General features: G+C 71.1%; 95 protein-coding genes and 2 pseudogenes (2 of these 97 running past the window's edge). 42 read left to right on the forward strand and 55 right to left on the reverse strand.

Annotated elements, in window-relative coordinates; translation table 11 throughout:
* Positions 1-1,002, reverse strand: the 5' portion of a protein-coding gene (locus tag ACIRYZ_RS18710; protein WP_402945426.1) for an AMP-binding protein. 600 nt of this gene lie to the left of the window's left edge; 1,002 of the gene's 1,602 nt are visible here — the first part of the coding sequence; the start codon lies at positions 1,000-1,002; its stop codon lies off the left edge, out of view.
* 199 nt (positions 1,003-1,201) lie between these two features.
* Between ACIRYZ_RS18710 and ACIRYZ_RS18715 the strand changes: the two genes are divergently transcribed.
* On the forward strand, positions 1,202-1,405 hold the full coding sequence (locus tag ACIRYZ_RS18715) for a hypothetical protein (protein WP_402945428.1): 204 nt from the start codon (positions 1,202-1,204) through the stop codon (positions 1,403-1,405).
* A 31-nt stretch (positions 1,406-1,436) separates the two neighbouring features.
* Here ACIRYZ_RS18715 and ACIRYZ_RS18720 read toward each other — a convergent pair whose 3' ends face one another.
* The 4 genes from ACIRYZ_RS18720 to ACIRYZ_RS18735 are packed head-to-tail and all read right to left on the reverse strand — an operon-like array spanning position 1,437 to position 7,931.
* The gene (locus tag ACIRYZ_RS18720; protein WP_402945430.1) at positions 1,437-2,609 is read right to left on the reverse strand and encodes an acyl-CoA dehydrogenase family protein; all 1,173 of its coding nucleotides are present in this window, start codon (positions 2,607-2,609) and stop codon (positions 1,437-1,439) included.
* A gap of 14 nt (positions 2,610-2,623) precedes the next feature.
* Positions 2,624-4,615 carry an acetyl/propionyl/methylcrotonyl-CoA carboxylase subunit alpha gene (locus ACIRYZ_RS18725; protein WP_402945432.1) on the reverse strand — a complete coding sequence of 664 codons (1,992 nt, stop codon included), beginning with the start codon at positions 4,613-4,615 and terminating at the stop codon, positions 2,624-2,626.
* A 14-nt stretch (positions 4,616-4,629) separates the two neighbouring features.
* A complete protein-coding gene (locus ACIRYZ_RS18730) occupies positions 4,630-6,228 on the reverse strand; it encodes an acyl-CoA carboxylase subunit beta (RefSeq protein ID WP_402945434.1) in 1,599 nt (532 codons plus the stop codon).
* Entirely contained in the window at positions 6,225-7,931 is a 1,707-nt protein-coding gene (locus ACIRYZ_RS18735; RefSeq protein WP_402945437.1) for an acyclic terpene utilization AtuA family protein, read from the reverse strand. The genes ACIRYZ_RS18730 and ACIRYZ_RS18735 overlap by 4 nt, the downstream gene beginning before the upstream one ends.
* Positions 7,932-8,699: 768 nt before the next feature.
* On the opposite strand from ACIRYZ_RS18735, the gene ACIRYZ_RS18740 reads away from it, so the two are divergent.
* Together ACIRYZ_RS18740 and ACIRYZ_RS18745 are read left to right on the forward strand one after the other, a co-directional pair.
* Positions 8,700-9,113: a VOC family protein gene (locus ACIRYZ_RS18740; RefSeq protein WP_402945440.1), complete on the forward strand. Its 414-nt coding sequence runs from the start codon at positions 8,700-8,702 to the stop codon at positions 9,111-9,113.
* Positions 9,114-9,203: 90 nt separating this feature from the next.
* Entirely contained in the window at positions 9,204-11,567 is a 2,364-nt protein-coding gene (locus ACIRYZ_RS18745) for an ATP-binding cassette domain-containing protein (protein WP_402945443.1), read from the forward strand.
* Positions 11,568-11,595: 28 nt separating this feature from the next.
* On the opposite strand, the gene ACIRYZ_RS18750 is transcribed toward ACIRYZ_RS18745, so the two are convergent.
* Both ACIRYZ_RS18750 and ACIRYZ_RS18755 read right to left on the reverse strand, forming a co-directional pair.
* Positions 11,596-12,105 carry a GNAT family N-acetyltransferase gene (locus ACIRYZ_RS18750; RefSeq protein WP_402945445.1) on the reverse strand — a complete coding sequence of 170 codons (510 nt, stop codon included), beginning with the start codon at positions 12,103-12,105 and terminating at the stop codon, positions 11,596-11,598.
* 111 nt (positions 12,106-12,216) lie between these two features.
* Positions 12,217-13,488, reverse strand: a pseudogene (locus tag ACIRYZ_RS18755) (endonuclease/exonuclease/phosphatase family protein); the annotation flags it as partial.
* Positions 13,489-13,493: 5 nt separating this feature from the next.
* On the opposite strand from ACIRYZ_RS18755, the gene ACIRYZ_RS18760 reads away from it, so the two are divergent.
* Positions 13,494-13,688, forward strand: coding sequence for a hypothetical protein (locus ACIRYZ_RS18760; RefSeq protein ID WP_402945755.1), 195 nt, complete (start codon positions 13,494-13,496; stop codon positions 13,686-13,688).
* Between the two features lie 238 nt (positions 13,689-13,926).
* Here ACIRYZ_RS18760 and ACIRYZ_RS18765 read toward each other — a convergent pair whose 3' ends face one another.
* Together ACIRYZ_RS18765 and ACIRYZ_RS18770 are read right to left on the reverse strand one after the other, a co-directional pair.
* Positions 13,927-14,856 carry a Gfo/Idh/MocA family protein gene (locus ACIRYZ_RS18765; RefSeq protein WP_402945448.1) on the reverse strand — a complete coding sequence of 310 codons (930 nt, stop codon included), beginning with the start codon at positions 14,854-14,856 and terminating at the stop codon, positions 13,927-13,929.
* 190 nt (positions 14,857-15,046) lie between these two features.
* Positions 15,047-16,564 (reverse strand): DHA2 family efflux MFS transporter permease subunit, encoded by a 1,518-nt coding sequence (locus ACIRYZ_RS18770; protein ID WP_402945451.1) that lies wholly within the window; start codon positions 16,562-16,564, stop codon positions 15,047-15,049.
* Between the two features lie 143 nt (positions 16,565-16,707).
* On the opposite strand from ACIRYZ_RS18770, the gene ACIRYZ_RS18775 reads away from it, so the two are divergent.
* A complete protein-coding gene (locus ACIRYZ_RS18775; RefSeq protein WP_402945454.1) occupies positions 16,708-17,379 on the forward strand; it encodes a TetR/AcrR family transcriptional regulator in 672 nt (223 codons plus the stop codon).
* Between the two features lie 26 nt (positions 17,380-17,405).
* Here ACIRYZ_RS18775 and ACIRYZ_RS18780 read toward each other — a convergent pair whose 3' ends face one another.
* Complete coding sequence (locus tag ACIRYZ_RS18780) at positions 17,406-18,317, reverse strand: LysR family transcriptional regulator (RefSeq protein ID WP_402945457.1); 912 nt, start codon at positions 18,315-18,317, stop codon at positions 17,406-17,408.
* A 200-nt stretch (positions 18,318-18,517) separates the two neighbouring features.
* Here ACIRYZ_RS18780 and ACIRYZ_RS18785 point away from each other — a divergent pair, with 200 nt between their 5' ends.
* Positions 18,518-19,318 carry a TolB family protein gene (locus ACIRYZ_RS18785; RefSeq protein ID WP_402945460.1) on the forward strand — a complete coding sequence of 267 codons (801 nt, stop codon included), beginning with the start codon at positions 18,518-18,520 and terminating at the stop codon, positions 19,316-19,318.
* A 334-nt stretch (positions 19,319-19,652) separates the two neighbouring features.
* Here the strand turns inward: ACIRYZ_RS18785 and ACIRYZ_RS18790 are convergent, their stop codons facing one another.
* The 3 genes from ACIRYZ_RS18790 to ACIRYZ_RS18800 all read right to left on the reverse strand — a co-directional run bounded on the left by ACIRYZ_RS18790 (position 19,653) and on the right by ACIRYZ_RS18800 (position 23,289).
* On the reverse strand, positions 19,653-20,846 hold the full coding sequence (locus ACIRYZ_RS18790; protein WP_402945463.1) for a glycine C-acetyltransferase: 1,194 nt from the start codon (positions 20,844-20,846) through the stop codon (positions 19,653-19,655).
* 29 nt (positions 20,847-20,875) lie between these two features.
* Complete coding sequence (gene tdh / locus ACIRYZ_RS18795; RefSeq protein WP_402945466.1) at positions 20,876-21,904, reverse strand: L-threonine 3-dehydrogenase; 1,029 nt, start codon at positions 21,902-21,904, stop codon at positions 20,876-20,878.
* Positions 21,905-22,227: 323 nt separating this feature from the next.
* A complete protein-coding gene (locus tag ACIRYZ_RS18800) occupies positions 22,228-23,289 on the reverse strand; it encodes an ATP-dependent DNA ligase (protein ID WP_402945469.1) in 1,062 nt (353 codons plus the stop codon).
* Between the two features lie 66 nt (positions 23,290-23,355).
* Here ACIRYZ_RS18800 and ligD point away from each other — a divergent pair, with 66 nt between their 5' ends.
* The 3 genes from ligD to ACIRYZ_RS18815 are packed head-to-tail and all read left to right on the forward strand — an operon-like array spanning position 23,356 to position 25,681.
* Positions 23,356-24,363 (forward strand): non-homologous end-joining DNA ligase, encoded by a 1,008-nt coding sequence (gene ligD / locus ACIRYZ_RS18805; RefSeq protein ID WP_402945472.1) that lies wholly within the window; start codon positions 23,356-23,358, stop codon positions 24,361-24,363.
* Between the two features lie 35 nt (positions 24,364-24,398).
* Positions 24,399-24,992: a class I SAM-dependent methyltransferase gene (locus ACIRYZ_RS18810; protein ID WP_402945475.1), complete on the forward strand. Its 594-nt coding sequence runs from the start codon at positions 24,399-24,401 to the stop codon at positions 24,990-24,992.
* Positions 24,993-25,030: 38 nt separating this feature from the next.
* Positions 25,031-25,681, forward strand: coding sequence for a GNAT family N-acetyltransferase (locus ACIRYZ_RS18815; protein WP_402945478.1), 651 nt, complete (start codon positions 25,031-25,033; stop codon positions 25,679-25,681).
* A 12-nt stretch (positions 25,682-25,693) separates the two neighbouring features.
* Here ACIRYZ_RS18815 and ACIRYZ_RS18820 read toward each other — a convergent pair whose 3' ends face one another.
* Together ACIRYZ_RS18820 and ACIRYZ_RS18825 are read right to left on the reverse strand one after the other, a co-directional pair.
* A complete protein-coding gene (locus ACIRYZ_RS18820; protein WP_402945480.1) occupies positions 25,694-26,185 on the reverse strand; it encodes a hypothetical protein in 492 nt (163 codons plus the stop codon).
* Between the two features lie 39 nt (positions 26,186-26,224).
* Positions 26,225-27,427, reverse strand: coding sequence for an 8-amino-7-oxononanoate synthase (locus ACIRYZ_RS18825; protein WP_402945482.1), 1,203 nt, complete (start codon positions 27,425-27,427; stop codon positions 26,225-26,227).
* Positions 27,428-27,598: 171 nt separating this feature from the next.
* Between ACIRYZ_RS18825 and ACIRYZ_RS18830 the strand changes: the two genes are divergently transcribed.
* Positions 27,599-30,091 (forward strand): DEAD/DEAH box helicase, encoded by a 2,493-nt coding sequence (locus tag ACIRYZ_RS18830; protein ID WP_402945737.1) that lies wholly within the window; start codon positions 27,599-27,601, stop codon positions 30,089-30,091.
* Positions 30,092-30,188: 97 nt separating this feature from the next.
* Here ACIRYZ_RS18830 and ACIRYZ_RS18835 read toward each other — a convergent pair whose 3' ends face one another.
* Positions 30,189-31,046, reverse strand: a complete 858-nt coding sequence (locus tag ACIRYZ_RS18835) for a hypothetical protein (RefSeq protein ID WP_402945484.1) — start codon at positions 31,044-31,046, stop codon at positions 30,189-30,191.
* A 237-nt stretch (positions 31,047-31,283) separates the two neighbouring features.
* Here ACIRYZ_RS18835 and bioB point away from each other — a divergent pair, with 237 nt between their 5' ends.
* The 6 genes from bioB (at position 31,284) to ACIRYZ_RS18865 (ending at position 36,688) form a co-directional block, all read left to right on the forward strand.
* Complete coding sequence (gene bioB, locus ACIRYZ_RS18840; RefSeq protein ID WP_402945486.1) at positions 31,284-32,510, forward strand: biotin synthase BioB; 1,227 nt, start codon at positions 31,284-31,286, stop codon at positions 32,508-32,510.
* A gap of 20 nt (positions 32,511-32,530) precedes the next feature.
* On the forward strand, positions 32,531-33,835 hold the full coding sequence (locus ACIRYZ_RS18845) for an adenosylmethionine--8-amino-7-oxononanoate transaminase (protein ID WP_402945488.1): 1,305 nt from the start codon (positions 32,531-32,533) through the stop codon (positions 33,833-33,835).
* Complete coding sequence (gene bioD / locus ACIRYZ_RS18850) at positions 33,832-34,566, forward strand: dethiobiotin synthase (RefSeq protein ID WP_402945490.1); 735 nt, start codon at positions 33,832-33,834, stop codon at positions 34,564-34,566. The genes ACIRYZ_RS18845 and bioD overlap by 4 nt, the downstream gene beginning before the upstream one ends.
* A gap of 88 nt (positions 34,567-34,654) precedes the next feature.
* Positions 34,655-35,101: a hypothetical protein gene (locus tag ACIRYZ_RS18855; RefSeq protein ID WP_402945492.1), complete on the forward strand. Its 447-nt coding sequence runs from the start codon at positions 34,655-34,657 to the stop codon at positions 35,099-35,101.
* A 72-nt stretch (positions 35,102-35,173) separates the two neighbouring features.
* Positions 35,174-35,932: a hypothetical protein gene (locus tag ACIRYZ_RS18860; RefSeq protein WP_402945493.1), complete on the forward strand. Its 759-nt coding sequence runs from the start codon at positions 35,174-35,176 to the stop codon at positions 35,930-35,932.
* A 102-nt stretch (positions 35,933-36,034) separates the two neighbouring features.
* Positions 36,035-36,688: a DUF1707 domain-containing protein gene (locus ACIRYZ_RS18865; RefSeq protein ID WP_402945495.1), complete on the forward strand. Its 654-nt coding sequence runs from the start codon at positions 36,035-36,037 to the stop codon at positions 36,686-36,688.
* A gap of 228 nt (positions 36,689-36,916) precedes the next feature.
* Here the strand turns inward: ACIRYZ_RS18865 and ACIRYZ_RS18870 are convergent, their stop codons facing one another.
* Together ACIRYZ_RS18870 and ACIRYZ_RS18875 are read right to left on the reverse strand one after the other, a co-directional pair.
* Positions 36,917-37,144, reverse strand: coding sequence for a hypothetical protein (locus ACIRYZ_RS18870; RefSeq protein WP_402945498.1), 228 nt, complete (start codon positions 37,142-37,144; stop codon positions 36,917-36,919).
* Between the two features lie 8 nt (positions 37,145-37,152).
* Positions 37,153-37,446 (reverse strand): hypothetical protein, encoded by a 294-nt coding sequence (locus tag ACIRYZ_RS18875; protein WP_402945501.1) that lies wholly within the window; start codon positions 37,444-37,446, stop codon positions 37,153-37,155.
* Between the two features lie 120 nt (positions 37,447-37,566).
* On the opposite strand from ACIRYZ_RS18875, the gene ACIRYZ_RS18880 reads away from it, so the two are divergent.
* From ACIRYZ_RS18880 to ACIRYZ_RS18890, 3 genes are all read left to right on the forward strand, one after another.
* Positions 37,567-39,873, forward strand: a complete 2,307-nt coding sequence (locus ACIRYZ_RS18880) for a BTAD domain-containing putative transcriptional regulator (RefSeq protein ID WP_402945503.1) — start codon at positions 37,567-37,569, stop codon at positions 39,871-39,873.
* Positions 39,874-40,306: 433 nt separating this feature from the next.
* Complete coding sequence (locus ACIRYZ_RS18885; RefSeq protein ID WP_402945505.1) at positions 40,307-40,756, forward strand: hypothetical protein; 450 nt, start codon at positions 40,307-40,309, stop codon at positions 40,754-40,756.
* A gap of 312 nt (positions 40,757-41,068) precedes the next feature.
* Positions 41,069-41,632 (forward strand): GNAT family N-acetyltransferase, encoded by a 564-nt coding sequence (locus tag ACIRYZ_RS18890; RefSeq protein ID WP_402945508.1) that lies wholly within the window; start codon positions 41,069-41,071, stop codon positions 41,630-41,632.
* 24 nt (positions 41,633-41,656) lie between these two features.
* Here the strand turns inward: ACIRYZ_RS18890 and ACIRYZ_RS18895 are convergent, their stop codons facing one another.
* From ACIRYZ_RS18895 to ACIRYZ_RS18910, 4 genes are all read right to left on the reverse strand, one after another.
* A complete protein-coding gene (locus tag ACIRYZ_RS18895) occupies positions 41,657-42,055 on the reverse strand; it encodes a hypothetical protein (RefSeq protein ID WP_402945510.1) in 399 nt (132 codons plus the stop codon).
* Positions 42,056-42,225: 170 nt separating this feature from the next.
* Positions 42,226-43,284 (reverse strand): radical SAM protein, encoded by a 1,059-nt coding sequence (locus ACIRYZ_RS18900; RefSeq protein WP_402945512.1) that lies wholly within the window; start codon positions 43,282-43,284, stop codon positions 42,226-42,228.
* Between the two features lie 32 nt (positions 43,285-43,316).
* Positions 43,317-43,523 carry a hypothetical protein gene (locus ACIRYZ_RS18905; protein ID WP_402945514.1) on the reverse strand — a complete coding sequence of 69 codons (207 nt, stop codon included), beginning with the start codon at positions 43,521-43,523 and terminating at the stop codon, positions 43,317-43,319.
* Between the two features lie 123 nt (positions 43,524-43,646).
* Complete coding sequence (locus ACIRYZ_RS18910; RefSeq protein WP_402945517.1) at positions 43,647-44,648, reverse strand: ArsR/SmtB family transcription factor; 1,002 nt, start codon at positions 44,646-44,648, stop codon at positions 43,647-43,649.
* A gap of 358 nt (positions 44,649-45,006) precedes the next feature.
* On the opposite strand from ACIRYZ_RS18910, the gene ACIRYZ_RS18915 reads away from it, so the two are divergent.
* Positions 45,007-46,443 carry an aminopeptidase P family protein gene (locus ACIRYZ_RS18915; RefSeq protein WP_402945518.1) on the forward strand — a complete coding sequence of 479 codons (1,437 nt, stop codon included), beginning with the start codon at positions 45,007-45,009 and terminating at the stop codon, positions 46,441-46,443.
* 56 nt (positions 46,444-46,499) lie between these two features.
* On the opposite strand, the gene ACIRYZ_RS18920 is transcribed toward ACIRYZ_RS18915, so the two are convergent.
* From ACIRYZ_RS18920 to paaK, 4 genes are all read right to left on the reverse strand, one after another.
* On the reverse strand, positions 46,500-47,900 hold the full coding sequence (locus ACIRYZ_RS18920; protein WP_402945520.1) for a pyridoxal phosphate-dependent aminotransferase: 1,401 nt from the start codon (positions 47,898-47,900) through the stop codon (positions 46,500-46,502).
* 129 nt (positions 47,901-48,029) lie between these two features.
* Positions 48,030-48,485, reverse strand: coding sequence for a GNAT family N-acetyltransferase (locus ACIRYZ_RS18925; protein WP_393028782.1), 456 nt, complete (start codon positions 48,483-48,485; stop codon positions 48,030-48,032).
* A gap of 58 nt (positions 48,486-48,543) precedes the next feature.
* Positions 48,544-49,215, reverse strand: coding sequence for a class I SAM-dependent methyltransferase (locus ACIRYZ_RS18930; protein ID WP_393028780.1), 672 nt, complete (start codon positions 49,213-49,215; stop codon positions 48,544-48,546).
* Positions 49,216-49,495: 280 nt separating this feature from the next.
* On the reverse strand, positions 49,496-50,830 hold the full coding sequence (paaK, locus tag ACIRYZ_RS18935; protein WP_402945524.1) for a phenylacetate--CoA ligase PaaK: 1,335 nt from the start codon (positions 50,828-50,830) through the stop codon (positions 49,496-49,498).
* Between the two features lie 277 nt (positions 50,831-51,107).
* Here paaK and ACIRYZ_RS18940 point away from each other — a divergent pair, with 277 nt between their 5' ends.
* The 3 genes from ACIRYZ_RS18940 (at position 51,108) to ACIRYZ_RS18950 (ending at position 54,493) form a co-directional block, all read left to right on the forward strand.
* Positions 51,108-52,652, forward strand: a complete 1,545-nt coding sequence (locus ACIRYZ_RS18940) for a hypothetical protein (protein ID WP_402945527.1) — start codon at positions 51,108-51,110, stop codon at positions 52,650-52,652.
* Between the two features lie 41 nt (positions 52,653-52,693).
* Positions 52,694-53,038, forward strand: a complete 345-nt coding sequence (locus tag ACIRYZ_RS18945) for a hypothetical protein (protein WP_402945529.1) — start codon at positions 52,694-52,696, stop codon at positions 53,036-53,038.
* Between the two features lie 291 nt (positions 53,039-53,329).
* Positions 53,330-54,493: an ROK family protein gene (locus tag ACIRYZ_RS18950; RefSeq protein WP_402945531.1), complete on the forward strand. Its 1,164-nt coding sequence runs from the start codon at positions 53,330-53,332 to the stop codon at positions 54,491-54,493.
* Between the two features lie 101 nt (positions 54,494-54,594).
* Here ACIRYZ_RS18950 and ACIRYZ_RS18955 read toward each other — a convergent pair whose 3' ends face one another.
* Complete coding sequence (locus ACIRYZ_RS18955; protein ID WP_402945533.1) at positions 54,595-55,368, reverse strand: GntR family transcriptional regulator; 774 nt, start codon at positions 55,366-55,368, stop codon at positions 54,595-54,597.
* Positions 55,369-55,665: 297 nt separating this feature from the next.
* Here ACIRYZ_RS18955 and ACIRYZ_RS18960 point away from each other — a divergent pair, with 297 nt between their 5' ends.
* A complete protein-coding gene (locus tag ACIRYZ_RS18960) occupies positions 55,666-56,469 on the forward strand; it encodes an exodeoxyribonuclease III (protein ID WP_402945535.1) in 804 nt (267 codons plus the stop codon).
* Positions 56,470-56,827: 358 nt separating this feature from the next.
* On the opposite strand, the gene istB is transcribed toward ACIRYZ_RS18960, so the two are convergent.
* Positions 56,828-57,679: an IS21-like element helper ATPase IstB gene (gene istB, locus ACIRYZ_RS18965; protein ID WP_402945538.1), complete on the reverse strand. Its 852-nt coding sequence runs from the start codon at positions 57,677-57,679 to the stop codon at positions 56,828-56,830.
* A gap of 127 nt (positions 57,680-57,806) precedes the next feature.
* On the opposite strand from istB, the gene ACIRYZ_RS18970 reads away from it, so the two are divergent.
* Entirely contained in the window at positions 57,807-58,754 is a 948-nt protein-coding gene (locus ACIRYZ_RS18970; protein ID WP_402945540.1) for a hypothetical protein, read from the forward strand.
* Positions 58,745-59,344, forward strand: a complete 600-nt coding sequence (locus tag ACIRYZ_RS18975; RefSeq protein WP_402945542.1) for a hypothetical protein — start codon at positions 58,745-58,747, stop codon at positions 59,342-59,344. The genes ACIRYZ_RS18970 and ACIRYZ_RS18975 overlap by 10 nt, the downstream gene beginning before the upstream one ends.
* 167 nt (positions 59,345-59,511) lie before the next feature.
* Here the strand turns inward: ACIRYZ_RS18975 and ACIRYZ_RS18980 are convergent, their stop codons facing one another.
* A complete protein-coding gene (locus ACIRYZ_RS18980; RefSeq protein ID WP_402945545.1) occupies positions 59,512-59,718 on the reverse strand; it encodes an NPCBM/NEW2 domain-containing protein in 207 nt (68 codons plus the stop codon).
* Between the two features lie 332 nt (positions 59,719-60,050).
* Here ACIRYZ_RS18980 and ACIRYZ_RS18985 point away from each other — a divergent pair, with 332 nt between their 5' ends.
* Positions 60,051-60,245 (forward strand): hypothetical protein, encoded by a 195-nt coding sequence (locus ACIRYZ_RS18985; protein ID WP_402945548.1) that lies wholly within the window; start codon positions 60,051-60,053, stop codon positions 60,243-60,245.
* A 361-nt stretch (positions 60,246-60,606) separates the two neighbouring features.
* Here the strand turns inward: ACIRYZ_RS18985 and ACIRYZ_RS18990 are convergent, their stop codons facing one another.
* The 4 genes from ACIRYZ_RS18990 to ACIRYZ_RS19005 all read right to left on the reverse strand — a co-directional run bounded on the left by ACIRYZ_RS18990 (position 60,607) and on the right by ACIRYZ_RS19005 (position 64,949).
* The gene (locus tag ACIRYZ_RS18990) at positions 60,607-61,293 is read right to left on the reverse strand and encodes a hypothetical protein (RefSeq protein WP_402945550.1); all 687 of its coding nucleotides are present in this window, start codon (positions 61,291-61,293) and stop codon (positions 60,607-60,609) included.
* Between the two features lie 147 nt (positions 61,294-61,440).
* Positions 61,441-63,738 carry an RICIN domain-containing protein gene (locus tag ACIRYZ_RS18995; protein WP_402945552.1) on the reverse strand — a complete coding sequence of 766 codons (2,298 nt, stop codon included), beginning with the start codon at positions 63,736-63,738 and terminating at the stop codon, positions 61,441-61,443.
* Between the two features lie 247 nt (positions 63,739-63,985).
* Positions 63,986-64,240, reverse strand: a complete 255-nt coding sequence (locus ACIRYZ_RS19000) for a hypothetical protein (protein WP_402945555.1) — start codon at positions 64,238-64,240, stop codon at positions 63,986-63,988.
* 226 nt (positions 64,241-64,466) lie between these two features.
* Positions 64,467-64,949 carry an RICIN domain-containing protein gene (locus tag ACIRYZ_RS19005; protein ID WP_402945557.1) on the reverse strand — a complete coding sequence of 161 codons (483 nt, stop codon included), beginning with the start codon at positions 64,947-64,949 and terminating at the stop codon, positions 64,467-64,469.
* A gap of 421 nt (positions 64,950-65,370) precedes the next feature.
* Between ACIRYZ_RS19005 and ACIRYZ_RS19010 the strand changes: the two are divergent.
* A pseudogene (locus tag ACIRYZ_RS19010) lies at positions 65,371-65,545 on the forward strand (RNA polymerase subunit sigma-24); the annotation flags it as partial.
* Positions 65,546-65,791: 246 nt separating this feature from the next.
* On the opposite strand, the gene ACIRYZ_RS19015 reads toward ACIRYZ_RS19010, so the two are convergent.
* Entirely contained in the window at positions 65,792-66,988 is a 1,197-nt protein-coding gene (locus ACIRYZ_RS19015) for a M6 family metalloprotease domain-containing protein (RefSeq protein ID WP_402945559.1), read from the reverse strand.
* 668 nt (positions 66,989-67,656) lie between these two features.
* Between ACIRYZ_RS19015 and ACIRYZ_RS19020 the strand changes: the two genes are divergently transcribed.
* Positions 67,657-69,264 (forward strand): NPCBM/NEW2 domain-containing protein, encoded by a 1,608-nt coding sequence (locus ACIRYZ_RS19020; protein ID WP_402945562.1) that lies wholly within the window; start codon positions 67,657-67,659, stop codon positions 69,262-69,264.
* Positions 69,265-69,419: 155 nt separating this feature from the next.
* Here ACIRYZ_RS19020 and ACIRYZ_RS19025 read toward each other — a convergent pair whose 3' ends face one another.
* The 3 genes from ACIRYZ_RS19025 to ACIRYZ_RS19035 all read right to left on the reverse strand — a co-directional run bounded on the left by ACIRYZ_RS19025 (position 69,420) and on the right by ACIRYZ_RS19035 (position 73,682).
* On the reverse strand, positions 69,420-71,111 hold the full coding sequence (locus ACIRYZ_RS19025) for a ricin-type beta-trefoil lectin domain protein (protein ID WP_402945564.1): 1,692 nt from the start codon (positions 71,109-71,111) through the stop codon (positions 69,420-69,422).
* A gap of 421 nt (positions 71,112-71,532) precedes the next feature.
* A complete protein-coding gene (locus ACIRYZ_RS19030; RefSeq protein ID WP_402945567.1) occupies positions 71,533-72,957 on the reverse strand; it encodes a sensor histidine kinase in 1,425 nt (474 codons plus the stop codon).
* The gene (locus ACIRYZ_RS19035) at positions 72,954-73,682 is read right to left on the reverse strand and encodes a response regulator transcription factor (protein ID WP_402945569.1); all 729 of its coding nucleotides are present in this window, start codon (positions 73,680-73,682) and stop codon (positions 72,954-72,956) included. Before ACIRYZ_RS19035 ends, ACIRYZ_RS19030 begins: the two co-directional genes overlap by 4 nt.
* An 829-nt stretch (positions 73,683-74,511) precedes the next feature.
* On the opposite strand from ACIRYZ_RS19035, the gene ACIRYZ_RS19040 reads away from it, so the two are divergent.
* On the forward strand, positions 74,512-74,790 hold the full coding sequence (locus ACIRYZ_RS19040; RefSeq protein ID WP_402945571.1) for a hypothetical protein: 279 nt from the start codon (positions 74,512-74,514) through the stop codon (positions 74,788-74,790).
* Here the strand turns inward: ACIRYZ_RS19040 and ACIRYZ_RS19045 are convergent.
* The 9 genes from ACIRYZ_RS19045 to ACIRYZ_RS19085 form a co-directional block, all read right to left on the reverse strand.
* Complete coding sequence (locus ACIRYZ_RS19045) at positions 74,787-75,251, reverse strand: arginase family protein (protein ID WP_402945573.1); 465 nt, start codon at positions 75,249-75,251, stop codon at positions 74,787-74,789. The two genes, ACIRYZ_RS19040 and ACIRYZ_RS19045, sit on opposite strands and share 4 nt — an antisense overlap.
* A gap of 127 nt (positions 75,252-75,378) precedes the next feature.
* Positions 75,379-75,987 carry a winged helix-turn-helix domain-containing protein gene (locus tag ACIRYZ_RS19050; RefSeq protein WP_402945575.1) on the reverse strand — a complete coding sequence of 203 codons (609 nt, stop codon included), beginning with the start codon at positions 75,985-75,987 and terminating at the stop codon, positions 75,379-75,381.
* 166 nt (positions 75,988-76,153) lie between these two features.
* Positions 76,154-76,987, reverse strand: coding sequence for a hypothetical protein (locus tag ACIRYZ_RS19055; RefSeq protein WP_402945577.1), 834 nt, complete (start codon positions 76,985-76,987; stop codon positions 76,154-76,156).
* Positions 76,988-77,355: 368 nt separating this feature from the next.
* On the reverse strand, positions 77,356-78,510 hold the full coding sequence (locus ACIRYZ_RS19060; protein WP_402945580.1) for a recombinase family protein: 1,155 nt from the start codon (positions 78,508-78,510) through the stop codon (positions 77,356-77,358).
* Between the two features lie 406 nt (positions 78,511-78,916).
* Positions 78,917-80,749, reverse strand: a complete 1,833-nt coding sequence (locus ACIRYZ_RS19065) for an FAD-dependent oxidoreductase (RefSeq protein ID WP_402945582.1) — start codon at positions 80,747-80,749, stop codon at positions 78,917-78,919.
* Positions 80,750-81,185: 436 nt separating this feature from the next.
* On the reverse strand, positions 81,186-82,028 hold the full coding sequence (locus tag ACIRYZ_RS19070; RefSeq protein ID WP_402945585.1) for a PqqD family peptide modification chaperone: 843 nt from the start codon (positions 82,026-82,028) through the stop codon (positions 81,186-81,188).
* Positions 82,025-82,879: a DUF692 domain-containing protein gene (locus ACIRYZ_RS19075; RefSeq protein ID WP_402945588.1), complete on the reverse strand. Its 855-nt coding sequence runs from the start codon at positions 82,877-82,879 to the stop codon at positions 82,025-82,027. The genes ACIRYZ_RS19070 and ACIRYZ_RS19075 overlap by 4 nt, the downstream gene beginning before the upstream one ends.
* Positions 82,880-83,098: 219 nt before the next feature.
* On the reverse strand, positions 83,099-83,308 hold the full coding sequence (locus ACIRYZ_RS19080; RefSeq protein WP_402945591.1) for a hypothetical protein: 210 nt from the start codon (positions 83,306-83,308) through the stop codon (positions 83,099-83,101).
* A gap of 107 nt (positions 83,309-83,415) precedes the next feature.
* Positions 83,416-85,365: a glycosyltransferase gene (locus ACIRYZ_RS19085; protein WP_402945594.1), complete on the reverse strand. Its 1,950-nt coding sequence runs from the start codon at positions 85,363-85,365 to the stop codon at positions 83,416-83,418.
* Between the two features lie 883 nt (positions 85,366-86,248).
* Here ACIRYZ_RS19085 and ACIRYZ_RS19090 point away from each other — a divergent pair.
* The 4 genes from ACIRYZ_RS19090 (at position 86,249) to ACIRYZ_RS19105 (ending at position 91,091) form a co-directional block, all read left to right on the forward strand.
* Complete coding sequence (locus ACIRYZ_RS19090) at positions 86,249-86,398, forward strand: hypothetical protein (RefSeq protein ID WP_402945596.1); 150 nt, start codon at positions 86,249-86,251, stop codon at positions 86,396-86,398.
* 225 nt (positions 86,399-86,623) lie between these two features.
* Positions 86,624-90,268, forward strand: coding sequence for a DUF4132 domain-containing protein (locus tag ACIRYZ_RS19095; RefSeq protein ID WP_402945599.1), 3,645 nt, complete (start codon positions 86,624-86,626; stop codon positions 90,266-90,268).
* A 41-nt stretch (positions 90,269-90,309) separates the two neighbouring features.
* Positions 90,310-90,699 carry a hypothetical protein gene (locus tag ACIRYZ_RS19100; RefSeq protein ID WP_402945601.1) on the forward strand — a complete coding sequence of 130 codons (390 nt, stop codon included), beginning with the start codon at positions 90,310-90,312 and terminating at the stop codon, positions 90,697-90,699.
* A 212-nt stretch (positions 90,700-90,911) separates the two neighbouring features.
* On the forward strand, positions 90,912-91,091 hold the full coding sequence (locus ACIRYZ_RS19105) for a hypothetical protein (protein WP_402945603.1): 180 nt from the start codon (positions 90,912-90,914) through the stop codon (positions 91,089-91,091).
* Here the strand turns inward: ACIRYZ_RS19105 and ACIRYZ_RS19110 are convergent.
* The 4 genes from ACIRYZ_RS19110 to ACIRYZ_RS19125 form a co-directional block, all read right to left on the reverse strand.
* Positions 91,088-91,909 carry an SDR family NAD(P)-dependent oxidoreductase gene (locus tag ACIRYZ_RS19110; protein WP_402945605.1) on the reverse strand — a complete coding sequence of 274 codons (822 nt, stop codon included), beginning with the start codon at positions 91,907-91,909 and terminating at the stop codon, positions 91,088-91,090. The two genes, ACIRYZ_RS19105 and ACIRYZ_RS19110, sit on opposite strands and share 4 nt — an antisense overlap.
* A gap of 185 nt (positions 91,910-92,094) precedes the next feature.
* On the reverse strand, positions 92,095-93,279 hold the full coding sequence (locus tag ACIRYZ_RS19115; RefSeq protein ID WP_402945608.1) for an MAB_1171c family putative transporter: 1,185 nt from the start codon (positions 93,277-93,279) through the stop codon (positions 92,095-92,097).
* The gene (locus ACIRYZ_RS19120; RefSeq protein WP_402945739.1) at positions 93,269-93,784 is read right to left on the reverse strand and encodes a hypothetical protein; all 516 of its coding nucleotides are present in this window, start codon (positions 93,782-93,784) and stop codon (positions 93,269-93,271) included. Before ACIRYZ_RS19120 ends, ACIRYZ_RS19115 begins: the two co-directional genes overlap by 11 nt.
* A 204-nt stretch (positions 93,785-93,988) precedes the next feature.
* Positions 93,989-94,492: a hypothetical protein gene (locus ACIRYZ_RS19125; protein WP_402945610.1), complete on the reverse strand. Its 504-nt coding sequence runs from the start codon at positions 94,490-94,492 to the stop codon at positions 93,989-93,991.
* 973 nt (positions 94,493-95,465) lie between these two features.
* Between ACIRYZ_RS19125 and ACIRYZ_RS19130 the strand changes: the two genes are divergently transcribed.
* The 7 genes from ACIRYZ_RS19130 to ACIRYZ_RS19160 all read left to right on the forward strand — a co-directional run bounded on the left by ACIRYZ_RS19130 (position 95,466) and on the right by ACIRYZ_RS19160 (position 109,890).
* The gene (locus tag ACIRYZ_RS19130; RefSeq protein ID WP_402945612.1) at positions 95,466-100,451 is read left to right on the forward strand and encodes an amino acid adenylation domain-containing protein; all 4,986 of its coding nucleotides are present in this window, start codon (positions 95,466-95,468) and stop codon (positions 100,449-100,451) included.
* The gene (locus ACIRYZ_RS19135; RefSeq protein WP_402945615.1) at positions 100,448-105,094 is read left to right on the forward strand and encodes an amino acid adenylation domain-containing protein; all 4,647 of its coding nucleotides are present in this window, start codon (positions 100,448-100,450) and stop codon (positions 105,092-105,094) included. Before ACIRYZ_RS19130 ends, ACIRYZ_RS19135 begins: the two co-directional genes overlap by 4 nt.
* Before the next feature lie 5 nt (positions 105,095-105,099).
* The gene (locus ACIRYZ_RS19140; protein ID WP_402945618.1) at positions 105,100-105,297 is read left to right on the forward strand and encodes an MbtH family protein; all 198 of its coding nucleotides are present in this window, start codon (positions 105,100-105,102) and stop codon (positions 105,295-105,297) included.
* A gap of 41 nt (positions 105,298-105,338) precedes the next feature.
* Positions 105,339-106,631, forward strand: coding sequence for an MFS transporter (locus ACIRYZ_RS19145; protein ID WP_402945621.1), 1,293 nt, complete (start codon positions 105,339-105,341; stop codon positions 106,629-106,631).
* Between the two features lie 80 nt (positions 106,632-106,711).
* Complete coding sequence (locus ACIRYZ_RS19150; RefSeq protein ID WP_402945624.1) at positions 106,712-107,671, forward strand: TauD/TfdA family dioxygenase; 960 nt, start codon at positions 106,712-106,714, stop codon at positions 107,669-107,671.
* On the forward strand, positions 107,671-108,420 hold the full coding sequence (locus ACIRYZ_RS19155) for a thioesterase II family protein (protein ID WP_402945625.1): 750 nt from the start codon (positions 107,671-107,673) through the stop codon (positions 108,418-108,420). The genes ACIRYZ_RS19150 and ACIRYZ_RS19155 overlap by 1 nt, the downstream gene beginning before the upstream one ends.
* Positions 108,421-108,696: 276 nt before the next feature.
* Entirely contained in the window at positions 108,697-109,890 is a 1,194-nt protein-coding gene (locus ACIRYZ_RS19160) for an agmatine deiminase family protein (protein WP_402945627.1), read from the forward strand.
* A gap of 204 nt (positions 109,891-110,094) precedes the next feature.
* Here the strand turns inward: ACIRYZ_RS19160 and ACIRYZ_RS19165 are convergent, their stop codons facing one another.
* The gene (locus tag ACIRYZ_RS19165; RefSeq protein WP_402945630.1) at positions 110,095-110,274 is read right to left on the reverse strand and encodes a hypothetical protein; all 180 of its coding nucleotides are present in this window, start codon (positions 110,272-110,274) and stop codon (positions 110,095-110,097) included.
* A 67-nt stretch (positions 110,275-110,341) separates the two neighbouring features.
* Here ACIRYZ_RS19165 and ACIRYZ_RS19170 point away from each other — a divergent pair, with 67 nt between their 5' ends.
* Positions 110,342-111,340, forward strand: coding sequence for a LysR substrate-binding domain-containing protein (locus ACIRYZ_RS19170; protein WP_402945633.1), 999 nt, complete (start codon positions 110,342-110,344; stop codon positions 111,338-111,340).
* On the opposite strand, the gene ACIRYZ_RS19175 is transcribed toward ACIRYZ_RS19170, so the two are convergent.
* The 4 genes from ACIRYZ_RS19175 to ACIRYZ_RS19190 form a co-directional block, all read right to left on the reverse strand.
* Positions 111,328-112,545, reverse strand: coding sequence for a M6 family metalloprotease domain-containing protein (locus tag ACIRYZ_RS19175; RefSeq protein WP_402945635.1), 1,218 nt, complete (start codon positions 112,543-112,545; stop codon positions 111,328-111,330). The two genes, ACIRYZ_RS19170 and ACIRYZ_RS19175, sit on opposite strands and share 13 nt — an antisense overlap.
* A 273-nt stretch (positions 112,546-112,818) precedes the next feature.
* On the reverse strand, positions 112,819-113,988 hold the full coding sequence (locus ACIRYZ_RS19180) for a M6 family metalloprotease domain-containing protein (RefSeq protein WP_402945637.1): 1,170 nt from the start codon (positions 113,986-113,988) through the stop codon (positions 112,819-112,821).
* A gap of 22 nt (positions 113,989-114,010) precedes the next feature.
* On the reverse strand, positions 114,011-115,297 hold the full coding sequence (locus ACIRYZ_RS19185; RefSeq protein WP_402945639.1) for an alpha/beta fold hydrolase: 1,287 nt from the start codon (positions 115,295-115,297) through the stop codon (positions 114,011-114,013).
* Positions 115,294-115,343, reverse strand: the 3' portion of a protein-coding gene (locus ACIRYZ_RS19190; protein ID WP_402945642.1) for an ABC transporter ATP-binding protein. The gene runs 916 nt beyond the window's last position; the window shows 50 of its 966 coding nt (coding positions 917-966); the start codon falls outside the window, past its right edge; the stop codon is at positions 115,294-115,296. The genes ACIRYZ_RS19185 and ACIRYZ_RS19190 overlap by 4 nt, the downstream gene beginning before the upstream one ends.

The following is a 115,343-nucleotide window of genomic DNA, read 5'->3' on the forward strand; positions in this document are numbered from 1 at the left end:
GTGGGTGACCGGGGACAGCTCGGTCATGCCGTAGCCCTGGAGCAGGTGCGGCAGGCCCAGGCGCCGGGCGCAGGCCTCGGCGAGGGCCGGGTCCAGCGGGGCGGCCGCGCACAGCAGGTACTCGACGGAGGAGAGGTCGAAGCGCTCCACCACCGGGTGCTTGGCCAGGGCGAGGGCGATCGGCGGGGCCACCACCAGGGCCTGTACCCGGTGCTGTTCGATCGCGCGGCAGAACTGCTCCAGGTCGAAGCGGGGCAGCACGACCACGGTGGCGCCGCACCGCAGCGGCTGGTTGAGCAGGGCCGCCAGGCCGTAGATGTGGAAGAACGGCAGCACGGCGAGCACCCGTTCGCCCACGGCGGGGCGGTAGAGGGCGTCGGTCTGGGCGAGGTTGGTGGCGATCGAGCGGTGGGTGAGCATCACGCCCTTGGGCAGGCCGGTGGTGCCGCTGGAGTAGGGCAGCACCGCGACGTCCTCGCCCGGGTCGATCGCGGTCTCGGGGGCGGGGCCGGTGGCGGCGAGCAGGTCGGCGAGCGAGCGGTGGCCGTCGGCGCCGTCCAGCACGATGATCTCGCTCAGCGGGCGGCCGTCGGCGGCGAGCTGTTCGGCGGCCGCACGGGCGGTCGACAGGAACGGGGAGACGGTGATCAGCCAGCGGGCGCCGCTGTCGCGGAGCTGTCCGGCCAGTTCGACGGGGGTGGACAGCGAGGACACCGTGGTGACGGTGGCGCCGGCCCGGGTGGCGCCGTAGTAGGCCATCGGATAGACGATCGAGTTGGGACTGAACAGGGCGACCACGTCGCCCTTGCGCACCCCTGCTCCGGCCAGTCCGGCGGCGACCCGTTCGACCGAGGCGGCGAGCCGCGCGTAGCTGACCTGCTCCCCGGTGAGGCCGTCGATCAGGGCCGGCCGCTCGCCGTACTCGGCGGCGGAGCCGAGCACCGCGTCGTGGATCGGCAGGTCGATCACGGGGACGTCCGGGAATTCACTTCGGAACACCAAGGTGAGCCTCCAGCCAGGAAGTTGATCCAGCAACAAAAGCGGCGACGGCGTCGGTACGGGGCGCGCTCAGGAGCATACGGACAGTCAGGGGAGTCGCTCGTCCATTGTGGGGAACCGGGGGCGGAGCTTTCGTGGCACATGCGCTCCCGGGGGCGCGCCGACCCGGATCCGGATCCCCGCGATCAAGGTCGACGCCCCGGTGACCGGCCTCGGGCTGAACGCCGCTCTGCAGTTGAACACCCCGCCGGTGTTCCCGAAGAAGGACTCACCGGACGCCCAGGCGTACGGCGGCAGCGGCACCCGGGCCGAGCTGCGGCTGATCACCTGCGGCGGGAAGTTCGACCGGCACGCCGGGTACGAGTCCGACACCGTGGCCTTCGCCCATCTGAGCGCCGTACGGTGACCCCGACCGGGACAGCGGCGCCCCAGGACGGTCAGTACGACTTGGGCAGGCCCAGGGTGTGCTGGGCCACGTAGTTGAGCACCATCTCCCGGCTGACCGGCGCGACCCGGCCGACCCGGGTGGCCGCCAGCAGCGCGCCCAGCCCGTACTCCTGGGTGAGGCCGTTGCCGCCGAGGGTCTGCACCGCCTGGTCGACGGTGCGGGCGGCGGCCTCCCCGGCGGCGTACTTGGCCATGTTGGCGGCCTCCCCGGCGGCCAGGTCCTCCCCCGCGTCGTAGAGCAGCCCGGCCTTCTGGGTCATCAGCCGGGCCAGCTCGATCTCCACCGCGCACTGGGCCAGCGGGTGGGCCAGACCCTGGTGGGCGCCGATCGGGGTGGACCAGACGGTCCGGGTCTTCGCGTACTCGACGGCCTTGCCGAGGGCCTGGCGAGCCAGGCCGAGCGAGAAGGCGGCGGTGAGGATCCGCTCCGGGTTGAGGCCGGCGAACAGCTGGAGCAGGCCGGCGTTCTCGTCGCCGACCAGCGCGTCGGCGGGCAGCCGGACGTCGTCCAGGAAGACCTGGAACTGCTTCTCCGGGGCGACGAGCTCCATCGGGATCGCCCGGTACTCGAAGCCGGGGGTGTCGCGCGGGACGACGAACAGGCAGGGCTTGAGCTTGCCGGTGCGGGCGTCCTCGGTACGGGCGACGAACAGCACGGCGTCGGAGTGGTCGATGCCGGAGACGAACACCTTGCGGCCGGTCAGCAGCCAGTCCTCGCCGTCCCGGCGGGCGACGGTGGAGATCCGGTGCGCGTTGGAGCCGGCGTCCGGCTCGGTGATGCCGAAGGCCATCTTGCGGCTGCCGTCGGCCAGTCCGGGCAGCCAGCGCCGCTTCTGCTCCTCGGTGCCGTAGCGGGCTATCACCGTGCCGCAGATCGCCGGGGAGACGATCAGCAGCAGCAACGGACAGCCGGCGGTGCCGAGTTCCTCCAGGACGATGGCGAGGTCGGTGATGCCGCCGCCTCCGCCGCCGTACTCGGCGGGCAGGTTGACGCCCAGGTAGCCGGCCTTGCCGGCCTCCGCCCACAGTTCCTCGGCGGGCTCGCCGGCCCGGGCCTTGGCGAGGTAGTAGGCGGAGCCGTAGCGGCGGCCGAGGTCGCCGACGGCCTGGCGCAGGGCCTTGCGTTCGGGGGTTTCGAGGAGCTGACTGCCGATGGCGGACATGCGAGGGTCCTTCCTCAGGCTTCGGTGGTCTGGACGACGGCCAGCAGGGTGCCGAGTTCGACCTGCCGGCCGGGGGTGGCGAGGAGTTCGACGAGGATGCCGTCGGCGGGGGCGGTGACGCGGTGCTCCATCTTCATCGCCTCCAGCACGAGCAGCGGCTGCCCGGCGGTGACGGCGTCCCCGACGGCGGCACTGGTGCGGAGCACGGTGCCGGGCATCGGGGCGAGCAGGGCGCCGGGGTCGGCCTGGGCGGTCGGGTCGAGGAAGCGCGGCAGGGCGGTGAGCGCGGTGCTGCCGGTCAAGGTGTCGACGTACACCTGCTGCGCCCGGCCGCCGTAGCGGGCGACGCGGTAGGGGCGCCGGACCTCGCCCTCGCGCAGCACGACGAGCTCGGCGGTGGCCTCGACGAGTTCCACGTCCGGGTGGTCCTCGGCCAGCAGGCCGGCCCGGGTGTGGCGGTAGCGGACCTCCGACTCCGTGCCGTCGGCGGCGCGGTAGCGCTTGACCTGCGCCTGGGAGGGCAGGTTGCGCCAGCCGGAGGGCAGGGCGGTGGCACGGGCGGCGGCGTCGGCGAGGGCGGCGGCCAGCGCGGCGCGTCCGACGCCCTTGGTGTCCGGGGCGGTGAGCTCGGCCGCGTGCTCGGTGAGGAAGCCGGTGTTCAGGCGTGCGGCGAGGAAGGCCGGATGCCGCAGCGCTCGGACCAGCAACTCCCGGTTGGTGGAGGGGCCGTGGATCCTCGCGCGGGCGAGCGCGTCGGCCAGCTTGCGGGCGGCGGCGGCGCGGGTCGGCGCCCAGGCGATCACCTTGGCGAGCATCGCGTCGTAGTGCGGGGTGATCTCGCTGCCGGACTCGACGCCGGAGTCCAGGCGCAGGCCGGAGCCGGCGGCGGTTCCGGGTCCGGCACCTGTCCCGGGTCCGGCTCCGGTGAACTCCTGGTGGTCGTGGGCGAGTTCGAGAAGATGCAGGGTGCCGGTTGCGGGCTGCCAGTCCTTGGCCGGGTCCTCGGCGTACAGCCGGGCCTCGATCGCGTGGCCGGTGGTCGGCGGCGGGGTGGGCCCGGGCAGCTCCTCCCCCTCGGCGACGGCGAGTTGGAGCGCCACCAGGTCCAGCCCGGTGACCGCCTCGGTGACCGGGTGCTCGACCTGGAGACGGGTGTTCATCTCCAGGAAGTAGCACCGGCCGTCCTCGGCGAGCAGGAACTCGGCCGTCCCGGCGCCGACGTAGCCGATCGCCCGGGCGGCGTTCACCGCCGCCCTGTGCAACTCGGCCCGGACGTCCGCCGGGAGACCGGGGGCCGGGGCCTCCTCGACCACCTTCTGGTGCCGCCGCTGGAGCGAGCAGTCGCGGTCGCCGACCGCCCAGACCGTGCCGTGCGCGTCGGCCAGCAGCTGGACCTCGACGTGCCGCCCGGTGGGCAGGTAGCGCTCGCAGAACACCTCGTCCGAGCCGAAGGCCTTGGCCGCCTCGGCCCGGGCCGCCGCCAACTCGGCGGGCAGGTCCGCCAGTCGACGGACCACCCGCATGCCGCGGCCGCCGCCGCCCGCCGCGGCCTTGACCAGCACCGGCAGGTCGGCCTCGGTCGGCTCCGCCAGCGCCCCCAGGACGGGCACCCCGGCCTCGGCCATCAGCCGCTTGGCGGCGGTCTTCGAGCCCATCGCGGCGATCGCGGCCGGCGGCGGGCCGACCCAGACCAGGCCCGCGTCCAGCACGGCCCGCGCGAACTCGGCGCTCTCGGACAGGAATCCGTACCCGGGGTGGACGGCGTCGGCCCCGGCCGCCAGCGCGGCGCGCACGATCAGCTCGCCGCGCAGGTAGGTGTCGGCGGGCGCGGCGCCGGGCAGCCGGACGGCGGCGTCGGCCTCCCGCACGTGCGGGGCGGCGGCGTCCGGATCGGAGTGCACGGCCGTGGTCGCGATGCCGAGCTCCCGGCAGGTGCGGAACACCCGGCGGGCGATCTCGCCTCGATTGGCGACCAGCAGGTTGGTGATCGGAGTTTTGGAAGTCATCGTCGGTAGCCCTCTCACAGACGGAAGACGCCGTAGCCACGCGCGCCCTCGACCGGCGCGTTGTGGATCGCGGACAGGCACAGGCCGAGCACCGTGCGGGTGTCGCGCGGGTCGATCACGCCGTCGTCGTAGAGCCGGCCGGACAGGAACACCGGCAGCGACTCGGCCTCGATCTGCTGCTCGACCATCGCCCGGATCGCCGCGTCCGCGTCCTCGTCGTACGGCTGCCCCTTGGCGGCGGCCGACTGCCGGGCGACGATCGACAGCACCCCGGCAAGCTGCTGCGGGCCCATCACCGCGGACTTGGCGCTCGGCCAGGAGAACAGGAAGCGCGGCTCGTAGGCCCGGCCGCACATGCCGTAGTGGCCCGCGCCGTAGGAGGCGCCCATCAGCACGGACAGGTGCGGGACCGTGGAGTTGGCGACGGCGTTGATCATCATCGCGCCGTGCTTGATGATGCCGCCCTGTTCGTAGTCCTTGCCGACCATGTAACCAGTGGTGTTGTGCAGGAACAGCAGCGGCGTGTTGCGCTGGTTGGCCAACTGGATGAACTGGGCGGCCTTCTGGGACTCCGCGCTGAACAGCACGCCCTGGGCGTTGGCCAGCACGCCGACCGGGTAGCCGTGCAGGCGGGCCCAGCCGGTGGCCAGGCTGGTGCCGTAGAGCGGCTTGAACTCGTCGAAGTCGGAGCCGTCGACGATCCGGGCGATCACCTCGCGCGGGTCGAAGGGCACCTTGAGGTCGCCCGGGACGATGCCGAGCAGCTCCTCCTCGTCGTACTTCGGCGGCTCGGCGAGCGGGTCCACGCCCGGGCCGGGCTTGCGGTGGTCGAGCCGGGCGACGATCCGGCGGGCGATCCGCAGCGCGTCCGCCTCGTCCACCGCGAAGTGGTCGGCCAGCCCGGAGACTCGGGCGTGCATCTCGGCACCGCCCAGCGACTCGTCGTCGGCCTCCTCACCGGTGGCCATCTTCACCAGCGGCGGGCCGCCGAGGAACACCTTGGCGCGCTCCTTGACCAGCACGGTGTGGTCGGACATGCCCGGCACGTAGGCGCCGCCGGCCGTCGAGTTGCCGAACACCACGGCCACGGTGGGGATGCCGGCGGCCGAGAGCCGGGTGAGGTCGCGGAAGAGGGCGCCGCCGGGGATGAAGATCTCCTTCTGGCTCGGCAGATCGGCGCCGCCGGACTCGACCAGGTTGACCAAGGGGAGGCGGTTGTTCAGCGCGATCTCGTTGGCCCGCAGGGCCTTTCGCAGGGTCCACGGGTTGCTGGCGCCGCCACGCACCGTCGGGTCGTTGGCGGTGATCACGCATTCCACGCCCTCGATCACGCCGATGCCGGTGACCAGGGCCGCGCCCACCGGGTAGTCGCTCCCCCAGGCGGCCAACGGGGACAGCTCCAGGAACGGGGAGTCCGGGTCGACCAGCAGCTCGATCCGCTCGCGGGCCAGCAGCTTGCCGCGCTTGCGGTGGCGCTCCACGTACTTGGGGCCGCCGCCGGCCAGCGCCTTGGCGTGTTCGGCGTCGAGCTCGGCGAGCTTGGCGACCATCGCGGCACGGTGCTCGGCGTAGTCGGGCCCGGCCGGGTCGACGCGGGTGGTCAGGACGGTCACAGAAGGGCCTCCGGAATGTCGAGGTGGCGGGAGCGAAGCCACTCCCCCAGGGCCTTGGCCTGCGGGTCGAAGCGGTGCTGGGCGGCGACGCCCTCGCCGAGCAGGCCGGTGACGGTGAAGTTGAGCGCCCGAAGGTTCGGCAGCAGGTGCCGGGTGACGGTCAACCCGGCTGTTTCGGGGAGGAGTTCGCGCAGCTTGTCGACGGTGAGGGTGTGTGCGAGCCAGCGCCAGCCGTCCTCGTCGCGGGCCCAGACACCGAGGTTGGCGTCACCGCCCTTGTCCCCGCTGCGGGCGCCGGCCACCAGGCCGAGCGGGGCGCGGCGGGTCGGGCCGGTCGGCGGCGCTTCGGGCAACTCCGCGACGGCTTCGGCCGGCTGGGAGATCACCGGCGCGGGCGGGACGGCGATCCGGCGACCGTCCGACAGGACGGCGGTGTGCTCGACCGCCTTGGCATCGACGTACGCGGCGGTGAACACCCCGTACGGCGCGCCCGGGCCGGGCGGGGCGGTGAGGTGGAAGCCCGGGTATCCGGCCAGCCCCAATTCGACGGCGGCCTTGCCGAGTTCTCTGCCGACCTTGGCCGGGTCGGGGTCGCGGGCGGTGAGCCGCAGCAGCGCGGAGGCGGTCTCCTCGGTGGCCGCGTCCGGGTGGTCGGTGCGGGCGAGGGTCCACCGCAGTTCGGCCGGGCGGACCTCGGGCGGCAGGGCGGCGGTGAACTGCCGTTGCACCAGGTCGGCCTTGGCCTCGATGTCCAGGCCGGTGAGCACGAAGACCACCTCGTTGCGGTGGCCGCCGAGGCGGTTGAGCCCGACCTTCAGGGTGGGCGGCGGGGCCTCGCCGCACACGCCGGAGATCCGCACCCGGTCCGGGCCCTCCTCGGCGAGCCGGACGGTGTCCAGTCGGGCGGTGACGTCCGGGCCGAGGTAGTGCGATCCGCCGGTCTCGTACAGGAGTTGGGCGGTGATGGTGCCGACGGTGACGGCGCCGCCGGTGCCGGGGTGCTTGGTGATCACGCTGGAGCCGTCCGCGTGCAGTTCGGCCAGCGGGAAGCCGGGGCGGGTCACGTCGTGCTCGCGGAAGAAGGCGTAGTTGCCGCCGGTGGCCTGCGCTCCGCACTCCAGGACGTGCCCGGCCACCACCGCCCCGGCCAGGGCGTCGAGGTCGGCGGCCGTCCAGCCGAAGTGGGCGATCGCGGGCCCGGCCACCAGCGCGGCATCGGTGACCCGTCCGGTGACCACCACGTCCGCGCCCTCGGCCAGGCAGGCGGCGATGCCGAAGCCGCCCAGGTAGGCGTTGGCGGCCAACAGGCCCTCGGGCAGGCCGAGTTCGGACCGGCGCGGCAGCAGGTCGTCACCCTCGACGTGGGCGACGGCCGCCCTGATGCCCAGGCGCTCCGCCAACTCCCGCAGCGCGTCGGCGAGTCGGGCCGGGTTGAGACCGCCCGCGTTCACCACGATCTTCACGTCCCGCTCGCGCGCCAGGCCGAGGCACTCCTCCATCTGACGCAGGAAGGTCCTCGCGTACCCGAGCGACGGGTCCTTCAGCCGGTCCCGGGCCAGGATCAGCATGGTCAGCTCGGCGAGGTAGTCCCCGGTGAGCACGTCCAGCGGCCCGCCCGTGAGCATCTCCCGCACCGCCGCGAAGCGGTCCCCGTAGAACCCCGAGGCATTGCCGATCCGCAGTACCGAGCGTGCGCGCGCCAATGCGCCTCCCCTGCCGGTGGGTTGGCGACGCCCCGTACGAGCGCCGCCGGGCAGCAGCGTGGCACCGGCCGGGGAAAAAAGCAATCATGCCTGCTTGTTTTGCTGCCGTATCAGCCACGGCCCGGGCGACTCGGGCCGCACCTCCCGCTTGGAGCGCTCCCGCAATCCGTGCGTCACTCACCGCAGTTGCGCCGTCACTCCGGCGGGTGTTGCATGGCAGAGGCGAGGCGCCGGCGCGAGGGCCCACGAAAATGACGGAAACCGGGTACGGACGTCGGGCCCATTGCGATGGCCGGCCGATTCACTGTGCCACGTCTACCGTGTCACGCGATCGGCGCCCGCCGGTGTCGCCTCAGGCGAGGAGGTTCATCGATGGAAATGCCCGAGGGAATCAGCCAAAGCCGTCGCACATTCCTTGGCGCTGCTGCCCCGTCCTGACGAACCTTCACACCGCTGAATCCGCGCTTCGCCGGGCCGCGAGCCGGTGGCCACGTCGGCGTGCGTCTGCCGACCGGGCCCGTGCTTCGGGCTCACCGACGGCGACAACGACGGCGACAACGAGGACGATTCCGGACCGCCGGCCACCAGCGACGGCGATGCCGGCCGTCCGGCGACGCCCGGAACCACCTGGTCGGTCAGACCTGGAGCGGAGCGGTCGACCCGATCCGGTCCAGGTGGTGACCGGGGCGGACCGGTCACGACCCGGCCGGACGGACCGATCAGGATTCGAGAAGCGCCCGGCCCGGGGGCGCCCCTAGCGTTGCAGGCATGGACGACATCACCATTCACTGGACCTTCCTCCCCCACACCGACCCCGAGGCCTCGCTCGCCTTCTACCGCGATCTGCTGGGCTTCGAGGTGCGCAGCGACGTCGGCGGCGGCCCGATGCGGTGGATCACCGTCGGGCCGGCCGGGCAGCCGAGCGTCTCGCTGGTGCTGGAGCCGCCGACCGCCGATCCGGGCGTCACCGAGGACGAGCGGCGTACGATCGCCGAGATGATGGCCAAGGGGACCTACGCCCGGCTGGTACTCGCCACCGCCGACCTGGACGGGGTGTTCGACCGACTGAAGTCCGGCGGCGCCGAACTCGTGCAGGAGCCGACCCTGCAGCCGTACGGCATCCGCGACTGCGCCTTCCGCGACCCGGCGGGCAACATGATCCGCTTCAACGAGGTGCGCTGAGCCTCCGCCCGCCCCGGGGGTGACCCCTCGGGGCGGGCCCCGATCGACCCACCGCACAACCCGACCGACAGCCAGGGAGCGAAGACAACGATGGCCGAGCCGCACGTCGCCGACAGCCACGACCTGATCCGCGTGCACGGAGCGCGCGAGAACAACCTCAAGGACGTCAGCGTCGACCTCCCCAAGCGTCGCCTGACCGTGTTCACCGGCGTCTCCGGCTCGGGCAAGAGCTCGCTGGTCTTCGACACCATCGCCGCCGAGTCGCAGCGGCTGATCAACGAGACCTACAGCGCCTTCGTCCAGGGCTTCATGCCCACCCTGGCCCGCCCCGAGGTGGACGTCCTGGAAGGGCTGACCACCGCGATCATCGTCGACCAGCAGCGGATGGGCGCCGACCCGCGCTCCACCGTCGGCACCGCGACCGACGCCAACGCGATGCTGCGCATCCTGTTCAGCCGGCTCGGCAAGCCGCACATCGGCTCCCCCAAGGCGTACTCCTTCAACGTCCCCTCGATCAGCGGCGCCGGCGCCGTCACCGTCGAGCGCGGCGGCACGACCGTCAAGGAGCGGCGCAGCTTCAGCATCACCGGCGGCATGTGCCCGCGCTGCGAGGGCCGCGGCAGCGTCTCCGACATCGACCTCACCCAGCTCTACGACGATTCCAGGTCGCTCGCCGAGGGAGCGATCACCATCCCCGGCTGGAAGCCGGACAGCTGGTGGACGGTCGGCGTGTACGCCAACTCGGGCTTCCTCGACCCGGACAAGCCGATCCGCAAGTACACCAAGAAGGAGTTGCAGGACTTCCTGTATCGGGAGCCCACCAAGGTCAAGATCAACGGCGTCAACCTCACCTACGAGGGCCTGATCCCCAAGCTCCAGAAGTCCATGCTGTCCAAGGACAAGGACGCCCTGCAGCCGCACATCCGGGCCTTCGTCGAGCGCGCCGTGACCTTCACCGCCTGCCCGGACTGCGAGGGCACCCGGCTGAGCGCGGCCGCCCGCTCCTCCAAGATCGGGGCGGTCAGCATCGCCGACGCCTGCGCGATGCAGATCAGCGACCTCGCCGACTGGGTCCGCGACCTGGCCGAGCCCTCGGTGGCTCCGCTGCTCACCGCGCTCCAGCAGACCCTGGACTCCTTCGTGGAGATCGGCCTCGGCTACCTCTCGCTCGACCGCCCCTCCGGCACGCTCTCCGGCGGCGAGGCACAGCGGGTCAAGATGATCCGCCAGCTGGGCTCCTCGCTCACCGACACCACGTACGTCTTCGACGAGCCCACCACCGGCCTGCACCCGCACGACATCAGCCGGATGAACGGCCTGCTGCTGCGCCTGCGGGACAAGGGCAACACGGTGCTGGTGGTGGAGCACAAGCCGCAGACCATCGCGATCGCCGACCACGTGGTGGACCTCGGCCCGGGCGCCGGGGCGGCGGGCGGCGCGGTCTGCTTCGAGGGCGACGTGGACGGGCTGCGCACCAGCGGCACCGTCACCGGCCGCCACCTGGCGGACCGGACGGCGCTGCGGCAGACCGTCCGCGAGCCCGGCGGCACGCTGGCGATCCGCGGCGCGAACACCCACAACCTGCGGGACGTGGACGTGGACGTCCCGCTCGGGGTGCTGACCGTGGTCACCGGCGTCGCCGGCTCCGGCAAGAGCTCGCTGATCCACGGCTCCATCCCTGCCGACGAGGGCGTGGTGTACGTCGGCCAGGGTGCGATCAAGGGCTCGCGGCGCAGCAACCCGGCGACGTACACCGGCCTGCTGGACCCGATTCGCAAGGCCTTCGCCAAGGCGAACGACGTGAAGCCGGCCCTGTTCAGCGCCAACTCGGAAGGCGCCTGCCCGACCTGCAACGGCGCGGGCGTGGTCTACACCGACCTGGCGATGATGGCCGGGGTGGCCACCACCTGCGAGGACTGCGAGGGCAGGCGCTACCAGGCCTCGGTGCTGGAGTACCACCTCGGCGGCCGGGACATCAGCGAGGTGCTCGCGATGTCGGTGACCGAGGCGGAGGAGTTCTTCGGCGCGGGCGAGGCCAAGCTGCCGGCCGCGCACCGGATCCTGGAGCGGCTCGCCGACGTCGGCCTCGGCTACCTGAGCCTGGGCCAGCCGCTGACCACGCTGTCCGGCGGCGAGCGGCAGCGGCTGAAGCTGGCCACCCACATGGGCGACAAGGGCGGGGTCTACGTCCTGGACGAGCCGACCACGGGCCTGCACCTGGCGGACGTCGAGCAGCTGCTCGGGCTGCTGGACCGGCTGGTGGACTCCGGAAAGTCGGTGATCGTGATCGAGCACCACCTGGCGGTCATGGCGCACGCGGACTGGATCATCGACCTCGGCCCGGGCGCCGGGCACGACGGCGGCCGGGTGGTCTTCGAGGGCACCCCGGCCGAGCTGGTCGCGGCCCGCTCCACGCTGACCGGCGAGCACCTGGCGGAGTACGTGGCCGGCTGAGGCGCCCAGGGCCCTCCCGTACGGGATGTCACTCCAGCGGGAGGGCCATCTCCAGGATCCGGGCCTCCGGGTCCAGCACGTACGGCGTCTCCCCGCCGGTGTACGTGAAGCCGCGCCGCCGGTAGAAGGCGGCGGCGCGGTGGTTCTCCTCGTGCACCCCGAGCAGCATCCGCTGTGCGCCGCCGGCCCGGGCCCAGTCGATGACGGCGTCCAACAGGGCGTCGGCGACGCCGAGTTCGCGGCCGCGGTGGGCCGGGTCGACCCAGACGCCGATCAGGTCGACGGCCCCGGCCCGCTCATTGCCGGGGATCGACAGCATGGTGGCGACCCACTCGTCCGTGTCGTCCACGGCGACCAGGCCGATCTTGCCGGGCTCGTTCAGCCAGTCCGTCCGGGCCCGCCAGTTGGCCTCGCCCTGGTGCTGCGCGTACTCGTAGGGCTCGCCGAACGCCATGGGGGTGTCGAGGAGTTGGGCCAGCCGCACCTTCCGCAGCCGCTGCCAGTCGTCCCGGCCGATCCGCTCGATCCGATACCCCATGCCGCCCCCCGTTGTACGAGAATCCGTTGTACGAAATGTCGCCTGGCAACCATGAAACGTCTCCGCCGTCGGCGGTCACCGGCGGCGGAGGCAGGATAGCCGCAGCTCGGGTCAGGGCCTGATCCGGACCACCTGCGGGTCGTGGTCGCTGGCCTGCTGGGCGAACTCGGCGTTGATGTGCACCACGTCGTACTTGGCGTAGCCGACCTCGGGGCTGACCAGGATGTGGTCCAGCACCTGGGAGTTGCCCTGGTAGATGTAGGAGTACTGCTCGGTCTCCGGCAGCTCGTTCACCAGGTCGCGCAGCACGCCGTCCTTGGTGAGCGCGGCCAGCGCGGGCGAGAACTGGTAGTCGTTGTAGTCGCCGACCGAGACGATCCGCGCCTCCTTGTCGGCGGCCAGCAGCTCGGCGACGAAGGCCTGCTCGCCGGTGGCCTGCTTGATCCGCTGCACCTCGGAGCTGCGGGTCGGGGCCTGGAAGCGGCTGTCGATGCCCTGGTCGCCGCCCTTGCTGTTGAAGTGATTGGCGATCACGAAGACCTTCTGGCCGCGGAAGGAGAACTGCCCGACCAGCGGCTTGCGGCTGTTGGTCCACGCCTCGTCGGTGGGCTCGATCCGGCCGGGCGAGGCGGTCAGCGCGGTGGCGGCGCCGGTGCCGGTCACGCCGACGGCGGTGGTGGCGGTGCCGCCGGGGATGTCGGTGAAGGAGACCCGCTGGGGGTTGAACAGGAAGACCTGGCGGATGTTGCCACCGGGTTCGCCGCCGTCCTTGCCGTCCTGCGGGTCGATCGAGCGCCACTCGTAGGCCGGGCCGCCGGCCGCCTTGATCGCGGCGAGGAACTTGGCGACGGTCCGGCTCGCGTCCACCGTGCCGTCGTTCTTGGCCCCGTTGTCGTCCTGGATCTCCTCCAGGGCGACGATGTCGGGCGAGCGCAGGTTGGTGACGACACCCTGGGCCAGCTCGGCGAACTTGGCGTCCGGGTTGGTGGCGGCCAGGTTCTCCACGTTGTAGGTGGCGATGGTGAGTTCACGCTCGCCGGCCTTGGCGGTCACCTCGCGCTGGAGGTGGTTGTCCTTGAGGGTGCCCATGGTGCCGGCGACGAGGGTGTAGCCGCCGAAGGCGTTGTAGTCCAGCGGGCCGGTGGTGGCGCCGGTCAGCTCGTCGCCGACGTTGGCCACCGGGAAGGGCTGCTGGGAGACCGGAGCCTGCTGCTGCACCATCAGGCGGCCGACGTTGGGCTCGCGGTAGGACTCGTACAGCACGCCGCCGCGCTTGCTGCGCTGGTCCTGCCGGTCGGCGGCGACCCACAACTCGTTGTACTTGTCGGTCGCCTGTATCACCCGGACGTCCTTGACCTGGACGAGCATGCCCTCCAGCGACTCCCTGGATGTCGTGGATCCGCAGCGGCCCGGCCTCGGTCGGGGCGGACGGGGCTGGCGTCGCCGCGCCGGCCGCGTTCGCCACCGGCAGCGGGACGAGCACCAGCGAGGCGGCCAGCGCGGCCGGGAGGATCGCGGCACGCAGCAGGGCGGCTCTGCGGGGGCGGGGTGCGGAGGCGGTGGTCACCGGGCATGACTCCTAGCTCGTGCAGCGGGCGCTACCGGCTCGCGTAGCGGGCGCTACTCGCGTAGAGAGAGGGGGAGAGAAAGCGGGGGACGAACACCCGCCCCCCGCGACGCCCTCAAGATACGCGCGTAGAAAAAGCCCCGACAAGACCCCGCCAATGAACTGTCGGTTCCGGCCAAGTGACTTGATGACGCGTCAATTCAGCCCGCTCCCAGCAGGCTTCCAGCTTTCCCCAAGCTTTCCCCGGCTTTTGCTCAGCTTTGCCCGATCCGTTCCGCGATCAGCTCGCACAACTCGTGGGTGCGCAGCGCGTCGTGGGCGTCGACCGTCTTCCCGGCGCGGACGGCGTCCAGGAAGCCGGTCACGCACTGCTCGATGCCGCGCTGGCGGGCGACGGACACCCAGTCGCCGCGTCGGCGGACGGTGGGCTGGCCGCGGTGGTCGATCACCTCGGCCAGGTTGCGCACCTCGCGCTTGGAGTCGCCGCCGGAGACCTCCAGTACCTCCTCGGTCGAGCCGGAGACCCGGTTCATGATGCCGAGCGCGGTGAAGTCCTCCCCGCCGAGCGTGAGCACCACGTGCTCGACCAGGCCGTCCCGGGTGCGGGCGCGGACGTCCACGTGCTCGATCTCGCCGGGGGCGAGGAACCGCAGGGTGTCGACGACGTGGATGAAGTCGTCGAAGACCAGTGAGCGGGCGGCCTCGGCCAGGCCCTCGCGGTTCTTCTGCAGCACGATCAGGTCGCGCGGCCGCTCCTTGGCCTGGAGGTACCCGGGCGCGTGGCGCCGGTTGAAGCCGACCATCAGCGAGCGGCCGGTCCGGTCGGCGAGCCCGACCAGCCGGCGGGCGCCGTCCAGGGTGTAGTCCAGCGGCTTGTCCACGTAGACGTCGACCCCGGCGGTGAGCAGCTGCTCGACGATCGGCACGTGCTGGTCGGTCGCGGCGTGCACGAAGGCGGCACGGATGCCGCTGCCGATCAGCTCGCCCAGATCGGTGAACCGGTACTCGGCGCCGATCCGGTACGTCTCCCCCAGACGGTCCAGCTTGGCCCGGTCCCGGGTCATCAGCCGCAGGTCCAGCCCGGGCAGCGCGGTGAGCACCGGCAGGTAGGCTTTCTGCGCGATGTCGCCCAGGCCGATCACCCCGACGGGGAACCCGGTTTCGGAGGCAGCGGTCGCGCCCATGAAATCTCCTGCCGTGAAACGGACGGTCGTCACGTCGAGCCATCCTACGTGCCTGGTCACGGCGGTCGGCGGGGCCGACCGGGGCCCGGTGACGCCCCGTCGCGCCGCCGGCGCCTGCGTGATCGACCGACTGTGCGGGGCCTCCCGGGCCCCGCACAGCCCGGGTTCAGCGGGCTCTGTCCTCCACCGGTCAGCGCTCGACGGCAGAGCCGGAAGCGGTCGGCTCCGAACCGGCCGGCTCGGCACCCGTCGACTCCGAACCGGCCGGCTCGGCAGGAACGCCGGCCGTCGGCTTGGGCCGCCCGGGCAGGACCACCGCCGCGGCCAGCGCGGCGGCCACCAGGAAGCCCGCCGCCAGCAGGTAGCCGAGCGAGTAGCCGTCGGTCGCCGCCGCCCTGGCCTCGGCCCCGGCGGCCAGCCGGTGGTCGGTGCGGGCGGTGGCGGCCGTCACCAGCACCGCGAGGCCGATCGCGCCGCCGATCTGCCGGGCCGAGTTGAGCAGCGCCGAGGCCGTCCCGGCCTCCTGCGGCGGGAGTCCGCCGGTGGCGGCCGCGGTGAGCGGGACGAAGGAGAAGCCGATCCCGAGGCCCGCGACCATCGAGGGGACGAGGACGTCGCCCAGGTACCCGCCGGAGGGTTCCAGTGCCGCCCACCAGGCGAAGCCCGCGGCGCCGAGCAGCCCGGCGGGGACCAGCAGCAGGCGGACCGGCACGCCCCGGCGCATCAGCCGGGTGGAGATCTGGATGGCGACCACCACGCACAGGGTCAGCGGCAGGAAGGCCAGCCCGGCCCGGGCCGCGCTGAACCCGAGCACGGTCTGCAGGTACAGGGTGGAGAAGTAGAACGCGCCGAACTGGCCGCCGACCAGCAGCGCCATGAACAGGTTGGCGCCGAGGACGTTGCGCCGGCGCAGCAGGCCGAGCCGGATCAGCGGATCGGCCATCGGCCCGTACTGCTCCCAGAGCGCGAATCCGAGCAGCAGTACGGCCGAGGCGGCCAGCGTCCCGAGGGTGGCGGCGGAGCCCCAGCCGACCTGCTCGGTGCGCTCCACGCCGAGGATCAGCAGGCCCACGCCCGCGGTGGCGAGCACCGCGCCGACCAGGTCGAGCCGGCCCCGGCGGCGGCCGAAGGTGCCGCCGGGCACTCCGCCGAGGGCCAGGACCAGCGCGCCGGCCGCCATCGGCAGGTTGACCAACATCACCCAGCGCCAGCCCGCGTACTCGGCGAGCAACCCGCCGATCAGCACCCCGGCGCCGCCTCCGACCGCCGAGACGGCGGCGTAGACGCCGAGCGCCCGGGTGCGCTCGCGGCCCTCGCGCTGGGTCAGCGTCAGGACGGCGAGCGCGGCGGGCGCCAGGACGGCCGCCCCGACGCCCTGGACCGCGCGGGCCAGGATCAGCTGGGCCTCGTTCTGCGCCAGCCCGCCGCCGAACGAGGCGAGCGCGAAGGCGACCGTGCCGCAGGCCAGCACCCGGCGTTGCCCGTAGAGGTCCGCCATCCGCCCGCCGAGCAGCAGGAAGCCGCCGAAGCAGAGGGCGTAGATGTTGACCACCCAGGGCAGTTGGGAGCGCTCGATGTGCAGCCCCGTCGCCATGCTCGGCAGTGCCACGTTCACGATTGTCATGTCGAGCGTGACCATGAACTGGGCCAGCGCCACCGCGGCGAGCGCCCTCCCCCGGTGGTCCCCGGCCACTTCCGTCGCCCTCATCGATCCCATCGACCCCTCCCGAGTTTTTATACGCGTATATCTAACGCGTACGAAAACCATAGCCGGAGACCGGGGCGACCGCCAGCCGGACAGGGAGAGGGACGTCGGCACCCGCCGCCGCGCGGACAGGAGAGGATGTGGACATGGAACAGAGCACACCGACCGGTCGCCGGACCGGCCGACCGCCCAAGCTGTCCCGGGAGGCGATCCTCACCGCGGCCCGGACGATCCTGGCCGAGGAGGGGCCGGAGCAGCTGTCCATGCGGCGGCTGGCCAAGGAACTCTCCAGCACCCCGATGGCGCTCTACCACCACGTCAAGGACAAGGACGAGCTGCTGCTGCTCCTCCTGGAGAGCCACGCCTCGGCCTTCCCCCGGCCCGAGCTGCCCGCCGACCCGCGCGAGCGGCTGATCGCCGCGGCCCGGGTGCTGTACGACATCCTGGCCGAGTGCCCGTGGATCGTGGAGGTGCTGGCCTCGGACGACCTGCTCGCGGTCTCGGCGCTGTGGATCGTCGAGAACATCCTGGACGCGGCGATCGCCGCCGGGCTCACCCCCGAACAGGCCGTCCACGTCTACCGGGTGCTCTGGTACTACACGGCCGGCGAGCTGACCGTCCGGCTCGGCCGCCGGCGCCGCCGCGCCGACCCGGCCGGACGCCCGTACCGCGCCGAGGCCTTCGCCACCCTCGACCCGGCGGCCTTCCCCCGGCTCACCTCGCTGGCCGGCGACTGGGAGGAGCTGACCGCCGCCGACACCCGGCAGGAGGGGCTGGTCGCGATCGTGGACGGCCTGCTGGCGACGCCAAAGCCCTGAACTGCCTCCGCCCGTGGGCCAGTTGGTCAGGCCCCGGCGGCCGCCGCCGCCGCGAGGGTGTCCAGCACCGGGCGGATCAGCGGGTGCCCGTCGGCCCCCGCGCGGACGGCGGCGAACACCCGCCGGGTGGCCAGCTCGCTGTCCACCGGGCGGACGGCGACCTGGGAGAGGTCCACGCCGCGCAGCGCGGAGCGGGGCACCAGGGCAACGCCGGAGCCCGCCGAGGCCAGCGCGACCACGGCGCGGAAGTCGTCGGAGGAGTGCAGCAGCCGGGGCTGGAAGCCGGCGTGCTCGCAGGCCAGCAGCACCACGTCGTGGCAGGGGTTGCCCGGGTAGGGGCCGATCCAGGGATCGCCGGCCAGGGCGGCCACGGCGAGCGGCCCCTGCTCGGCGGCCAGCGGGTGGGCCAGCGGCAGGACGGCCTCGAAGGGCTCGGCGTAGAGCGGGACCCGGGTGAGCCGGGCGTCGTCGGCGCGCGGGGCGCCCCGGTACTCGACGGCCACCGCGAGGTCGGCCCGGCCGTCCAGCACCATCGGCAGGCTGGCGTCGCCCTCGGCATCCAGCACCTTGAGCCGCACACCCGGGGCGCGCTCGGCGAGCAGGCCGATCGCTGGGGCGAGCACGTGCGAGATGCCGGTGGCGAAGGAGGCGACGGTGACCTCGCCCGCGACGCCCGCGCTGTACGCGGCGAGGTCGGCCTCGGCGCGCTCCAGCTGGGCGAGCACGGCGTCCGCGTGGCCGAGCAGGATCTCCCCGGCGGCGGTCAGCCGCACGCCCCGGCCCTCGCGGGCCAGCAGGTCGTGGCCGGTCTCCTGCTCCAGGGCGGCCAGCTGCTGGGAGACCGCGGAGGGGGTCAGGTAGAGGGCGGCCGCCGCGGCGGTCACGGTGCGGTGGTCCGCCACGGCCCGCAGGGTCCGCAGCCGTCGTGCGTCGATCACGAGCCAATTCTGCCAGCGCGACGGAGTGGACCGTCCGGGAGCCGTTTCGGGGCAGTACCACCGGTGGCGTACTTCCGGCGGAGATCGCTTCGGCCCGTTGACCGTCGCGCTCGATCGACGCTTGGCTCGTGGCCGGGCCGGGCCGCTGGGGATCGCGGGGATTCGAGGGCCCGGCACACGTCATCAAGGGGAGGATGTCCATGACCACCGCTCGTTCCCGCCGCTGGCTGGCCCGTACCGGCTTCGTCCTGGTGGCCGCCGTCGTGGCCGGCGCCGCGATGCCGGCCGCCGAGGCCCGCCCGCCCAAGGGCGACACCGCCCGGGTCAGCGAGGGCACCAAGGGCAAGCAGCTCAACGGCCTGTCGAACACGCTCGGCCTGAGCGCCGACGGCCGCTCCGCGCTGTTCTCGTCGGCCGCGACCAACCTGCTGCCCGTCGACGGCACCCCAAATGCCAGCGAGGTCTACGTACGGGACCTGCGCAACGGGCACATCGAGCGGGTCAGCGTCGCCGACGACGGCGCGCAGCTGAACGCGCCCACCTCGGACGCCTCGATCAGCGGCGACGGCCGCTACGTCGCGTTCACCACCACCGCCACCAACGTGGTGCCCGGCCAGGCCAAGCACCAGAGCGACGTCTTCGTCCGCGACCGCTGGACCGGCCGCACCGAGCTGATCACCTTCCTGCCCGGCACCACGACCACCGGCGGTTCCTACGACCCGGTGATGACGTCCGACGACCGCTGGGTCTACTTCGACTCCGACGCCGACAACCTGGTCCCGGGCGACACCAACCAGCAGACCGACGTCTTCCGGCGGGACCTGTGGACCGGCCGGATCGAGCGGGTCAGCCTCACCGAGGACGGCGCGCAGGCCACCGGCGGCTCCTACAACCCGCGCGTCGACGCCACCGGCGACGCCGTGGTCTTCGACGCGGAGGACGGCAACCTGGTGGCGGGCCACACCAACACCTTCACGGACGTGTTCCTGCGCCGCCTGTGATCTCCCGGTGCGTGGGGCCGAGCCGCCATAGGCCAAACGCTGCTTACGACAGTTGACGTATTTTCCGGCCGAGTTCATCTCAGCTGTTGACCGGCGGCCCACGACCAAGGCGAGGACGACTGATCCCGGAAACCGCGAACGGGGGTGGGGCGCCGGTGCGGGCCGGCGCCCCACCCCCGTGGCGGGAGGGTGCGGCAGGTGGTTGGTGGCCGTGCGGCGGAGGCGATTCGATTCGCCTCCGCCGCACGCCGATTGTGAGCCCGCGGGCCGGTCCGGTTCCGAGCGGTCCGGCCCGCGGGCAGTCGGTGCGGGCCCCTGCCGGGCCCGGCGGGGACTACTCCCCCAGTGCGGCGCGCGCCTCCACGAAGGCCGCGACGGCGCGCTCGACGTCCTCGGTGGAGTGCGCCGCGGACAGCTGCACCCGGATCCGGGCCTGGCCGTGCGGGACCACCGGGTAGGAGAAGCCGATCACGTACACCCCGCGCTCCAGCAGGAGCTCGGCGAGCCGGCCCGCCTTGGCCGCGTCACCGATCATCACCGGGGCGATCGGGTGGTCGCCGGGCAGGATCTCGAAGCCGGCCTCGGTCATCTTGCTGCGGAACAGCGCGGTGTTGGCAGCCAGCTTCTCGCGCAGCTCGTTGGACTGCTCGACCAGGTCGAGCACCTTCAGCGAGGCGGCCGCGATCACCGGGGCCAGCGAGTTGGAGAACAGGTACGGGCGCGAGCGCTGGCGCAGCAGGGCGACGATCTCGCGGCGGGCCGCGACGTAGCCGCCGGAGGCGCCGCCGAGCGCCTTGCCGAGGGTGCCGGTGATGATGTCCACCCGGTCCATCACGCCGTGCAGTTCCGGGGTGCCGCGGCCGCCCGCGCCGACGAAGCCGACGGCGTGCGAGTCGTCGACCATGACCATCGCGTCGTAGCGGTCGGCCAGGTCGCAGATCTCGCGCAACGGGGCGACGTAGCCGTCCATCGAGAACACGCCGTCGGTGACGATCAGGCGGCGGCGGGCGTCCTGGGTCTCCTTGAGCTGCTGCTCCAGGTCGGCCATGTCGCGGTTGGCGTAGCGGTGGCGGCGGGCCTTGCTGAGCCGGATGCCGTCGATGATGCTGGCGTGGTTGAGCGCGTCGGAGATGACGGCGTCGCGGTCGTCCAGCAGGGTCTCGAAGACGCCGCCGTTGGCGTCGAAGCACGAGGAGTAGAGGATCGTGTCCTCCTGGCCGAGGAACGCCGAGAGGCGGTCCTCCAGCTCCTTGTGCACGTCCTGGGTGCCGCAGATGAAGCGGACCGAGGCCATGCCGTAGCCCCAGCGGTCCAGCGCGTCCTTGGCCGCAGCCAGCACCTCGGGGTGGTCGGCCAGGCCGAGGTAGTTGTTGGCGCAGAAGTTCAGCACCTCGCCCGGGCGGCCGCCACCGGTGACGGTGACCGCGGCGCTCTGCGGGGTGCCGATGACCCGCTCGGGCTTGAACAGGCCGGCCTCGCGGATCTCGTCGAGGGTGGTGGCGATGTCGGCGCGCACGTTGTCGAACACAACAGGCTCCTTTTGCGTCAGCGGGGTGCTCAGGCGGTCCAGTCGAGGATGATCTTGCCGCAGTTGCCGCTCGCCGCGTCGTCGAAGGCGGCCTCGAAGGCGTCGGCGGAGTAACGGCCGGTGATCACCGGGCTGAGGTCCAGGCCGCCCTCCAGCAGCACGGACATCGCGTACCAGGTCTCGAACATCTCGCGGCCGTAGATGCCCTTGATGGTGATCATCGAGGTGACGATCGAGGCCCAGTCCACCGGGAACTGCTCGGCGGGCAGGCCCAGCATGGCGATCTTCCCGCCGTGGGTCATGTTGGCGATCATCGACTGCATCGCCTCGGGGCGCCCGGACATCTCCAGGCCGACGTCGAAGCCTTCGCGCAGGCCCAGCTTCTGCTGGCCCTCCTCGATGGTCTGCTCGGCGACGTTGAGCGCCAGCGTCACGCCGACCTGGCGGGCCAGGTCGAGGCGGTACGGGGAGACGTCGGTGATCATCACGCTGCGGGCGCCGGCGTGCTTGGCGACGGCGGCGGCCATGATGCCGATCGGGCCGGCACCGGTGACCAGCACGTCCTCGCCGACCAGCGGGAAGGACAGCGCGGTGTGCACGGCGTTGCCGAACGGGTCGAAGATCGCGGCCACGTCCAGGTCGACCGGCACCCGGTGCACCCAGACGTTGGAGGCGGGCAGGGCCACGTACTCGGCGAAGGCGCCGTCGCGGTTGACGCCCAGGCCGATGGTGTTGCGGCACAGGTGGCGGCGGCCGGCCAGGCAGTTGCGGCACTTGCCGCAGACCAGGTGGCCCTCGCCGCTGACCAGGTCGCCGATCGCGATGTCCGCGACGCCTGCGCCGATCTCGGCGACCTCGCCGACGAACTCGTGGCCGAGCACCAGCGGGGTCTTGATGGTCTGCTGCGCCCAGCCGTCCCACTTGCGGATGTGCAGGTCGGTCCCGCAGATACCGGTCCGCAGCACCTTGATCAGCACCTCGCCGGGGCCGATCTCGGGCTTCGGGACGTCGATCATCCAGAGACCGGGCTCGGCCTTCTGCTTGACGAGTGCCTTCACGGGCGACGGCTCCTGACGTGCGGGTGGGACGGCCTTCGAGGGTCGGGCAGGCCGAGTGGCCCGGTTCGACCGCCATTGACGGGCGCACTCCGGGCAAGCAGAAATCTGCCTGGTCAGGGCGGGTGCGGTCCATCGAGGAATTCTTAAGGGCGGCCACAGCTGGGCTAAACGATCGTGCCCGAGCCGGGGCCCGGGATGGGGGCGGCATGCCGGTGCTCACCCGTTCAGCCGAGCGCGGGACGCCGTCCGCGACTGATCCCTACGGCGCGTTCTGAGGCCTGATCCGGTCCACCGGTCAGGCCTCCGGCGTCCCTGGTACGCCGTCAGATGCCCAGCACCTTGCCGAGATCGTAGGAGACCGGCTCCTCCAGCTGCGCGTAGGTGCAGCTCTCCGGCGAGCGGTCCGGCCGCCAGCGGCGGAACTGCGCGGTGTGCCGGAACCGGCTGCCCTCCATGTGGTCGTAGGCGACCTCGACCACCCGCTCGGGGCGCAGCGCGATCCAGGACAGGTCCTTGCCGCCGGTCCAGCGGCTGACCGCGCCCGGCAACCGCCCCTCGGCGTGGGCGGCCTCCTCCGCCCACGCGCCCCAGGGATGCTCGGACAGGTCGTCCATCCGCAACGGGGCCAGTTCCTCGATCAGTTCGCGACGGCGGGCCATCGAGAACGCGGCGCAGACGCCGACGTGCTGGAGCCTGCGTTCGTCGTCGTAGATGCCGAGCAGCAGCGAGCCGACCACCGGGCCGCTCTTGTGCTCGCGGTAGCCGGCCACCACGCAGTCGGCGGTGCGCTCGTGCTTGATCTTGAACATGGTCCGCTCCCCCGGCCGGTACGGCTGGTCCAGCGGCTTGGCCACCACCCCGTCCAGGCCGGCGCCCTCGTACTCGGCGAACCAGGTCCCGGCGAGGTCGCGGTCGGTGGAGGCCGGGGCGGTGAACACCGGGTCCTTCGCCTTGCCCAGCGCCGCCACCAGCGCGGGGCGGCGCACCGACAGCGGCTCGTCCACCAGCGAGTCGTCGCCGAGGGCGAGCAGGTCGAAGGCGACGAAGGAGGCCGGGGTCCGCTCGGCGAGCACCCGCACCCGGCTCGCCGCGGGGTGGATGCGCTCCAGCAGTTCCTCGAAGCGCAGCCGCCCGTCCCGGGCGATCACCACCTCGCCGTCCAGCACGCAGCGGGGCGTCAGCTCGCGCTTGAACGCCTCGACCAGCTCGGGGAAGTACCTGGTCAGCGGCTTGCCGGTGCGGCTGCCGAGCTCGACCTCGTCACCGTCGCGGAACACGATGGTGCGGAAGCCGTCCCACTTGGCCTCGTACTGCATCCCCGGCGGGATCTCGGCCACCGAGTTGGCGAGCATCGGCGCCACCGGCGGCATCACGGGCAGGTCCATGCGGCCGATCCTCGCCCGACTCGCCTCGGGACGCGCGCCGGGCACGGCGCGCCTAGCGTGTGAGTCATGGGCGCAGCCGTGGAACTGGAAGTCGCCGGGCGGACCGTCCGGCTGTCGAACCCGGACAAGGTGTACTACCCCGAGCGCGGCTTCACCAAGCTGGACGTCGCGCAGTACTACCTGGCCGTCGCCGACGGGGTGCTGCGCGGGCTGCGGGACCGGCCGACCACGCTGCAGCGCTTCCCGGACGGCGTGGACGGCGAGTTCTTCTACCAGAAGCGAGCGCCCAAGGGCCTGCCGGACTGGCTGCCCACCGCCCGGATCAACTTCCCCAGCGGCCGCTCCGCCGACGAGATCTGCCCCACCGAGCCGGCCGCCGTGCTGTGGGCGGCGAACCTGGGCTGCCTCACCTTCCACCCCTGGCCGGTGCGGCGCTCCGACACCGACCACGTGGACGAACTGCGGATCGACCTCGACCCGCAGCCCGGCACCGACTTCCGCGACGCCGTCCGCGCCGCCCACGAACTGCGCGCCCTGTTGGCGGAGTTCGGGCTGCGCGGCTGGCCCAAGTCCTCCGGCGGACGCGGCCTGCACGTCTACGTCCCGCTGGTGCCCGAGTGGACCTTCACCGACGGGCGGCACGCGGTGATCGCGCTCGGCCGGGTGCTGGAGCAGCGGATGCCCGGGAAGGTCACCACCGCCTGGTGGAAGGAGGAACGCGGCGAGCGGATCTTCGTCGACTACAACCAGATGGCCCGCGACCGCACCATCGCCTCCGCCTACTCGCTGCGCGCCCGCCCCCGCGCCACCGCCTCCACCCCGCTGCGCTGGGAGGAGCTGGACGACGCCTCCCCCGAGGACTTCGACCTGCGCACCGTCCCCGCCCGCTTCGCCGAACTCGGCGACCCGAACGCGGAGATGGAGCAGCACGCGTTCCGGCTGGACGACCTGCTGGAGCTCTACGACAAGCAGTTGCACGACGAGGGCCTCGGCGAACTCCCGTACCCGCCCGACCACCCCAAGGCGGAGGGCGAACCGACCCGGGTGCAGCCGAGCCGGGCTCGCAGGAAGTAGCGGCGGGAGGCAGTGGGCCCTGGCATCCTGACCCGATGCCCTTCGACCACAACGACCACTACCACCGGTTGCTGCTGCGCACACTCCCGCCCGGGGCCCGCCGGGCACTGGACGTCGGCTGCGGGACGGGCGCCTTCGCCCGGGCCCTCGCCCGGCGGGGCGTCGAGGTGGAGGCCGTGGACCGCGACGCCGCCGTGATCGCCGCCGCCCGGTCCGACGCGTCCGGGATCCACTTCCGCCAGGCGGACATCGAGGAACTGGAGCTGCCACCCGGCCGGTACGACTACATCTCCTGCCTGGCCAGCCTGCACCACCTGCCGATCGGCACCCTCGACCGGCTGCGCGAGGCGCTGGTGCCCGGCGGGGTGCTGGCGGTGCTCGGCTGCTACCGGGAGGAGACGGCCCGGGACCGGCTGATCAGCCTGGCCGCCGTGCCGGCGAACGCCGTCTGCCGCCTGGCCGTCCACCTGCGCGAACACGGCGCCGGGCCGGGCGTGCCAGCCCCGGTCGCGATGCCGACGACCTCCCTGGCCGAGGTACGGGCGTACGCGGCACGGCACCTGCCGGGCTTCACGCTGCGCCAACTGCTGTTCTGGCGCTATCTGCTGGTCTATCGGCGCGCACGGTGATCAACTGGGCGGGACGACACTTCCGGGAGGGGACTGCGATGGGCGCACGGGCACTGGCCGAGATCCTGGCGGACACGGCGGGCGGGGTGTTCCCGCCGCCGGACGGGTCGGTGACGGTGGTGCCGCAGCCCTCGCCGCGCGAGGCCGGGGTGGTGTCCTTCGCCGCGCACGCCGTGGTGTTCACCGACGAGGACCCGGCCTGGGTGCGCGACACCCTCGCCGCCGACCCGGGCGACCCGCTGGCGGCGCCGCTCTGCCCGCCCTTCCTGACCGCCTTCGCCTCGCGCACCGGGCGGACCGTCAACAACATCGACCTGCTCTCCGTCGCCGACCGCCTCCCCGGCGAGCCGTCGCTGCCGCTCAGCCCGGTCGAGGACCGCGAGCACCCCCGGGTGGTCCGGGCGCTGCGCTACCGCGAGGACGTCCGGGTGTTCGAAGCCGACGGCGGCGTGCTGATCCTCGGCCGGGGCGTGGCCGGGCGCTGGGAGGCCGCCGTCGAGGTCGACCCGCAGGCCCAGGGTCGCGGCCTCGGCCGCGCGCTGGCCACCGCCGCCCGGCACCTGCTGCCGGAGGGCGCGGTCGTCTGGGCCCAGCAGGCCCCGGGCAACGCCCCCAGCGTCCGTGCCTTCCAGGCGGCGGGCTACCGGGCGATCGGCGCGGAGGCACTGCTGGTGCTGGGGCGGCCGTAAGGGGCCTGGGGGTCAGTCGGCCGGCGGGGTCCACAGCACCCGGACCCGGTCGGCCGCGACATCGTACCCGAGGAACGGCGGTCCCGTGGTGGTGCCCTCGAAGAACATCGGGACCGACTTGCCCAGCCGCCGTCCGATCGCGGCCAGGAACCCGCACAGGACGTCCAACCGCTCCTGGCCCTGAAGCTCCCGGAGGTCGAGGTCGAAGTCGATCACCTCGTCCGAATAGAACCGGAAGATCGCGCAGACCCCGGGATCGGGCCACACCCGCAGGTAAGCGCAGTCGGCATCGGCCGGCCGGGACAGTACCGCCTCGGCCCGGGGCAGGGGCAGCACCGTGTCACCCTCGGAGTACTCGAAGGCCCAGCCCCGCTCCACCACCAGGACCAGCAGGGCCTGCCAGTCCGCCCCCGTCGTGTCCTCGACGAACACATCGGGCAGGCAAGCCCCGCTGGACGGATCGAGCAGCCACGCGACGTGCGCGTCCCAGACCAGATCAGCCATGCCGCCATCCTGCCCGGGAACGCCCCAGCGGCCGAGCGATTATTCGCCCCGCGCACCCGCCGGCGCCAGCTCGGCGATGATCCGGACGGCGTCCGCGATCTCCCCGTCCGTCAGGTCTCCGCGCGCCGTCAGCCGCAGTCGGCTGACGCCGTCCGGGACGGACGGCGGGCGGAAGCAGCCGACCGCGAGGCCGGCCCGGCGGCAGTCGGCGGCCCAGGCGACGGCGGCCTCGGGGCCGGGGGCGCGGACCGAGACCACGGCGGCGTCCGGCTCGCAGGCCTGCAGCCCGGCGGCGGTCAGGCGGCCGGCGAGGGTGCGGGCGACCTCGCGGGCGCGGTCGGCGCGCTCCGGCTCGGCGCGCAGCAGGCGCAGCGCCGCGAGGGCGGCGCCGGCGGCGGCCGGGGCGAGGCCGGTGTCGAAGATGAAGGTGCGGGCCGTCTCGGTGAGGTGGCGGATCACCCGGCGCGGGCCGAGCACGGCGCCGCCCTGCGAGCCGAGCGACTTGGAGAGGGTGACGGTGGCGACGGTGTCCGGCTGCCCGGCGAGCCCGGCGGCGGCCGGCGCGCCGCGCCCGCCGGGGCCGAGGACGCCCAGCCCGTGGGCGTCGTCCACCAGCAGCGCGGCGCCGTGCGCGCGGACGGCCGCGGAGAGCCCGCGCAGCGGTGCGGCGTCCCCGTCCACCGAGAACACCGAGTCGGTGACCACCACCGCCCGCCGCTGCGTCCGCCCGGCCAGCACCTCGGCCACCGCCGCCGGGTCGCTGTGCGGGGCCCGGTGGACGTCGGCCCGGGAGAGCCGGCAGCCGTCGATCAGCGAGGCGTGGTTGTAGGCGTCGGAGACGATCAGCGTGTCCGGGTCGGTGAGCGCGGTGAGCGCGGCGAGGTTGGCGGTGTACCCGGAGGAGAACACCAGCGCCGCCTCCGCCCCGCAGAACTCGGCAAGCTCCTCCTCCAGTTCGGTGTGCAGCGCGGTCGTCCCGGTCACCAGCCGCGACCCGGTCGCCCCGCCACCCCACCGCAGCGCGGCGTCCGCCGCCGCCCGCGTCACCACCGGGTGCCGGGTCAGCCCCAGGTAGTCGTTCCCGGCCAGGTCCAGCACCGGGTCCTCCGCCGCCCGGCTGCGCAGCGTACGGGTCAACCCGGCGTCGGCGCGCAGCTCGGCGGTTTCGTCGAGCCAGTCGAAGACCTGCGCCGGGGCGAGGCCAGCGGCGGGGCGGGGCTGGGAGGTGAGGGGGAGGGTCATGCCCGGCACTCTGGCACGGGCGGCGAACGGGGATCAATGTGCCACTCGGCACATGATCGGTGCGGTCCACTGGCCGGTCGCGACAACCGGGGCACCGCCTCCCTCCGCTCCGAGGCTTTGCCCGGGGTGGCGGCGAGCAGGCAAGATAGCCGGGTGACCCTCCTTGATCTGATGCCGAAGCCCGCCACCCCCGACGCGCTGTACGAGACGTTCGCAGCCTGGGCGGAGGAGCGGGGGATCACGCTGTACCCGGCGCAGGAGGAGGCGCTGATCGAGCTGGTGTCCGGGAACAACGTGATCCTGGCGACGCCGACCGGCTCGGGCAAGAGTCTGGTGGCGGCGGGCGCGCACTTCGCGGCGCTGGCCGAGGGGCAGCGGACCTTCTACACCGCCCCGATCAAGGCGCTGGTCTCGGAGAAGTTCTTCGACCTGGTGAAGATGTTCGGCACCGAGCAGGTCGGCATGATGACCGGCGATGCCAGTGTGAACCCGACCGCGCCGATCATCTGCTGCACGGCCGAGGTGCTGGCCCAGATCGCGCTGCGGGACGGCGCGCGGGCGGACATCGGCCAGGTGGTGATGGACGAGTTCCACTTCTACGCGGAGCCGGACCGCGGCTGGGCCTGGCAGATCCCGCTGCTGGAGCTGCCGCAGGCGCAGTTCCTGCTGATGTCGGCGACGCTGGGCGACGTGCGCCGGTTCGAGGAGGACCTGACCCGCCGGACCGGCCGGCCGACCACGGTGGTGCGCAACGCGACCCGCCCGGTGCCGCTGTTCTACGAGTACCGCCGCACCACCATGCACGACACCCTGGAGGAGCTGCTGCAGACCGGTCAGGCGCCGGTCTACGTCGTGCACTTCACCCAGAAGGAAGCGGTGGAGCGGGCCCAGTCGCTGATGAGCATCAACATGTGCTCGAAGGCGGAGAAGGAGGCCATCTCCGATCTGATCGGCGGCTTCCGCTTCACCACCAAGTTCGGCCGCAACCTGTCCCGGTTCGTCCGCCACGGCATCGGCGTGCACCACGCGGGCATGCTGCCGAAGTACCGCCGGCTGGTCGAACGCCTCGCCCAGGCGGGCCTGTTGAAGGTGATCTGCGGGACGGACACGCTGGGCGTGGGCGTCAACGTGCCGATCCGCACGGTGCTGTTCACCGCCCTGTCGAAGTACGACGGTCAGCGCGTGCGCATCCTGCGCGCCCGTGAGTTCCACCAGATCGCCGGGCGCGCGGGCCGGGCCGGCTTCGACACCGTCGGCCAGGTCGTCGCCCAGGCGCCGGAGCACGTGATCGAGAACGACAAGGCGATCGCCAAGGCCGGGGACGACCCGAAGAAGAAGCGCAAGGTGGTGCGGAAGAAGGCACCGGAGGGCTTCGTCGGCTGGACCGAGGAGACCTTCGACAAGCTGATCGGCGCCGACCCGGAGCCGCTGGTCTCCCGGTTCAAGGTGAGCCATGCGATGCTGCTGTCGGTGATCGGCCGCCCGGGCAACGCCTTCGAGGCGATGCGCAAGCTGCTCACCGACAACCACGAGGACAAGGCCGCCCAGCGTCGGCACATCCGCACCGCGATCGCGATCTACCGCTCGCTGCTGGAGGGCGGCGTGGTGGAGCGGCTGCCGGAGCCGGACGCCGAGGGCCGGATCGTCCGCCTGACCCTGGACCTCCAGGAGAACTTCGCGCTCAACCAGCCGCTCTCCACCTTCGCGCTGGCCTCCTTCGAACTGCTCGACCCCACCTCGCCGTCGTACGCGATGGACGTCATCTCGGTGGTCGAGGCGACCCTCGACGACCCGCGCCAGATCCTCGCCGCCCAGCAGAACAAGGCGCGCGGCGAGGCCGTCGGCGAGATGAAGCGGGACGGCATCGAGTACGAGGAGCGGATGGAGCGGCTCCAGGAGATCACCTACCCGAAGCCGCTGGAGGAGCTGCTCACCCACGCGTACGAGGTGTACCGCCGGGCCCACCCGTGGATCGGCGACCACCAGCTGCAGCCGAAGTCCGTGGTGCGGGACCTCTACGAGCGGGCGATGACCTTCTCGGACTACGTCGGCTTCTACGAGCTGGCCCGCACCGAGGGCATCGTGCTGCGCTACCTGGCCGGGGCGTACAAGGCGCTGGAGCAGACCGTCCCCGAGGACGTGAAGACGGACGACCTCAAGGACGTCATCGCCTGGCTCGGCGAGCTGGTCCGCCAGGTCGACTCCAGCCTGCTGGACGAGTGGGAGCAGCTGGCCAACCCGACCGAGGCGGCCACCGCCGAGATCACCCTGGACGACAAGCCGGCGCCGGTGACGGCGAACGCCCGGGCCTTCCGGGTGCTGGTGCGCAACGAGATGTTCCGCCGGGTCGAGCTGTGCGCCCTGGAGCACTGGGACGAACTCGGCGAGCTGGACGGCGGGTACGGCTGGGACGCGGACCGCTGGGCGGACGCGATGGACGGCTACTGGGACGAGTACGACGACCTGGGCACCGGCCCGGACGCGCGCGGCCCCAAGATGCTGATCATCGAGGAGGAGGACTCCGCCTGGAAGGTCCGGCAGATCTTCGACGACCCGGAGGGCGACCACGACTGGGGCATCAGCGCCGAGGTCGACCTCTACGGCTCGGACGAGGAGGGCCGGGCGGTGCTGCGGGTGACTGCGGTGGACCGGCTCGGCGGCTGACGGGCCGTCAGGCATGCGAAGGGGCCCGGCACTTGCCGGGCCCCTGGCCGTTCTCCCTCAGGCCGCTGAACCGCCGGTCGCGCCCTCCGATCGTTTGTCACATCCACACAAAGGGCTGACCGGCCACGTAGGAGAGGGCGCGGGTGGCGTCGTCGAGGTTCGGCTCCCCGCCGGCCCCGGAGGCGCTGGGCACCGGGGCGGGGGCGGTGGCGCCCGGGGTGGCGGCGGGGCCGGGGTGGGCGTCGGTCCGCGAGCTGGTGACGGTCACGTAGTGCCCGACCGCCTCGACCCGCGGCTCACTGGCCGGCTTGGCGGAGGCGGACGCGGAGGCGGAGGCGGACGGCGCGGGCGCGATGTTGGTGTCGGCGAGGATGAAGGCGACGGCGCCGGGCTTGGCCCGCAGGGCGTCGGCGGTCCTGGCGGCGGAGGCCTGGTCGGCGAAGCGCAGCAGCGTGACGCTGCTGAGCACCGGGCGGTCGACGCCGGAGAAGCTGACGGTCAGGTAGGCCTGGCAGCCGCTGTCCCGGAACAGCTCCTGGGTACGGTCCTGCAGCACCTCGGCGCAGTTCTCACCCTGCCGGATGCCGTTGCGCCGGGCCTTGTACCCGGCGGCCTCGACCAGCCGCTGGGCGGGGAAGAGGCTGTCGGCGTTGAGGCCCTCGGAGTCGGTGGGCGGCGGCGGGGTGCCGACCACCGGGGGCGTCCTGGCCGCGTCCTTTTTGGACGGACCGAGGCCGGGTATGTAGTCGCCGGGCGTCGGGCGGGTGATGATCCATCCGCCGGCCGCGACCACGCCGACCATGACGACCCAGCCGACCGCGCGGCGGCCGGTCAGCCGTCGGCCGCGCTTGCGGTCCGCCCCTCCGGTCGGGTCGGCGCCCCCGCCGGTCCGCTGTCCTGCCTGGCCGTCCTGGCCTTCTCCCGGAGTCGGGGTGCGCTCCCCCTGCGTGGTCATGGCGCAGATTCTAAGCACCCTCCGGGTGGCCTGGATCACGGGGTCGGGGGTTGTCGATCTTCCTCCGCGGGCCGATTTCGCTACCCGTCGGTAACCTCTGCCTGCAGCCGCCGTCAAGCGCGTGACCAGCGCCGACGCCGTGAGTTTCGACACTGTGGCAATCGGCACATCCTTCCGGCGATCTTCTGGCGGGTTTGCTCTGGCGCGATTCGAGCGCCAACAGGCAGGATCGGCCCCATGGATCTGCTCGATACCCTCACCGCCAAGGGCCTGCGCGGCGAAATCCCCACCCGCGAGGAGGCGCTGGCCGTCCTCGCCACCACCGACGACGAGCTGCTCGACGTGGTCGCCGCGGCCGGCAAGGTGCGCCGCCGCTGGTTCGGCCGCCGGGTCAAGCTCAACTACCTGGTGAACCTCAAGAGCGGACTCTGCCCCGAGGACTGCTCCTACTGCTCCCAGCGGCTGGGGTCCAAGGCCGAGATCCTCAAGTACACCTGGCTCAAGCCGGACCAGGCCGCCGACGCCGCCCGTGCCGGCGTGGCCGGCGGCGCCAAGCGGGTCTGCCTGGTCGCCAGCGGCCGCGGCCCGACGGACCGTGACATCGACCGGGTCACCGACACCATGGCCGCCATCAAGGACGCCGACCCCGAGGTCGAGATCTGCGTCTGCCTCGGCCTGCTCTCCGACAACCAGGCCGAGCGGCTCAAGGCGGCCGGCGCCGACGCCTACAACCACAACCTCAACACCTCCGAGGGCACCTACGGCGACATCGCCACCACCCACACCTACGCGGACCGGGTGGACACCGTCCAGAAGGCGCACGGCGCCGGCCTGTCCGCCTGCTCCGGCCTGATCGCCGGCATGGGCGAGAGCGACGAGGACCTGGTCGACGTGGTCTTCGCGCTGCGCGAGCTGGGCTCGGACTCCGTCCCGGTCAACTTCCTGATCCCCTTCGAGGGCACCCCGCTCGCCAAGGAGTGGAACCTCACCCCGCAGCGCTGCCTGCGGATCCTCGCGATGGTCCGCTTCGTCAACCCCGACACCGAGGTGCGGATCGCCGGCGGCCGCGAGGTGCACCTGCGCTCGATGCAGCCGCTCGGCCTGCACGTCGCCAACTCGATCTTCCTCGGCGACTACCTGACCAGCGAGGGCCAGGCCGGCCAGGCCGACCTCGACATGATCAAGGACGCCGGCTTCGAGGTCGAGGGCGCCGGCGAGGCCACCCTGCCGCGCCACCGCGCCGACATCGCCGAGGCGGCCCAGGCCGGCGGCTCCTGCGGCACCGCGGCCTCGGCCTGCGGCACCGGCGGCGGCTGCGGCCCGTGCGGCGGGCACGCCCACGCCGCGGCCCCCGCCGTCGAGGCCACCACCTCGGAGAGCCCGGAAGGCGACGACGAGCTGCGCAGCGACCTGGTCAAGGTCCGCCGCCGCGGCGCCGGCACCGAACTCGCCCCCAACGCCTGACCCTCCGGAGAGACCTCACCATGTCCCAGCTGTCCGCGGACACGCTGCTCGCCCTCGACCGGGCGCACGTCTGGCACCCGTACGGGCCGATGCCCGGCACCGTCACCCCGTACGTGGTCGAATCCGCCTCGGGCGTCAGACTGCGCCTGGCCGAGCCCGTCGCGGACGGCCGGCGCGAGCTGGTCGACGGGATGTCGTCCTGGTGGGCGGCGATCCACGGCTACCGGCACCCGGTCCTGGACGAGGCGGTGCGCGAGCAGCTGGGACGGATGAGCCACGTGATGTTCGGCGGGCTCACCCACGAGCCCGCCGTCCGACTGGCGGCCAAGCTGGTCGAGATCACCCCGGAACCGCTGCAGCACGTCTTCCTCGCCGACTCGGGCTCGGTGTCCGTCGAGGTCGCGATGAAGATGTGCCTGCAGTACTGGCAGTCGATCGGCCGCCCGCAGAAGCGTCGCCTGCTGACCTGGCGCGGCGGCTACCACGGCGACACCTTCCACCCGATGTCGGTCTGCGACCCGGACGGCGGGATGCACCACCTGTGGGGCGGAGTGCTCCCCGGGCAGCTCTTCGCCCCGCAGCCGCCGGCCGGCTTCGACGCCCCACTCGATGCCGAATACGCCCAGCGCTTCGAGGCGTTGATGGAACGCCACGCCGACGAGCTGGCCGCCGTCATCGTCGAGCCGGTGGTCCAGGGCGCGGGCGGGATGCAGTTCCACTCCCCCGCCTACCTGCGGATGCTGCGCGAACTCTGCGACCGCTACGGGGTGTTGCTGGTCTTCGACGAGATCGCCACCGGCTTCGGCCGCAGCGGCGCCCTGTTCGCCGCCGACCACGCCGGGGTCTCCCCGGACGTGATGTGCCTGGGCAAGGCCCTCACCGGCGGCTACCTCACGCTGGCCGCCGCCCTGTGCACCAGCGAGATCGCCGACGGCATCAGCCGCGGCGAGATGCCGGTACTCGCCCACGGGCCGACCTTCATGGGCAACCCGCTGGCCTGCGCGGCCGCCAACGCCTCGCTGGAGCTGCTGCTCGGGCAGGCCTGGGAGGTCGAGGTCAAGCGCATCGAGACCGGCCTGGTCAACGGCCTCTCGGCCGCACGCTCGCTTCCCGGCGTACAGGACGTACGGGTCCAGGGAGCCATCGGCGTCGTGCAGTTGGACCACCTGGTGGACGTCCCGGCGGCGACCGAGGCGGCCGCGCGCGAGGGCGTCTGGCTGCGGCCCTTCCGGGACCTGATCTACACGATGCCCCCCTATGTGGCGGAGGACGAGGACGTGGCACGGATCGCTGCCGCCGTGACCGCCGCGGCGGTGGCCGGGTGAGCGCGCGCATCCTGTTCGTGACGGGCACCAACACGGACGTCGGCAAGACCGTCGCCACCGCGGCCATCGCCTCGGCGGCGCTGCAGGGCGGCCTCAAGGTCGCCGCCCTCAAGCCCGGACAGACCGGCGTGGCCCCCGGCGAACCCGGCGACCTGGCCGAAGTCCAGCGCATGGCGGGCGAACTGACGATCCGTGAACTGGTCCGCTACCCCGAACCGCTGGCCCCCGACACCGCCGCCCGGCGGGCCGGGATGCCGTACCTGTCCCCGGCCGCAGTGGCCGAGGCCGTCGCCGAACTGGCCGCCACCCATGACCTGGTGCTGGTCGAGGGCGCGGGCGGGCTCCTGGTCCGCTACGACGACGAGGGCCGTACGCTGGCCGACCAGGCACAGGCGGTGCGCGCGGCCGGGCTGAACGCCGAGGTGCTGCTCGTCGCCTCGGCCGGACTCGGCACCCTGAACATCGTCGCCCTGTCGGCGGAGGCCCTGGCGGCCCGCGAACTCCCCCTCACCGGCGTCCTCGTCGGCTCCTGGCCCTCCTCCCCCGGCCTCGCCGACCGCTGCAACCTCGCCGACCTGCCGCGCTCGGCCGGCGCCCCGCTGCTCGGCGCCCTGCCGGAACGGGCGGGCGCGGCCGAGGACTTCGCCGCCCTCGCGGTCGCCTCGCTCGCCCCCGAACTGGGCGGCAGCTGGGACGCGGAGCACTTCGCACACGTCCATCGGCCGGAATAGGCCGGAACAGCCCCGGCTTCGCTCGAAGGTGTGAAGCCGGTCCCTGAACCGTGCGCGGCGCGGGTACCGGCTCAATACCGTTCCTCCCATGACAGACGGGCTGACCGTGGACGAGGCCCTGCGGGCCTTGGCCGCCCTGGAGGCGGCGTGGAAGGACGACGACGAGGCACTGTCCGCCCTTGCGGCGGGCGGGGCTGATGAGCGGTCGCTGCCGGCGCTGGTCGCCGCGTACGGCGAGCACGCGATGGACACCCTGATGGCCCTGGCCTTCGGCCTACGGTCCACCATGAGCGACGAGGAGATCGCCGAACTCTCGGACGCGGTCAGCGCCAACATCGGCGCCCGGATGAGCGCCCTGGTCACCCAGACCCTCAAGGCCTGGGGCGCGGTCGCCGCCCCGGACGACCTCAAGGTCACCAAGGCCATCGCCCGCACCGTGATCGACGCGATGCGAGCCGTGACGGAGGAGCCCAGCAAGACCGAAGTCCTGCCCCTGCTGGCGACCTTCCGCACCTACGCCCTCAACGACTCCTGAGACGAAGGCCTTCGGCGCGGGCTTCGAGACCTCTCGAAGCCCGCGCTTCCGTGCGCGCTGTAGCCTCCGTCCGTGACCGAAAGCCCGCCGCCTCACCTTCAGATGCTCCTGGACGGAACCGACTGGGCGTCGCTCGCGACCCCATGCGGGACGGGCGAGTCGCTGCCGGCGGCGCTGACTCGTCTCCTCGACCCGGACCCGGCCGTCAGGGCGGCCGCCGCCAAGGATGCGCTCGGGCAAGTCACCCACCAGAACAGCATCTACGAAGCCACCGTGCCGGTGGCCCGCTACGTCGCTGCCGTCCTCGGCCACCCGGCCATCACGGTGGGCGACTTCGGCCTCGCCACCGATGAGCCGCCGCACAGCCCGACCCTCGTGAAGCTGCTCGCCTGGCTCGGCGACACCGCCTACGACGCCGACGATGAGGTCGTCGCCATCGGCGAACGTCACGACGAGGATTTCCTCGACGAGTATCGCGAGATGCGCGAATTCCGGGACCAGCGCCCGATGTTCTTCTCCGCCGTAGGCCCCCTCCTCGACCACGACAACACGGAAGTCCGCGACACGGCCCTGGTCGCCGCCATCCCCCTCTCCGAACACCCGGCCCTCACCGTGCACCGGACCGAACTGGTCAGGCACGCCCGCCGCCTGCTGGCCACCAGCACTGACCGCCGTCATCGGGACCGGGCCCTGGATGCAATGAGGGCTTGGGGCCACGACACCAGCGGCCTGGAGAACTCGCCCGACATCGAGGCCCGCGAACGCTACGCCCGCCTCAGGGCCGCGCGCGCTTCCTGGACCAGCGGATACTCCGAAGAGCCACCGTTCTAAACCCGGGCCTGGCGGGAACGCCTATCGCGATATATCGTGAGTTCCCAGCCGCGCCGCCGACGGCGTCGCACGAAGACCTTCGTCGACCTCAGGACGGGAAGTATGCCGGGAGAGATCTCGCCCGCCGGGATGCGTTCCGGCCACAACTCGCAGCCCGAGATGCGGGCCTCGCACGCGGACCGGGACCGGGTGGTCGACCTGCTGAGCGGCGCCGCGGGCGAAGGCCGACTGACGGCAGACGAGTTGGACCAGCGCCTGGAGGCCGCTCTGTCGGCGCGGACGGTCGGCGAGCTGGCCGAACTCACCGCTGACCTGCCGCCCGCGCCGGTCCATGCCGGAGGGGTTGCAGCGGAGGCCAAGGACGTCCTCCGGATCGACCAGATGTTCAGTCCGGTCCAGCGGGTGGAGCGCTGGGTGGTGCCGCGACGGCTGGAGCTCTGCACGCAGTGGTGCGAGGTGACACTCGATTTCACCCAGGCGGTGATCACGCACGACACCTTGCAGATCGATCTGAGCATGGTGGGCAAGAACCTGACACTGATCGTCAGGCCCGGCATCGTGGTCGATCCCGACGGCCTGAGTCTGGAGTTCAGCAAGCTGAAGAACAATCAGGCTCCGGACCCCGATGTGCCGGTCGCGCTGCGGGTGGAACTGGTCGGCCATAAGAGCTTCGGTCGTGTGGTGGTACGGCAGCCACGGAGGACGGGTGGCCGGTGGCTGCTGCGAAAGCCCGCAGCCCTGCCGGCCGGCGACTGACCGCTGTTCCGACCTTCGGCGCGGGCTTCGAGCGCTCTCGAAGCCCGCGCTGTTGCTATGTGTGAACCCTCATCCACCCGGCAGCGAGCGCGAATCCGCCCGTGGAGACGGCGAGGAAGGTGAGGGCGCATACGAGTGCGCTCGCCGAGTCGGGAATGCCCTCAGGAATCACGAGGACGGCGACTCCCGCGATCACAAGGCTTCCGACGACGATGACGCCGGCGGCGACTACGGCCGCATACCTCTGCGGAGGACGACGACCAGCCGCTCGATGACGTCCGGTCGTGCGGCGCCGAGGTCGATCAGGATGACGCCGGTGGCCTTGGCCGAGCGCCAGTCGATGCCGAGGGAGGGCAACTTGACGTCGGCGGCGTGCAGGACGGCTTGGAGGTCGTCGAGGATGTCGGCCGCGATGCGACGGTCCTCGGTTGTGATCCTGTCGATCATGCTGCTCACGGGGCATCTCACTCTTCTGCGTTCGTGATCCAACGCGCTTCGGTGTCCCACTCGATGCCGCCGCCGAGCGGCCGGAGGAAGGCGCGCCCGTGCTGCCAGCCCATGAAGGCGGCCCAGCATCCGGAGCGGACGTCGAAGACCCGCTCGCCGATGGTCGAGGGTCGGTAAGGCTGGGACGGCGGCGCCACCCGCCGCGCGGGCGGCGCCGCCGGGGCGATAGTCGCGGCGCTCAGCCGCGCTTCGGGAACGGAGTCGCCGCACTGCGGGCAGCGGCAGGACGGAAAGTTCCGCCGCAGGATCACTGAGCGAACACCTTGCGATCAGCCGGTGATCCGGGTCCGCTGAGCTTCGCGTTACTCGGCCTGCTCCGTGTGCGACGCGCCGGTACCGCTATCGAACTGGGCGCCCCCAGACAACAGTCGGTGCTGGTGGCCCTCCTCCTCCTCCGGCCCAACGCGGTTGTCACCACCGATGAACTGATCGCCGACTTATGGGGCGACGAACCGCCCGGTTCGCCCGTCGTCGCCTTACGCTCCTACATGTCGCAGCTGCGGAAGCTGCTTGAGCCGGTACGCGAGAAGCCCACCGTGCTGCTCTCCCAAGCCGGCGGCTACCGGCTGACAATCGAACCGGACCACATCGACCTCTGGCGGGTCAGGCAATTCCACAAACTCTCCGCGCGGTGCTCCGCCGAACACCCGGAGCGCGCCCGCGACCACCTACGGGAAGCCCTCTCACTCTGGCGCGGGGAACCACTCGTCGGCCTGCCAGGACCGCTCATGCACCGCGAGCGGCAACGCCTTTCAGAATTACGCCTCACGCTCCTGGAGGAGCGCCTCACCCTCGACGATCCCGCCGACCACCTGCCCGAGCTAAAAGCTCTGACCGATGAACACCCGTTCCGCGAACGCCTACAAGCGCTACTCGTCCGCGCACTGCACCGGAACGGCCGCACGCCCGAGGCGCGTGCGACCTACGACGCGCTTCACTCCCGCCTGGTGGAACACCTGGGAATCGAACCGGGACCCGAGCTCACCGCCCTGTCCCAGGAGCTCGACGGCAGCAGCGGCGCTCCCGACCAACTCCCCTCCTCACCAAGCCACTTCACCGGCCGACAGGACCACGTCACCCGGATCACCCGAGCGCTGACCAACCGAGCCGCCTCCGGCCTGCGCCTGGTGACCGTTGCCGGCATGGCCGGGGTCGGGAAGACAACCCTCGCCGTACGAGCCGCCCACACCCTGCGCCCCGACTTCCCCGACGGCCGCCTCTACGCCGACCTTCGCGGCGCCGACCTGGTCCCCGCGAGCGCGTCCGACATCCTCGCGGACTTCCTCACCGCACTGGGCATCCAGGCCTCCGCCATTCCCAAGGACCTCGCCGGCAGGTCCACCCTGTTCCGGACGGCCAGCACGGGGAAGCGGCTGCTCATCCTCCTGGACAACGCCCGCGATGATGCCCAGATCCAGCCGCTCCTGCCCGGCTCGTCCGACTGCGCCGTCATCGTCACCAGCCGCACCGTGCTCAACAGCGTGCCGTCGGTCCTCCACCTCGCGCTGGACGTCTTCACCGAGCAGGAGGCGATCAGCCTGCTCGACTCGGTCATCGGCACGACACGCCTTGACCCGCAGCGCCCCCAGGCCGAGTTGCTCGTCGAGGCCTGCGGCCTCCTCCCCCTGGCCGTACGAATCGCCGCCGCCCGCCTCGCCGCCACCCCGGACCAGCCGATCGCCGACCTCGTACGGCGCCTGGCCGACGACCACGAGGGCATCGCCGCGCTCCGCACCAGCGACCTCGCCGTCGCCCAGGTCTTCGACCTCAGCTACCGTCTGCTCCCACCGCCCCTCGCCACAGCCTTCCGGATGCTCTCCTGGGTCGAGCCGGACATCGGCCTGGCGTCAGCCGCCGCCGTCCTGGGCCTGACGGGGGACCAGGCGGAGCGCCTCGCGGAGGCGCTGGTGGACCAGGCGCTGCTGGAGTCGATCGGCGCCGGACGCTACCGCTACCACGACCTGGTGCGCGCCTTCGCCCGCCGGACGTCCCTGCAACTCGGCGACAACGAACGAACGACGGCCCACCAGCACCTACTGACCCTGCTCCTCACCCACGCCCGTACGGCCTTCGCCCTCGCCGTCCCCGGCGACCCGGTCGCCGACGTCTTCGGCGAGCGGCATCCCCAGCCGACCAGCCGTCCGACCTTCGCGGATGCGGCCCTGTCCCGGATCCGCACCGGTCACGCGGCCGGTGCCGTACACACCTGTCAGCAGATCCTCGCCGAACCGGGCGGAACCGCCGACGCCGCGATGACGGCGTACGTGCACTACGTCCTCGGCCTCGCCTACCAGGTGCTGGGCCGGCTCGGCGACGCCGCCGAGCAGATGCGTTCCTGCATCGGCTGCGCGGGCCCCGCCGGGGACCTGGACCGCGAGTCGGCCGCCCGGAGCCGCCTGGCCGACATCCTGCGCCTGATCGGGCGGGTCGACGAGGCCGTACAGGAGGCGGAGCGAGCTCTGGATCTGGCAACGAAAGGTGGGCGACAGCGCGAACGCGCTCTCGCCCACCTGGTGTTGGCCAACACCCTGACCGCCCGTGGCGACCATGCCCTCGCGCGAACTCACGAAGCGGAGGCGCACCTGCTGCTCAGCCGGCTGAGCGCCCCGGAGTCCGCCGACGCGAAGTCACTGCTGACCGCGCTGGCCACCGGCGACGGATCCGTCACCGTCGACTGATCCCTCACCGCCCTCGGATGATGAGGCCGGTGCCGTTCCAGATGATGTGCCCCGACAGACTCTGCACGTCGTCCGACCCGCCGCAGGCCCGCGCCGGCGGCGCGGTCGGCGAGCCGTGCCGTACGGGATCCCCCGCCCCCACAGCGAACGCACCCGACACCGCCGCCAAGACCGCCGCACCGGCAACCGCCGCGCGGACCACAACCGTTCCAAACACTGCTGACTCTCCTTGCTCACGAGTGACTGAAGCGCCCGCACGCTCGCAGGAGCCGGTAGACAACCGGTCAACGCATCCGCCCCGGCGCCGGCCGGCGAATCCCGGTGGCGCCCGGCGGAGCGTTCGTAGACCGTCTACCGCCGTCGGTGACTGTTGAGCCCAGCGCGGACCGGAAGGTCCACGCATCACCTCACCGACCACGGAAGGAACCACCCCGTGAAGACCATCAAGAAGGCTGCTCTCGGCACGGTCGCCGCCCTGGCCCTCGCCATCGGCGTGGCCGGCACCGGCACCGCCAACGCCGACGTTCCCGGCGGCAGCACCATCCTCTACCCGGGCCAGTGCATCAGCCCGAACCACTACATCGCGGCCGGCAACACCCAGCTCACCTTCCAGAACGACCGCAACATCGTCGTGTCGTACGCGGGCACCCCGACCTACCAGTTCCCGGGCACCTGGAACGCCGCCCAGCAGCTCTGCATGCAGACCGACGGCAACCTGGTCGCGTACGACACCGCCAACCGCCCGGTGTGGAGCATGGACGGGGAGTCCCAGGGCCACTACTACTCCGGCGACATCCTGGCGGTGCAGACCGACGGCAACGTGGTCGTCTACCAGAACTACGGCAACGGCCCGGCGCTCTGGTCGACCCACACCAACCGCTAGGACTCGCTCCCGAGCGGGAATGACCTCGACGCCGTGATCCGGGCGGCCTGAGGAGCGCGCCGTGGAGGTCGTCCATTCCCCTGTGGGACGACCTCCCGTGCGCTGGATGCCGCGATGGTGCTCCGGGCTGATGCACCGTGGCGGCATCCGGCTGAGGCGTCAGGAGGCCCTCCTGACGCCTCATTGACTCCCAGGCTCCCCCGGCGTGAACCCTGGAGATTCCCACCACGCTTCGCGCGGTCCAGCCGCGCGTGGGCGTGCTGGTCGTCTCCTCTTGGCGGGTGGCTTCGCGTGACGGCCCGGGGAAATCCGATGGTGCGATGCAGCTCCGGCATCAAGAATCGCCGGATGCATGAAGTGAGACTGTCCGATGGGATCGTCACTCTGTCCCCACTGCGCCTGGATGATGTCGAGGCCCACCTTGCGGGCGAGGACGAGCTGCTCGTTCGCTGGCTCAACGGCGGTCCCGGCACCCGGGAGGGCGTTGCAGCGTACTTCCAGCACTGCCGGGAACAGTGGGAGGCATCCGGGCCACTGCGCGTGTTCGGCATCCGGGTCGACGCCGACGAGGTGCTCGCGGGGACGATCGACTTGCGGTTCGCAGGGGAAGGTCTGGTTCCCGGCCAGGTGAACATCGCGTACGGCCTCTACCCGTTCTGGAGGGGGCGCGGCCTGGCAACCCGCGCGGTCCTCCTGGCCTCCCGGTACGCGGCCGGCGAGGGCGGGGCGGAGGCGGTGATCCAGGTGGAGCCGGAGAACCCCGCATCTGCCGCAGTGGCGCGGCGGGCAGGGTTCACCCCTGGCCGGCAGACGCACAGCAAGGACGGCACGCGGTTCGACCGGTACACCCGGGACCTGCGCGCCGCCATCCAGTGACGGCCAGCAGCTACGGGACCACCCCTAGTGCCCCTCCTGAACCGGGAACGGGCCGGTCCCCCAGTGCAGGCGGGCCGGACCGCCGCTCGGCCGGTCGCTGTGCAGGTGGCGGCGGCCCTCGCCGAGCGGGCCGAGGTCGAGGGGGGCCAGGGCGCCGTCCGTCAGGGCGGCGGCCTCGACGTCGGTGAGCGGCAGGATGGCGACGTAGGAGGCGTCGTCGCCGCCCGCCCAGTCGGTGAACTCGGTCCGGATCCAGGCGAAGCGCTGCCCGCAGGCCAGGCAGCGCCGAACCGAGACGGTGAAGTGCGAGTCCTGGACGACCGCCGTCTCGTGCGCGAAGCCCTCGCGCTGACGCCCCCACACCTTTTGCGCGTCCTCGCCGCAGCAGGCCGCGCAGCCGAACCCCGTGCCCGGCTCGTCCATCTCGTCCGTTCCCCCGTTTCCCGCGACCCCGAGTCGTGGCTCCCGCGCAGGAAGTCGGCGGGCCCGACTGCCTGCGCGGCGGTCATCGTGCCATGGACCGGGAGACGTCCCGCGCGTTCGCCACCAGCAGCGGGTCCATCGGTTCCTCGTCCACGGCGACACCCGGCCCCCTATGCCGGGCGGGTGGCCCCGATCTGCAGCAGGGCCGGCGTCCGGCGGCGCGGCATGCCCCGGTACGGGCAGTGCACCGCGTCCTCGTCTCCGGCCGCCCAGCCCCGAACCCACGGCGCCAGCGAGCCGTCGTCGATCCGCAGGGTGCCGTCCGGCAGCAGTCGGCCGACGGTGTTGGAGGGGTCGGAGAGCGCCACCGTGCACTTGGCGACGGTGCCGTCGGCCCGGATCACCAGGGAGTTGGGGCGCGCGGCGTAACAGACCTCCAACCCGTCGGCGCGCGGCGCCGGAACGCCTTCGTACGCGATGGCCTCGAGCTCGTCCAGGGTGTGGCGGCGCGCCTCGGACGAGAGGATCTCCATCGCGCCGTCGTTCGGCCCGCCCATCCGCTCCACCGGCTTGAGGTGGAGCGTGAACCGCTCGTCCCGCAGGAAGGTGTCGCGCAGGTGCGCGATGAACTCCGGCATCAGAGGCAGGTTGGCGGGGGTGAGGTGTACCCGCAGCAGCACGCCGACCGGCAGGCCGCCGTCCCTGATCGCCAGCAGGTTGCGCCAGATCCGGTCGAACGAACCACGGCCGTCCGCGCGGAGCCTGGTGGTGTCGTGCGCGGCAGCCGGGCCGTCCAGGGAGATCTGGTACTGCCCGACACCGAGGGCCGCGAGGTCGCGGGCGGCCTCGGCGTCGAGCAGGTAGCCGTTGGTGGTCATGTCGGCGTGAAACTCGAAGCCGTCCCGGTCGGCGGCCAACTCCGTTGCGTGGGCCGAGACTTCCTCGACGATGCCGCGTGCCAGCATCGGCTCGCCGCCGAACCAGGAGAGGTGCAGGCGCCGCAGACCCGCCGCGCGCCGGTCGATCAGCCGCTTGAGGGCCGCGACCGTGGGCTCGCCCATCCGCCCGACGGCGAAGTCCTCGTAGCAGTAGGTGCAGCGGAAGTTGCACTGCTCGGTGGGGAGGACGATCAGGTGCAGGATCTGGTTCGTCAGGGACGCCGCGAGCTGCGCCTGGAACGCCGGGGATGTGCTGCGCCCCGTACCGGGCGCGGTGAGGGTCTGCGTCATGTCCGTCACTCTCCTGGGCCGCGGCCGTCCGGCTACTGTGCCAGCTCGCTGCCGCAACCGCGGACCAGGTTGGGGCAGATGTTGGTGACGACGTGGCCCTGCGGCGGGGGGTCGAAGGGAATGTTGCCCCCTGAGCCGACGAATCGTTCCGCCAGCTCAGGTGAGTTGATGACGATGCGGCCTTGTTCATCCAGCGTGACGTCGGCGCCGCCGTTCTTGCCGGGCTGCGGAGTGCTCATGGCGACTCTCCTTGTAGAGAACTTGCGGGGAACGCGCGAGGGCTCGGGCCCTCGTCCCGCCGTTGACTCTTCCGCACACCATCGACCTCTGCCACTCCTGGCGGGCCGCCCGGACGACGGGCTCTAGCCCGCCCGCGCGACCTCCGGGTTGTCGAGCAGCAGGTCGTGCCCGACCTCGCTGAGCGCGTGCCGGACCTGTTTGCCCTCCCGCCGGGTGGTGATCAGCCCGGCGGCGCGCAGGGCGGCGGCGTGCGCGGAGGCGGAGGGCGGGGTGATGCCGAGCAGCCGGGCGAGTTCGGTGGTGGAGCAGGGGCCGCCCTCGATGGCGCGCAGGGCGCGGGCCCGGGCGGGGCCTAGGACGGCGGCGAGGCCGTCGGCAGCCGCGGGCGAGGGCTTCGCCGCGGCGGCGCCCCGGGAGGCGAGCGGGTAGACCAACAGGCTCTGGCGGCCTTCGGCCAGCAGCAGGCCGATCCCGTTCTGCACGAAATAGTTGGGGCGCAGCTCCAGTCCGCGGCCACCCAGGGCGAAGTCGCCGGAGAGGTCGCCGAGGGCGCACTCCAGCACCCCTTCGTCGCGCCAGCGCGCGTTCGGGTGCAGCGAGTCGAGCATCGCGCCGGCGCCGGCGCGGGCCGCAGTGCGGGCGCGGTCGGCGATGTCGGCCTCCAGCTGGCGGCGGATCTCGGGCCAGTGGGGGGCGAGGCAGCTGCGGAACAGGGCCCAGGCGCCGTCGGCGATCCGGCGCAGGCCGCGGGTGCCGTCGTCGCGCAACCGGGCCAGCGCGGTGGGGAGTTCGGCCTCGCTGCCGTACATCGCGAGGTCCTGCTCGAAGGTCTGCTGCGGGACGGCGAGGACCGCGTCGAGTTCGTCGGTGAGCTGACGGCGGACGGCGTCGAGGTCCGCGCCCATGAAGTTGGGGACCCCGGCGGTGCTGGCGTTGACCAGGTCGAGGAAGGGGGCGGCGCGGTGCGGGACGTGGCGCCTGATCTCGCGCCACCAGCGGTCGCGCCGCAGCCCGAGGCACTCGTGGACGCCGTTCTGGGCGGTGCCGGTCAGCAGGTGGTCGAGCGGTGAGACGGCGAAGCGGGTGTTGGCGAGGTCCGTGACCCCGAACCTGAGTGCGAGCACGAACCCTCCCCGGTTCTCCGCAAGGCCCTGACCTGGTGCTTCTTTGACCTTTAGGCCCAGAGGCTAATGCATGGCCGCCCGGCCGCCGAGGTTGGCATCCTTCCCGGAGTCGACGCCCGGGGCCCCCACCACGAGGGGAGTGGGGGCCCCGGGCGGCATCGTCGCGTCACGGCACCGAGCGCACCGCCCCGGCCGCCGGACCCGCCGTCGAGGGCGGTCGTTCACGCTCGGCCTCTTCGCGCTCGGCCTCTTCTCTTCGGACCCTGTTCGATATACGGTACAAAACGCTTGTTACGTACCAGGCAGGTCAGCGCAGCCAAGCGCACCACACCCCCCGCCCTCATCTGGAGAGTCCGCAGTGACCGAGCCCACCGAGCCCATCAAGTACCGGAAGAACGGTCTCACCCGCGGGGTGACCGAGGAACTCGCCGAGAACATGAAGCAGGGCTGGGCCGACACCGAGCGCCACGGTCTGGAGCCGATCCCGCAGGCCGCGCACACCGAGCGCCGCCGGGCCGCGCTGTCCGCCGCCTTCCCCGGAGAGCTGCTGGTCGTTCCGTCCGGCAACCCCAAGGTGCGGGCCAATGACACCGACTACCCGTTCCGCCCGTCCTCCGACTACGTCTACCTGACCGGCGACCAGTCCCAGGACGGCGTGCTGGTGCTGGAGCCCACCGGGGCGAGCGGCCACCGGGCCGTGGTCTACCTCCGCGGCCGCTCCCGGACCGACAACGGCGAGTTCTGGCTGGACGGCCACGGCGAGCTGTGGGACGGCCGTCGCGACAGCCTGATCGAGAGTGAGCAGCTGCTCGGCCTGCCATGCCGGGACGTGCGCACCGTGCGCGCCGACCTGGCGGCGGCCGCCGGCCCGGTGCGGGTGCTGCGCGGGCACGACGCGGGGGTGGAGGCGGCGCTCCGCGACCGGACGGATGCCGAGCAGGACGCCGAGTTCGAGATCTTCCTCTCCGGACTGCGCCTGGTCAAGGACGAGTTCGAGATCGCCGAGCTGCGCTTCGCCTGCGACGCGACCGCGCGCGGCTTCGAGGACGTGGTGCGCGTCCTCGGCACCGACACCGAGACGCCGGAGCGGCTGATCGAGGGCACCTTCTTCCTCCGGGCCCGGATCGAGGGCAACGACGTCGGCTACAGCACCATCGCCGCGGCCGGTCCGCACGCCACCACCCTGCACTGGGTGCGCAACACCGGCCAGGCCCGCCCCGGCGACCTGCTGCTGCTCGACGCGGGCGTGGAGACCAACAACCTCTACACCGCCGACGTGACCCGCACCCTGCCGGTCTCCGGCCGCTTCACGGACCTCCAGCGCAAGGTCTACGACGCGGTGTTCTCCGCCCAGGAGGCCGGCATCGCCGCGGTCCGGCCCGGCGCGGACTTCCGCGACTTCCACCACGCCGCGCAACGCGAGCTCGCCGAACACCTCACCTCCTGGGGCCTGTTCGGCGACCTGACCGCCGACAAGGTGTACGAGCTGGGCCTGCACCGCCGCTTCACCCTGGCCGGCACCGGCCACATGCTGGGCATCGACGTCCACGACTGCGCCCACTCGCGCACCGAGGAGCACGTCGACGGGCAGCTGCAGCCGGGCATGGTGCTCACCGTCGAGCCGGGCATCTACTTCCAGCCCAACGACCTGACGGTGCCGGAGGAGTACCGGGGCATCGGGGTGCGGATCGAGGACGACATCCTGGTCACCGAGGACGGCAACGAGAACCTCTCCGCCGCCCTCCCCCGCCGCTCGGACGAGGTCGAGGCCTGGCTGGCCGGGCTGCGCGGCTGACGCCGGCAGCAGTGCGGCACCCGGGACGCACAGTCCCGGGTGCCGCACCCACGGGGCTACTTCAGCTTGCCCAGCGCCTTGACCATCCGCTGAACGGCGCCCACGACCTCCTCGGCCGGGCGGGCGGTGAAGCAGAGCCGGTAGAAGCCCGGGACCGGGTTGTACATCACGCCGCCGGGCAGCAGGCTCACCTCGGTGGGCCTGGCGGCGAGGTAGCGGAACAGCCACTCCTCGTCCGGGTCGAGCCCGTCCGGCCCGATGACCGGCAGTTCGATGTGGTCATGGTCCGCGCGCCTGCCGAGGTACTCGGTCAGGTCGAGCCAGAAGAACATCGCGGAGTTGTCCCCGTCCCGGTGGACGTACTTGATCCCCGCCTTGTCCAGTGCGTCCTTGACGGCGCGGAAGCTGTCGCTGAGCAGCCCGGGGTACTTCTTCATCGCGTACGTCGTGTACCGCTCGCCGTTGTGGTGGGCGCTGAGCAACTCCCCGATGACGTAGGTCTTCAGCGAGTCGAACGGGGTGAACCACGGAAACTGGCGGGTGCGCTCGGCCGGATCGTTGCTGCCCAGCATGATCCGCTGCACCGCCGGGTTCTTGGAGACGACGAAGCCGGTGCGGAAGCCGGACAGCCCGAAGTCCTTGGCGAAGCCCCACACCACGTGGATCCGGTCGGCGAAGCCCGAGTACGCCCGCAGGGTCACCGCGCTGGTGAACGGCGTCTTGGCGGTGTCGAGTTGGGAGTGGCAGTAGATCTCGTCCGAGATGATGTGCATGTCGGTATAGGCCATCACCCAGGCGTAGATCTCTTCGAGCAGCTTCTTGTCGTAGTTGACGCCCAGCGGGTTGTGCGGGTTGGTGAGGACGAGCAGCCGCGGACGGTGGCCGGCCTTCTGCCGCGCCTCGTAGGTCTCGATGAGCCGGTCCAGGGTGAGCCGGTACCGGTCCTTGCCCTCGGTGGGCAGGTTCACCGGGACGCACTTCAGCTTGGGCCGCTCCTCGAAGGACCAGTTGAAGCCCTGCCAGTACGGCGCCGGGATCAGCACCTCGTCCTTCGGCTTGAGCGCCGGCGTGCCCGTGCCCTTGCGCATCAGCCCGAAGGCGATGCACTCCAGCGCGGAGGAGACCCCGGCGCAGCCGAAGACGTCGTTCTCCGCGACGGTGCGGCCGAACGCCCGGCCGAGCAGGTCCGCGACCTGCCGGCGCAGCTGCGGGATGCCTGCCGGGGCCATGTACTGGATGTTCCGCTCGGGGATCAGCCGTATCTTCTTGAAGACGTCCGCGTCCATCGACTGCTGGTACAGCAGGACGTTCTCCGCGACGGACAGGTTGATCGCGGTGTCCGGCGCCAGGTGCTGGTGGTAGAAGGCGAGGGCCTGCTCGAAGTCGGTCAGGCCGGCGAGGACGTCGGCGGCCGCATCGGGCGCCGCGAGCTTGAGGTCGTTCTCGGTCATGGTCATGGTGGTCCCCTGTCGGGTGGGCGGGTTCGATCACGTGACGGAACGTAGTCGTACGCACACGCGTCGTCCTCAGCGGACCACGCCCCGAGGACGGCCGCCAGCGCGCGGCGGCCGTCCGAATGGGAACGCTCAGGCGGGCAACGGCTTGACCCAGCGGCTCCACTGCGGTTCGGGCCGGTAGCCCGCGGCCTGCCAGGTGCGGTGGCCGAGGGCGTTGTCGTCCAGCACCATGGCGTCGGCCCGGCGGCCGCCGAGCGCGGCGAAGCGTTCCTCGGCGGCGGCCAGCAGCGCGGCGCCGATGCCCCGGCGGCGGTGCTCGGGGTCGACGGCGAGGCGGTAGAGGTGGCAGCGCCAGCCGTCCCAGCCGGCGATCACGGTGCCGAGCGGGGTCTTCGGGTCGTCGGCCGGGGTGGCGACGATCAGACAGTCCGGGTCCCGGGCGAGCAGCGCCGCCACGCCCGCCTCGTCGTCGGTGATGCTGGCGCCCTTGGCGGCCCTCGCCCAGAGGGCGAGCAGCGCGGGGATCTCGTCGGGGGTGGCGGTGCGCAGCGCTATCCGCGCGGGCAGAGCGGTCTGTTCGGTCATGACGGCCTGTCTAGCAGTCTGATTCGTCGCGCTGCCGGGAATTCCGGCTCATGGGCGGTCAGCCCAGGCGCCACACCGTGGTGGTCTTCACCGCCGTGTCCTCCAGGTCCGCCACCACCGGCACCTGGTAGGCCGCCACCGCCGTGAACCGCTCCCGCGGCAGGTAGGCCCGCCCCGGGTCCCCGACGATCACGGTGGCCCCGCGCGCCGCCGCCCGCTCCAGGAACGGCAGGAAGCGCGCGGCCATGGCCCGTTCGTAGAACACGTCCCCGGCCAGCACCACCTCGGCCGGCGCGCCGTCCCCGTCCACCAGGTCCACCAGCGCGCCGTCCACCCGCACGCCGTTGGCCTCGGCGTTCAGGCCGATCGCGGCCACCGCGTAGGCGTCGATCTCGGCCGCCCGGACGGACGTGGCGCCGCGCAGCGCAGCCGCAACCCCGACCAGTCCGGACCCGGCCGCGATGTCCAGCACCGCGCGACCGTCGACCAGTTCGGGGTGGTCCAGGACGTAGCGCGCGACCGCCACCCCGCCGGCCCAGGCGAACGCCCAGAACGGCGGCGGCAGTCCGACCTCGCCGCGCTCGCGCTCGGTGGTCTCCCACAGGGCGATCGCCTCCTGCGCCATGTGGAGGCGGATCTCGGGCACGAAGGGGACGGGCGACAGCGCGGTCTCCCGCCGGATGAAGGCGAGGTCAGCGTCCACCTGAAGAGTTCGCAGCTCAGTCGGCATGCCCGCAGCATAGGGCCACGGCGGCGGACCGATGCCCGACCGGCGGCCTTCCGGTTGGCCCCTCTCCTCGGAGTCCGGGAAGCTCCGGCCGCATCACAGTCCGGGAAGCTCCGGGCCGCATCACGATCCGGATGCGCCGAACGGGGGCGCGGCTGGACGTCCCACCGGATGGCCGTCTACATTTCTGTAGACGTCGGAGGCGCACGGCATCACCCCCCGGACAGCCGTGCGCCTCCGACCTCCTGTCGGCTACCGCGGCGCTCGTCGGCGCCCCACCGGCTCAACCGCGCTCGTCGACCACCCGCTTGATCTTCCCGACCGAGCGCTCCAGCGTGTACGGCTCCACCACCTCGGCCGCGACCGTCACGCCCACGCCGTCCTTCACCGCACGGACGATGGCCGCCCGCGCCGCCGCCCGCTGCTCGGCCGGCGCCTCCGGGCGGGCCTCCACCCGCACCGTCATGTGGTCCAGCCGCCCCTGTCGGGTCAGCCGCAGCTGGAAGTGCGGGGCGACGCCCGGGGTGCGCAGCAGGATCTCCTCGATCTGGGTCGGGAAGACGTTCACCCCGCGCAGGATGATCATGTCGTCGCTGCGCCCGGTGACCTTCTCCATCCGGCGGAAGGACGGCCGTGCGGTGCCGGGCAGCAGCCGGCTGAGGTCACGGGTGCGGTAGCGGATGACCGGCAGGGCCTCCTTGGTGAGCGAGGTGAAGACCAGTTCGCCGCCCTCGCCCTCCGGCAGCACCTGGTCGGTGAAGGGGTCGACGACCTCCGGGTAGAAGTGGTCCTCCCAGATGTGCAGTCCGTCCTTGCTCTCCACGCACTCCTGGGCGATGCCGGGGCCGACCACCTCGGAGAGGCCGTAGATGTCGACGGCGTGCAGGTCGAGCCGGTCCTCGATCTCGCGCCGCATCTCCTCGGTCCAGGGCTCGGCGCCGAAGATGCCGACCTTCAGCGAGCTGGCGCGCGGGTCGACGCCCTGGTTCTCGAACTCGTCCAGCAGGGTCAGCAGGTAGGACGGGGTGACCATGATGATCTCGGGCCGGAAGTCCTGGATCAGCTGGACCTGGCGGGCGGTCATGCCGCCGGAGGCCGGGATGACGGTGCAGCCGGCCCGCTCGGCGCCGTAGTGCGCACCCAGCCCCCCGGTGAACAGCCCGTAGCCGTAGGCGATGTGCACCTTGTCGCCGGGCCGGCCGCCGGCCGCGCGGATCGAGCGGGCGACCACGTCGGCCCACATGGACAGGTCGTTCTCGGTGTAGCCGACCACGGTCGGGCGCCCGGTGGTGCCGCTGGAGGCGTGGATCCGGCGGACCCGCTCCATCGGGACGGCGAACATGCCGAAGGGGTAGCCCTCGCGCAGGTCGGCCTTGGTGGTGAAGGGGAAGCGGGCGAGGTCGTCCAGGGTGCGGCAGTCCTCGGGGCGCACGCCGGCCGCGTCGAACCTGCGGCGGTAGAGCTCGACGTTGTCGTACGCGTGCCGCAGGGTGGCCCGGAGCCGGTCGAGCTGGTGGGCGCGCAGTTCGTCGACGCTCATCCGCTCCCCGGTGTCCAGGAGTGCGGGTGGAATCGGCTCCCCCAGACGTCGACGCGGGTCGGGTGCGCTGGCGGTCATCGTCGCTCCTTCGCAGGTCGGCCGATCCAGGAGGCCCAACCGATCGTTCGGTCAGGGCAAGCCCAGGCCAAGTAATCCAGCACCCGAACCGCCTGTCAAGGGATCGCGCAAGGGTCCCGGAATGCGAAGTTCCGGCACCTTCGTACCAGGATCGCTCCACCCGCTTGGCTGGCCGATATGAAAATCATTACGGAATTTTGACCCGTAGGCGGCCGCTTCCGGCCCGGACGCATGGTTCAGTAGTGCGGCTTCTCCCCTGCACCCCGGAGTGATCACCTTGGCCTCGACTCCTGCGCTGGTCAGCGCGCTGCGCGAGCTCGGCGACCGGCCCGCCGTCGTCGCCGACGGGCGCGCGATCAGCGGCATCGGCCTGCTGCTCGGCGTCTCCCCGCCGGGCGGCCTGCCCCGGGCCCTCGCCGAACGCGTCGCCGAGCACGCCGCGCTGCCGCCCTCCGCCGCCCGCACCGCCGAACAGCGGCTCCGGCACTGGGCGGGCGTCCTCGGCCCGCCGCCGATCCGGCACACCGTGCTGCACCCCGCCACCGACCTCGCCGTCGAACTCGCCCTGGCCACCCTGCTGGCCGGCGGCACCGTGCACTGCGCCGACCCCGAACAGCGGGCCGACGAGCAGCTCGCCGCCCTCGCCACCAACGGCACCACCCACCTCAGCCTGCCCTCCGCCCTGCTCTGGCGGCTCAGCCGGCAGCCCGGCCTCACCGAGCACGACCTCAGCGCGCTGCGGCTGGTCCTGCACGTCGGACCCGAGCCCCGCCAGGACGACGTGTACGCCGCCGTCGACGCGCTCGGCGCCGTCCTCGCCCACGTCCGCGCCCCGCACAGCCAGGCCGAGGCCGCTGACCGCCGGCTGCGCGCCGACGCGCAGGCCGCCACCGCCGCCGCCTGGAAGCACAGCATCGGCGTCACCGCCGAGCAGGTCACCGAGTTCGGCGCCCACCTCGACCGGGCCGTCCTCACCTCGCTGCTGCACGCCCTCCAGCAGGCCGGCGTCCTCACCGACTCCGCGCACGGCTGCTCCGAGCCCGAACTCCTCGCTACCGCCCTGGTCACCCCCGCCCAGCGCCCCCGGGTCGGCCGCTGGCTGGACGCCCTCGCCCGGCACGGCCTGATCGCCCGCCAGGACGGCGGCGCCCAGGGCCCGACCTTCCACGGCGCGCCCGAAGTCAGCGCCGCCGAGGTCCGCGACGCCTGGCGCCCCGCCGTCGAGGCCTGGGCCGACGGGCTCGGGCCGGCCGCCGCCCTCGACCGGGCACGGCGCGGCGCGCTGCGGCTGCCCCGGCTGATCACCGGCGAGGAGGCGCCCCGTCCGGCCGCCGCCCCGGTCCGCTGGGCCGCCTCCCGCGGCTACCTCGGCGCCGCCGTCGGCGCCCTGGTGCGCGGCACCGCCGAGGCCCACGACGGGACGGAGCCGCTGCGGGTGCTCGAACTCGACCGCGACGGCGCCGAGACCGCGATCACCCGCGCCCTGGCCGCCCGCCCCCGGCAGAACGCCGAGCACCACCTCGCCCCCGACGGCGGCCGCTACGACGTCGTGGTCGCCACCGCGACCGGACGGCCCGAGGAGGAGGTCCCGGCCCTGGTCGACCTGCTCTCCCCCGGCGGACGGCTGCTGCTGCTCGCGCCCACCGTCGAACAACTCGACGTGCTGATCACCGGCGACGCGCGCGGCCTGACCGCCCACCCGGCCGAACGCTGGCGGACCGCGCTCACCGCGGCCGGCTGCCCGACCGTACTCACGCTGCCGGAGGACGGGCACCCGATGGGGCTGCTGGGGCAGCGGCTGTTCGCCGCCCGAGTGGACTGACGCCGAGCCACGGCTGCCGAGCCACGGCTACCATCGGGCCCATGGTCGCTTCCGTGCGCTCGATCCGCTCCCGGGCCTCACTGGGCTCGATCGCCTCCATCGGTTCCATCGGCTCGCTGCTGTCGATCGGCTCGGTCGGCTCGGTGCTCTCCGTCGGGTCGGTCGGCAGCGTGCTGTCGATCGGCTCGGCCGGCTCGGTCTTCAGCGCGCTGTCGGCGTGCTCCTGGCTGAGCGTCGGCTCGCTGCTGTCGGTGCGCTCGCGCTGGTCGGTACGGGGGCTCCGGGCGGTGCGCTCGTTCCGGGCGGTGCGCCCGGCCGGCCCGTGCGGTCAGCTGGTGGGCAGGGGGCCGCGCCCGGGTCGCGGGCCGTCCGGGAGCGGGCGGTGACGTCCCGGCACCCGGATGCGGGCGGCCCGTGAGCGACTCGTGAAGCCCGGATCACACGGCACCACCCGATCCGTACCATTTCGATACCGAAGCCCGGATGAGCTGCGGGAATCCTCGCCCCGCAGGGCGGTCCCCGGGTAGGCTCCGGCATGTCCTCCGGGCCCTCGCCCGGGCGGCCCTCGCGCCGCCCGTACCGCGTTCCGGGGGCACCTCCCCGCGGGCCATTCGGTGGGCTCCGCGCACTCGACACCGCGCGCCAGGGCAGTCGCGCGAACGGCGAAGGGCATCGCATTGGCGGATCGGCTCACCGGAGGAGACTCCTCGCTGCTGCGGCGGATCAACGCCGCGGTCACCCTTCGGGCGCTGCGGGCCGGCCACTCCGTGACCCTCACTCAGCTCGTCGGCGAGACCGGACTCTCCCGGCCGACCGTCGAGGGCGTGATCGAGGGTCTGGTCGAGACCGGACTGGTGGCCGAGGTCGAACAGCCCCGCGAGGACGGCCAGTCGGGCACCGGCCGCCGCGGCCGCCCGGCCCGCTGGTTCCGCTTCCGCGCCGAGGCCGGGCACATCCTCGGCATCGAGATCGGCGTGCACGGCATCCGGGTCATCCTCGCCGACCTCACCGGCGAGGTGGTGGGCAGTCACTTCAAACCGGTGGACGAGACCCTGGACGCCGAGGACCGGCTCTCCGCCGTCCGCACCGCCGTCGCCGAGGTGCTGCGCAAGGCCGGGATCTCCCGGGACAACCTGTGGGCTGTCGGCACCGGCACCCCCGGCATCGTGGACCGCGAGGGCACCGTCCAGCTCGGCACCGCGATGCCCGGCTGGACCGGCCTGGACCTCGGCGCCCGGCTGCGGCGCTCGTTCCGCTGCCCGGTCCTGATCGAGAACGACGCCAACCTCGCCGCCATCGCCGAGCACTGGCAGGGCGCGGCACTCGGCGCCGACGACGTGGTCTTCGTGATGGCGGGCCTGAGCCCCGGCGCCGGCTCGCTGATCAACGGCAAGCTGCACCGCGGCTACGGCGGCGCGGCCGGCGAGATCGGCGCGCTGCACCTGCTCGGCCAGGAGGTCACCCCGGAGAGGCTGCTCTCCACCACCGGCAAGCCGCTCAACCCGCTGGACGAGGCGGCGGTCGCCCGGGTGCTGCGGCTGGCCCGGGAGGGCGACGAGGTGGCCAAGGTCGCCATGGACCGCTTCCTGACCCGTCTGGTGCAGGGCGTCGCGGCGCTGGTGCTGGCCATCGACCCGCAGCTGGTGGTGATCGGCGGCTGGGCCGCCGGACTGGACGGCGTGCTGGAGCCGCTGCGCGAACGGCTGGCCCAGTTCACTCTGCGCGCCCCCGAGGTGGCGCTGGCGGCGCTGGGTTCGGAGGTCGTCGCGATGGGCGCCCTGCGGGTCGCCCTGGACCACGTCGAGGACCAGCTCTTCGCCGTCGACCCGCCCCGTCTCTGACCGGCTCCGGGCCCGGACCCCCTACCCCTTCAACGGCAACGGCAACGGCCCGGACGCCACTTGGGCGCCCGGGCCGTTGCCCGAGGGTGTCGGGAGATGGTTCAGGAGGCGGTGCGGACCTCGGCCGCCGCGCCGACCGGGGTGACCTCGACCAGGCCGGCCTCGCCGAAGGTCAGCTTGCAGGTGTCCGCCCGGTAGGTGGCGACGGCGAGCGCCACCAGCCGGCCCGCCGAGGCGTACTGGGTGGTCATGACCAGCACCGGGGTGCCCGGGGGGCGCTCCAGCAGCAGAGCCTCCTCGGCCTCGGCGACACCGAGCTCGACGGCGCGGGACTCGCCGTCCACCTCCAGTCGCTCCAGCTGGCGCAGCACCGAACGGGCGCGGTCGCTCTCGGCCCGGAAGCCCGGCAGGTGCGGCAGCGCGGAGGCCGGGACGTGCAGCGACTCGCAGGCCATCGCACGGCCCTCGACCAGTCGGACCCGACGGACGGTGTGCACGGTGGCGCCCTCGGCGATGCCCAGGTTCTTGGCCAGCTGCGCGGAGGCGGGGGCGGTGGCGCAGTCGACCGTGCGCCAGGCCTGGCTACGGCCGGCGCCGGGCCAGCCCTCCTCCTGCCGGTTCACCGGGACGCCGACCCGCGGGGCGGCGATCAGGGTGCCGATCCCCCGGCGGCGGACCAGGCGGCCCTCCAGCTCCAGCTGGTCGAGCGCCTGTCGCAGCGTGGCCCGGGCCACCCCGAAGCGGGCGGCGAGCTCGCGCTCGTTCGGCAGGACCTGGCCGGTGGAGAACTCCGAGTCGATGGCCCGCAGCAGCACCGTGCGCAGGTGCCAGTACTTCGGTTCCGGCACCGACGAAAGCTGTCCTGTCGTTCCCACCGTGTCCTCCACCCTGCTTCTGTCCGCCCTGACGAGGAGGGCGGATCCCCGGCCCGCTGCCCGCTGTTGCGGCAGGTGGGAGAGCGGGCCTTTATCCGTCCTTCTTTATTAAAGGTCCTTGCAGTAAGCGACCCTAGGTGTTGCGTCCGGAGATGGTCAAGACCAATGGTGCGGCTTGATGCGGCCGTCGCGGAGGTTCATGCTGCGTTCACGACAGCTGTTTTCCGGCGGCCCGACACCGCCTGCGGCAGCGCGTCACGCTTCGGCGCGGGCGAGGCCAGTCGGTAGGCTGCCCGGGTGATCGTGGTGACGAGTGTGAATGTGAACGGAATCCGGGCGGCGGCCAAGAAGGGCTTCGTCGAATGGCTGGCCGGAACCGAGGCGGACGTGATCTGCCTCCAGGAGGTGCGCTCCGAGCCCGGGCAGCTGCCCGTCGAACTGCGCGACCTGGACGGCTGGCACGCGGTCTGGGCCCCCTCCGCCACCAAGGGCCGGGCCGGCGTCGCCATCCTCTCCCGCCAGGAGCCGCAGCGCACCGTCATCGGATTCGGGTCGGAGGAATTCGACAATTCGGGCAGGTACGTCGAAATCGACCTGCCCGGCCTGACCATCGCCAGCCTCTACCTCCCCTCCGGCGAAGTCGGCACCGAGCGCCAGGACGAGAAGGAACGCTTCATGGCGGAATTCCTCGGCCACCTCACCGCCCTGCGCGCCCGCGCCGCCGCCGACGGCCGCGAGGTCGTGGTCTGCGGCGACTGGAACATCGCCCACCGCCCCGAGGACCTCAAGAACTGGAAGGCCAACCAGAAGTCCGCCGGCTTCCTCCCCGAGGAACGCGCCTGGCTCTCCCGCGTCTACGACGAGGCCGGCTACGTCGATGTCGTCCGCGCCCTCCACCCCGACCGCACCGGCCCCTACTCCTGGTGGTCCTACCGCGGCCGCGCCTTCGACAACGACTCCGGCTGGCGGATCGACCTGCATTGTACAACGCCCGGCATCGCCGCCAGGGCGGTCGAGGCCTACGTCGAGCGAGCCGCCACCCATACCGAGCGCTGGTCCGACCACGCCCCCGTCACCGTGGTGTACAACCACGACTTCTGACCGCCCACCGGGCTGGCGAGGCCGCCCGTGCGCCGTAGGAGCCCTGGGCGGGGAGAGCAACCGCTCCCCGCCCAGAGCTCCTGACTTTCCGACCGCGTGAAGCGCACCGCCCGGCCGCACCCAGACCGGGCCGGCGTCGCCGTCCTCGCCGTGCCGGGCGGATCACCCTGCGGCGGCGGGGAGCACCCGCCGAGAGCGAGAGCGGTCGTGGGACCCAGGCGGATCACCCCCGCGTCGGCGGGGAGCACGGCGAAGTCCCCTACGAGGACTGCCAGCTGGACGGATTGTCGGCAACGGCTGAAAACGGGCCGGTTTCGGCGGTTCAGTTGTGGGCCATCCATGGTCTCGCGGATGGTTGTCAGTTGTTGTCGTCGGTGGGGACGCGTCCGAGTTCGCGTCCTCGCATGCGGTAGGACTCGCCTTTGAGGGAGTGGACCTCGGCGTGGTGGACGAGGCGGTCGATCATGGCGGCGGCGACGGTCTCGTCGCCGAAGACCTCTCCCCAGCGCCCGAAGGGTTTGTTCGAGGTGACGATCACGCTCGCGCGCTCGTATCTGTTCGAGATCAGCTGGAAGAACAGGTTCGCGGCCTCGGCCTCGAACGGGATGTAGCCCACTTCATCGACCACGATCAGCGGGTAGCGGCCCAGCTTGACGAGTTCCTCCTGGAGCCGGCTGGCCTGGTGGGCGGCGGCCAGCCGGTCGACCCACTGGGCGGCGGTCGCGAAGGCGACCCTGTGTCCTGCCTGGCAGGCCCGGATGGCGAGCCCGGTGGCCAGGTGCGTCTTGCCCGTGCCCGGCGGCCCCAGGAAAATCGCGTTCTCCCGGGCGGCTATGAAGTCCAGTGTGCCCAGATGGGCGAGCTGCTGGCGCGTCAGACCACGCAGGTGGGCGAGGTCGAGCTCCTCGAGGGGCTTGATCGCGGGGAATCGGGCGGCACGGATGCGGCCCTCTCCTCCGTGGCTGTCGCGGGCGGAGACCTCGCGCTGCAAACAGGCGACAAGGTATTCGAGGTGGGTCCAGGACTCGGCCTCGGCGCGTTCGGCCAGGCGCTCGGCGGCGTCCAGCAGGGCCGGGGCCTTCATCGCGCGGGCGAGGAAGGCCAGGTCGGCGGCGGTCTGCCGGCCGGTGCGAGCGCAATGGTCCTCAGCAGGTCGCTTGTTTGTGGCGGCGGTGGTGCTCCGGTCGGCAGGGGCGGTGGTCGGGGTCATCAGGGATCTTCCTTTCCGGCTCCGCCCTCGATGAGAGTGAAGACGCGGTCGTAGGTGGCCAGCTCGCGCTGCTCGACCTCGATGCCGAGACCGTCGGGCGCCAGGAGCCGGGCCTGGGCCGCGGTGCGTGCGCGGGCGGTGTGCTGCTGGTGGACCTGGTCGCGCAGGCTCCCCCAGCGGCTGGGTCAACGTCGACGACGTCACCGTCACCCCCTCCGCGCCCAACGACCCGCAGCTCAGCTCGTCCAACGCCACCGTCACCGCGCTGTTCAACTGGGCCAAGACCAAGGCGAACTCCTTCGCCACCCAGCCGGGCGCCAGCGGCCCGATCAACGGTGATCCCAACAAGCAGGGCGTCTACTCCAACACCGTCTGGGCCGGCTACCCCTTCCGCCCCTACTACTACTCCCGCGACTTCGCCCACCAGTTGGTCGGCGCGCACCTGCTCGGCCTCGACGCCGCCAACAAGACCATGCTGCGCTCCTTCGCGGCCTCCGCCACCCCCGCCCAGGGCTACGACCCGTACTGGTCCGTCAACTTCGACGCCAAGACGCCCGGCGCGATCGACTACAACAGCCCGACCTCCTTCGTCCGCGAGCTCCCCGCCGCCTTCGAACTCACCCAGAAGGTCAACGACGCCTACACCTGGACCGGCGACACCGACTACCTCAACGACCCGGCCCTGTCCACGTTCGTCGCCAACACCGTCGGTCCGTACGTCAGCGGGCACACCGGCCCGATCGACAACGGCGGAACACCCATCGCCCAGGCCACCAGCGGCGACATCTTCCAGGGCGTGGCCAGCTACAACGAGAACGGCGCCACCCTCGCCGAATCCGGCGACGCCATCGGCTCCCAGTACCAGGCCTACCTGGCCGCCGCCGCCCTCGCCAAGGCCAAGGGCGACACCACCGGCGCCACCACGTACGCCAACAACGCGGCGCAGCTGAAGAGTTACTACAACTCCACCTGGAGCGTCGACCCCGCCAACCCCGCCAACGTGGTGCGCGCCTACGACGTCAACGGCACCGCCCACACGGACTGGGCAAGGAGAACTCCTGGTTCATGCCGCTGAAGGGCATCATGGACCCCGGCACCCGGCAGACCAGCTACCTCACCTTCATCGACGCCCAGGCCTCCGGCCCCGGCGCCCCGGACAACCTCGAAGCCGACACCTACCTGCCCGACGTCTTCTTCGCCCACAACATGAGCGCCACGGGCTGGAAGTGGATGCAGTACGTCTACGGCAACGTCAACGCCTCGCGCGGCAGCTTCCTCAACGCCGACTACCCCGAGATCTCCTACACGCTCCTCAGCCAGACCGTCCAGGGTCTGATGGGCGTCCAGCCCGACGCCGCCGACCAGTCGCTGACCACCACGTCCCAGCTCCCGGGTGACATCGGCTGGCTCCAGCTCGCCTCCATCCCGGTCGGAGGCGACACGGTGACCCTGCGCCACGACGGCGCCGCCACGTCCACGCTCACCAACACCTCCGCCACCGGAAGCCTCACCTGGACGGCCCGGTTCCCCGGCAACCACACCGGCATCACCGTAAACGGGACCACCCAGCCCGCCCAGACCATGACCGTCGACGGCACCACCTACACCTACGCCACCGTCACCGTCACCGCCGGCCGGACCGCAGTCGTCCAGGTCACCGGCTGATGTCCTCCCTCAGCCCCTGACCCACGGCGGGGCCGCCACCCTGAAGCGGCCCCGCCGTGCCCGCACGTCCAGCGGAACGGCGCAACATCCCACGGCCGGGTGCGTGGCAGGCGCGGTCACGCAGAAGGGGTCCCGTCCCTCGCCACCGCGCCTGCCGGAGCACTGGGTCAGCAGGCGAGCACCGGTGCCGCCCAGTCGACGTGGTCGCCTCCGTTGCCGTCGGCGACCACCAGGCGCAGAGTGGTGGCTCCGGCGGGGTCGACGCTCAGCTGCCTTGCCGGATCGACGCCGGTGAGCAGGCCGCTGGCGGCGAAACCCGCCCCGGCTCCCGACCAGCCCCTGCTGGACGGACGCGCCCGGAATCGCTGGCCCACTGGACGATTGTCACGTCTGGCCAAGCGGCTGGGCGGGCATACCACCGATATTCGGCGACGGGCCCGGCTGCAACTCCCCCACGAGTTCAACCGGACCCCCGCCGGCCACCGGGCCTGGGCGCGACTCCCCCCACGGAGCAGCGGCCGGGCCCGCATCCTGCTCAACCAGCGACACGCAGCGTACATGTCATCTCTACCCAACGCTACCTCGCGGCCGGGGTCGCCTGCCCCAACCTGGTACCGGCCACCATGACGTCCCATGATGCGCACAATTCCTCACCGCAAGAGGCTGGCCACCGCGGCCTCGGCACATCCGAACTCGGTACGGCTCGGTGCTGACCCGCCCACTCGGGGCGGTTGCGGAGAACTCGGTGGAGAAGCCCGTCGCGCTGGGCGGACTCGGGGTGGGAACCGCCATCACCTCCACCGCACTGCTCGTCGTACTCGTAGTACTGGTCGGCTACCAGACACGCACCGAGCGCCGGCAAACCCGCACGGTCGAGGTCGCTCCCTCAACCGTCGAGTAGCACGATCACCGGTCCGCCCACAGACGGTCCACGGCTCGGTCCGTGGGGGCGCTCAAGGCGACCTTCAGCTGAGCCCGTTCGTCGGACAGACCGATGCCGCATTGCTGCTCCGGATGTGGTGGAAGGGCTGAACCGTCGAGTGGGCGTCGAGTCTGATCACGTTGATCGCGGTGGCCGAGAAGGCGTGTTTGAGGTGGACTTTCGGCAGGCTGTGGCTGGTCCCTGGAGACGCAGATCACCAACGGCGACCACGTCGAGGCCGACCACGACTGCACCACCGACCAATAGCACCACCGCTTTGGGGGCGGCCCGGACACCGGGCCGCCCCGCAGCGATACGGAGCACGCCCCCAGGGGGCGGATCAGCCGCGGGCGGCACTGCGGCGGCGGAGGCGAAAGCCCAGGACGACGAGCACGACAGCGACGACCGCGGTGCCGACGCCAGCCCAGGTGGCGGCGGTCGAGCCGTCGTCGTACGCGGAGCCCTTCGCCCGGGCGCTGGACGTCGCGGTGGCGGTCGCGGGACCGGGGGTGGTCGGATCGGGGGTGATGGCGCCGGTGGGGGCGGGGGCCGTCGGGCTGGTGGTGGGGCCGAGGGTGACGACCGGGGACGGGGCGGCGGTCGGCCCGGCGGTGGGGGCTGTGGTGGGCATGGACCCGATCGGGTCGGTGATGGCGGCGGCTGCCACGTCGAGTTCGCGTTCGACGTGGCCGAGGTCGGGGAACGCGCAGTCGACGGTGATCTTCCAGTGACCGGCCGGCAGGATCTCCCGGGTGGTGTAGCTGCCGGGGTGGCCGGGGAGGGCGACCAGGCGCCAGGGGCCCACCGTGCGCCCGTCGGAGGAGGTGGCGGCGAGCGAGCCGGCGAACCCCTCGGTGACCGGGTCGTGGTCGTTCTCGAAGCTGGCGATGGTGGTGACGTGCCCGTTGTCCGCCCCGGTGATCTCCAGGTGGACGGTGTCGCCGTGGGCGGAGGCGGGGACGGCGGCGGGTGCGAGAACGACCGTCCCGGCGACGGCCAGGGCGGCGGCGATGGAACGGATACGCATGGCGGTGCTTCCTCGTGCGGTGAGTGGGAGGGCCGGGTGCGGCCGCCGGGGGTTCACGGCGGCCGCACCCGGCCGATCGGTCCTACCTGCGGTCAGCGGACCTGTCCGGGGTCAACGGACCGAGCGGGCCGGCCGGCTTTCCTGGGGTCAGGAGACCTTCTGCAGCGACCAGTTCTGGAAGGCCTGGCCGTTGGGCTGCTGGAGCTCCAGCAGCCAGCCGCCGTAGTACCAGCGGTTGCTGATGCCGAGGACCAGCGAGGTGCCCTGGGCGGTGAGGGTGACGCCGCCGTTGGAGGAGTTCACCTGCCACTTCTGCGCGGCCGCGTCGGAGCAGGGCTGCTGGGCGACGTACTGGCCGGCCACCGCGGTGCCGCCCAGCTGGAGGCACTTGTCGGAGCGCACGGACTTGATCCGCAGGGTGCCGGAGCCGGCGTCCTCGAAGGTCCACTTCTGGTTGGCGTAGCCGGTGCGCTGGTAGGCGATTGCGGGGGTGCCGTCGTTGAGCGAGCTGCCCCACAGGTCGGCGGCCTGGCCGGTGAGCCCGTTCAGCATGGTGTAGTGGGTGCCGGGCTGGGGCTTGCCGGAGTCGGCGGTGGTCTTGAAGGTGACGGTGCGGCCCGGCTTGGAGACCTTGCCGACGGCGTCACGGGAGGCGATGGCCACCTTGTACTGGGTGCCCGGGGCGAGCCGGACCAGGCCGACCACGGTGGTGTGGACGGTGCCGACGGACTGGCCGTTCAGCAGGACGTCGTAGCCGCTGGCGCCGTTGGCGGCCGGCCAGCTCAGCATGGCCGAGCTCTGGGTGACCTGGCTGACCGTCACGTCAGGACCGGTGGAGCCGGTGGTGGAGGTGGCGGTCGGGGACGGCGTGGCGGTCGGCGAAGCGGTGCCGGTGGCCGTCGGGGACGGCGAAGCGGTCGGCGAAGCGGTGCCGGTGGCCGTCGGGGACGGGGACGGCGTGGCGGTCGGCGAGGAGGTGCCGGTGGCCGTCGGGGTCGGGGACGGCGTGGGGGTCTTGGTGGGTGTGGTGGTCGGGGTGGGCGAGGGGCTCGCGGTCTTGGTCGGGGTGGGGGTCGGGTTCGGGTTCGGGCCGGTGCCGCCGCCCGCGATCAGGAAGCGGTTGTTGGCGACGTTCCAGTGCGAGGCGAGGTAGCTGCCGGGCTTGGGATCGGTGCTGAAGTAGTTGTCGTGGGTGCAGTCGAGCCGGTCGGCGTGCGCCTTGTCCGGGCAGACGAGCTGCATCTTCGGGTAGTACGGGGCGTCCGAGTAGCACATCAGGTCGTAGTCGTAGACGCAGTGGCCGCCCTTGCTGGAGTCGGGTGCGCTGTCGTTGACGGCGCCCAGGTTGTGGCCGAGTTCGTGCGCGGCGGCGAAGCCGCCCCAGCAACCCGAGTCGGTACGGCCGTACGAGGGGCCGAAGTTACTCTGGTTGTCCTTGCCGGGACGATCGTCACCGTCGAAGGTACCGATGCCGCAGTACACCTGGGCGTCGGTGAACATCATGTACTTGCGGTCCTTGCGGTTGAACCCCTGCTTGGCGAGCGCGTTGTTCTGCGCGTTGAAGTCCTTGATGTCGGCGTCGGAGATCTGGACGTTCAACACCGAGGCCGTGCAGTCGGAGTCGGTGACGAAGCGGACGTGCCGCTCGCCGCCGGTCTCCTGGGCGCTGGCGTTGTAGATGGTGTCGACGTCGGCGGCCCACTTCTTGAACGAGGCCGAGTATTGGGCATAGCGGTCGTTGCCCGGGGCGTGGACGTACACCGCCTGGACGCGGTTGCCGCTGGTGCCGTCACCGTCGCAGACGACGGTCGAGCCGCCCGCGGCCGCGCCGGCGGCCGCGTTCTGCTGCGGGGTGTCGGCGGCCGCGTCGCCGAGCAGGGCCTTGCTTCCGGCGTCCAGGGCCGGCGCGCCGCCCTTCAGCAGGTCGGCGGCAGCCGGCGGCTGGGCGTTGGCGGGCGGGGTCAGCGGGGCGGGTTGGGCGGCGGCCGCGGCCACCGGGGCGACGTCCTTGTGGATGTCGACGCCCTTCGGCGGGGCATCGGGGCCGTGGCTGCAGAGCGAACCACCGCTGACCTGCAGCTGTCCGGCACAGCGGTCGTCGGTGGCCAGGGTCAGGCCGGAGTAGACGAGGCCGCGCTCGGGCTGGTCCTTGGGTATTTCCTTGAGCGGCGTCGCCTTGGTGTCGTGCTTCGGGGTCGGCGCCTGGGTGCCGCTCTCGGCGGAGCCGGTCTCCCCCTCGTCGTCGCTGACCAGGCCGACCGTCTGGCCCGCCCCGAGATCGTCGGCCGACGCCACGGCCGTGTTGCGCGAGGGTGAGTCCAACGCCGTCTGGAGGCCCAGCGCGCCCGCGAGCATGCCGGCCGCGACCGCCAGGCTGACCAGTGCCGTCCTGCGGGTCGAGCGCTTCTGCCGGCGACGGCGACGCTCGCTGCTTCGGTGTCCCATTCACGTTCCTTTCCTGGTGCGAGGGCCCGGGGTGTCCCTCTGGGTTGCCCGCGCCTGCGGCGGGCTCGCTTCCTTGCCCGCGTCGGGCTGGTGCCGGCCGCTCGCGGCGGCGTGGGGCGGGTGCGACATGGGCGGCTGTCAGAAGGCCGCCAGGCCGCCTCTTCCCGACCCGGCCCGACCGCCGGCACTGTCGTGGCGAACAGCGGCCCGGGCAACGGGAGTTCGGCACCACCCGGCGCCGTTTTGGCTACTTGCGGATGGTCAGGCTGTACTTGCTGCCGCTGTGGCCGGTGACGTCGATCGTGGTACCGGACCCGGCGTTGGAGCCGAAGGTGGCGTCATCGAGTTCGTGCCCTCCGCTGCCACCGGAGTCGGGGACGGGCGCCCAGGTCGCAGCCGACGCCGAGTCGGAACCGTCGGTCAGATCCACACCGCCACCGATCACGGTCGCGGCGCCCAGAGCGGCGCTGGTGATGCCTTCAGGACGACGGTGACGTCCCATGGTTGTTCTCCCTCCTCATCCGAACTGGCGACAACTCGCTGTGCCTGGCCGATCGTAGGGGCGGTGATGTGGCCGAAATCAGTCCTCGAAGACGCGGCTAACCAAGCCCTAACGTTCCGCTTAACCCGTGATCGACGGGAACGCCCGGCCGACTGACGTGGCGGTTCGTCGACGAGCCGTGATCACGCTTCCTGGAGTCCGCCCACGGCACAGCCCCGTTCGCCGGTCACCCCAGGGTGAACAGGAAGCTGCTGGAGTGGTAGTAATCGGGCAGCTGGACCAGGGTTGATCCGACGCGGGGTGGGTCGTCCTTCGGCCACTGCTCCGGGCCGAGCAGATGGGAGGCGTCCTCGCTCGACGGCACCGACGGCACGAACCACAGCCGGACGGCACCGGTTTTGGCGTCCGGATCGAACCGCCAGACCTGCTGCGCGCGTTGCTTACCGGCCCGGCAGCTTCGGAGGGCGACCGCGACAAGGTTCCCGCCGGCGGTCGTTCCGTCGAGGCACATTCCCGTGCCGACGTTGCGGAGCTGGTAGGTGTCCTGATCGGCCGCCAGACGTTCCCACCGCTGGGACGCCTGGCCGGTGCACTGTTGGAGCTGCAGCGGGCTGTCGGCGCTCTTGTCGGTGATGCCGACGCAGAGCCCCGAGCTCCTGTTGACGAGCGGGAGGCCAATCGGCTGGCTTGGTGGTGGTGCCACGGCCACCGTCGGTGGCGGGGGCGAGGGGGTGGCCGGCGGCGAGTGCAAAATGGTCACCGGCCCCGCGCTCGCGGGGCTCGTGGAGGGTGCTGACTCCGTAGAACCGGGGAGCGGGAGGGTGCCGGCCGGCGGAGGGTGTGTTCCCGCCGAGTCGACGGTCATGAGCACCACTCCGGCGATGACCAGCGCTACCACCGCGCCCGCCCCGACGGCGGCGAAGGACGTCAGTGCGCGTCGCCCACCGGGGCGACGGCCATCTGCATGCGGCGTACGTGCTCGGGTGCGAGGGGCGGACCGTCGTGCGTGTTCCTCCCCGATCAGGCGTGCCAGTTCGGCGTCCGTGGCTGCATGAGTCACCGAATCTGACATCTCTTCTCCATCCCACGATGGGTTCCCTGTCGAACGATCGCCAGGTGGCGTGGTAGCGGTGCGGCAGATCGCCAGGCGTTCCCGCGTGCACGTGGCAGCCCGCCGCCCGCGCGTCGAGGTGAGTCGCTCGGAGCAGCAGGCTGTGACGCGATGCTTCCTGGCCCGCGCTGCGTACTGGGCACCGGCACGAACTGATGGATGTCCTGGCGCCGGACGTGGTCATGGTCGCCGACATCCGGGTGGCGTTCGGGTTCGGCTCCAGGGCGGCGGGCAGCGCCCTTCGGGCGGTGAGTGCCCTGGCCTGCGGCGGGCTACTTTCCTCTCCTCCGCCGGACTCGTGCTGGCCGCTCGCGGTGGGGCGGGCGCGGCGCGGGCGGCTGCCAGAAAAACGCCAGACCGCCCCTGTCCGGCCGCCGAACGGGGTCGAGGCCGACAGCGCTCGGACGGCAGGGTTCGGCACAACCCCATGCCGCTTCGGCTTACTTGCGGATGGTCAGCGTGTACTTGCTGCCGCTGTGACCGGTGACGTCGATCGTCGCGCCGGACTCGGCGTCGCTGTAGTGGGTGACGGCGTTGGCGCCGAAGCCGAAGGTGGCGTCGTTGAGTTCGTGCCCCCCGCAGCCACCGGAGCCGGGGCGGGCGTCCTGGACGCGGATGGGCCCGTTGCCGGTGGCGATGGCGGTGTCGACGGTGTAGATCAGGACCCCTGTGGCGCAGGCGTTGCTGTCGACGCCCTGCTTGGTGCGGACCTCGGCGACGACGGCGCGGGTGGGGCTGGTCTTGACGACAGCGATCTTCTTGCCGCCCTTCGTCTCCAGGGGGGTGAGGGTAACGGTGGTGCTGCCCTGGCCGGTGACGCAGCGGACCTGGTTGTCATCGATCCAGTGCTGCTTCCACTTGTGCCAGCCGAAGCGGTCCGGGTCGGGGCCGGAGATGAGCCCCATCATGTCCCAGCCGCCGACGTAGCGGTGCTCGTCACCGGAAGCGAACGAGTAGAGGTCGGGCAGCCCCATGGCGTGCCCCGTCTCGTGGTTGATCACCTTCGATCCCCAGTACCACAGGTCCTGGCCGAGGGTGACGGTCTTGTCGATGACGGTGCCGTCGGCGGCCGTCACGCTGCCCATGAAGGTCGGGGAGAAGGAGATCGCCGAGGCGCGCCTGGTCGGTACGACGTACAGGATCTGGGTACCGCTGAAGTCCACGGAGCGGCCAACGGCGTTCAGGGCGTCCTGGATGTACTTCTGGTGGCTCTCGTAGCTCAGCCCCCGTTGGTAGCCGTAGCTGTCGGAGGAGTCCGGCATGCGGTAGAAGCGGCTCGTGTCCGCCGAGACGGACAGGTTCAGCCGACCGTACGAGGCCGTGGAGAACCAGCTGGTCGCACCGGGCGCGAGCTGGTCGTACAACGAGGTGGTGGTGTCGTCCGCCGGGGCGTCGGGAAAGTCCACGAAGATCATTTTTGCCTTCACGTCACCGGTCGACGGCACGAAACCGTCTTGGCTGCCGAAGCCCTCCGACAGATCGGCGTCCGTCGCCGGCAATTTGCAGCTCGCCGCCGACGCCATGACCGCAGCCGACGCGGGATCGGAACCGTCGTTCAGGTACACACCGCCGCCGATGATGGTGGCGGCGGCCAGGGCAGCGCCGGTGATGCGCTTGGTACGACGGTGACGTCCCATGGTTGCTCTCCCTACTCGTCCGGACTGGCGACAGCTCGCCATGCCTGGCTGATCGTAGGAGCGGCGATGTGGCCGGAACCGTCCCTCGAATGCGCGGCTAACCAAGCCCTAACGTTCCGCTTAACCCGTGATCGGCGGTGGCACACGACCGGATGACGGGGCGGTTCGTCGACGACGCGTACGAGCGGCACGGCCGCACACCGGCCGGCTCACCCACTGGACCGGGTGTGAGCCCGCGGACGACGCGGACGGCCGGCTCACCCACACCCTCAAGGCGGCACCGGTCAGCACGACCGCACCCGTCCAGACCGGGCACGGCCTGGGGGCACCGGCCGAAAGGTGAGCGGAGCCTTAGGAGTTCGTTACCCGACCCTCTGAGGGACGGATTCGGCGCCCGGCCGCTCCTACGATCACTCGTGTCGGCCGGCCGGGCCCCCAAGGTCGGTGCTCTCCGCCCGCGAGAGTAGGTGGCACGCCCGCACCAGGTCCGATCCCGCCGCCCCTCGGCCCGGGCGGCGTCGGCCATCGCGTGCCCTCGGCGACCTCCGCTGCCGGGCGACCTTTCCACCGCGGGCAGGTGCCTCGGGGCCCGCGCGAACCGCACCCCCTCGGCACGCCCGAGCGACGGTTCTGCCGAAGACCACCCGCACAACAAGGAGTGCACACCAGTGGCCAAACACCGTTCGAAGAAGCGGCTCCGCATCGTCGGCCTCGTCGTCTCACTCGGCCTGGCCGGAGGAGCTGCCGCCATGCTCAACTCCTCGGCCATGGCCGGTCCCACGCCGGGCACCAACACGTTCTACGACTTCCCCTCCGGCACCGGCTCCCTGCACGACGTCACCTGGACGACGACCCCGCAGTCCGACCCCGGCTACACCGCCGACGTCTTCTGGAGCCACCAGTTCGCCTTCGACAACAACCAGACCGCCTATTTCGGCATGCAGAGCGACGGCGGTGACAAGCGCCATGTCCTCTTCTCGGTGTGGGACGCCACCGACGCCAGGAAGAGCCCCGTCAGCACGTGCGAGAACTTCGGCGGCGAAGGCAGCGGCAAGCACTGCAGCGCCCTGCTGGACTGGCAGGCCGGCCACACCTACGCGTTCACCGTCGCCCCCACCTCGGATCCGGGCTGGTTCGGCGCCACCGTCACCGACACCACCACCCACACCAGCATCGACCTGGGCAGCATCAAGACGAACGGCGCCGGCGGAATCTCCCCGGGCGGGATGATGGACTGGACCGAGTACTTCGAGTGGGGCCTGCCCGAGTCCAACTGCTACAACCAGCCGGCCACCTCGGTCGTCTTCGGCGTGCCGAAGGCCAACGGCGGCACGATCTCCGCCACCGTCTCCGGCAGCCAGGTCAACGACACCTGCAAGTCGATGGCGAAGGTGAAGACCACACCACAGGGCAGCGTGCAGCACGGCGCCATCGGCAACACCACCCGAGGCATGGTCCAGCACGCCCAGCAGTGCCTGAGCTCCCCCGACGGCTCGACAGCGGCGTTGTCCGAATGCGCCGAGGAGTCCGACCGGGCCTGGGTGTACGCCGTGGACCATACGCTGCGCCTGAGGAACGACACGTGCCTGGCCGTGGACGGTACCACCGCCGTCGTCCGGGACTGCCGGGGCACCGGCGGCGAGGGCCGGGTCGACGACCCGGCGAAGCTCTGGGTATACGACCCCACGGCGAAGACCCTCAAGAACAGCCGGTCCGGACGTTGCCTCGCTGTGGGGGCCGACGGCGCCCCCACCACCGAGGACTGTGCCGGCACCGCCGCGCAGCAGTGGACCCTCCCGACCGCCGACGGCACCGGCCGGCCCCCCACTCCGGCCGTCCACTCCGGCCCGCTCAGCGATCAACCCTGGACCATCGCCACCAACGGCTGGGGCCCGGTCGAGAAGGACATGAGCAACGGCGAGCGCGCGGCGCACGACGGACACGCCCTGACGATCCGCAGTACCACCTACGCCAAGGGCCTCGGTGTGCACGCGGCCAGCTCCGTCGCCTACGACCTCGGCGGGAAGTGCCAGAAGCTCACCGTTGACGTGGGCGTGGACGACGAGACCGGCGGCAAGGGTTCGGTGGACTTCCAGATCTACCGGGACACCACCAAGGTCGCTGACAGTGGCACGCTGACCGGGAAGTCCGCCGTCAAGCACCTGAGCGCCGATCTCACCGGCGGCAACACCCTCCGCCTGGTGGTCACCAAGTCGGGGCAGAGCATCGACCACGACCACGCCGACTGGGCCGACCCCCAGCTCAGCTGCGGCTGACACCCACCCACCTGCGGGCCGCGGACGGGACATCCCCCGACGCCGCTCGCAGTCGTTCGCCGTCGTCGCTCGGGCAGCCGTCGCAGAAGGAAGGCGTGATCACCATTTCCTCTGGTGCTCGGTGGAGTTCGCCCACGGCGCAGCCCCTGCGCCGGTCATCCCAGGGTGAACAGGAAGCTGCTGGAGTGGTAGTAGTCGGGCAGTTGGACCAGGGCTGATCCGACGCGGGGTGGGTCGCCGTCCGGCCAGTTGTACGGGCCGAACAGGTGGGAGGCGTAGTCACTCGACGGGACCGGCGGCACGAACCACAGGCGGACGGCACCGGTTTTGGCGTCCGGTTCGAACCGCCACAGCTGCTGCGCGCGTTGCGTACCGGATCGGCAGCCCCGAAGGACGACCACGACCGCGTTCCCGCCGGCGGTGGTCCCGTCCAGGCACATTCCCGTGTCCGCGTTGCGGAGCTGGTAGGTGTCCTGATCGGCCGCCAGACGCTCCCAGCGCTGGGCGGCCTGGCCGGTGCACTGCTGGAGCTGCAGCGGGCTGCCGGCACTCCTGTCGGTGGTGCCGACACAGAGCCCCGAGCTCCTGTTGACGAGCGGGAGGCCGATCGGCTGGCTCGGTGGCGGTGCCACGGTCACCGTCGATGTCGGGGTCGACGGGGTGGGCGAGGGGACGGCCGGCGGCGACGTGGTCGGCTTGCCTTGAGACGGGGTGGCCGATGCCGAGGCGGTCGAGGCCGTGGGCGACGGGGTGGCCGACGGCGAGTCCGCGATGGTCACCGGACGCACGCTCGCGGGACCCGTGGGGGATGTCGACTCCGCGGAGCCCGGCAGCGGGAGGGCGCCGGCCGGCGAAGGGTGCGTTCCCGCCGAGTGCACGGTCTCGATCACCATTCCGGCGATGACCAGTGCCGCCACCGCGCCGGCCCCGGCCACGGCGAAGGACGTCAGTGCGCGTCGCCTGCCGGGGCGACGGCCGTCGCTGTGCGGCGGACGCGCTCGGGTACGGGGGGTGGATAGCGGTGCGGTCGTCGACGCCGGCCGGGTGCCGGCCGCGACCACCGGCAGGGCGGTGGACGACGGTTCTCCCGTCCACAGCAGCAATCCCCGGAGCAGGACCGGCCGCTGCCAGATGTCGATGGCAGTCAGCTCCGCTCGGGCGCGACCACAACTGCCGCACCGCGAGAGGTGGCCGTCGAGGTTCTCGGCGTCGTCGGCGATGCCATGCCGGACGAATTCTCCCAGGACGGCGATCAGGTGACGGCACGACCGATCTGGGACTCGCGCGGCGTACGCCTTCAGGTAGGCGTCGTAGAGGCTCTGCCGGGTTGGTCCGTCCGGCTCCGGTCGAGCCGTCGGCGACTGACCGGTGGGCTCGTCGAGGTAGCACCACAATGCCGCCTGCTGATGCTCCGGCAGGTTGACGAACGCGCGCAGGAGGAACGCGTCCGCTTCCACCGCGGCGACCGCCGCTCGCGCCGACGCGGCCGCCGGATCCGGCTGGGGCAGACCGTCGAGCCAGGAGGCGAAGCCGGTGCTCAGCACCGCTTCCCGTCCGGTGTCGGCCCAACCGGCCGCAGCTCTCCTCACCTCGGCCAGCAGGTACGGCCGCCAGCTCGCCGTCGGTCCGGCGCCGGTGCGGACGGCTTCCAGGGCCCGCTCGAAGGACTCACTCGCGAGCTCCTGTGCCGCCTTGTCGTCCTTGCAGAAGAGTCGAGCGTAGGCCTTCAGAGCGGCCTTGTGGCGGTGCGTCATCTCTGCGAGCGCCGATTGGTCCCGCTCGTGCCCATCGCGGATCAGGCGTGCCAGTTCGGCGTCCGTGGCTGCACCGGTCACCGAATCAGACATCTCTTCTCCTCTGTACGCCCCTGCGGGGGGTTTGTTGGCGAACGGTCACCGCGCGGAACGGCCAGGGGGCGCGAGCGTCGCAGGCCGTCATTGGAACGCCACGGGCATTGATGCCGCCAAGGCGGTGGCAAGTGCTCGAATCGCGCTCCGATGGCTTGCCGACCGGGCGCCGGGTCCTTCTGCGGTGAATTTTCTACCCGCCGGTAGAGGATCTTGGCCGTGATGAACTTCCCGCGTCAAGGCGAACGCGAAAATATGACGAGCGCTCAGATATTGCAAGACAATCCGTCAACAACACGTATCAAGAAGTGAGATGGAAATAGCCGGTCGGGCGGTCCGGCGCTTTGAATTCATCGACATGGCGGCACGACGGGCGGGGTGCGCCGCCCGGGCGGACTCGGTCGACCGGCGCGGGCGGGAGTCAGTCCTCCCGGCTGAGGCGGAGGGCCTTCGCGGTGCGCCGGCGGCGGTGGCGCCAAGCTCGACCGAGGGTGCGCCGTGAGTCCGGGGCGAGGCCGAGGGCCACTTCCACGCGCGCCCCTCCCAGCGTGCTGTGGCCGATCGACAGGTGCCCTCGCGTCGACTCGGCCGCGGTGCGGGCGATGTCCAGCCCGAGGCCGGTCGAACCGCCGGTGCTGACCCCCCGGGACAGTGCGCTGCTCGGGTCCTGGATGCCTGGGCCGCCGTCCTCGACGACCAGCACGACACTCTGGGCCGTCCGCTGCACGCTCACCGCGAAGGCGGTCCCTTCGGGGGTGTGCCGGAAGACGTTGCCGACCAGGGCGTCGACCATGGCGGCCAGATGGTCGTCGGGCAGCCGCACGGGAGTGGGTTCGTCGGTGGCCTCGAAGGCGCACATCCGGCCCTGCTGCTCGGCGAGCACCGACCAGAAGCCGACTCGGTGCGCGGCCAGCTCCGATACCTGGCACGCCTCGGGGGCGCGTCGACCGGGGTGCACGGCGCGGTCATCGCGGGCGCCGGTGCCGTCGTTGGCCCCGAGCGGCCTGGTGGACAGGGGTGTTCGGGCCGTGACGATGATCGAGTCCAGTTCGGACTCGAGGTGGTCGATCGCCGCGCCCACCCGCGCGGAGCCCGCGACCGCGCCGACCTGATCGGTCGCGAGGCGCAGCGCCGTCAGCGGGGTCCTGAGCCGGTGCGAGAGATCCGCGACGAACTCCCTTTCGGATTCGAGGAGCTGCGTCACGCGATCGGCCATGCGGTTGAACGCCAGGCCGGCTGCCCGAAGCTCCGGTGGCCCGGTCGGTTCGACCCGGACGTCGAGGTCGCCGGCGCCCAGCGCCGCCGAGGCGTCGGAGAGGGTGCGGGAGGCGCGCACCACGCGGGCGCCGAGGCGGTCGGCCACCAGGACCGAACCGATCACCAGGCCGACGGCGAGCAGGGCCATCACCGTCCAGGCCCGCGCCACCCCCTGGTTCAGTTCGGCCTGCGGTACGAACTCCTCCACGACGGCCACCCGGTTCGCGTCCAGGGGCACGGGCTGCAGGTAGGCCCAGCCGCCGGGTATCGCGCCGGCGAAGGACATCCGCTCGCGCACGGCCCGGTCCAGCAGGTCGGCGGGGGCGTGGGCCGTGCCGACGGTCCGGCCGTCCGGCAGGTGGACGCTGTGCCGACCCGCCATGTTCAGGCGTGCCACCACCTGCTCCAGGTCCGTGGGCCGGGAGGCCAGCGTCACGGTGGCGGGTACCAGGGCGGCCGCCCGCTGTTCGGCGCCCAGCGCGGCCTGCGTCTGCACCTGCGTGCGCAGGAGCAGGGCCAGGGGGACGAGAAAGGAGAGGGCGACCATGGAGGTCACCACCAGGGCGACGGTGGCGAGGGTGGTTCTCACTGGGGTGCCACCAGCTTCACGCCGACTCCCCGAACGGTGTGCAGGTAGCGGGGCCGGGAGGCCCGCTCGCCCATCTTGCGGCGCAGGCAGGACAGGTGGACGTCGACGGTCTTCTCGTCCACGTACGGCTGGCGCCAGACCTCGGCGAGGATGACCTGCCGGGAGACGACCCGGCCCGCGTTCCGGGCGAGGAACTCCAGGAGGTCGAACTCGCGCCTGGTCAGGCTGAGTTCACTCCTCGCGAGACGGGCGGTCCGCGCCATCGGGTCGATGCTCAGCTCGCCCAGGACGATCGCGCCCTGGGCCGCACCGGGAACCGGGCCCGCCTGCACGGCCGGGCCCGCCCCGGGAAAAGTGGGTGGCCCGGAGCAACGTCGTAGCACGGCGATCAGGCGGGCGACGAGTTGCCCACCGGAGAACGGTTTCACCAAGTAGTCGTCAGCTCCCGCGTTGAGAAGCTTGATGATCTCCCGCTCGTCGTCCCGGGCCGTCGCCACCAGCACGGGGACCTGGGACAGGCCGCGGATCATCCGCAGGGCGTCGGCACCGTCCAGGTCCGGCAGTCCCAGGTCCAGGACGATCGCGTCCGGCGGCTGCCGGGTGATCTCGCGCAGCGCGCCGAAGCCGTTCGGAGAACTGCGCACCAGAAGATGGTGGTTGGTCAGCACCTCTATGAGGGAAGCGCGGATCGCGGGGTCGTCTTCGACGACGAGGACGGACGTCATGGCGCACACCGTAGCGGCATTGACGAAATTCGGAGAAGGGGAACCAGGTTACGAGATATCAGGGGCATCCTCACCTTCGCGGAAGGTTAGCGGATGCTTATGGGTTCACGAGCAGAACCCACGTACGCGGGCTTTCCATGCCGTGTTGCGCTTACGGTCACTCAAGTCGTCCAGTGTGCATGCCGAAGGACGGCGACACTCCAGGGCGTCTCACACACCGAAGTGGTCCGTCGCGCGTCGGCCATTCCTGTCCCGTCATCCGTCACGCTCGGTCCAAGACGCTCTCCGGCAGCGGGACGGCAAGGTTCTTCACGCACCACGGGCGCCGTCAGGCCGATCGTGCACACCTCGCGCGAACGGGCGCGCCGCCACCGTCCCCACCCAAGTGCTGGCTCGCAAAGCGTTGTCGCGCTGTACGCGTCGCGCCATCGATGTGCGGAGCGGGCGCCGATCTTCGGTGCCCGCCTCGCGAAGGTGTTCACAGGGGTCAGCCGAGGCCGTCCGCCCCCACCCGGACGGCGCTTTCGCTGAGCAGGGCGTCGGAGACGGGTTGCGGGTTCCCATCGAGGTCGAGGACCGGCGTCGCCAGCACCCCAGGGCAAAACGATCTGGTGCGAGCAGACGCTGCCCACAGGCTGAGCGCGGGCTCAGAGGGCGCGCGCAGTGCGATCGGCCATCCCTATCGCCGCTGCCTCCGCCCCTGCCGTCCCCCAGCCGCCGGGTTGCTCCAGTCGTTCGCAACGACTCATGAAACGTGATCGCGTAGGTGGATCGCCGTGCGGCCGGGTGCTTCACAGGAAGCACCCGGCCTGTCAGGACGGGGCTGCTGGTGGACAGGAGTGCCGCCCGGTGTTCAGCCGGAGATCAGCGGGTAGCCGCGCAGGACCTGCTGGACGTGGAGGAGGGCGCGGGGGAGGAACTCGGCGATGGTGGCGGCGACGACATCGGTGGTGCGCTGGACGTCCTGGGCGATCCGGTTGACCTCGGCGCCGGAGAGGCCGCCGGGGAGCCGGTCGAGGCCGAGGCTTCCCTCGCTGCCGTCGATGGTGTCGACGTCGAGGTGGAGGCGATCCAGTCGAGCAGTGGCTGGGTGGAGGTGCGCAGCTAGTCGGGGCTGAAGGAGGTGAGGCCCCCTTCGTCGACGTGCTGGTAGGCGCCCTCGGTCCAGTCGTGGAGGCCGACGAGAGCGACGCAGTGGGCGGGGACGGTGGCCGGGAGGAGTTTGGTCATCTCGGGGTCGCCGTGGCCGGTGATCACGGAGACGGCCATGGCGTGGTAGCCGTTGTAGTCGGTGTCGCCGGTGTCGACGTCGGGGTGGGAGTCGATCCAGATGACGGCGATGTCGTCGCCGTAGCGGTCGGCGAGGCTGGTGAACGGGGCGACGCTGACGGTGCAAGTGCCGCCGAGGGTGGTGATGCGGGCGGGGTCGTGATCCTTGATGATCTTCAGGGCGGCGGTGAGCTGCCGGGTGAGGACGCTCTTGGATTCGATGCCGTCGCGCAGTTGGGTGCCGGAGTCGTCCATCGGGACGGGCACGGTGGCGGTGGGGCCGGCGTGCGGCGGCAGCACGGCCTGGAGCACCTCGGTGCCGACGGCGTAGCCGCGACGGGCGCCGGCGAGGGGGAACTCGGGGACCAGGTGGCCGACCGCGCCCGGCTTGTCAGGGCCGCTCCCGCCCTCCCCGGCACCACCCGGATCAGGCTGCCCTCAGCTCCACCCCCCTGCTACGACAGTTCGGCGGTGAAGGTCTCTCACCTCCACACGAATCACAGCGCCTCACGGCGCAACTCGAAGAGGATCCAGGCCCCGAGCGCCGCCGCGGTGGTTTTGCCCGCGGCCAGACCTCCTGCTTCCACAATTCCACCGCGTGCTCGTCGCGCTCCAGCGCCCGGCGGGCCGGGGCCTGCCAGGACCAGCCGTGGCGCTTCAGCAGCCGCCACACGGTCGTGATCGAAAGCCGCATCCGAAACCGGCGGCCGATCACCGTCTGGACCCGGGCCAGCGTCCAGCATTGGTCCTCGAAGCCGTACGCGACCGGCCCCCTGCCCAACTCCTCTTCCAGTTCGGCGAACTGGGTTGCCGAAAGCTTGGGCTCACTCGCCGACCCCGCCGAGCGCAAGGCCTCCATCCCACCCTCGCGCCAGGACCTGCGCCAACGCTCCACCGACCGCTCACCGACCCGCAGATCACGGGCGATCATCTCCGTCTTGTCGCCGACCTCGAACCGGCCGGCGGCCTCCAGCCGCACCTGTTCACGAAACGCCCGCCGCTCAGCGGTCAGGCCCCCAAGCTGCGCATACCGCATATCAACGGCGTACTACAGGGATCACTATCTGTCACTACCCAACAACAGCACGAAATCCTCAGCAACCAGGGACAGCGGGCTACGAGCGGGGGATTTTCGCACAAACCCGGCCAAGCAGAAACGGCCTGCCAGCCAAACTGACGAGCCGTCACGCAGGATCGAGGCCCTAGACGGTTACCGTGTTGATGACACATCGAAGACCATTGTTGGTCGACGTCGCACCACCGGACACGCCGGCTTCCGCTCCCCAGCTGTTGCACGTGCCGGAATCCGCATTCTGGAAATCGACTCTCGTGTTCCGGAAAGAGAGCGGGGCGTTGAACGATGCGCCATCGTAATTCTCGATGACGAATAGCAGCCAGTTCTGCGCCTGGCCGTGAAGATCTTCACTGAAGGAGACGTGGTTTGGCCCGTCGGTGATGGTCTGAATCCATTTTCCACTGGCCGAATCCAGTCGCATGGAGATGTTCAGCTCATCGCCGGGATTTACCTTCATCGCTTTTCCGGAGAAACAGCCCTGATATCCGGGCTGACTCCCTTCCGTGTTGACATACTGCCCGGATATCCACCAGGAGGAGTAGCTGACAGGCTCACCCGCCGCGGGCGCGCAGGAAGAGCCCCAGGTCAGGACCGGCTGCAGCACTCCTTCCCCGATGGGATTGAAATTCGCTCCGCCGAGCGGCTGGAGTCCGGGCCACAGGAACGTGGTGCCGACGTGGGGCTGTTCCGATGGCACGGTGAAACTGGTCTGCACTTTGACGATCTGGTTCGATGCCGGCAAGGTGAATTCGACCGGAGACCCTGAACTGGCGGCGCTTTTTACCGACGATGGCTTGATCGCAGCCGATGCCCGGTTGGAACCGATGCCGCTTGCCGGCGATGACGTGATCGCGGCCGACGCCGGGTTGGAGCCGGTGGTCATGTACACACCGCCACCGATCATGGTCGCGGCGGCCAAGGCAACGCCGGTAATGCGCCTGGTACGACGGCGACGTCCCACGGTTGGTCTCCCTACTCGAATGCGATTGGTAGCGACTTGGTGCGCCTGACTGATCGTAGGAGTGACGCCGCGTCGAAACCATCTTGAGAAGGGACAGCTAACGAGCCCCTAAACTTCCGCTTACCCTTGATCGACGGTGACGCACATGCGAATGAAGGGGTCGTTTCGGCGACGAGTACGGACGCGCCGTGTGGCAGTGCCACTCAGCGCCGGAGAGGCCCCAGTGGGCGGCCGACGCCGACCACCAAGCCGTCCGCGACCTCGCCGCTTCCTGCACCTCGAACGGCGCGCCGGATCGGCGTCGGGCCCGGACGGCATCGCGCTCGCGACGAACCCACGCGGAGGTCTCGGCCCACAACGATCCCGGATCACCCGACCTCCGCCGAGCTGCCAGCACACTCGAGCTGTCGTACTCCTGCTTCGAGTTCGGCGGGTAGGTACCAGCCTTCGACGGTGGGGGTCATGTAGAGGCGGGCTTTGAGGCCGAGGAGGAGTTGGCGGCGGTGCTCATGGTCGGCCTGGGTCCAGACATCGGCAAAGGTCTGACCGGTCTCGACCTCGACCCAGGCCGAAGGGCGTTGCGGGAGGGCAGCGAGGCGGCGGCGTTCATCGACGAGGACTTCGAGGGCTTCGGCGTACTCGTCGTCGCCGCCGGGGTAGTCGAACAGGCCTCGGCGTTTCTCCTCGCGCAGGTCGCGCATGGCCTGGGTGACGTGGTTGAGCTGCTCGGTGTGGTCCTCGCCGGGATTGAACCGGCGCACCGTCATCGCCAACCCTGCCAAACGCTCCACCAGGGCTGTGATTGCGGCGGTGACCCACTCGCCCTTGACGGACTGGCCCTTGCAGGCGGGTTTGCCCGCCGTCTTCGCGCACCGGTAGTACTCGTAGATCCGGCCGTTCTTCGCGAGATTCACCTGCCGGTAGAACCGATCCCCGCAACGGTCACAGTGCGCCACGCCCAGCCAGGGCGAGGCCCCGTTCGAGCGCTCCTTCGTCACCGACCGCTCGTCCATCACCGCCTGGACCGCTGCCCACTCCTCCTCCGTCAACAGGGACTTCGCCATCCGGATCGGCAGGCCCTTCGCGTCACGGGCGATCTTGCGCGCCTTGACGGAGCGACCGGTCAGCTTCAAGCCCATCGTCGCCGGCGAGCGAAGGATCTTGCCCACACTGGTGGGATTCCAGTGGTTCGACGGCGGCGTCCTCCGCTTGCTCGAGTATGTGTCGCCCTGGTTCTTGTACGCGTGGGTAGCCGGGGTGTCGAAACCGGCGGCCTCCAGGGCCGCGGCGATCATCCACTGGCTCTGCCCCTCCAGGAGGAGCTTGCCCATGTAGCGCACAGCCTCGGATGTCACCGGGTCCGGCTCCAGGGTGCGCCCGCCACCGGGGCGGTCGACGATCCGGTACCCGTACGGCGGCTGCCCACCCGCCCACCGGTCCGTCTTGCGCAGATGCTTGTGCGCGGCGCTGACTCGGGCCTTGATCCGCTTGAGCTCCATCTCCGCGAAGATCGAAGCCAGCATCAGGAAGACCTTCGCCGGCTCGTTGCCGAACGACGACTCCCTCCCCTTCCGGTAGTCCAGGGTGATCCCGTCGTCGGTGAAGACCAGGACCTTGTGGTTCTCCTCCGCCCAGTGCGCCACGTCCGCGCAGACGCACCATCGCCTACCTCGCGGACCTGCTGCATTCCCACCTGAAGGCGATCGGTTCCCCGTTCCGGTCGCTGCCGCCGGGCCGGATCGCGGTGCTCGGGCTCGCGATGCTGCGGCACGACCAGCGCCTGCTCGACCTGGCCGACGGCAACGGCGTGCCCGAGTCCACCCTGCGGCGTTGACGGTCGCGCCCTCACTGGCCCGCGACGCGCGCGGCTTCGTCGCGGGGCCGTGGGCGACGAGTTCGGCAGCTGGCGGCACCTGCGCCGGTTCCCGCTCAGCGGTGGTGGACCTCCAGGAAGGTGCGGACCGCCGACTCGAGGGCGCCCTCGATCCAGGCCGGCTTGAGGCTGGTGTGCTCGCCGGCGAAGTGGACGCGGCCCTCCGGGGTCTGGGTGGCCGGGTGGAGCTCGTGCAGCTGACCGGGGGTGACGATGGCGGCCTCACCGAGGGCGTACCGGGCACGTGCCCAGGACTGGGTGGCGCCGACTCCGGTGAACTCCCTCCGCACGCGCGGCCCCAAGAGCCGCTCCAGGTCGTCGAGGGCGAAGGCGTATCGCTCGCCCGGGGTGAGCGAGTCCCAGCGCGCCGCGTCGTCCGACCAGGTGTACGAGGCGAGCACCACGCCCCCCGAGGAGCCCTCCGGCGCATGCGAGGGGAGGTAGGTGAAGCGGCTGGGGCTGTCGCTGACGCAACCACCGCCGGTGAAGCCGTCCAGGCCTTCCTCCCAGAACCGGCGGTGGAACTCGAGCAGGACCTTGGTGGCCGAGTCGTAGTGCAGCTCCGCGACGGCCCGGCGCTTGGGGTAGGTCATCAGGGGCTCGATCCGACAGAACCGCAGCGCGCTGAACGGGACGGTGACGATCGCGTAGTCGCCCTCGAAGGTCTCGGCGGGAGCGACGGGAGCGCCGTCGCAGGACTCCTCGTCGCCGCTCTCCGTGACCGTCTCGATGGTGACCTTGCCGGCATCCTGCACCAGGCGGGTCATCCGGCGACCGAGGCACAGGTCGTCCCGAAGCGGGGCGGCCAGCGCGTCGGTGAGCATGGCGGTGCCGCCCTCCAGTTCCCAGTAGCGGTTGGTTGGACTGATCACCGCGTGGTCGATCAGGGTGGGGATCAACGAGTAGTGCAGCCGGGAGGTGAGGTTCTCCAGAGTGCCGACGGCCTGGACCGACGCCGGGTCCCAGCCGGCTTCCTCACGCAGGAAGCGGCGGGTGGAGTGGTAGCCATAGGTGGAGAAGATGTGGGTCCAGGCGTCCAGCCGGTGGCGGATGTCACCGTCCCGGACCGAGACCCGCTCGAACGCCCGGTCGAGGGCACTGGCGGTGGTGGAGTCGAACCGGGCACCGAAGGAACGGTTGACCACGGCCGGCGACTTGGCGTACGCGGCGCGGGTGGTCCGGCTGCCGTTGACGTGGATCAGACTGCGGAAGCAGGCCGCGGGCGGGGTGAACGGACGGTCCGGGCCGTTGCTCCAGGTCTCCCCGGTGAACGAGCGGTACGTCACCGGCGGAACGGCACCGGTCGGGCCGGCGCCCGGCGCGACGTCGGCGTTGTAGAACAGCCGCCGCTTCAGGCCGAGCTTGTCGGCGAGCGCCAGGACGAGCGGGTGGAAGTCGGGCAGGCGCATGGCGCCGGCCTCCGCGTGGAGCCGGGGGTCGGCGAAGATACCGCGGAAGGTCTTGATCCGCCCGCCGACCCGGTTGGCGTTGGCCTCGATGACGGTCACCTCGTGACCGGCCTGCTTGAGCAGCGTCGCAATGGTCAGCCCGGCGACGCCCGCACCCACCACCAGCACCCGCTTCCGGTCGGTGCGGGGCGGCAGTTGGCCGTCGATCAAGATCCGCAGGTATTCGAGCGTCAGGTCGGTCTGCTCGTCCGCACCGACCATGAGCATCTCACGGGCCAGCGCGCGGCTGACCGCCTCGTCGGCCACCGGGCCGACGCTCGGCGCGTACGCGGGCACCGTGGCCGCCGCAACCCGGGTGCCGAGGCCGACCGCGCCGACCGCGGCCGTGGCGGCTGACCCGAGGAGGGCACGCCGCCCCACTCGGGGCTGCCCAAGGAAGGCGCTCGACTCCCCGGACCGACTCACAGCGGGCTGACTCACGTTCTCTCCTGACGAAGGCAGTTGGGACATCGCCCAAGCAACGCCCAACCACCGCACGCCGCAACGCCGGCCTCCCGAAGATCACCCACACCGGTCACACCCAACACCATTGCGTTCGACGGCGAGTGAGGGGTACAACCACGCACACCGGCCTGAGCCCGGAGCCACGGATCCGGTTCCCGAGTGATCGCTTCGATGGTCGTGCCAGGTGGCCGGCTGGAGGGCGCGGGTGTCCGCTCGTCTGCCCGGCTCTTGCGCATGTGCTCCGGGGCGCGGCCCTCGTGGGCGGGGTGATCAGGTCGTTGATCAGGCTGGCGGCGCAGCGTGGGGTCGATGGGGACGGCGACCTCGGTGGCCTACCGAGCCCGGAGCCGGATGCCTCGTCTGCGGCCGGATCGGCGGGAACCGACCGCGGGACGCTCGGCCCGCGTGGGGTTCAGGCCGCTTGGATCGTGAGCACTCCGCGCTGAACCAGCTGAGCGCAGAGCGCCAAACACTGTTCCTGGAGCGTTTCCGTCGGCGGGACCGGCTGGAACTCCCGGGCCACCTGCTCGATCACCTCGGTCAGGGTGCGCTCCGGCGAGCAGGCCCTGAGGAAGGCTGCAACAGCCGGGTTCACCTCGTCCTGGTGAACGCTGCCCTCGGGTGTGGCCTGCAGCAGCAGAAGCATCGGGCGCTGCTGCGCTCGGGGTGGCGTCTCGTCGCGCTCGAAGCAGTCGCCGATCTCCTCCAGGTCGTGGTCCAGGGCCAGCAGACAGGTGGCGGGGGTGAGGCGGGGCCGTACCCGATGGAGTTCCTCCCGCGAGAACGTCGGCGCTGCCGGCAGGGCGCCTGCGGGCGGGCCGTCGGGGAAGAAGCGGATCCGGAGGACCGCCACCTCGTAGCGCAGCACGTCGGCCAGCCATGCCGGCCCGTTGAGGTCGGACCCCAGCTTCGTGCGGAGGAAGCCGGCGAATGCCAAGGCCTCGTCCTGCTTCTTCGGCCGGCGGGGCGGGCAGCACGTGTTGTACTCCGGCGCCAGCTCCCACAGGCGCTGTCCGAGGGCCCAGCTGACCAGTGGGAGCGCATCGGTGACCTTCGTCATGCGGTTGACCAGGAGCAGGTGGGAATACATCGAGGTGCGCGGCTGGTCCAGTTCGCTCAGCCGATCCCTCAGTTCGCGGTCTGCCCACGGGAGCGGGTCCGGTTGCTCGGCCAGCACGGCCTGTCGGGCCCGGGGATCGGTCAGGAAACGCGCCAGTGCCTGCTGACGCTGAAGTTCGCTCACGTGCTCGCTCACCTGCCGCCTCCGCGTGGCGAGGCCGGCGGCCAGGCGGGCGCCAGGGCCTGTCGTATGCCGTTGAGTTCGGCAAGCAGCTCGGCGGGCGGTGGGAAGTTCTGGTCGCGTTCGATCATCACGGCCTTGAGGGCGGGCATGCGCGGGACGAAGTCGAGCAGCAGTTCGAGGACCTGCGCCGGGACGGGGTGACTGTGGGTGTCCAGGAGCACGCCGTCCTGCCAGTAGCCGCCGGCGAGGTGGATCTGCAGCACGCGTTCCAAGGGGATCCGGTCAAGGAAGTCAGCGGCGTCGAACCCCAGGTTGGTCGCGTTGTTGAGCACGTTGGTCAGGTCGAGCAGCAGGTGGCAGTCGGCCCGGGTGACCACTTCGGTGATGAACTCTGCCTCGCTCATGGTGGACCACGGCACACGGAAGTAGTACGAGATGTTCTCCACTGCGAAGGGCCGGTCGAGCTCCTGGGCGACCAGGCGTATGTTCCGGGCGGCGATCTCGGTGGTCTCCGGGGTGAACGCGAGCGGGGTCAGCTGTCCGAGGTTGAGACCGGGGACCTGGGTGAAGCACAGGTGGTCGCTGACCCACTCGGGGTCGATCCGCTCGGCCAGCCGTTGGATCTTCTTGACGTACTCGGTGTCGGGGGGCTGGTCCGTGCCCAGTGACAGGTCGACGCCGTGCAGCAGGATCGGGAATCTGTCGGCCAGTTCCCGGGCCTCCACCGCCTTGTGCGGTGGCATGTCGATGTACTGGTCGGTGATCAGCTCAAGGAAGTCGATCGAGTCGGCCGCGTCGAGGATCGCCTCCCGCAGCTCCTGTCGGTAGCCGAGCCCGACTCCGAGAACGGACGGTTCGTGCACGGTCGCATCACTCCTGCCGGTTCGGGGTCGTCAAGTGACGTGGCGGCAGCCCGGGGCCGCCCTGTCGGGCCGGCGAAGGCGCCCGCGCGGCCTCGAAGCGCCCGATCGGGGCGCGCTCCTGACCCGGGAACCCGCTGCCGCAAAGCAGCGGATCACCTTCGCCGCCCTTTGTCGCCGGTTTCCCTCACGCGCCGACCAGGTCGTCGCGATCGGGACGGCTCACGCCGCTGCGGGCGAACCGGCCGAGCACACGATGCAGATCAGGCACACGATGCAGTTGGCCGCCGCCGAGTTGGATCCGCGGTTCGGCTTCATCGCGCGCAGCTCGAACATCGTGTTCTCGCCGCCGAGCGCCTTGGCCGCGTGGTACTTCGCGGCGTCGACGCTGCCTCGCACCTCGATCTTCTGGCTCTTGTTCTGGTCGCTCATGTCATTCCCCTTTCACGGTTTCGTCGTTCTCGATCGTCCGGTGCACGGACGGGCTCTGCCGCTCGCTCCGGCGCGCGCCGCGGGCGTGGCCGGTGTGCGGCACTGGGTCAGTCGAAGGTGACCACCCCCTCCCAGCAGAGGCCTTCGAGGACGTCGAGGCACTGTGCCGCCGACGTCCGGTCGGAGTGCGGACCGGTCGCGTCGTACCGTTCGCGCGCCAGGTCCGCGATCTGATCGACGGTCAGGTCTCCGGTGCGGAGCAGCTCGACGACCCACGCGGTGGGCTCGCTCACCCGCAGCGGTGCCGTCGCCTCGTGGAACAGGACCTTCAGCGGCCCCTCGCCAGCCGGCGCCTGGCGCCCGGCGGCAAGCGCCTCGAGCACCGGTTCCACATCGCAGCTGAACTCGACGATCTCTGCCTGGCCCACGAGTCGCGGCCGAGCCCGGTCGGGCCGAGCGCGCCAGTCGAGTTCCGCTCCGGGCGGGGCGGTCGGCTTGTCCCTGGTCGCGTCGCGCGTCCACTCATGGATCTTGTACTCGTACCGGCACACCTCGCGGGCCACCACGGCGTGCGGCGGCAGGATGCCGAGGAGCAGTCGGCCCACCCTCAGCGCGAGGGCGCGCCGGTCCGCCGCGTCGCGATGGCTGCCGTCGGCCTGTGCCGCCCGGTGCAGCCGCCGCTCGTCGTCGGCCGTCAGCAAGGCCTGGGTGCGCGGGTAGAGGCCCGGAACGGCTTGCGCCACCCCGGTCGGGTCGGCACCGGCGGTGTCGGGGCGTCGGCTCGGGGAGGACGAGCCGGTCGGCTCCGCGGCGACGCTGATGAGCAGTTGCTCGAGTTCCCCGACGTAGGACTCGTAGGTCGGCTCGTAGCCCAGTTCCACGTGTCCCCGGCGGCCGATGTCCTGGGCCCGCGCGCCGTCCTCGAGCGCGTAACGCAGGGCTGCCGCGAGTTCGTCGTGGCGGAGCGGATCGGTGACCACGACGTTGCGCCGGTCCCGGATCGCGGCCCGGAAGAGCTGCTTCCGCGCGACCTCGGTGGACACGACCAGGCATCCGCCGCAGGCGATGATCTCCGACGGGATGGTAGGCGTGTGCGCCGCGATCGGGAAGTCCCGTTCGAGGAAGGCGACGGCGGTGCAGCTGCGGATGAACTCAGGGATGGACCAGTGCGGCATGAACGGGATGAGGTGGACGTGGTCGGCGAGTCCGAGCCGGCCCGCCAGCCGGGTAAAGGCGTCCTGTTGCCAGCCCTGTACGGCAGCCGCAAGGTTGAATCTGAAGCCGTCCGAGAACAGCCGCCGCATGGCGTGCAGCAGGTCGAACGACCCTTTGAACTCGCCGAGTTTGCCGTAGACCCCGAGGATGGGCAGGCCGCTGTCGACCGGCCGGGCCGGCTCCGAGCCGGTGGCGATCCACTGCGACAGCGGACGGGACGGGCCGACCGGGGTGAACAGGTCGGCGGGCAACCCGAAGGCGGCACACGAAGTGATCGCACTCTCGTCCACCCCCGCCTCCAGCAGCCGGGTGCGCGAGGGCCCCCGGGAGATCAGGCGGTTCGCGCCGCGCAGGACTTCGGTGTAGGTGGTCCGCAGTTCCGGTACCTGCATGAGCCGGTGCAGGTCGCTGCCCGCGTGCTTGAAGACGTACGGCACCCCTGTGAACCGGCTTGCCAGGTGGGCAGCGACTCCGTACGGCTCCAGGTAGTACGAGAAGATCACTTCACAGTCGTGCGCGCGGATCAGCTCGGTCGCCAGGCCTGCCAGCCGGCTGACGGTCGGGTTGCCGAGCGGGACGTAGTAGAGCTCGCGCCGATCAGGAGGCTGCGTGCTGGTGACGATCACACGCCCGCCGCTTTCGGGGAATTCCGGTGCGTAGGCGCCGCTTCCGACCCGGTCGGTCTCGGGTATCCGGATCCGGAAGGTCTCCTCCACCTCGTCGGCGTTCGTGACCACGAAGACGCGGTGTCCCCGCTCGGCCAGGCCGCGGGCGGCCCAGTAGCAGTGCATACTAACCCCGCCCTGAATCGGCGGGTACTTCGTTAGAAAACAGATGTTCATGCCGCCACCCCAAGCAATGCCGAGATCTATCGGGTAGGTTGAGGGCGCCTTACCGGTCGCAAGCCTTGGAATGGGCGCCGGTGGCGCGGCAGAAGCCGTCTCTCACAGTGAACCGGAGATCCGGGCGGACGTAAATGGCGCACGAGAGCTAAAGATGATAATATATCTGCGCCACGAGAGCCCGCCGGATGGTCCGCATGCGCCGGAGCGTGTACACACTTCACGCCTCCCGGACGACGAGAATTCGCGGAATAGGACGCCGAGAATCACAACTGTGCCGACACCGACCAACAGTGTGGCAACGCCAGCACTGTCCGCCGTGACGGGACCCGACGGGCCACGAACGCGAAAACTCACCAGCCTTCCGGGCGTTTCTCACCAGCCGGTTCGGTGTCGGCGCTGAAACTCACCAGCTGCCCGGAACTGTTCTCGCCAGTTCCCGGGGCGACTTCTTCGGGTGTGTCAGAACGCGGTGCGGCTCGGGCTCCTGGGGTCACCGTCGGCCCGCTGGTCGATGCAGCGGCCTGCGCGGGCCAGCCCCCGCCAGGGCCGGGGCTAGCCTCGGCGGCAGTGCCGATCTCCTCGTACCGGCCCACTGGCTTCGGCTACTGCGGTCGTCGCGCGACCTGCCGGGAGCGATGACCGCAGCTGCCATGTCCCCACGAATGGGGCTACTCGGTGATCGCCATTCTCTGAATGGAAGTCAGTTTCTTTTTATTTCCGGGAACGCGCCGGTTTGTAAAAGTCACGATCGGGCGGCCGGCGTACGCACAGGCCTTCGCAGAGCTGTGCCCTCCGAAGGCCAAGTGCGCTCTCATCACGGGAGTGATCAACGGCCTCAGGAGCTCCCTGCGAGCCCCCGCCTTCCTACTTCGACCCGCCGGTGACGGGCGCACACATCGTCCCGGACCGCATCGCGGCGGAGGGCGAGGAGGTCTGGTTCCTGCTCGAAGCCGAGGCCCAGGTCTACGTCTGCGGCGATGGCGCCCGGATGGCCCCGGCGTACGAGCCGCGTTCCGCGCCCTCCACCTGAGCCACACCCCCGACGCGCGGGAGGACGACGCCGAGACGTGGCTTCAGTCACTGATCGACGCCGGCGATACGTCCAGGGCGTGTACGCCGCTCGCTGAGGCACGCAGCGCCGGCGCACGGTGACTTCGGTGGGGAGGTGAGTGCGGGGGCGGTCGGCCGGGGACTTGTCGGTGGGACTCGCTAACGTTCGTCTCCTGATCATCAGTTCGAGGAGAGGGGCGGGGCTGTGCGGCGCTGGGAGTTCGTCGGGAGCGGCTCGGACAAGTTCTGGGAGGCCGCGGTCGACGGTGTCGCGGTGACCGTGCGGTACGGGCGGTCCGGTACGGACGGGCGGGAGCAGGTCAAGGCGTTCCCGACCGTGGATGAGGCGCAGGCGCACTTCGCCAAGGCGGTCGCCGCGAAGGAGCGCAAGGGCTACCGCGAGATCGGTGCGGGGGCGGGTACGGAGCCCGATGCGGCAGCGATTCCGGTGCCCGTGGCGCAGCTCGGCGTCTCCGCGCCCACGGCCGAGGCCGCCAGTCCCGAGGACGAGGACGTCTTCGTCATGCCGGACGCCTGGCGTCGGGCCCTGATCCCGCGCCGGGGCGGCATTCCCCGGAAGCCGTCCGCGCCGGGGAAGGACCCGGTGGCCTCGTACCGCGACGGGCTGCGGCAGATGGGGGACTGGCTGGAGCAGACGCTCGCCTCGGAGCGCAGTGACCCGGAGCTGGTCGCGGCCGCCCGCGCCCACCAGTCCGGCAGCCGGGACCCGCTCGGTGCGGCGGTGCTCGCCGCCGTGTACACGTACCCGGTCAAGAACAAGATCAACCTGGCCGTGGACGCCTGGGTGGCGGAGTTCGGCCTGCCGTTCGCGGCCAGGGCGACCGTCGAGCTGTTCACGACGGCTGTCGAGACCGACTGGATCCACCAGAGGTCCGTCCACCCCCGCGTCCGGCGCGGGGCCAACCAGAGGCACGGCGGGTACCGTCCCGCCGCGGACCGGGTCCGGTCGCTGCTGGCGGACTGCGACGAGGAGACCCACCGCGCGGCGGTCGAGGCCTTGGCGGGCTGCCGGAACAGCCTGACCCGCCTGGTGGTGGCGGCGTACCTGGTGCCGTCCGAGACCGCCTGGGTCGAGGAGTGCGTCGCGTCGGGCTCCCGTCTGGCCGCCGTCGAGTGGTCGATGCTGCTGTGCTCGCTCTCCTCGGCGGAACCGCTGGAGAAGCTCCCCCCGCTGCCGAGCCTGAGCTATGACGGTTGGTCCACCGAGATCATCGCGACCGTGGCGGAGGGCCTCGGCGGCGACGCGGCACCGGTGATGCTGCACGACCTGACCACCAGCTACCACCACAAGGACGGCAAGAAGCGGATCCTGGACGCGCTCGCCGAGCTCCCCTCCGACGAGGGCTTCCGGGGGCTGCTGGCCCAGCAGGACGGCATCAAGTCCACCCGCGCCGCCCTCATGGCCGGTCTCCGCCGCTTCCCCCGGCGTGCCCTGCGCCTGCTCGCCGAGGCCGCGGCGGCCTCCACCGACCCGGCCGCGCAGCAGCTCGCCCTGCAGCTCCTCACCGGCCACATCGCGGTCCACCGCGCGACCGCGCTCGAACTGCTGCCGGAGCTGACGCCGGAGCAGGCGGCCCTGGTCGAGCCGCTCACCGACTTCGGCGAGCGGGTGCCGGAGGTCGGCCCCGACTCGCTGCCGGAGCTGTTCACCACCCCGCCGTGGACGCGGCCGCGCTCCGCCGGCAAGCCCCGCGTGCTGACCGGCCTCAGCGCGCCGCAGGAACCACAGATGCGGTGGCTGCCGGGTGAGCGCGAGGCGTGGGCGGCGACCTCCGAGTCCTGGTACACGCACTGGTCGGACGACGACTGGCAGCGGGTCGCGGCCACGATCCGGGCCAGGAACGGGCAGCCCCTGGACACGCGGCTCCACGGCGGGCAGCACGCCGAGCTGACGCTGTTCGCGTACGGCAACGAGGAGTTGGCCCGGCCCCTGCTCGCGCGGTGGCGCGTCGGCGAGCGCATCTGGCACTCCGGGGACTCCCTGCGCCGGGTCGCCGCCCGCTTCGGGACGGACGCCGTCGAACCGATCCGGGCCGCAGCGGCGGGGAACCCGGCCACGCACGCGCCCCTGCTGCTTCCGTACCTGGACGTCCGGGTGGCCGAGACGATGGCGGACTGGCTGGTGCGCCTCAAATCGGCCGGGAGCACAGCGCGTTCCTGGTTCACCCGGCACGGCGTGGACGCCGCCCGGCTGCTGGTGCCCGCCGCGCTCGGGAAGGCCGGGCCGGCCCGGCACGGCGCCGAGCAGGCCCTGCGGGTGATCGCCGAGGCGCACGGCGCGGCGGCGGTGCGCGCGGTGGCCGGCGAGTACGGGCCGAAGGCGGAGGAGGCCGTGGGCACGCTGCTGTCGGCCGACCCGCTGGTGACCGCGCTCCCGGCGAAGCTTCCCCCGCCCTGCGACTGGACGGAGCCGGTGATGCTGCCACAGCTGCTGCTGCGCGGCGGCGAGGGCGCCCTTCCCACCGAGGCGGTGCGGCACGTGCTCACCATGCTCGCGCTGTCCGCGCCCGAGGCGTTCTACCCCGGCCTCGACGAGGTGGCCCTGCTGTGCGAGCCGCAGTCGTTGACAGAGTTCTGCTGGGCGGTGTTCGAGCAGTGGCGGCTGGCCGGCATGCCCGCCCAGGACGGCTGGGCGCTGCACGTGCTCGGCCGGTTCGGTGACGACGAGACGGTCCGCCGGCTGACGCCGGTGCTCCGCGCCTGGCCGGGCGAGGGGGCCCACCACCGTGCGGTGGACGGCCTGGAGGTGCTGGCCGCCATCGGCACCGACGTGGCCCTGCTGCACCTGCACGGCATCGCACAGCGGGTGAAGTTCAAGGCGCTCAAGACCCGGGCCCAGGAGAAGATCTCCGAGGTGGCAGCCGGTCTCGGCCTGACCGGGGAGCAGCTGTCCGACCGCCTGGTCCCGGACTTCGGGCTGGACGCCGACGGGACCACCGCCATCGACTACGGCACCCGGACGTTCACGGTCGGCTTCGACGAGCAGCTCAAGCCGTACGTGCTGGACGCGGCCGGCGCCCGCCGCAAGGACCTGCCGGCCCCGGGGGCGCGGGACGACGCCGAGCTGGCGCCCGCCGAGCGCAAGCGCTTCGCCGCGCTGAAGAAGGACGTCCGCACGGTGGCGGCGGATCAGATCCGCCGCCTGGAGGAGGCGATGATCACCCAACGCTCATGGACGGCACAGGAGTTCGACCAGCTCTTCGTCGGACATCCGCTGCTGTGGCACCTGGTGCGCCGCCTGGTGTGGCTGTCCGAGACGGACGGCACGGTGACGGCGTTCCGCGTCGCCGAGGACCGCACCCTGGCGGACGTCCGGGACGAGGCGTTCGCGCTGCCGGCCACGGCCTCCGTCCGGCTGGCGCACCCGCTCCTGCTCGGCGACGGCCTCGCCGACTGGTCGGAGCTGTTCGCCGACTACGAGATCCTGCAGCCGTTCCGCCAGCTCGGCCGCCCGGTGTACGCGCTGACCGACGAGGAACGGGCCGGCCACCGCCTCACCCGCTTCGAGAACGGTCCGGTGCTGCCCACCACCCGGCTGGTCGGAATGGAACGGCGCGGCTGGCGGCGCGGCGAGCCCCAGGACAACGGCGTCGAGCAGTGGCTCTCCCGCCGGGTCGGGCCCGACCTCTACGTGGTGATCGCCCCGGAGGACGGCATCGCCGTCGGCATGTTCGACTCCTACCCCGAGCAGCGGGTGGAAACGGTGTGGCTCGACAGGCGCCCGGGCGACTACTGGACCCACAACCGCACCTTCCCGACCTTCGCCGAGCTCGACCCGGTGATCGCCTCCGAGGTGATCGCCGACCTCACCGAGCTGACCACGCTGTGACCCCTCGCCACCTCACCGACGACCACCCGGGAAAGGCCGCCGTGACCACGACCACCACCGAGGAGGAGCTCCAGCGCCCGCCTGCCGAGGTCCGATACGCCGAGGAGCTGGCCGCGCTACGCGCCGAGGACCGCGACCACCGCCCGCCGGGCTGGGAGCTGAGCCTGCGCGCGGCCCGCCGGTTCATCGTCGGCGACGAGACGGCCGGCATCGCCCGCAAGTTCGTCGGCGACCCGGCCCTGGTCGAGCAGCCGACTTCCGGAACGCGATGTCTGCCCATGTCGACGGCGAGGACACCGGGCGCCCTGGCTGCCGCCCCGACCTCGACTCGCATCCCGCGTGCTGCGCGGACTGCGCGCACTGGCTGGCAGCAGCGCGTCGCCTCCGGCGTCGGCGAGGGCGCCATGGCCGTCGCCTTCATCCACCGCTAGCGGCCGGTTGGCTGACGCGCTGCCACACCCGCGGAGCCGGACGATGCGGAATTAACGCTTCCCTGACTCGCCCAACTGGTATGTCCGGCGTGACCATTGGGGCGCTCGCCGGCCGGTGTCCGGCGTGACATCACATGGGGGTTGAATTGAAGAGCGTTGTGAGGCGTGCGTCCCTTGGTGGAGTCGCACTGCTCGCGGCCACCGGTCTGCTGATGACGATCTCGCCCGCGGCCTCGGCTGCTCCGGTGAGCTCGCGGCAGGTGCAGGCCGACTCGAAGACGCAGCAGGGGCCGGCGACGGGCAGCCGTCTGCCCAGCGGCGAGGTCGCCCCGAAGTCCAGCCCGCTGCACGTGTTCAACCGAGTCGAAGGAGTTGCTCTTGGCGACCACTAGTCCGCAGACGAGCTGCGTGGTTCGACGCGGAAGTCGAACGCGACGGTCCCGGGGTCGACGGCCGTCACACCGCCGTCGACAGTGAGCACCGCCCCGTTGACGAAGGACGCAGCGGGCGAGAGCAGCCAGGCGATGGCCTCCGCGACCTCGTGCGGCTCGCCGGGGCGGCGCGCGGGAATGAGCCGGGTCGCCGCCTCGTACGCCGCCTCGGTGCCGCCCTCCCCCAGGCTCGCCTCCTCGGCGAAGCGCGCCATCCGCCGGTCGGCCATATCGGTACGCACCCAGCTGGGGCATACGGTATTGGCGCGCAGTCCGTGCTGCCCGTAGTCGACGGCCAGGGAACGGCAGAGCTGGAGCAGGGCGGCCTTGGACGTCGCGTATGCGGCGTTGCCCACTCCGTTGCGCAGCGCGGACACCGAGGCGACGGCAACCACCGAGCCACGTGCCTCCAACAAGTGAGGGAGCGCGGCGCGCTGAAGCAGGAAGGGGCCGGTGAGATTGATCCGCATCACGGCCTCCCAGTCCTCGATCGACAGGTCGCCGACACCTCCGCTGCGCGCGGTGCCCGCGTTGAGCACGAGCCCGTCCAGCCGACCGTACGCAGCCATGGTCGCGTCCACGAGACCGCGAACGGCGTCGGGGTCGCCGATGTCGGCGGGGTGCGCAAGGGCTCCGGACTCCTCTGCGACACGACGCAGCGGATCGGGCCGGCGCCCGGAGACGACCACATGATGCCCGGCCGCGCGTAGCAGCCGCGCGGTTGCGGCACCGATGCCAGTCCCCCCACCGGTGACGATGACAACTCGCTGTTCCGTCATTGCCGTTCAGCCCTCTCGAGTGATCGCCTGGAGTCTGAATGATCATACGCATACGTTTCTATGGTCGGACGAGGCCGCCCACCGAGCCGGACAAGTCGGCGGACAGGTCCGGGGACTGCGTCCTACGACACGATGATCTGATAGCTGCTCAGGTCAGTCGCTGCCGCCCGCGCGGGGACGGCGGGTCATACCGGGAGCGAGTCGGGCCGGCTTTGCCGACGGATGAAGTCCTGCACGAGGGGCGAGTGGTACGCCTTGGCGACCTGAACCAGAAACGCCGTCTCGGCCGCGAGGTCGGCGCCGCCGAAGAAGAAGCTGCCGGCGGGCGGCGGCGAGGGAGATGCCGTGTCGGCGAGTTGGCCGAGCCTGCTCACCCGCAGCGCGCAGGCCATGACGGCAGCGTCGACCTGGGACGGCGGCACTCCGGTGCTCGCGACGTGCTCCTCGGCTGCCTGCAGCAGCTCAGGGGGAGTACTGCCGCTCAGTACCAGGATGGCGTCGCGTATCTCGATGACCTTGCGGTAGGCGAGCAGGTTCCAGGAGCCGCGGGGCCGGACGACCTCGCGGATCCGCGCCCGCGGATCGCTCAACGCCACGTGCGGGACGGCGGCGATCAAAGCGCGCCACAGGGGCCACAGCCGCCACACGGTGGCGACGTCGCGCGCTTTGCGGCGCAGCCCGAGGAGGGCGGGCGTGGCCAGCGCGGCGGACCGCAGCACGCCGTGCAGACCCATCAACAGAGGAAGTAGCGCGACGATCCAGGCGGCCCGGGTGGGTAGATAGACCAGGTAGCCCAGCCAGAACAGTCCCGCGCAAGCGGTTCCCCCGCTGAACAGTTGCAGGCAGATCCGCAGCGGCCGGTTGTCGCTACGCTGGCCATAGCGCCAACACACCACGACACAGGCAACATTGGCCGCCAGCTGCACGCTGATCAGCAGCAGCCAATACGCGGTGGAGGGTAACGGGTCTCCCATCGGGGGAATGGTGTGACCGGTGTGGGACAGGGCAGTGGCGTCCAGTCCGAGCAGGACGATGACGGCGAGCACCGCCGTGCCGTGGAGTTGGATTCTCAGACGCGGGTAGCCGGTGGTGAACGTGACGAAGTCCAGTACTGCGGCTGCCGAGATGACTCCGATCAGGTTCCTTGACAGGTCGGCGGGTTCGGTCGAGCCGGTAAGCTGGTGCAGGAAGTTGAGCACCGGCGGGAGGTTCAGGGTCATCGCGGCGGCGGCCGTGGCGATCGCGAGCCAAAGGTTGCGTTGCCACCGCGACCGCACCGCGGACGGCGCCCGCAACAGGACGGTGAACCACAGGGCAGCGACACTCGCATTCTGCAACCAGGCTCCGTAGCACTTCAGTTCAGCGAGCATGCCGAATACCGACTCCCATCGCGGCTTCCAGCTTGTCCATCACGCCAAGAGGCTGCCCGGGGGAGGACTCGTCTGCCGTGGTGCGGATCAAGCTGGCGAGCATCTCGGCTTCCTGCTCGTGGCGCGTGGTGTAGTTGGTGCGGGCCAGGAAGCGCCGGAGCATGTTGGGGTCCAGATCGCTGAAGATCTCCTTCAGGCCGGTGGGTTCGGTCAGCTGGACGGAATTGTGGTCGAGAAGCATGTGGCCGATCTCGTGCAGCACTATGTGCTCTTGATGCGGCTGGGAGGTGTTGCGTTCCACGAAGATGAAGTCGCTGGTGCTGGTCGAGAGCCACAGCCCGCACGCTCCGATCGCCCCCGCCTCGGGTGGCAGCGGCATGAGATGTAGTGGCCGGTTGCGTTGTTCAGCCAGCTGGCGACAGAGCGCCTCCGCGGAGAACGGCCTGGGAAGCCTGAGCTGGTTCACGACCGACTGGCAGTGGCGCCGCAGGTTTCGGTACAGCATCCCCACTATCTGCACTCCCCCAGGGCAGGTTGTGGCGGCGCAGCGCCGAAAGGCCTGCGTCCGACATGGCGACATGCGAGAACTCCATTCACAGTGGGTCTCTCGGCAGGTTGACAGCCCGCCCGTGTGCCGACATATGACGTGCGCATGACAGTCCTTGGATGGTCGGTGAGCAGTCGGGCCTCACAGGTAGCTCCAGCTGGATCAGCCGGCCGTACGTGACCCCCGGTGGCCGGGCTGTCTGTTGGTCGCGGCATCGCCGTCGGCATCCTCGACCGGCGAGAGGCGTTCGAGCTTGCGCGCCTCGTTGACCATCACCAGGAGGGCGTCCAGGGTCTGCGCGGAGAGCCCGTCGGCCCTCAGCGCGATGCTGCGCACCCGTGCGTTGCGCAGGGCGATGGCCACCTTGAGCTGGGCGTCAACCCGCTCGGCAACCTCCGCGCTCAGGAAGTACTCCGGCGGCACCCCGAAGAACTCGGCGAGGACGTCGAGCTGTTCCAGCGTCACGTTGCGCTTCTTGCCGGTAGCCAGCTCCCAGAGGTAGGTACCGGAGATAGCGCCGCCGGTCATCTCGCGGATCTCCTTGGCAAGCCTGCTGTAGCCGGGCCGCTTCCGCTCATCCGGGTACATGGTCTCGATCAGCCCCTGCAGGCGCCGATCGAAGCCCTGGGCGAGTGGCCGGCCGGCAGGAGAATCCGCACTGGTCATGTGTTGCTTCTCCGCTCTAGGAGTTCACCCGGGACGGTCGGCGCCGGAGCTTCCAACCATACCTCGCTTGACGGGAACGCATCCGCCATAGTTGATGGAACTTGCCAACTCTGGCGTACGTTTGCTCGGCTCGGAGCGGCGCTGACCGCCATGTCGAGACGGCTGCGCCGCCTGCTCGGGTATTCGACGGATCTCGCGAACCAGCCACCCGGCCACCTGGCCGACGGAGCGCATGTGCTTTCCGGCGGCCGGCAGGCCACCGCGTCGTCCGTCCGTACGGCGCGAGCTGCACCAGGCAACGGCCGGCCTGACGTCGCCGACTGTCTGGTCCACGCCGCCGCCGGTTGGTCGAGTCCGTCCTGGAACGATCGATCACTCCGAGCCGCAAGCTAATGCTGCGTCAGAAGCGGTTCTCTGAAGTGGGCGGGTGCCGTTCGCGGGCCCAGCACGCCCGGCCAGCAAACGGCACCCGTCGGGCCTGATGCGCGCTCACCGCGGAGGACCCGGCCTGAAGCATGCTCCTGCTCGCGCGTCCGAGCGTTCCGGGATGCGCGAGCAGGCGTCCGCGAAAGTTGACAGGAGCGGCGGAGTGCCGCCTGACTTCCTGTTCGCTTCAGCGGATGCGTTGACACGTTCTTGTCCGCTGAGTACCGTCCCGGTTGGCCCCTGCGTGAGGTTTCCCGAGGCGGGCGGTGGCTGGACGCCGGTTGGGGGCCGGTAGCTCGCGTGGGCCGTTGTCACCACCCGTGGCCCACCCGCTTCGGCGGTTGTACTGCTGAAATCGCGACTCTTTGGCCATGCATGGCGGGGTTCGTCGTGGATTCGGTTGCCGGGTGGCCACGAACCCTGCGGCTGCATCTCCTGCGACACCGTGGGCTGGGCGCGAGTTCCACTTGCCTATGTACACGGGTGCCCGATACGGGCATTGACAGATTTGTGCGACGCATAGCAGCTATCGCTCGAGGGGACATACATGGAAGTGAATTCTCGTCTCGAAATGGAAAATTTCCAGTCGATCTTAGATGGGTTCATTCGATCAGTTCGCCGCGTGCCTGGAAAGGTTGCTGTCCGTTGCGGTGACCGCACCCTGACCTATGCCGAACTGGACGAGTCGTCCGACCGTCTTTCAGCAGGTATCGCTGCTACAACCTCAGCCGCCCCCATCGTGGCGGTGATGCTCCCGCGTGGAGTCGGCTTCGTGACCGCCCTGCTCGCCGTGGCGAAGGCCGGCGCGGTATTCCTGCCGCTGGACCCCGCGCATCCCCGCGATCGCCTGGAGCGCATGCTCGGCATTGCCGACCTCTGTGTGACTACCGGCGCCGGGGCCGACATCGCCGCCTCCGTCGGGGTCCCCACGATCGAGCCGGCTCCCGTAGCCGGTCGCGGCAAGACTCGAGCGCTCCACCCGGAGCAGTTGGCCTACGTGCTCTTCACCTCGGGCACCACCGGTACACCGAAGGCCGTACGGGTCTCGCACGCGAGCCTGGCCAACCATGCCGCAGCATTGTCCTCCGCCTTCGGCCTGAAGGAGTCCGACCGCGTTCTGCAGTTCGCAACGTATTCCTTCGACGTTGCGCTGGAGGAGATCTTCACAGCACTGTGGGTCGGTGCGGAAATCGTGGTATTGCCGACCGCCGCGCCGTCCGCTGAGGAATTCTCCGTCTTCCTGTCGGAAGAAGCCGTGACCGTCGCGAACATCCCCACGCCGTACTGGGAGCAGTGGGTCAGGGCGCTGGAAACCGGCGACTGCCGGATCAGCCCCTCCCTGCGCCTGCTGGTCGTGGGCAGCGACATGACGAGTAGCTCCACCCTGGCCTCCTGGCGTCGGATGAGCACGATCGACGTGGTGAACGCCTACGGGCTGACCGAAACCACGATCACGTCCACGACCCGGCGCTTCTCTGGTCCCGCGGAAGGCACCGGGGACGACGATCCCCAGGTGCTGCCGATCGGATCGGCCGTCTCCGGGGTCGAGGCCTGGATCCTCGACGACAGCGGAGCGATCGCTCCGGCAGGCGAAACCGGTGAGATCCACATCGGTGGCGCCAGCGTCGCGCAGGGATACCACGCGGATCCCGCGCTCACCGCGGACCGATTCGTCCCCGACGCGGTCTCCGGCCGAAGCGGCGCCCGACTCTACCGAACGGGCGACCGCGGGTACGTCGACGCGAAGGGCGATCTGCATGTCCTCGGCCGCTCGGACGATCTCGTCAAGATCCGGGGCCAGCGCGTCCATCCGCAGGAGGTCGTCCGGCACCTGGTCGCCCACCCGCATGTCACGTCGGCGCACGTGCTGGCCACTCCGGGCGACGCCCGGGCCCCGCGCCAGCTGATCGCCTACATCGTGCCCACGGACCCACACTCCGTTCCCACAGCCGGCCTGCTGCGTGCCCACTTGGGCGAGTCACTGCCGACGGCCCACATCCCGGACCGCTACGTCGTCGTGGACGCGCTCCCCCTGCGCAGCAACGGCAAGATCGACGTCGACGCGCTTCCGCGGCCCGTACTGTGGGGCCGGTCCGACGACGTGCCGCTGAGGGCCCCGGGCACCGCGGTCGAGGCTCGCCTCGCGGAGATCTGGCGCGGGGTCCTGCGGGTGGACGAACTCGGCGTGGACGACTCCGTGTTCGACCTTGGCGGCCACTCGCTCGCGCTGGTGCAGATCGCCAATCAGGTCCGGCGGGTTTGGCAGGTCGAACTGACCGTCCAGGACATCATGAGCGCACCCACCGTCGCTCTTCTGGCCTCCGTGATAGAGAGCCGCGAGCGCGACAGCGTGGGACTCCCGCCGATCGTGCGCGGCGGATCTGATGCTCTGGCTCCTCTGACCGCCCAGCAGCAGCAAGTGTGGTTCCTCGACCGGCTCGCGCCGGGCAACGTCGCTTACCACGCGCAGACGACCATGCGCGTCACCGGCACGCTCGACATTGACGCCCTCCGGCGCGCGATCGAGACGATCACCAAACGGCAGGCCGTCTTCCGCACCACCTTCCACGAGCGCGACGGTGTCCCCTACCAGCGGGTACACAGCCGCGTGGACCACGCAGACGTCGAGGTCGTCGACATCTCGCACCTGCCAGCGGGTGAGCGCCGCGCCCGTACCGAGGCCCTCATCCGCGAGCGCATCACAACCCCGTTCGACCTGGGTACGCTGCCGCTGGCCCGCTGGTCGGTGGTCCGCCAGGACGAGGGAGAGCACGAGATCATCCTGGTCGAGCACCACCTCATTCACGACGGCTGGTCGTTCGGGCTCCTGATGAAGGAGTTGCGTGCGGCCTACACCGCCGCGGTCAACGGCGCGCTGCTCGGCCTGCCCGAGGTGGAGTTCGACTACGCCGATTACGCCCGCTGGCAGGCGGCGGCGATGGACTCGCCTGCAATGCGTCGCAAGCGTGACTACTGGCTGGAGCGCCTGGCCGACCGGCCCGCGCCGACGGCACTGCCGACGAGCCGTCCCCGCAAGGCGCCGCAGAGCTTCAAGGGCGGCATGATGCGCCTGGAGGTGCCGGCCCGCACGGCGTCACTGGCGCGACGTCTCGCCCGCGACACCCGGTCCACCGTGTACTCGGTGATGCTGGCCGCGTTCCAGGCCACCTTGGCGCGCTTCACCGGCGAGACGGACATCGTGCTCGGATCCGCCTTCGCCAACCGGCAGATGGCCGAGATCGAGGATGTCATCGGCATGTTCGTCAACCCGGTCGTGCTGCGTACCCAGGTGCCGAGGGATGCCGCGTTCCGAGCTCTGCTCGACGCGACACGCGAGACGGTGGCGCGGGCGGCGGCGCACCAGGAGTTCCCGTTCCTGGAGTTGGTCCGCAGCCTCAACCCTGACCGGGATCCAACCGCCAATCCCGGTTTCCAGATCATGTTCAGCGCCAATGACTCCCGGATGCCGGACCTCGAGTTGCCCGGGGCCTCGGCCACCGTCTACGAGTTGGACAACGGCTCCGCGAAGGTCGACCTCAACATCGTGGTCATACCGCGTGCCGAGGCGGAGCCCGGTGCCGACGGCCGCGTCGACAGCCGGATCGCGATGCTGTGGGCCTACAACTCCGACCTGTTCGACAGGGACTTCATGTCCTCCGTCGGGGACTCGTATCTGCGGATGCTGGATGCGGTTGTGACGGACCCCGATGCCGATGTCTTCTCCGTGGACATCCTCGGCCAGACCCGCGCGCGGAACCTGCTCGCGCTGTCTCCCGCTCTTCCCTCCGAGGCCCCGACCGCGTTGGCGATGTTCGAGGCGGCCCTGGCCGAGGACCCCGAGCGCACCGCGGTGTGGAGCGCACGCGGCTCGCTCAGCTACGCGCAGCTGGCGGCCAGGGCCCGGTCGGTGATCCGGGCCCTCGACGCGGCGGCCCCGGTCTCGGAACGCCCCTGCGCGCTGCTGCTCGGCCGTACACCCGACACGATCAGCGCCATGACGGGCATCCTCCTGTCCGGCCGCGGCTACCTTCCCCTCGACCCCAACCACCCGGCGGAACGCGTCGCGCACATGCTGCGCGATTCGGGCGCCGACGTGGTCCTGGTCGACTCCTCGACCAAGGGCAGCATCCCACCCGGAGACTGGCGCGTCGTCGACCTGTCCGAGCTGCCCGATGGGAACCCGAGCGCGGACGAAGTTCCCTTCCGCCCCGCCCACCCCGAGGCCACCGCCTGGGTCATCTACACCTCCGGCAGCACCGGAAAGCCCAAGGGGTGCAGGGCGACGCACCGCAACTTCGCCCACTTCGTCCAGCTCACTCTTGACGGCGTCGAACGGGACCTGTTCCAGTCCTCCCTCGCGGCGACCTCGTTCTCCTTCGACATGTCGGTGAACGAGATCTTCCCGACACTGCTCACCGGCGGCACGGTCGTCCTGGTCGACAGTCTCTTCGACCTCCCGAAGCTGCCGGCCGACCGGGTGCCCCGCCAGGTCAACGCCGTCCCGAGCCTGATGTCGGAGCTGCTGATCGACCACCGTGTCCCGGACGGGGTGCAACTGGTCGACCTCGGCGGCGAGTCCGGCAGCCACGCCTTGGTGGAACGGCTCCGCGCCGACGGAGTGAACTGGGTCCGAATCAACTACGGCCCCACCGAGACCACCGTCTACGCCGTGGCCTGCGAGGCCACCCCGGGCAACGAGACCGGCTGGCCGATCGGCACACCCGGGCCCGGCTCCATCGCGCACATCCTCGACGACGACCTCCGACCGGTGCCCTACGGCTGCGAGGGCGAGCTCGTCATCGGCGGACCCGTCGTAACGTCCGGCTACCTGGGCCGGGCCGGGCTCACCGCCGACCGGTTCGTCCCGGACCCGTTCACGGTGGTCGCCGGTGCCCGGATGTACCGCACCGGCGACCGCGTCCGGTGGCGCGACGGCCGCCTGGAGTACCTCGGCCGGCGGGACCACCAGGTCAAGATCCGAGGCCTGCGCATCGAGCTCGGCGAGATCGAGCACGTCCTGCGCGCTCACCCCGATGTGGCGGCGGCCTTCGTCCAACCGCATCCGCACGCGCCCACCGAATCGCTGCTCGCCTATGTGCGCCCCGCTCCGGGCCGCGCCGTGGACACCGAGGCCCTCGCCGCGCACGCCGGTAGCAAGCTTCCGGCGTCGTATCTGCCGTCCGGCTACGTCGTCCTCGACGACATTCCACTGACCACGTCCGGCAAGGTCGACCGATCGAGGCTTCCCGTTCCGCCGGTATCCGCTCCCCGGGCCGTCCCGGCCTCACGGGCGGCCGGCGAGGACTGGACCGAGATGGAGCGGAAGCTCGCCGCCATCTGGTCGGACGTGCTGCGCCTCGACGCCATCGACCGGGGCGACAACCTGTTCCTCCTCGGCGGCCACTCGCTGACCATCCTGCGGCTTCAGCACCGGATCCACGACGAGATCGGCATCGAAGTGCCACTGCCGGCCTTCTTCTCGCACCCGACCGTGGCCGACCTCGCGAAGTACCTGGCCGAGGAGGCTCGATGACGGATATCGACCGTCCGAGCACCAATCACCCGGACACCGGTCTGCGGCCGGCCGCCCGCAGGGCGCTGACGGCATCGCAACGCGGCCTGTGGTTCGCCGAGCACATGGACCGTTCAGTGAACGACCGCGCCGTGTTCACCGCCGGCGGCACGGCCGGGTCGGCGGCCTTCCACATCAACGCCTCACTGCGACTGCGCGGCCCGCTCGACCCGACAGCGCTGCATGCCGCCCTCAACGGCCTCCTGGACCGGCACCCGACGCTGCGGGCCAAGGTCGTCGACGACGGGGAGCTGTACCTGGAGGACCGCGGGCCGACATCGATGGCACTGCCGCTGGTCGACTTCTCGGCCGTTCCAGACACTGCCGAGCAGACGGCCCTGGCCCGCGTGGACCAGGAGGTCCGCCGGCCGTTCGCCACCACGCAAGGCCCCCTGCTGCGCGGCGCCCTCCTGCGGCTGGCCTCCGAGGACCACGTACTGTGCCTCGTCGTCCACCACCTCGCGGCCGACGGGCTCGCCCTGGCGGCCATCTACCGGGACCTGGGCACGCTCTACCGTAGCCACGTCCAGAGCGACGGCGCCCCGCTGCCGGAACCGGTCTCGTGGTTCGACCTGGGAGAGCCCGGGCCACAGGACACCTCGCACCTTGAGCGGCTGGCCGCTCCCCTGCGGGACGCGCCGGTCACCAGCGAACTGCCTTCCGACCGAGCCCGCACCGACCAGCCCAGTACCGCGGGCGCCGCGCTGCAGCTGGCGGTCCCGGACGACTTGTGGCAGGCGCTGCTGTCGGCGTGCGCTCGGTGGCGGGCCACGCCCTACATGGTGCTCCTCGCGACGTACGCGGCCCTGCTTTCCCGGACGACGGGCAGCCGTGACCTGGTCATCGGCACCCCTTCCTCCGGTCGTACGACGGCCCGGGAGCACGACGCCGTGGGCATGTTCGTCACGACCTGGCCGCTGCGTGTGCGGATCGAGGGCGATCCCCGCGCGTCGGAGGTTCTCGCCCAGGTCCGCGACACCGCTCTGGGGGCGATGGCGGCGGGCGGTCTCTCCGTCGAGGACGTCATCGAGCACCTGCGGCTGCCTCGGTCACTCGACAGCGCTCCGCTCGTCCAGACGGTGTGCAGCTTCGAACAACTCGGCATCGAGCCGCCAGTGTTCGGCGGGTTGGTCGCCGAGCGCGTGGTCCTGCCCTGCACGGCCAGCAAGTTCGAGCTGAGCCTCGGCATCCGCGCGTCGGCCGATGGGGTGCTCACGGACTGGGAGTACCGCACGGACCTCTTCGACGAGGCCACCGTGCGCGCACTGGCCGAGGCTTATCTCGCAGGCCTGCGGGACATGGTCGCCGACGCGGATCCCCGGATCTCGCAGATATCGTTCTCATCGGTCCCGTCCGTCCTGGCGGGCAAGCGCACGCCGTCCGATGAGCCGGCGCCCGCAGCGCTGCCGGTGCCGCAGCGCATCGCCGCCCAAGCGGCCCGCACACCCGACGCCGTCGCGGTGCGCTCGGCGGACCGGACCATGACCTACCGCGACCTCGACGCGGCCGCCCGGGAGATGGCCGGTCGCTGGCTGGCTGCCGGAGCACGTCCGGAGGAACCCGTCGTGGTGGCGGTCTCCCGCGGCGTGCACTGGGCCGTCGCGGTCCTCGGTGCCTGGTACGCGGGGACGGCGATCGTGCCCGTCGACACGACGTTGCCGCGAAAGCGGGTCCGGGCGATGCTCGACCAACTCGACGTCCGACTCGGAGTGGCCGACAGCCCGGCGGAGGCCGACGAGTTGGGCGAGCGGTGGGGGATCGACCTCGACTGGATCTCCGCCGACGGAGCCAATGAGCCGAGCGGGGACTGCGCGACGATACCGGGTTCACTCGCCTACGTCGTGTTCACCTCCGGCTCCACGGGTATGCCGAAGCCGGTCGCGGTGGGGCACGACGCGCTCGCCCACCACGCCCGTCTGTTCGCCGAAGGGCTCGACCTGACCGCGTCGGACGTCTTCCTCCAGTTCGCCGCACTGTCCTTCGACGTCTCGTTCGAGGAGTCGCTTCCGTTGTGGTGCGTCGGCGGTGCCGTCGTGTTCATCAGCGACAACGCCGTGACTCCGGCTGACCTCGAGGTCGTGCTGGCCGAGCACGGGGTGACCCTCCTCGACTTGCCCAGTTCGTACTGGGCGGAGTGGGCCCGGGACTTGCGCGGCCGCCCCCGGCCACTGCCGGCATCCCTTCGGCTCGTGGTCATCGGCAGCGAGGCCGGCCATCACGTCGATCTCGAGGCCTGGCAGCGGCTCACGGGCGTCGAGGTCCTCAACGCCTACGGCCAGACCGAGACGACGATCACCTCGGTGACCTGGTCCTCCCGGGACGCGTCCGGAGGCGATGCGGGCGGCGACGTGTTGCCCATCGGAAAGCCGATGCTGGACACACGGGTCTACGTGCTCGACGCCGAGTTGAAGCCGGTCCAGGCAGGCCTGGCGGGCGAGCTCTACCTCGCCGGCCCCTGTGTGTCCCGCGGGTACCACAGCCGCCCACGCGAGACGGCCGACCGCTTCCTGCCGGACCCCTTCTCTCCGATTCCGGGACAGCGGATGTACCGCACCGGAGACCGCGGCCGCATCGCCCCTGACGGTCAGCTGCGATTCCTCGGGCGGGTGGACGACGTAGTGAAGGTCCGCGGGCACCGTGTGGGCCTGCGCGAGGTCGAGGCGCTGATCCGCAGCCACCCCGGTGTCGCAGATGCGGTGGCCCGGGCGAGGCGGACTGAGGGAAGCACCGAGATCGCAGCTTACGTCGAACCGACAGTCGCACAGCCGTCCCTCACTTCCGCCGAGGTACGGGCTCATCTCGCGGAGTCGGTGCCAAGCTACGTCGTGCCGGCACACATCGTGATCGTGCCGAAACTGCCGCGCACACCGGGTGGCAAGCTCGACCCGTCCAGGCTTCCCCCGCTGCTGCGGGAAACCGCGGACAGCCATCGGGATCCGGACGAGGGCACCGACCACGGGGTGCAGGGCTCCCTGCGCAGGATCTGGGCAGAGGCGCTGGGGGTGCCCGACGTCGGCCCCGATGACAACTTCTTCGCTCTCGGCGGTGATTCCATCCTGGCCATCCGGGTGGTGTCCGCGGCCAAGGCCCAGGGGCTGGACCTCGCGGTGGTCGACCTGTTCCGCCACCAGACCCTCGCTGCCCTCGTCCAGCACGCCCAGCCCTCCGCGGCCGATCGGAGTGACCAGCCGGCCAGCTCGACCCGGTCCAGCTCTGGAGCCCTGGTGTCGGCGTTGGACCTCTCGGAGGCCGAGGCGGTCCGGCTGCTGGCCCGGTTCGTCGACGCCGAAGACGTGCAGCCGGCCACCGCCCTGCAGGAGTGGGGCCTGAACCGCCTGCAAGTCGCTCCGAAGCCCGGCCTGTTCCGCGTGCACGAGGCATTCGACTTGACAGGAACGGACGCCGACGCCGACGCCCTGGTGCTCGCCTGGCAGGCGGTGGCCGAACACCATCCGGCCTTACGCACATCGCTGCACTGGGACGGAGACACCGCTCTCCAGGTCGTCCACCGAAATGTGCGAGTCCCGGTCGAACGGCATGACCTGCAGGATCTCGACACCGCCGCGGCCCAGGCCTACCTCGGCGACTACCTGGCCCGGCTGAAGCAGGAACCGGTCCGCCCCGAGGACCCCTGTCCGCTGCGGATCGTCGTCTTCGACCTCGGCCCGGGCTCGACCTACCTGCTGTGGACGTTCTCGTACCTCGCCATCGACGGATGGTCGTTCCCGCACATCCTGGCCGACCTCTTCACCGTGCACGACGCGATCAGAGAGGGCAGGCCGTGGCAGCTCTCGGCGCGACCTGTGGCCGAAGCCATCGGCGTCGGCGCATCCACCCGTTCACCGCAGGCGCCAGCAGAAGCGTTCTGGAAGAGCCGGGCACGGGTCGGGAGCCGTGGACTTGCCGCGGCGCCATCCGACACGCGGGATCCCGGCGGGTACGCGCACCAACGCGCGTGGCTCGGGCTCGAACAGACCTCATCACTCATCGAGGCGGGGCGACACCGCGGGCTGACGCTGCACACGTTGATCCTCGGGGCCTACGCCATGTCGTTGAGTTGGATGTTGGAGAGCAGGAGCGTCGTCTTCGGTACCGTCGTCTCAGGGCGCTCCGGCCCCGCCCTCGACGAGATCGTGGGAAGCCTCGGCAGCAGGCTCCCGATGTGGGCCGACGTGCCCGGCGACGCGGCCTGCGTCGAATGGCTCCAGGCGCTGCAGACCGAGCACGCGGAGGTTGCCGCCTATGAGCACGTCTCACTTCTCGACCTGCATCGCTGGGTCGGCACGGATCCGGGAGACCTGTACGACACCGAAGTGATCGTCCAGAACTTCCCGTTCGGTGAAGGGCTCCAGGGCCGAGTCGCCGGCTGGAACCCGGTGAGCAACGGATCCCGAGGCGATTCCGCCCTGCGCCTGACCGTCTGGCCAGACCCCTCCTTGCTGCTCAAGCTGAGTTACGCCACATCAGATATCCCCGACAGCCAGGCTATTGCGCTTCTTGAGCGCATGCGCACGGTGCTCCAGCGGATGGCAGCGGACCTGTCCCGGCCACTCAGTGAATACACGAACGGCATCACGCCCATACCCATGACCGAGAAAGGCTGAATGACATGAGCGCGGACTACACCGTGGTGTACAACACCGAAGAGCAGTACTCCATTTGGCGTGCGGACACCGAGCCGCCTCTGGGCTGGTCCACCACCGGGTTCACCGGAACCCGCGAGGAATGCCTGGACCGGATCGACGCCGAGTGGACCGACATGCGGCCCCGATCACTGCGGGAACACCTCGCAGCGGCCCAGCAGTAGGTCCGCCGCGACCACCGACCAAGAGCTGAGGAACACACGGAATGGCGAACGTCGACTCCGAACTCGATCCGGCAGCCACTGCCGCCCGGCCGATCAGTGTATGGCGGCAGCGCAACTTTCAGGCCATGTGGTCGGCGCACACCGTCAGCCAGTTCGGGACTCAGATCACGTTCTTCGTCATCCCCGTGCTCGCGCTGACGACCCTTTCCGCGTCGACCGGCCAACTCGGCTTCATCTCGGCGATGGAGACGTTGCCTTTCCTCCTGGTCGGCCTGCCGGCGGGCGCGCTGCTCGACCGGTGGGACCGCAGGCGTGTGATGGTCACGGCGGACATCGGCCGGGCCGTGGCCATCGCTCTGCTGCCCATCGGCTACCTCGTCGGGCTGTTGAACGTGCCCCTGCTCTGCGCGGTCGGATTCGTCATCGGGCTGTTCACGGTGTTCTTCGACATCGCGAACCAGGCGTTCCTGCCGACGGTTGTGGCCCGCGAGCAGACCCCGGACGGCAACAGCCGGCTGGAGTTCTCCCGCTCGACGGCGGAACTGGCAGGCCCTAGCCTTGGTGGCCTCCTGATGCAGGTGGCCACCGCGCCCCTGATCCTCGTGGTCAACTCCGTGAGCTACCTGCTGTCTGCGCTGCTGCTCAACTTCATCCGGATACCCGGGGCGCAGGCACCGGAGCCCCAGGCGAAGACCAGGATGCGCACCCAGATCGCCGAGGGACTGCGGTTCGTCTTCCGTCACCGGACCCTGCGGTCCCTGGCCCTGGCGACTGGTATCAGCAACCTCGTAGGGCTGGGTGGCGCGCTGGGGGCCGTGCTGACCGCTTACGCGCTGCGAGACCTGAATCTGTCGCCGGGAGAGCTCGGGCTGGCCCTGACCGTCGGAAACTGCGGCGCGCTGCTGGGCGCCACGCTCAGCGGCCGCCTCATCAAGCTTGCTGGGCTCGGCCCGGTCCTGATCGTGGCCAAGTCCATGTCGGGAATCGCCGTGATCATCCTCGCGACGGCGGCCCCGGCCCGGGCCGTACCCACCCTGATCGCCACCACCGGCATCATGGCGTGCGGCATCACCGTCTACAACATCGGACAGGTGAGCCTCCGCCAGGCCATCACACCCACCCGAATGCAGGCCCGAATGAACGCCTCCATCCGGTTCGCCATCTGGGGAACTCTCCCGGTCGGCGCCGTGGTCGGCGGCTACCTCGGATCCGTTCTCGGCACACGTCCCATCCTGTGGATGATCGCCGGAATCGGCCTCCTCTCGTGCCTGCCCCTGATCTCGACCAAGGACATCCGGACGCTGCGCGCTTTTCCGTCGCAGCCATCCGACTGACAGACATCAGCACACGTGTCCCTTCTCGGGCACGTGATCGACTCTGTGCCTACAGAGTAGTGAAAGCATTTTGGGGAGAAATGCGCAGGTTTATCCTTTCCAAGAACGAACGCCGAGACCTCATCGGTCTTGTGAACACCCTTGCGGACTCCCAGTCGTCCTGGGACCCGCTGAACGCGGTCGACCGGATGGCCATGGCTGCCGAACTGCTGCCGCTGCGGCTGCGGCAGTTCCTGGCATCCGCGCGCGCCGACGAGTCCGACGTGATAACGATCTCCGGGCTGCCGCTCAGTACCGACATGTCGCCCACCCCAGCCGGTTGGCGTATCGCAGCGGACACCGGGGCCGGCTACTGGGAAGAGGCCCTGCTGATGCTGGTGGCCTGTGGGCTGGCCGACCCGTTCGCGTGGGCCGACCAGCAGAACGGCCGGATTCTGCATGACGTGTGTCCGACCCGGGGTGAGGAGAACTCACTGACCAGCGCCAGCAGTGCGGTGAATCTGTCACTGCACACCGAGGACGTCTTCCACCCTTGTCGAGCCGACTACGTCGCCCTGCTGTGCCTGCGGAACCCGGATGCCGTCGGAACGACGATCGTGCGCACGTCTGAGTTGGACCTGCCGCACCGCGACCTCCTTGTCGGCAACCACTTCAGGTTCTTCCCCGACGACTCGCACACCGACCGGGGCGACGCTGAAGCAGCTACCCGCAAGGCCCAGGTCGGCTCCGTACTCTTCGGCCCCGAAGACCTGCCGTACTTCCGGTTCGACCTCGACTTCATCGCCCCGGCCGATACCGCCGACACACAGACGCGGGCCGCGATCACTGACGTCCAGACACATCTCGAAAAGGCCGTCGAGCGAGTGGTCCTCGAGCCTGGAGACCTCGTGTTTCTGGACAACTACCAGGTCGTGCACGGCCGGGAACCGTTCCAGGCCCGGTTCGACGGCACCGATCGCTGGCTGAAGCGGGTGAACTTGATCCGGGACGTGCGCCGGATCTTCGCCCACACCGGACAACGCAGCCGGGTGATCGCCTGATGGCACGCGCCGGCGCACTCGTCTTCGGCAGCTTCCGTACGTACGTCCCGCGCCCTGAGGCCGACACGGCGCTGTTCTGCTTCCCTCATGCGGGCGGTGCCGCAAGCTTCTTCAGCTCCTGGGCTTCGCTCGCCCCAGCCCAGGTCGCGGTCCACGCAGCCCAGTACCCAGGTCGGGAGGACCGCTTCGGTGAACCGCCCGCCACCGGCATCTCGGAGTTGGCCGACGCAATGGCCGTCGATCTCCTTGCCGTCAGGGAGCGCCGGGTGATCCTCTTCGGACACAGTCTGGGCGCGCTCCTGGCGTACGAGGTGGCTTGCCGCTTGGAGGAGAGCGGTGCGCCCGCAAGCCGCCTCGTGGTCTCGGGCATGGGCGCGCCACATCACGTCTCCGGCACGTTCTCGCGTCTCGAGGATCTGCCTTCGGCGATGGCCGAACTGCGCAGACTGGGCGGTACCGACAGCGAAGTACTGGACGCGCCAGGCCTCCTGGAGTTCCTGGCACCCGTATTCAAGGCCGATTCTGACCTTGCCGCGGAGTACCGCCATACGCAAGGGAAGAAGCTCACTGCGACTCCCGTGGATGTATACCTCGGCGACCGCGACCCTGACCTCGGGCCGGCCCAGGCCGAGCAATGGGCTGAGCTTGCGGCCCACACAGCGATAACAGCGTTCCCTGGCGACCACTTCTATCTCACGCCGCAGCGGACCGAAGTTCTCGCTTCCGTCCTTCGTCCACAAGTCGCCTGAGGTTCACCCAGATCGACCGCTACACGGTGTGGCGGCTGCGCGGACTCATGATGACGAAACGAGGCCGCAACCTGCGAGCGGGACAGCTCGACCGATGGACGGAAGAGTGGTTCAACGGACACGGCCTGCACCGTCTACGTGGCACGATCCGCTGTCCGACGACCGCGTAACCCAGCCAAGAAGATAACCGGTAAGCCGTGTGCGGGAAAACCGCACGCACGGAGTGAAAGGGGACGGAGGAACCGGGCCGACAGGGCACCGCGCCTCCAACTACCAATGACCCCCACCCAGCGCGGCCTGGCGGCCGCCTCCACAGTCCTGTCTGTCCTGCTGATCACCGGTACGCTGGCACCTGAGGCGATGGCCGCGGCGCCCCCCACCGCGTCCGGGACTGCGTTCCCGGTAGACGGCCCGGCCGCCCGACCGAGTGGTGCGCCCCTCGCCGAACGGCCTTTACCGGACGCCCGCGCCGCGCGGGCGCTGTCCGCCGCGAGCTCGCCGCCCACTGATGTGGCAGTCGTGCCGGGCGAGTTCGAACCGGTAGGGAAGACCCTGATCGCCTGGGCGCTCAACGACCAGGACTCCGCGGATCGGAAGGCGTACTTCGTCAACCTGATACGGGCCGCCTCCGCGAACTCCCGTACTGTGGTGGTTGGCGACCACCCGGGCGCGGTCGACGACGCCCGCACTGCACTGGCCGATGCGGGCGTGGACACGTCGGAGATCGACTTCGTGGACAGCAGTCTCAACTCCTGGTGGATACGCGACTACGGCCCGATCGCGGCCCGCACCACCGACGGCGGCACGCGTTTCATCTCCACCAGGTACCACTCCGACCGTCCGCAAGACGACGCCTTCGCCACCAGTCTGGGCGCCTTGTGGAACGTGCCGGTGACACGAGCCGACCTCGGAACCGAAGGGGGCAACTTCCTGTCCGACGGGGCCGGCGGCTGCCTCGTCACCAACGCGATCCTCAGCAACCCGTACAACGTCACGAACCACGTGACGGCGGAGGACGTGCAGACCATGTTCCGCTCGCTGTACGGCTGCAAGGTGACGACGTTCCTCGAACCCATCAAGGGCGAAGTCACCGGCCACGTCGACATGTTCGCGGCCTTCACGAGCAACAACGACGTCCTCGTCGGCGCCTACAGCCCGAGCGACGACCCGGACAACGCCGCGGTCCTCGACGACGACGCCGCCCGGCTCACCGCGGCCGGCTACCAGGTGCACCGGGTCCCGATGCCCGCGCACAACGACGGCGTGTTCCGCTCCTACACCAACTCCCTTGCGGTGAACGGAGCGGTCCTCGTGCCGATCTACACCGACGACACCACGTACGAGGAGACGGCACTCGACGCTTACCGTGCCGCCTTCCCCGACCGGCAGATCGTGACGATCGACGCCACGGCGATCATCAAGACCCGCGGTGCGGTCCACTGCACCACCATGACCATCGCCGACCACTGACCTGGGCAGCGCCGCTGTGGGCAGTTCCGTGGAACTGCCCACGGCGGCGCTCGCCTTTCGGCTGCGGCCGGCCAGCGGCCCGGGACCGGACCGGCTCAGAACCCCCGGGACCCGGGCTGTTGATCTCTCTTGAGCACAGTGCCCGATCAGCCGCCCTGCAGATTCTCGGCTGCATCACGTCCACGGAGTCTCGGATCACACGACCTACGTCGAACTTCCGGCACACTCCGTCTGCTGCACTCGTGCTTCGAGTTCGGCGGGCAGGTACCAGCCCTCGATTCTCGGTGTCATGTAGAGGCGGGCCTTGAGGCCGAGGAGAAGTTGGCGGCGGTGTTCCTGGTCGGCTTGGGTCCAGGCGTCGGCGAAGGTCTGGCCGGTCTCCACCTCGACCCAGACGGTCGTTACCGACGCACCCCTATTGATGTGGGCCTGATCTCCATACCATCTCGCCATGGAGCTCGAACTCCGGCACCTCCGGATCATCTGCAGCATCGCGGACAGCGGCAGTCTGACGCGGGCCGCCGCGTCGTTGCGGCTGACCCAGCCCGGCCTCAGTGCCCAGTTGACGCGGATCGAGCGGATGCTCGGTGGTGAGCTGTTCACCCGCGCGCAGTCGGGTGTCGTCCCGACCGCGTTCGGGGAGGTGGTCCTCAGCCGGGCACGGGCGGTGCTGCCGACCGTCGACGAGTTGCTGGAGGTATCCGCTCTCGCCGCTCAGAACGGCTGTTCGCCGCACCGTTTCCGGCTCGGCTCCGTCAACGCTCCCCTGCTCGGCGGGTTGATCACGGCGATCAGGTTGCATCATCCGGAGGCTGAGATCAGTTCGCGGGGCCAGGGATGCCCCGTCCCGCTCGTCGACGACATCGCGGGCGGCCGTCTCGAAGCGGCTGTGGTGGGCGACAGCCCCGGCTACGAGCTGGCGATCCCCCCAGGAGTTGCCGTCGAGCCCATCGCCACCGAACCGCTCTTCGTGGCACTGCCCGCAGCCCATCCGCTGGCGACGCTGGAGGAGGTCGGACTGGAGGACCTCGAGGACGAGGACTGGGCTGCTCCTCGTCCGGACAACGACCGAATCCGGGAGTACTGGTCCAGGACCCTGCTCGTCCTGGGCCATCGCATGCGCGTCGTCCACGAGGCGGAAGGTCGGCTCCTCCTGGACATCGTCCGCAACGGCCACGCGGTGAGCTTCTGCCAGGCCACGTTCGAGGAGATGCCCGGCATCGCCGTACGCCCGATCGCCGGGAATCCGCTCTGGTACCGGCATTTGCTCGCCTGGCACGAGGAGGGGCCGCTGGAACCGTTGGGCCCCTCGCTCGTGCAGAACGTCATCGAGGCGTACCAGGCGGCGTGCGCCCGCAGCACGGTCTACCAGGGCTGGCTCGAACGCACCGGGGCGCCGCACCGCCCGTTGATCAGAAACGTCCCGGTGCTACGCGGTCACCACTTGTAGGTCCAGACCGTGTCGGTGGACGCGTCGGAGGCGTTCACGTAGATCCGGATGCGGGCGGTGTCGTCCTGGAACCACTGGCCGGGTTGCCAGGTCTGCATGTCCATCGTGGTGCAGTTCCCGGTGGGTGCGGCGGCGTTGGGGTTGGTGACCAGCTGGATCGGCCCGTTGCCGGTGGTGACGGAGGTGTCGACCTTGTAGATGAGGACGCCAGTGGCGCAGGCGTTGGCGTCGTTGTAGGCGGCCTTGCGGGACTCGGCGACGTAGGCGGTGGTGGGGCTGGTCTTGATCACCGCCAGCCGGTAGCCGTTGCCACCGTACTCCAGCCCGGTCAGGGTGGTGGTGTACGTGTTCGCCGTGTCCAGGCAGGACACCTGGTTGTCGGTGATCCAGCCGAACTTCCAGGCCTCCCAGCCGAAGTACAGCGGGGCCGGGCCGGAGATCCTGCCCATGAGGTCCCAGCCGCCGACGTACTGGTTCAGGTCGCCGCCGAAGGCGTACAGGTCGGGCAGGCCGAAGGTGTGGCTGGTCTCGTGGTCGGCGACCTTGTAGCCCCAGGTCCACATGTCCTGGCCGAAGGTCACCGCCCAGTGGATCAGCACCCAGCTGCTGGTGTGCGCGTTCCAGACCCAGGTCGGGCTGGCCGGGTCCTGGATGAAGGTCGGGGAGTGCCCGATCGCGGTCGCGGTGGCGGTCGGCACGACGTAGAACATGTCGTACTGGGAGAGGTCAACTCCGGCGTTGGCCGCAGCGGCGAGCGCGCCCTGCACGTAGACCTGGTGTGTGGTCCAGGAGAAGCCGCGCTCCCAGTTGTAGTCGGTGGAGTTCTTCGGCATGTGGACCCAGTTGGCGTACGGGACCTGGATGTCCAGCGTGGTCTGGCCGTAGGAGGCGTTCTGCATCCAGTCCGTGGCCCCCTTCAGCGTGTCGTAGTACGACGTGAGGGGCAGGGCGGTGCCGACGGCGTCGGGGAAGTCCACGTAGATCAGGCCGATGCGCTTGGTGCCGATCGGGTTCTGGAACCGGGTGTAGTCGGTCTGCTGACCCTCGTCGGTGTACCCGGTCGTGCCTTGCAGAGCACACGCGGAGGCGCTGCCGTTGTACGCGTGGGCGGCCTGGGCGGGGACAACCACCAGGGCGAGTAGCGCGGACAGGACGAGGATGAGCGCCGCCGGCAGCGAGCGCCGGGGTCTGACTGAGGGATCCATGGAAGCCTCCGTAGAGATCGGTCCGGGTTGTGAACGCGGCCGGCTGCGCCCTCGCGGGCGGTCGACTGGGTGTCCTGAGCGGTCCCACGTACGTCGATGACTGCCGCCGTACGGGAATCGCGTGCAGGTTATCGTCCGGATCGGTCGGTGGCTTCGGTAGCTCCCGGCCAGGGATTACGCCTGGCCAGGAGCGTTCGCCTCGGCGGAGGGAAGCTGCCGCCGAGGGTCGCCCTGCAGCTTCACGACGCGAGCTGATTGGTGGTCACATCAGTTCTACCGCTTCGTGATCCTGACGGTGTCCGAGAGCGGGCCTCGGCGCAGCACGTCGATCCCGACCCCCGTGGTGGGGTCGCTGAAGGACTGGCCGGACTGATAGGCGGCCATGTCGAGGGCGGTACAGCCGGTCGGCGAGGTGGCGTCCGGGTTGCCGTTGACCACCTGGACGGGTCCGTAGCCGGTCTGGGTGGAGGTGTCGACCTTGTAAATGAGCACACCGGTGGAACAGGCGTCGGCGTCCCCGGCCATGGCCCGGCGGGATTCGGCGACGTACGCCGTGCTCTCGCCGGTGCGGATCACGGCGATCTTGGTCCCGCCGGGGCGCTCGACGGCCTTCAGGTGGACGGTGCGGGTGCCGGCGGCGGGCAGGCAGGCGACCTGACGGTCGTCGATCCAGCCGAACTTCCAGCGCTCCCAGCCGATGTGCTGCGGGGCCGGGCCGGCGATGTTGCCCATCAGGTCCCAGCCGCCGACGTAGCGGTGGTAGTCGGCGCCGGTGAAGCCGTAGATGTCGGGCAGGCCGAAGGTGTGCGAGGTCTCGTGGTCGGCGACCTTGTAGCCCCAGTGGTACATGTCCTGGCCGAAGGTGACCGCCCACTTGATCCGTTTGCCGTTCGCGGTGATCCCGGCGGTGGTCGGGTCGTAGAGGTAGGTGGGCGAGAAGCTGATCGCCGAGGCGGACTTGGTCGGGACGATGTAGAGCATGTCGTACTTCGAGAAGTCCGCGTACGGTTCGGCGGCCTCGACGGCCTGCTTCACGTACGCCTCGTGCGTCTCGAAGGTGATGCCGCGCTGGAAGCCGTAGGAGGATGACGCCTGCGGCATGTGGATCCAGCGCTTCAGCGGGTCGATGTCCAGCCGGGCCCGGCCGTAGGAGTCCTGCTTCATCCAGTCGGCGGCCGGGGCGAGTTGGTCGTAGTAGTCGTCCAGCGTGCCGGTGGCCGGGGCATCGGGGAAGTCCACGAAGAGCATCAGCACGTGCTTGGTGCCCAGCGGTTGCTGGAACTGGGTGTAGTCGGTGTTGTGACCCTCGTCGGTCCAGCCGGTCTTTCCAGCCAGGGCGCAAGCGGCGGCGGAGCGGCCGTTGTCGTCGTTGGCGACGGCCGGTGCGGCCACGATCAGCGGGAGGGTCACGGCCAGGGCGGCGGTGAGCGAGCGCGGTCTCATCGTTCTCCTTCGAAGTGGTGGGTCAGCTGCGGCCGGAGGACAGGTCCATCAGGCGGGCGAGGACGCGCTCGCCGGATGCGGTGATCCCGTCGTGCTCCCACTCGTTGGTGACCCAGACGCGGAGGGAGCCGACCGCGCGGGCGGTGCGCAGCGACAGGCCGGCGTCGACGTACATGTCGTCGTGGTAGACGGCGGCGGCCACTGGCACCCGGTTGGCGGCGAGCCGCGCCGGGTCGTACAGGCCGGGCCAGTCGGTGCGGTCGGCGAGCAGGTGGACGGCCTCGGCGAACGGGCGGAGTGCGGCGATCTCCTCGAACATCCAGGGGTAGAACATCTCGCCGGTGAACAGCAGCGGGTCGGCGTCCTCGGCGAACTCGGAGTGGTCGGCGAGGGCCCGGGCCGCGGCCCAGCCGGTGGCGGCGCCCGGGCGGCCGTAGATCGACTCCTGGAGGACGGCGAAGAGCGGGTTGTCCGTGAAGCCGGTCAGGTTCGCCACCTGTTGCAGGAAGGTGGCCGAGGGCTCGCCGTCCGGGTCGATGGCCTCGTCGAAGAGCCAGTGCAGGCGTTCGAAGCCGTCGCCCATGCCGAGGGCCAGCCCCAGGGCGCGCAGCCGCCGGACCGTCAGCCGGTCGCCGTCTGGAAGGTGGACGGCCCGGCGGTCGAGCAGGTCGGCGATCCGGCGGACCAGTCGGCGGTCCTCGGGGTAACGGGTGTAGTAGGCAGCCACCTTGTCCCGCACGCGGGGGTAGGTGGCGGCGTAGACGTCTTCGGCGGCGGCGTCGAGGCCGGGCAGGCCGCCGGTGACGTAGCAGGCACGCAGGCCTTCGGGGGCGAAGGACAGGTAGCTGAGGGTGACGAAGCCCCCGTAGCTCTGGCCGAGGGTCTCCCAGGTTTCGCCGTCGCACAGCTGGCGTCTGATCAGTTCGGCGTCGGCGACGATCGAGTCGGCGCGGAACCGGGCCAGGTGGTCGGCCAGTTCATGGGCGGAGCCGAAGCGGGTGGCGGTCCGTGCGGTCACGGGTGTGCTTCGGCCTGTGCCGCGCTGGTCGAGCAGCAGCACCCGGTGCGTTTTCAGGGCGTGGCCGAGCCAACCTGCGGTGGCGTTCAGTGGGCGCGGGGACTTCCCGCCGGGGCCGCCCTGGAGATACAGCAGCCAGGGCAGCCGGTCGGCGCCGGCCTTCGCCGGATCGCACAGCTCTCGGGCGAACACCTCGATCGTCGCGCCGGCCGGGTCGGCGTGGTCGAGCGGCACGGTGAAGACGCGGTCGGTCACCGCGAGTCCTGGCAGGCGGTAGCTGGACTGGCTCACGGCGTCCTCTCGGGGTAGTGGCAGGCGACCTGCTGTCCGAGGGCGA

Source organism: Kitasatospora sp. NPDC101155 (assembly GCF_044768305.1).
Taxonomy (GTDB): domain Bacteria; phylum Actinomycetota; class Actinomycetes; order Streptomycetales; family Streptomycetaceae; genus Kitasatospora.

Bases quoted from the DNA above. Each gene is read 5' to 3' on its own strand.
- ACIRYZ_RS18995 (WP_402945552.1), bottom strand. From the start codon at position 63,738: ATGGGACACCGAAGCAGCGAGCGTCGCCGTCGCCGGCAGAAGCGCTCG.
- ACIRYZ_RS19180 (WP_402945637.1), bottom strand. From the start codon at position 113,988: ATGAGACCGCGCTCGCTCACCGCCGCCCTGGCCGTGACCCTCCCGCTG.
- ACIRYZ_RS18920 (WP_402945520.1), bottom strand. From the start codon at position 47,900: ATGACCATGACCGAGAACGACCTCAAGCTCGCGGCGCCCGATGCGGCC.
- ACIRYZ_RS18925 (WP_393028782.1), bottom strand. From the start codon at position 48,485: ATGACCGAACAGACCGCTCTGCCCGCGCGGATAGCGCTGCGCACCGCC.
- ACIRYZ_RS18900 (WP_402945512.1), bottom strand. From the start codon at position 43,284: ATGACGCAGACCCTCACCGCGCCCGGTACGGGGCGCAGCACATCCCCG.
- istB (WP_402945538.1), bottom strand. From the start codon at position 57,679: ATGACCCCGACCACCGCCCCTGCCGACCGGAGCACCACCGCCGCCACA.
- ACIRYZ_RS19175 (WP_402945635.1), bottom strand. From the start codon at position 112,545: ATGGATCCCTCAGTCAGACCCCGGCGCTCGCTGCCGGCGGCGCTCATC.
- ACIRYZ_RS19085 (WP_402945594.1), bottom strand. From the start codon at position 85,365: ATGAACATCTGTTTTCTAACGAAGTACCCGCCGATTCAGGGCGGGGTT.
- ACIRYZ_RS18750 (WP_402945445.1), bottom strand. From the start codon at position 12,105: ATGGGGTATCGGATCGAGCGGATCGGCCGGGACGACTGGCAGCGGCTG.
- ACIRYZ_RS18895 (WP_402945510.1), bottom strand. From the start codon at position 42,055: ATGGACGAGCCGGGCACGGGGTTCGGCTGCGCGGCCTGCTGCGGCGAG.
- ACIRYZ_RS18945 (WP_402945529.1), top strand. From the start codon at position 52,694: ATGGTCGCTTCCGTGCGCTCGATCCGCTCCCGGGCCTCACTGGGCTCG.
- ACIRYZ_RS18855 (WP_402945492.1), top strand. From the start codon at position 34,655: ATGACAGACGGGCTGACCGTGGACGAGGCCCTGCGGGCCTTGGCCGCC.
- ACIRYZ_RS19080 (WP_402945591.1), bottom strand. From the start codon at position 83,308: ATGAGCGACCAGAACAAGAGCCAGAAGATCGAGGTGCGAGGCAGCGTC.
- ACIRYZ_RS18815 (WP_402945478.1), top strand. From the start codon at position 25,031: ATGGGCGCACGGGCACTGGCCGAGATCCTGGCGGACACGGCGGGCGGG.
- ACIRYZ_RS18720 (WP_402945430.1), bottom strand. From the start codon at position 2,609: ATGTCCGCCATCGGCAGTCAGCTCCTCGAAACCCCCGAACGCAAGGCC.
- ACIRYZ_RS18775 (WP_402945454.1), top strand. From the start codon at position 16,708: ATGGAACAGAGCACACCGACCGGTCGCCGGACCGGCCGACCGCCCAAG.
- ACIRYZ_RS19150 (WP_402945624.1), top strand. From the start codon at position 106,712: ATGCGCAGGTTTATCCTTTCCAAGAACGAACGCCGAGACCTCATCGGT.
- ACIRYZ_RS19050 (WP_402945575.1), bottom strand. From the start codon at position 75,987: ATGCGGTATGCGCAGCTTGGGGGCCTGACCGCTGAGCGGCGGGCGTTT.
- ACIRYZ_RS18865 (WP_402945495.1), top strand. From the start codon at position 36,035: ATGCCGGGAGAGATCTCGCCCGCCGGGATGCGTTCCGGCCACAACTCG.
- ACIRYZ_RS19155 (WP_402945625.1), top strand. From the start codon at position 107,671: ATGGCACGCGCCGGCGCACTCGTCTTCGGCAGCTTCCGTACGTACGTC.
- ACIRYZ_RS19025 (WP_402945564.1), bottom strand. From the start codon at position 71,111: ATGTCTGATTCGGTGACCGGTGCAGCCACGGACGCCGAACTGGCACGC.
- ACIRYZ_RS18830 (WP_402945737.1), top strand. From the start codon at position 27,599: ATGCCGAAGCCCGCCACCCCCGACGCGCTGTACGAGACGTTCGCAGCC.
- ACIRYZ_RS18825 (WP_402945482.1), bottom strand. From the start codon at position 27,427: ATGACCCTCCCCCTCACCTCCCAGCCCCGCCCCGCCGCTGGCCTCGCC.
- ACIRYZ_RS19120 (WP_402945739.1), bottom strand. From the start codon at position 93,784: ATGCTGTACCGAAACCTGCGGCGCCACTGCCAGTCGGTCGTGAACCAG.
- ACIRYZ_RS19115 (WP_402945608.1), bottom strand. From the start codon at position 93,279: ATGCTCGCTGAACTGAAGTGCTACGGAGCCTGGTTGCAGAATGCGAGT.
- ACIRYZ_RS18905 (WP_402945514.1), bottom strand. From the start codon at position 43,523: ATGAGCACTCCGCAGCCCGGCAAGAACGGCGGCGCCGACGTCACGCTG.
- ACIRYZ_RS19000 (WP_402945555.1), bottom strand. From the start codon at position 64,240: ATGGGACGTCACCGTCGTCCTGAAGGCATCACCAGCGCCGCTCTGGGC.
- ACIRYZ_RS18725 (WP_402945432.1), bottom strand. From the start codon at position 4,615: ATGACTTCCAAAACTCCGATCACCAACCTGCTGGTCGCCAATCGAGGC.
- ACIRYZ_RS19035 (WP_402945569.1), bottom strand. From the start codon at position 73,682: ATGACGTCCGTCCTCGTCGTCGAAGACGACCCCGCGATCCGCGCTTCC.
- ACIRYZ_RS18765 (WP_402945448.1), bottom strand. From the start codon at position 14,856: ATGGGCGCGACCGCTGCCTCCGAAACCGGGTTCCCCGTCGGGGTGATC.
- ACIRYZ_RS18845 (WP_402945488.1), top strand. From the start codon at position 32,531: ATGTCCCAGCTGTCCGCGGACACGCTGCTCGCCCTCGACCGGGCGCAC.
- ACIRYZ_RS18820 (WP_402945480.1), bottom strand. From the start codon at position 26,185: ATGGCTGATCTGGTCTGGGACGCGCACGTCGCGTGGCTGCTCGATCCG.
- ACIRYZ_RS18785 (WP_402945460.1), top strand. From the start codon at position 18,518: ATGACCACCGCTCGTTCCCGCCGCTGGCTGGCCCGTACCGGCTTCGTC.
- ACIRYZ_RS19145 (WP_402945621.1), top strand. From the start codon at position 105,339: ATGGCGAACGTCGACTCCGAACTCGATCCGGCAGCCACTGCCGCCCGG.
- ACIRYZ_RS18760 (WP_402945755.1), top strand. From the start codon at position 13,494: ATGTCGTGGATCCGCAGCGGCCCGGCCTCGGTCGGGGCGGACGGGGCT.
- ACIRYZ_RS18990 (WP_402945550.1), bottom strand. From the start codon at position 61,293: ATGCGTATCCGTTCCATCGCCGCCGCCCTGGCCGTCGCCGGGACGGTC.
- ACIRYZ_RS18930 (WP_393028780.1), bottom strand. From the start codon at position 49,215: ATGCCGACTGAGCTGCGAACTCTTCAGGTGGACGCTGACCTCGCCTTC.
- ACIRYZ_RS19110 (WP_402945605.1), bottom strand. From the start codon at position 91,909: ATGACGGAACAGCGAGTTGTCATCGTCACCGGTGGGGGGACTGGCATC.
- ACIRYZ_RS18740 (WP_402945440.1), top strand. From the start codon at position 8,700: ATGGACGACATCACCATTCACTGGACCTTCCTCCCCCACACCGACCCC.
- ACIRYZ_RS18770 (WP_402945451.1), bottom strand. From the start codon at position 16,564: ATGAGGGCGACGGAAGTGGCCGGGGACCACCGGGGGAGGGCGCTCGCC.
- ACIRYZ_RS18745 (WP_402945443.1), top strand. From the start codon at position 9,204: ATGGCCGAGCCGCACGTCGCCGACAGCCACGACCTGATCCGCGTGCAC.
- paaK (WP_402945524.1), bottom strand. From the start codon at position 50,830: ATGACCGCCAGCGCACCCGACCCGCGTCGACGTCTGGGGGAGCCGATT.
- ACIRYZ_RS18835 (WP_402945484.1), bottom strand. From the start codon at position 31,046: ATGACCACGCAGGGGGAGCGCACCCCGACTCCGGGAGAAGGCCAGGAC.
- ACIRYZ_RS19140 (WP_402945618.1), top strand. From the start codon at position 105,100: ATGAGCGCGGACTACACCGTGGTGTACAACACCGAAGAGCAGTACTCC.
- ACIRYZ_RS19130 (WP_402945612.1), top strand. From the start codon at position 95,466: ATGGAAGTGAATTCTCGTCTCGAAATGGAAAATTTCCAGTCGATCTTA.
- ACIRYZ_RS18800 (WP_402945469.1), bottom strand. From the start codon at position 23,289: ATGGACCTGCCCGTGATGCCGCCGGTGGCGCCGATGCTCGCCAACTCG.
- ligD (WP_402945472.1), top strand. From the start codon at position 23,356: ATGGGCGCAGCCGTGGAACTGGAAGTCGCCGGGCGGACCGTCCGGCTG.
- ACIRYZ_RS19060 (WP_402945580.1), bottom strand. From the start codon at position 78,510: ATGCTGGCTTCGATCTTCGCGGAGATGGAGCTCAAGCGGATCAAGGCC.
- ACIRYZ_RS19160 (WP_402945627.1), top strand. From the start codon at position 108,697: ATGACCCCCACCCAGCGCGGCCTGGCGGCCGCCTCCACAGTCCTGTCT.
- bioB (WP_402945486.1), top strand. From the start codon at position 31,284: ATGGATCTGCTCGATACCCTCACCGCCAAGGGCCTGCGCGGCGAAATC.
- ACIRYZ_RS19105 (WP_402945603.1), top strand. From the start codon at position 90,912: ATGACGATCTCGCCCGCGGCCTCGGCTGCTCCGGTGAGCTCGCGGCAG.
- ACIRYZ_RS19170 (WP_402945633.1), top strand. From the start codon at position 110,342: ATGGAGCTCGAACTCCGGCACCTCCGGATCATCTGCAGCATCGCGGAC.
- ACIRYZ_RS19125 (WP_402945610.1), bottom strand. From the start codon at position 94,492: ATGACCAGTGCGGATTCTCCTGCCGGCCGGCCACTCGCCCAGGGCTTC.
- ACIRYZ_RS18810 (WP_402945475.1), top strand. From the start codon at position 24,399: ATGCCCTTCGACCACAACGACCACTACCACCGGTTGCTGCTGCGCACA.
- ACIRYZ_RS18975 (WP_402945542.1), top strand. From the start codon at position 58,745: ATGCCGCTGAAGGGCATCATGGACCCCGGCACCCGGCAGACCAGCTAC.
- ACIRYZ_RS19135 (WP_402945615.1), top strand. From the start codon at position 100,448: ATGACGGATATCGACCGTCCGAGCACCAATCACCCGGACACCGGTCTG.
- ACIRYZ_RS18890 (WP_402945508.1), top strand. From the start codon at position 41,069: ATGGTGCGATGCAGCTCCGGCATCAAGAATCGCCGGATGCATGAAGTG.
- ACIRYZ_RS19015 (WP_402945559.1), bottom strand. From the start codon at position 66,988: ATGGGACGTCACCGTCGTACCAAGCGCATCACCGGCGCTGCCCTGGCC.